Here is a 109,927-nt window from a genome sequence, read left to right as displayed (position 1 = left end):
GCCCTTCACCACGCTCGACCACAAGCGCCGCTACCACCGGCTGTGCATGAAGCTGCTGGAACAGGCCGACCACATCGTCACGGTCAGCGAGGCGTCGCGCCGCGACATCATCAACCTGCTGGGCGCCGACCCGGAGAAGGTGACCAACACCTACCAGTCCGTTGAACTGCCGCCGCAATTCGCCAGCAAGCCCGAGAACCTGGCGCGCGACGAGGTGGCCGGCTCCTTCGGCCTCGACTGGAAGGGCTACTTCATGTTCTTCGGCGCGATCGAGCCGAAGAAGAACGTCGGCCGCATGATCGAGGCCTTTCTTGCCTCCGGATCCGACCTGCCGCTGGTGATCGTGGGCAAGCAGGCCTGGAAGAGCGAGCAGGAGCTGAAGGTCCTGTTCGACGACCACATCAAGTACATCGCCCAGGAGGACGGGCGCCTGGTCACCAAGCGCAAGATCATCCTGCTGGACTACGCGCCCTTCCGCCTGTTGGTCAGCCTGATCCGCGGCGCCAAGGCCGTGCTCTTCCCGTCCCTCTACGAGGGCTTTGGCCTGCCGGCGCTGGAGGCGATGAGCCTGGGCACGCCCGTGCTGACCTCCAACACCTCCTCCCTGCCGGAGGTGGTGGGGGACGCCGCCGTGAAGGTGAACCCATACGACATCCGCGCCATGGTGGAGGGCATCCGGGCGCTGGACGCGGACGAGGACCTGCGCGGGCACCTGTCCTGGGCGGGGCGGCGGCAGGCGGCGGTGTTCAGCGCCGCCGCCTATGAGCGGCGCCTGGCCGATCTCTATGCCCGCCTGGGGGTGGAACTGGACCCGACCACCCCCGACCCGCCGGAACTGCCGGAATACGAGCCCGCCTTTGAGCGGGGTTGATGGCGCCGCCATGCCCCGGGGCTTGGACTCCCGGCCCGCGCTTCGCTAACACCCCCGGACCTGCCGTTCGAAAGCACGCCCGATGACCGACACCCTGCCCGACCGCCTGTCCACCGACCCGAAGAGCCCCTTCTTCGACGCCGCCCTGCTGGAGCGGGGCGTGGGCATCCGCTTCAAGGGCGTGGAAAAGAACAACGTCGAGGAATACTGCGTCAGCGAGGGCTGGGTGCGGCTTTCCGTGGGCAAGGCGGTGGACCGGAACGGCAAGCCCATGACCATGAAGCTCCAGGGCAAGGTGGAGCCCTACCTCCGGGACGTGGTGCCGGGGGAAGTGGCCGAGGACACGCCGGAGGCGTAAGGCCCGGCTCGCCTGGCGCCGCCCGCCGGGGGTGGGGCGCCGGGCCCCGGCCCGTGCGGAGGCGGGTTCCCTCCCCCGCACCGCTTCGTGGCCGCAATGGCCCCGCGCCCGCCGCGGGGCTGGTGCGCCTCGCTTGACCCGGCCCGCGCCGCCTCCGCATATGGTCGCCATGCTTCCCAGGCTGCCCTGCGCCCGCCTTCGCGCGCGAATTGCCCGTCGAATTCCCGGCCCGGTCCTCGCCTGAGGGCCGGGGAACCGCAGCGCCTGCCCCTTCGCCGCGCGCCCCGCCGAACCCGGCCGGCGCCGCCCAAGCCCCCGGATCATCCATGACCGACGCCCCCGCCCCGGACGACACGCAAGCGAAGCCCGCCCGCGACTACCGCGGCACCGTCTTCCTGCCGAAAACCCCCTTCCCCATGCGCGGCGACCTGCCCAGGCGCGAGCCCGCGACGCTGGCCCGCTGGAAGGCCCAGGACCTGCGGGGACAGCTCCGCGAGCTCTCCCGCGGCCTGACCAAGTTCGTGCTCCACGACGGCCCGCCCTACGCGAACGGCCCGCTGCACATCGGCCACGCGCTGAACAAGATCCTGAAGGACGTGATCAACCGCGCCGCCCAGATGTCGGGCCGCGACGCCGACTACGTCCCGGGCTGGGACTGCCATGGCCTGCCGATCGAGTGGAAGGTCGAGGAACAGTACCGCGCCAAGAAGCAGGACAAGGACAGCGTCCCCGTTCTCGAGTTCCGCGCGGAGTGCCGGGAATATGCCCGCCACTGGCTGGGCATCCAGTCCGCCGAGTTCCAGCGCCTGGGCGTGCTCGGCGACTGGGAGAACCGCTACGCCACCATGGACTTCACCTCCGAGGCGGTGATCGCCGAGGAGATCGGGCGGTTCCTGATGAACGGCTCGCTCTACCGCGGCCTGCGCCCGGTGATGTGGAGCCCGGTCGAGAAGACCGCGCTGGCGGATGCCGAGATCGAGTACCACGACGTCACCAGCCCGACGCTGCACGCCGCCTTCCCGGTGGTGAAGCCCTCGCTGCCGGAGCTCGCGGGCGCGCGCGTGGTGATCTGGACCACCACGCCCTGGACCATCCCCGGCAACCGCGCCGTCGCCTTCGGCGAGGAGATCGACTACGCGCTGGTGCATGTGGACGGGATCGCCGAAGGCTCGCTGCTCGCGACCGGCGACAACCTGCTGATCGCCCTCCCCCTCCTGCCGGCCTTCGAGAAGGAGGCCGGCCTCGCCGCCCACTCGCTCAAGCGCGTGTTCAAGGGCGCGGAGCTGACGGGCACGGTGCTCGCCCACCCTCTCCGCGGCTGGGCGCCCGCCGAGGGGGGCTACGACTTCGACGTGCCGCTGCTCCCCGGCGACTTCGTCACCGCCGATGCAGGCACGGGCTTCGTCCACATCGCCCCCGGCCATGGGGAGGACGACTTCGCGCTCGGCCGCGCCTTCGGCCTGCCCGTGCCGGAGACGGTGAACGACGACGGCACCTATTCCGTGCAGACCCCGGGTTTCACCGGCCTGCACGTCTTCAAGGCGCACGACGCTGTCTGGGCCGCGCTGGAAAGCATGGGCACGCTGGCGGCCAAGGGCAGCCTCCGCCACAGCTACCCGCATTCCTGGCGCAGCAAGAAGCCCGTCATCTTCCGCGCGACGCCGCAGTGGTTCATCGCGATGGACGACGGGAACCAGATCCGCGCCAAGGCGCTGGAGGCCATCGCCAACACCCATTTCGTGCCGGACCTGGGCCGCAACCGCATCGGCTCCATGGTCGCCGCGCGGCCGGACTGGTGCATCTCCCGCCAGCGCGCCTGGGGCGTGCCGATCGCCGTGTTCGTGGAGAAGCGGAGCGGCGAGCCGCTGCGCGACCCAGCCGTGATGGAGCGCATCCTCCAGGCCTTCCGCGAGGAAGGGGCCGATGCCTGGTACCAGCCCGGCGCCGCCGCCCGCTTCCTCGGCAACGAGAGGAACCCGGACGACTACGAGCAGGTCATGGACATCGTGGACGTGTGGTTCGAGAGCGGCTCGACCCACGCCTTCTGCCTGCCCGACCACGGCCTGCCCTTCCCGGCCGACCTCTACCTCGAGGGTTCCGACCAGCATCGCGGCTGGTTCCATTCCTCGCTGCTGGAATCCATCGGCACGCGGGACATGGCGCCCTTCAAGGCGATCCTCACCCACGGCTTCGTGCTCGATGAATCCGGGCGGAAGATGTCGAAGTCGCTCGGCAACGTCACCGCCCCGCAGGAGGTGATGAAGGACTACGGCGCCGACATCCTGCGGCTCTGGGTGATGAACTCCGACTTCGCGGACGACCTGCGCATCGGCAAGACCATCCTCGGCCAGCAGGCGGAACTCTACCGGCGCATCCGCAACACGCTGCGCTGGCTGCTGGGCAACCTCGACGGCTTCACCGACGAGGAGAAGGTCGGCCATGCCGAGCTGCCCGAGCTGGAGCGCTACATCCTGCACCGCGTGGCCACCATCGACGCCCGCCTCCGCCGAGCGGCCAGCGACTACGACTGGTCCGGCGTGATGCCGGAGATCCACAACTTCTGCGCCTCCGACCTTTCGGCCTTCCTCTTCGACATCCGCAAGGACAGCCTCTACTGCGACCGCGCGGACGACCCGCGCCGCCGCGCCGCGCGCACCGTGATCGACGTGCTGCACCGCTGCCTCTGCACCTGGCTGGCCCCCGTGCTGGTGTTCACGGCGGAGGAGGCCTGGCTCGCCCGCTTCGGCGAGGGCGCGGACAGCGTGCACATGGGGACCTTCTTCGAGGTGCCCGCGGAATGGCGGGACGATGCGCTGGCCGAGCGCTGGTCCCGCGTGCGCGCGGTGCGCGGCCTGGTCACCGGCGCGCTGGAGAAGGCGAGGGCCGCCGGCACGATCGGCAGCTCCCTCCAGGCGGCGCCGGACCTTTACCTGGGCAGCGCCCAGGCCGGCCTCGCGGACCTGCCCTGGGCGGAGCTCTGCATCACCTCCGACCTCACCCTCCTGGGCAGCCCGCCCGAGGGCGAGGGCGTGGACACCGAGGGCGAGGCCGCCGTGCGCTTCGCCCCCGCGGCGGGCAACAAGTGCGACCGCTGCTGGCGTGTCCTGCCCGAGGTCGGGCGCAGCGCCGCCCACCCCACGCTGTGCCTGCGCTGCGAAGGCGCGGTCGCCTGATGAGCGTCGTTCACCCAGGCCTCAACCTGCGCCGCGGTCTTCTCCTCGGCCTGTTCGTGCTCATCGCCGACCAGGCGAGCAAGTGGTGGATCCTGGAGGGCTTCGACCTCCCCACCCGCCGCAGCGTGGAGCTGTTCACCGCTGGCCCCCTGGGCCTGAACCTCACCATGGTGTGGAACCGCGGCGTCACCTTCGGCCTGCTTTCGGGCAGCGCGCCCTGGCACGGCTGGGCGCTGGCGGCGCTGGCGGCGGTGATCGCGGCCTTCCTGATCCGCTGGATGGCCCAGGCCGAGACGCGGCGCACCGCTCTCGCGCTCGGCGCCATCGTGGGCGGCGCGGTGGGCAACCTGATCGACCGGCTGCGCTTCGGGGCCGTGGTCGATTTCGTGGATGCCCATGGCTGGGGCTGGCACTGGTACGTGTTCAACGTGGCCGATGCCGCCATCGTGCTGGGCGTTGGCGTGCTTCTGGTGGAAGCCCTGTTCGGCCGCCCCGCCACGCCCGATGCCCCGGGCAAGGCCGCCTGACGCCGCCCGCGGCCTGAGGGCGGCGCCGGGTTAGGGTGCAGGCACGGGCGGCAGCCCCGGGCACGGACCCGCCACGCCGGCAAGGCGTGGAAAGGCCTGCAGCATCCGGGCGAGGTGCCCGGCCTCGTGGGCGGCGACCTCCGCGAGCACCCCTTCGGTCGCGCCGTCCCTCACCGCGCGCCGGACCTCGCGCGCGCTGGAGGTCGCGTAGATGCCGTGCCCATCCGTTCCGAGCACCGTCGCCACCCCCGCCCGGATGAGGCGCGCCAGCCTGGCGCCGCCCCCGCTCCGGAGGGAGCGGCCGCCATAGCCGAGGGCGCGGTTCGAGCCGATGCCCATCTCCACCACGGCCCCGATCTCCCGCGCCAGCGCGACCTCCCGCCGGCCGACCCCGTGCAGGGCGTGGCCGATGCGGCCCATGCCGGGGGGCAGCCCGGCCGCCCGCATCCCCTCCAGCGCGGCCCGGACGTTGCCGGGGTGCCCCGGCGTCTCCCCGGCATGGATGCGGAGCACGGCGGGCCGCCCGCGCCGCACCCGCGCCGCGGCCCAGGCGGCCACGGCGGGCATGAAATCCCCGGTGGGGTTGGTCTCGTTGCCCGCCACGTCCAGCCCCACCAGCAACGGGTGGTGCTCCATCAGCTCGTCGAGCAGGGCGAGCGAGCGCGCCATGGCCTCGGGCGACGCGTGGCGGTTCACCGTGGCGAGGAACAGGATGCGCACCCCGCTGGCGGCCTGCACCCGGAGCGCGGCCCCCTCGGCCATGGCCATCCAGGCGGCGCCCTCCGGCGGCTCGGCCAAGGGGGCGCTGGCGCTCAGCTCGACGTGCCGCACCCCGTCGCGCCTCGCATCCCCCGCGATGGAGGCGAGGATGCCAGGAAGCAGCAGCGGATGCGCGCCGAGGGGCCGGCGCACGGAATAGGCACGCTCGAGCAGGGTGAAGGGATCCGCCATGGGGGCGGCCCCCGGAAGCCGCCGGGGCATTTCCATGGCCGCGGCGAGCTGGGCGAGGCAGCCGGGCGAAAGGTCCCGCAGCCGCACCATGGGGGAGCCCCGCGCCGGGGCCACGATGCCGCCCGGCAGGATCCGGGTGTGCTCCTGGCCGAGGCGGATTCCCCCGGGCAGGGGGATGCCGGCGAGGTCCAGCATGGCGGCGGGGTAATGAAGATCGGCCAGAAGGCCCAGCCGGACCAGCTCCGCCGAACGGGGCGCCCCCGTGAGATGCGTGTGGATGTCGGTGGAAACCGAGGGCCCGAAGGGGGGAACCGGAACATGCTCCATGGGCGAGGCTATCCGGGCGCCTCGCGCGGCGCCAGAACTTTCGTCCGGGCGCGGCGCGGGCGCATCCGCCCCGCCGCAACCGCCCTGTTTCCGCCGTCCGCCCCTTCCTGCTAGAAGGCCCGTGCCATGAACTCCAGACCCCTCCTCCTGGCCCCGTTGCTGCTGCTGGCCGCCTGTGGCGGCGACACGGCCCGCACGCTCGGCCTGACGCGCGACGCCCCGGACGAGTTCCAGGTCGTCACCCGCGCACCGCTCTCCATCCCGCCCAGCATGGGCGACCTGCCGCCGCCGCGCCCCGGCGCCCAGCGCCCGCAGGAAATGTCGGCGCGCGAGCGGGGCGAGAGCACCCTGGCCCCCGGCACCGTGATGGGCGAAGGGCGCAGCGACCGTCCCTCGGGCGCGGAAGCCGCGCTGGTCGCCCAGGCCGGGCGCGCCGCCGGCACCCAGGCCAGCGGCAACATCCGCCGCCAGGTGGACGAGGAAAGCCTTCGCCTTGACCGCCCGCAGCAGAACGTGGTGGAGCGCCTGATGTTCTGGCAGGACGCGCCGCGCCCCGGCACCGTGCTCGATCCCCAGAGGGAAACGCAGCGCCTGCGGGAGAACTCGGCCCTCGGCCGCTCCCCGGAAGCGGGCGACACGCCCATCATCCAGCGCCGTCAGCGCGGCTTGCTGGACGGCCTGCTGTAGCGCGGATGGCCAGCCGCGGAACGCCACCCGGTTTTCCGCTCGCCCGGCCATTCTCCAGCGCTTGTTCGCCCCCCACATGCCAGGAATGCATCCCCTGACCCGTCGCGCCGCGTTGGCCACCGCAGCCGCGGCGCCCGCTGCCCTGGCCGCCCGCGCCCATGCGCAAGCCGCCGCGGAACCCATCGCCACGCCGGCGGCCACGCCCATCCCCGTCGACCGCCCTCTTTTCGGCGCCAACCTCTGGCGGATGCCGAACGGCCTCCGCGTGGCCCATGTCGGCACGCGCGGGGCGCCGGTTGTGGCGCATTACCTGTTCTATGGCGTCGGCGCCGGGGATGATCCCCAGGGCAAGTCCGGCCTAGCCCACTTCCTCGAGCACATGATGTTCAAGGGAAGCGCCAGGGTCGCCGATGGCGAGTTCTCCCGCCGCGTCGCGCGCGAGGGCGGGCAGGACAACGCCTTCACCTCCCGCGACGTCACCGCCTACCACCAGACGGTGGAGGCGACCCGCCTCGCCCTCGTCGCCTCCATGGAGGCCGACCGCCTGCGCGCGCCGCTTTATCCCGCGGCAACCGTGGAGCCCGAGCGGGCCGTGGTGCTGGAGGAGCGCCGCCAGCGCACCGACAGCTCCCCCCGCGCCCGCTTCCGCGAGGCCTTCGACGCCGCCATGTGGGGCCGCCAGCACTGGCGCGGCCGCCCCATCATCGGCTGGGCCGACGAGATCCGCGCCCTGACGCGCGACGACATCCTGGAGTTCCACCGGCGCTGGTACACCCCCGCGAACGCCGTGCTGGTGGTGGCCGGCGCGGTGGACGAGGCCGCGCTGCGGCGCGTGGTGGAGGACGAGTACGGCGGTGCCGAGGGCGCGCCCGCCACCCCCCGCCGGCGTGCCGAGCCCGCCCCCGCCCCGCTGGAGGGGCGGATCATCCGCAACGACCCGGGCGTGCGGGAAGCGCAGATGCTGCGCGCCTGGATCGCCCCCACCCTTACCTGGGGGCGGGACGGCGCGGGGATGGAGCACGCCATCCCGCTGGAGGTGCTGGCCCATCTGCTGGGCGGCGGGCCGGGTTCGCGCCTGCACCGCGCGCTCGTGCAGGGCGGCCTCGCCGTCGGTGCCGGCGCCGGCTACGACAGCGACGAGCTGGGCGCGGCCGCCTTCGGCCTCTTTGCCACGCCGCGCGGCGACACCGCCCCCGCCAAGGTCGAGGCCGCGATCGAGAACGAGATCGCCGGCCTGCTGGATTCGGGCGTGACCGCGGAGGAGGTGGCGCGCAGCCAGCGCCAGCTCACCGCCGGAGCCCTGCTCTCGCTGGACGGCCTGGGCGCCGCGCCGCGCCTGCTGGGCGGCGCGCTCTCCATCGGCCTTTCGGCCGATGCCGTGGAGCACTGGCCCGCCCGCATCCGCGCCGTGACGCCGGATGCCATCATGGCCGCCGCCCGCGCGGTGTTCACCCATCCCTCCATCACCGGCTGGCTGCTGCCCGAGGGCACCCGCGCGCCCATGAACTCCGCACCGTGAGCGGCACCATCCCCAGCGGCTTCACCCTGCCCGTGCAGGTGGTGGAGGCGGCCGGCGTGACCGCCTGGCTGGCCGAGGACCACGCGGTTCCGGTCATCTCCTTCTCCTTCTCCGTCCCCGGCGGCGCCTCGCTGGACCCGGAGGGGCGCGAGGGCGCCGCCGCGCTGGCCGCCGCGCTGCTGACGGAGGGCGCGGGGGACCTCACCGCCTCCGCCTTCCAGGATGCGCTCCGCGACGCCGCCATCTCCGTCTCCTTCTCGGCGGACCGGGACGAGTTCTCCGGCAACTTCCGCTGCCTGACCGACGCGCTGCCGGATGCCACGCGCCTCGCCCGCATGGCGCTTTCCGCGCCGAGGATGGAAGCGCCCGACGTGGAGCGGGTGCGCGCCCGCGCGATCGCCGGGGCGCGGCAGGTGCTGGAAAGCCCGCGCGGGCAGGCCGGCCGGGTGTTCTGGGCCAGCGCCCTGCCCGGCCCCTTCGGCCATCCGCCGGGCGGCACGGCCGAGAGCATCGCCACCCTGCCGGCCGAGGTGCTCCGGGGCGTTCCCGCCCGGCAGTTCCGCCGTGGTGGCCTCTGCGTCGCGGCCTCGGGCGCCATCACGGCGTCCCAGTTGCGGGACGTGCTGCTGGCGCTGTTCGGGGACTGGCCGGCCGAGGCTCCTGCCGCCCTGCCGGCCCTGCCGCCCTTCGCCGCGCGCGGCGTGCGGGTTGTGGGCATGGACAGCCCCCAATCCTCCGCCGTGTTCGGCCATGCCGGGCTGGCCGTGGACGATCCGGACTGGGAGGCGGCGGGCGTGGTGATGCGCGTGCTGGCGGGCGGCGGCTTCTCGTCGCGCCTGATGAACGCGGTGCGCGTTGAGCGCGGACTGGCCTATGGCATCAATGCCGGCCCCGAGCCCGTGGCCGGGCGCAGCGTGATCGTGGGCTCGGTGGCCACGGAGAACGCCCGCATGGCCGAGACGCTCGCCGTGCTCAGGGCCGAATGGGCGCGCATGGCGGGCACGGGGCCGACGGAGGACGAGCGCGAGGAGGCCATCGCCTATCTCACCGGAAGCCAGCCGCTGTCCTTCACCTCCACCCGGCAGGTGGCGGGCATCCTGCTCGCCCTGCAGCGGAACAAACGCCCGCTGGACTGGCTGGCCAACCGCCCCGCACGCCTCGCCGCGCTGTCGCGGGACCGGCTGGCCGAGGTCGCGGCGCGGCTGCTGCGCCCGGAAGACCTGGCCGTGACGGTGGCAGGCCGGCCGGAAGGGCTATAGGCGGGAGGAGGGGAACACCCCTCCCCCGGCCCCTGCGATCCTCAGAGCGTCAGCGTGCCGGCCTTGGCGGCCGCGTAGCGCTCGGCGACCTTGTTCCAGTTCACCACGTTCCACCAGTTCACCAGGTATTCCGGCCGGCGGTTCTGGTACTTCAGGTAATAGGCGTGCTCCCACACGTCGTTGCCGAACAGCACGCGCTCACCCTCGAACAGGGGGGTGTCCTGGTTGGGACGGGTGGTCAGGGCCAGCTTGCCGTCGCGCGCCACGGTCACGAAGACCCAGCCGCTGCCGAAGCGCCCGGCGCCCGCGGCCATGAAGTCCGTCCGCATCTTGTTGAAGCCGCCGAGGTCGCGCGTCATGGCCGCGTCCAGCTCGCCGGTGGGCACGGCGTTCGGGCCGCCCATGACCTGCCAGAACATGCTGTGGTTGGCGTGGCCGCCGCCGTTGTTGCGCACGGCCGTGCGGATGCTTTCCGGCACCTCGTTCAGCTTCGACAGCAGCTCGTGCAGCGGAAGGGCGGCGAGCTGGCCATGGTCCTTCAGGGCGTTGTTCAGGCCGGTGACATAGGCCTGGTGGTGCAGGTCGTGATGGATCTGCATGGTCTGGGCGTCGATGAAGGGCTCGTTCGCCGTGGCGGCATAGGGCAGCGGCGGCAGGCTGTGCGGTCCGGCGGCGGCCGGCGCCATGGGCGTGGCCGGAACCTGCGCCGGTGCGGGCGACGGCGCCGGGTTCTGCGCCTGGGCTGATCGGGTCATGGCGGCGGCTGCCAGGGCGGGCAACCCGGCCAGGACAACGCGGCGGAAGGCTGAGATCACGGCGCGGGTCTCCCTGTCTGGAGGCGCGCTGGCCGCGCCCCGATCGTAAGTCGCCCCGCCGCCCGCAGTTGCCGCGGCCAGGGGGCATCCCTGATCATGCCGTTCCGCTTTTCGGCCGGGCGAGAAGGGCGAGGAGCAGCATCCCCAGCACGACCAGCACGGACAGGATGGGTGCCGCCGTGACCGGCGCGCCCGCCTCCAGCATCGCGGCCACCGTGCCCTCCCCCACGGACAGCGCGAAGGAAAGCGCCGCCCCCGCCGCGAGCGCGGGCAGGAGGCGCGGGCGGAGGATGCGGCGCGCGGCCAGGTCCGGCGTGGCGCCGCAGGCCTGCGCGGCGCGGAACAGGGCCGGGTCGATGCGTCCCAGCGCCGCCATCACCAGCCCGGCCACCAGCGGCGCGCCGAGAAGGACGTGCCACAGGACGGTGCCGGGAAGGCCGCCGGTCTCCGTGCGCTCGCCGGCCAGCAGCAGCGCGGCGCCGGGCAGCACGGGCGGCAGCAGCAGGGGCAGCGCGACCAGGGCGAAGGCCGCGCCGCGGCCGCGGAAGCGGGCGTGCAGGCCCATCCCCGCGGCGCCCCCCAGTGCCGTCGCGGCCAGGGCCGCCACGGCGGCGGCAAGCAGGCGGGGGAGCAGGGGCGTCCCCTCGCCCGTCCCTCCCGCAAGCAAAAGGGCGGGAAGCGGGGCGAGCAGCGCCAGCAGCAGCGCGGCCGCGGCAAGGCGCCTCATGCCGCCCTCCCCCGCCGGCGGATCAGCAGAACTCCGGCCACCAGCAGGGCGGGCAGCAGCAGCAGGGCGGCCAGGGCTCCGGCCTCGCTCCATCGTCCCGCGCGCGCGGCATCGGCCAGGGCCTCGGCGGCCAGGGGCTCGTCCGGCAGCAGGGCGGCCGGCACGGCCAGCGCCCCCAGCGCATGGGCAAAGACCAGCGCGGCGCCGGCCGCGAGCCCGCGCCGGGCCAGGGGCAGGCGCACGCGGCGCAGCACGGTGGCCGGCGGCACGCCCAGCGCGGCGGCCGCGCGCGGCAGGCGGGGCCCGTGGTGACGGAGCGCGAGCGCCACCGGCAGCACCATCAGCGGCAGGAGGCCCAGCACCAGGGCCGCGAAGGCGGCGGCGGAGCCGGGCAACAGCAGGGCGCCCCAGCCCGTCGCCCGCGCGCCTTCGCCCGCCAACAGGGGCAGGGCGGTGGCGGCCGAGAGAAGGGCGGCGCGGCCGGGCGGCGCCTCGGCGATCCAGCGCGCGAGCGGCCAGGCGAGCACCAGGCAGGCCAGCGTCGCCAGCCCCGCCGCGGCGACGCCGCGCAGAAGGGCGGTGCGGGCGCGGGCGCCCTCCGGCGCCTCCTCGAAGCCTCCCGCCGTGCGGCGCAGGCCCAGTGCCGCGAAGAGGTGGAAGCCCGAGACGCCCTCCCCCGCCCGGCGCAGCGCGGCCCAGCTTTCCGCCTCCGCCCAGGCGGGCTGCGCGACCAGCACGGAAACGGCGCGGGTGGTGCCGGTCTCGGCGGCCACGCGGGCGGTCTCCGGCAGCACGCCGCGCAGTGCCGGCACGTCGGCGGCCAGGCGCGCGTCGGCGCGCGCCATGGCGTCCTCGCCCGCGGGCCCGGCTGCGCGGAGGGCGGCGAGGTCCGCGGCCAGCGTCTCGAAGGCCATGTCGTCGGGAAGCCCCTTCCCTTGCCAGTGGCCGAGCACGCGCAGGGTGCGCGGCAGGGCCGGGGACACCTCCGACTCCAGCACGGATTGCCAGAGCAGCAGGCCCAGCGGAGCCACGGCGCCGACAAGAACGAGCAACACCAGGGGAATGGCCAGCAGGGCGGCCTTCAGGGGATCGGGCTTCACGCAGGTGGTGCTCTCAAGAAAAGGAATCAGCCGGTCAGCCAGGCGGAGAAGCGGCGCTCCAGCCGGTCCAGGTTGTGGTGCCAGAAACCGTCGTCGATGCGCAGCGCGCCCCGGGCGTTGTCCGGCGCCGTCGGAAGGTTGGCCAGGATGTCGTCGGCCAGCCCGTCCTCGGCCCCCCGGGCGGTGACGCCGTAGGGGATGCGCGGCGGGAGCCCGGCCTGGATCGCGGGATCGCCCACGAAGCGGAGAAAGGCCAGTGCCCGGTCCCGGTTCGGGCTGCCGCGCAGGATGGCCCAGCTGTCCTGCGCGATGAGCTGCCCGGCCCAGACGGTGCCGAGGTCGGCGGCGTCGTCGCGGTTCGCGACGTCGATCCGGCCGTTGTAGGACACCGCCATCGTCACCTCCCCGGCGGACAGCATCCGGGGCGGCTCGCTCCCCTGCTCCCACCAGCGCAGCGCCGGGCGGATCGCCTCCAGCCGGCGCAGCGCGCGGTCCAGCCCGGCGGCGGTGGCCAGCGCCGGATAGACGCCCTCCGGCGCCACGCCATCCGAGAGGAGGGCGATCTCCAGCGTGGTCTTGGCGCCCCGGCGCATGGCGCGGCGGCCGGGAAAGCGGCCGGTGTTGAAGAAGTCGGCCCAGCCATCGGGGGCGACGCCGCCGCGGCGATAGGCCAGCACGAAGCCGTAGAGAATGTTGCCCACGCCGCAGTCGCTCAGCGCGCCCGGGACGTAGTGCGCGGCGCCGCCCACCTGCTCCGGGCGGATGCGCTCCAGCAGGCCCTCGTCGCAGCCCAGCAGAAGCTCGTCTCCCTCCAGCTGCACGATGTCCCAGCGCGCGGTCTGCTCGCGGCTGCGGAGCACCTCCATGCCGCCGTCCCAGGTTTCCTCCAGCAGGCGCAGGCCGGTGGCGCGCTGGAAGGGGCGGAACATCACCTCGCGCTGCGCGTCCTGATAGGCGCCGCCCCAGGAGACGACGGTCAGGTCCCGCGCCTGGGCCCGGGCCGGCCGGCCCGACAGGGCAGCGGACAGCGGGGAGGTGGCCAGCAGCCTGCGCGTGATGCGGCGCGTCATCGCGGTCCCCCGCCCCTTCTGGTCTGCACCGCAGCATAGAGCAGCACGGGCGGGCCGGGCACCCGCCGCGCGGCCATCCCTGCCTTTTCCGCCCCCCCTAGCCCCCCGCGTGGACGCGGGCAGCCGAAAGGTCCCAGGCGATGGAGGCCTCGCCGCCCGTCTCCGGCAGAGGCAGGCCGATCGGGCGATGCACCAGCAGCTCGCCCCCTTGCCCGATCAGCAGGCGCAGCCGCAGGTGGTCCCCGGCGAAGCGCGCCTCCAGCAGCCGGGCCGGCACGGCGTCCCCACCCAGCTCGGCGGGCGACAGGGGGGCCACGGCCACGCGCTCGGGCCGGATCACCAGGGTGCAGCGCCCACCCGCCTGGGGCGAGCCCTCCGCCCCGATGACGGGCAGCCCCACGGCACCCAGGCCGCAGTCGAGCCGGACGTGGCATGCTCCGTCCTCGATCGACACCACGGTGCCGGACAGGCGGTTGCACGGCCCGGTGAGGGCGGCGACCACCGGGTCGGCCGGGCTGTCATACAGGTCGCGCGGCGTGCCCCATTGGCGCATCCGCCCCGCTTCCAGCACCGCCACGCGGTCGGACAGCGCCAGGGCCAGCGCCGCGTCGCGCGTCGCGTGCAGCACGGTCAGGCCAAGCTCCGCGCGCAGGCGGAGCAGGTCGGCGGCCAGCGTGTCGCGGTCCTCCGCCTCCAGGGCGCGCAACGGATCGTCCAGCAGCAGCAGCGACGGGGCGTGCACCAGGGCGCGCGCCAGGGCGACGCGCAGCTGCTGCCCGGGCGGAAGGGCGGCGGGCCGGGCGGCGCCGAGGGAGGCCGGGATGCCCCAGCGGGCCAGCATGGCCAGGGCGCGCTCCTCGCCCTCGGCCCGGGCGGTGCCGCGCGCCTCCAGTGGAAAGGTGACGTTGCCCAGCACGGTCATGTCCGGGAACAGGTCGGGCTGGGTGGAAACCAGCCCGATGTCGCGGCGCCAGGGCGGAAGGCGGGCGACCCGCTCGCCCTTCATCAGCACCTGGCCGGCATCGGGCTGGATGAAGCCGGCGGCGATGTCGATGGCAACGCTCTTTCCGGCGCCCGCGGGCCCCAGCAGGGTGGCGACTTCGCCGCGCCCCACGCCCAGTTCCAGCCAGGACAGGGCCGGGGTGGCGCCTTGGCCGGATTTGCGGATGCCCTCGAAGGCGACCAGGGCCACCGCCATTGCGGCGGGCATGGCCGGCTGCGGCGCCGAGCGCGCGGCGCCCTCGCGGCCGAACACCGTGCCCTCGGTTCCGAAGCTCACCAGTTGCCGCGCCATGGGGGTCCTCCAGGGCGGGCAGCCATCGCGGGGCGGGGCGGCGGTGTCAACCGGGGCCGCCTTGCCGGCCGGGCGGGCGGCCGCTACGGCGGAGGAAGAGCGCAACGGGAGACGTAGGGAATGGACCAGGCAGCGGAACCCAGCGTCGTGGCACGGGTGGAGGGCCGGGCCGGCACCATCCTGATGAACCGCCCGCGCGCCCTGAACGCGCTCGACCAGGAGATGATCGACCGGCTGGCCGAGGCCGCCGCCCGCTTCGCGGCCGATCCGGCCGTGGACCTCGTGGTGCTGGAGGGCGCGGGCGGCCGTGCCTTCTGCGCGGGCGGCGACGTGCGCGCCATCCGCGCCGCCGCCCTGGCCGGGGACGGCGCGACGATCGAGCGCTTCTTTGCCGGGGAATACGCGCTGAACCGCCTGATCGCCGAATACCCCAAGCCCTGGATCAGCCTGATCGACGGCGTCTGCATGGGCGGGGGCATCGGCGTTTCCATTCATGGCAGCCACCGGGTGGTGACGGAGCACGCCCTGCTGGCCATGCCGGAAACGGCGATCGCGCTGTTCCCGGATGTGGGCACCTCCTTCGTGCTGCCGCGCCTGCCCGGCATGTCCGGGGCCATGGGCAAGTGGCTGGCGCTGACCGGCGCGCGGCTCCAGGGTGCCGAGGCCGTGGAGGCCGGGCTCGCCACCCACCACGTGCCGCGCGAGCGCCTGGCCGCGCTGCGCGAGGCCCTGCTCTCGGGCGATGCGGCCGAGGTGGAGCGCCACGCCGCCGCCGTGCCGCCGGGCCGGGTGGAGGCGCAGCGCGCCGCGGTGGAGCGCGCCTTCGCCCCCGGCGACATGGCCTCGGTCACGGCGGCGCTGATGGCGGAGAACACGGACTGGGCGCGGGCGCAGCTGGCGGTGCTGCACCGGATGTCCCCCACCTCGCTGGCGGTGACGATGGAGCTGCTGCGGCGGGGGGCCGGGATGGAGCTGCCCGCCTGCCTCGCGATGGAGCTGGCCCTGACCCGCGCCGTGACCCGCCATCCGGACTTCGCGGAGGGCGTGCGCGCCGTGCTGGTGGACAAGGACAACGCGCCCCGCTGGTCTCCGCCCACGATGGGCGCGGTGGACCCCGCCGCGGTCCGGGCGATGTTCGGGGGGTGAAGGGAGCCGGCACTGCGTCGCGCCCACCGGGCATCCGGCACCATGCCGCCGGGCCTGGGCCGGAGCGGAGTTCCCCGCCCTCTACGCGAACCAACGAGCCCCGGTGGTTCCGCCCCTTCCAAGTGGGCGGAACCGTTGGGCGTGTTACCGGCCCGGGATCGTCGCCGTAACCTCGATCGCCGCGTACCAGGCCGCGAGATCGGTGATCTGCCGCTCGGTCAGTTCCCGGGCCACGATGTTCATCTGCTCGTTCTGGCGCTTGTTCTCGCGATAGGCCCGGAGCTGCGCCGCGACATAGGCCGGGTTCTGCCCGGCCAGGTTCGGCGCCTCGGGCAGGGTGGCGATGCCGTCCCGCCCGTGGCAGCTCGAGCAGATGCCGGCGGCCAGCCGCCGGCCCGCGCGCGGATCGCCCTCCTGCGCCCGTGCGGGGCCGGTGGCCGCTCCCGCCAGCAGCAGCATCGCCAGGGCCGCTCCCCGCCGCATCAGCGCCTGCTTCGGTTGTAGGAGATGCGGTAGACGGCGCCCGCCATGTCGTCCGAGACGAGCAGCGAGCCGTCGCGCAGCACGGCCACGTCCGCGGGGCGGCCGAGATACTCGTTGGTCTCGTCGTCCAGCCATCCCTCCGCGAAGGGCTTGTGCTCCTTCACCGAGCCGTCCGGGTTCAGCAAGGTCACCATCACCCGCGCGCCCACGGGCTCCGTGCGGTTCCAGGAACCGTGCTGCGCGCTGAAGATGGCCCCGCGGTATTCCTCCGGGAACATGCGCCCCTCGTAGAAGGTCAGGCCCAGGTCGGCGGCGTGGTTCTGCGTCTCGACGACAGGGAGGACGGCGTTCGCCGGAGGCTGGCTGTCCGCGTATTCCCGGGTGCGCACATTGCCGCCGCCGAACCAGGGAAAGCCGAAGTTCTGCCCCGCGGCGGTGCTGCGGTTGATCTCGCCGGGCGGGGTGTTGTCGCCCATGCCGTCCACCTGGTTGTCGGTGAACCACAGCTCGCTGGAATTGGGCCGGAAGGCGATGCCAACGGAATTGCGGACCCCGCGCGCATAGACCTCGCGGTTCCGGCCGTCGCGGTCCATGCGGATGATGCCGGCCATGCCGGCGCGGTTGAAGATCTCCATCTTGGCGGGAAGCGGCACGTTGAAGGGCTGGCCGAGCGAGATGTAGAGCTTGTTGTCGGGCCCGATGCGGCAGACCCGCGCGCCGTGGTTGAAGCTCTCCTCCGCGGCGGGGATGAGCTGGCCCTGCGGCACCACCACCTCCGCCGCCACGTCCGGGCTCTCGTAGAAGAATTCCGCGGCGGGAAAGGCGATGACCCGGTTGTGCTCGACGACGTAGAGGATGCCGTCCGGCGAGAAGCACAGCCCGTTCGGCACGGAGAAGCCGATCGAGGGCGCGAAGACCTTCACCTCGTCGGCGATCCGGTCGCGGTCGCGATCCGTCAGCGCCCAGACCCGCGTCTTGCGGGTGCCGACGAAGACCACGCCGCCGGCGCCGATGGCCATGTGCCGCGCGTCCGGCACCACGGCGTAGAGATCGATCCGGAATCCCTCGGGCAAGCGGATGCGCTCGAGGTTCCTGCGCAGCGCGTCCGCGCGGCGGCCTTCCTGGGGCACCGTCTCGATCTGCAGGGAGGCGCCGGTGGTGCGGAACTGCTGCAGCCGCTCGAGATTGTCCTGCTGCCCTTGCACCTGGCCTTGCATCTGGCCCTGCACTGGGCCCGGCGTCGGTGGGCGGACGGAGGGCGACGTCTCCCCCGGGATGGAGCCGCCCGTGTTGGACGGGGCGCCACGGCCCGGCAGGGGCTGCTGCTGGGCCAATGCCATCGACGCCACCGAAGCGAGCAACAACCCGGCGCCGAACAGAAATGCTCTACCTTGCACGAGCGTACCTCCCTTTTTTGGGTCACCGTGTGACCGGCATGGAAAGGATGCGCGGGTCGCCGCGGGGGTGGCGATGACATAGCCGTGAAAGTGGTTCCCCCTCCGCCGTTTCAGGCCAATGGAACGGCGCGGCCCGTCCCGGGCCGCAGGTCGGAAACGCTCGTGGTCGTCCCCGCCCGCATCGGCCCGCAACGGGCGAGCGCCTCAAGGCGCGGCATGGTGTTCGACGAGGCGCCCCGGAGCCGCCGCCCGTCCGCCTTGCGTTCGTCGTGCCTGCCGTTCACCCCAGCCAGCGGCCGTTGCGGGCATCAAGGCTGGACCTCGCGGCCCCTCAGGCCTGACCCAGCAGCCCCCGCCGCAGCCCCGCGCTTTCGGCGTCGGGGCCGATGAAGCTGCGCAGCATCATGGCCCCGTTCCCCGCGCTGACCACGGCCGGCGCCTCGCCGGAATAGGCGATCTCCGTGCGGTCGGGCAGAAAGAGCCAGTCCTCCACCTGCCCGGCCGGCAGGTCGCGCAGCCGGGCGCGGAAGGCGGGCGGCATCTCGCAGTTGCAGCCGTCGCGGAAGCCGTCCTCCCAACCGCCCACCAGCCGTGCCTTGGGCACGGGCACCGCGTAGCGCAGGCGCAGCAGCTTGGTGCCGCCGGAGGCGATGATGGCCTCGGCGTCCGAGTTGCGCCGTTCGAGGTAAAGCCAGCCGCGGAACACCTCCACCAGCAGGAAGCGGCGCACCCCCGTGCCGTTCAGCACGAGGCGGCGGCCGGCCACCTGCAGTTCGGAAGGGGCTTCCTGGGCGAGGGCCGGGGCGGCCAGCAGCAGCAAAGGCAGGGGGGCAAGGGCCCGGCGCGGCACGGAACCTGCCTGGAACCGGTCAAGGGCGGCTCCGCCCGCCCCAGCCACGCCATCCTCCGGGAGACCGTCTCGCGCCATGCCCCTCATCCTCTCTCGCCGCGCCGTCGCGGCCGGCTCCCTCGGGTTTCTCGCCGCGCCCGGCATCCTCCGCGCGCAGGAGCGGCAGCGGGTCCGGCTCGTGCTGAACTTCGCCGTAGATGGGTCCACCGCGCCGTTCTACCACGCCGAGGCGCGCGGCTACTTCCGCAAGGCCGGGCTCGACGTGCAGATCGACCCCTCCAACGGCTCGGGCGACGCCATCACGCGGGTGGCCTCGGGCACCTACCAGTTCGGCGTGGGCGACCTCTCCACCCTGTCGGAATTCGCCGCGCGCCAGCCGGAGAACACGCCGCGCGCCGTGATGGTGCTGCAGAACCGGTCTCCGCAGGCCGTGATCAGCCTGAAATCCGCGGGCATCGTTTCGCCGCGCGACCTGGAGGGAAAGGTGATCGGCAACGGCGTCTCGGACGGGGCATCGCGCATGTTCCCGGCTTTCCTGAAGATCAACGGCGTGGACGAGGCCAAGGTCATGCGCCGCCAGGTCACGGCCCAGCTGCGGGACCAGATGCTGCTGACCCGGCAGGTCGCGGGCGTGACGGGCTTCGACTACACGACCTGGTTCAACATCAAGGCCAACGGGACGCGGCTCGAGGATGTGAGCTTCCTTCCCTACGCCGACCACGGGATCGACAGCTACGGAAACTCGATCCTGGCCGGGCAGCCTCTCATCCGGGACAACCCGGATGCCGTCCGGCGCTTCCTGGCCGCGGCCACCCGCGCCTTCCGCGACGCGGTGGCGGACCCGAAGGCGGTGGTGGCGACCATCGCCGCACAGTCGGCCCTGATCGACGCGGCACTGGAGGCGGAGCGCCTGACCTGGCTTGCCCGGCGCCAGATCCTGACCCCCGCAACCCGGGCACGCGGCATCGGGGACGTGGAGCCATCGCGCCTGGCGGATACGATCAGCACGGTGGCCAGCGGCTTCGGCCTGGCCCGCGCCCCGGCGCCGGAGGAGGTCTATGATGGCCGCTTCCTGCCCGCGCGGGAGGCCAGGATGCCGCCGGGCTAGTCCCGCCCCCGCCCATCGCCATTCCCGTCCCCGGGCATCAATCCGTGGGCATCAATCCGCGGGCGCGCCCGCCTCCTGGCCGCGGGCGCGCGGCGCCACCTGGGGCACCAGCAGCGCCAGCAGCAGCGTGATCGCCCCGGTGGCCAGCACCGCCCAGAAGGTGAGGTGCAGGGCCCCATCCAGCGCGGCCCGCACGGCGCCGTTCACGGCCGGGGCCGCCGCGCCGGCGGCTGTGCCGCCATGCTCCAGCAGCGGCCGGATCGCCTCGAAGTCGATCCCGCCGGCCGTGCCGCCCTGGCGCGAGAGCGCGATGTTCAGCACGCCCCCCAGCACCGCGGCCCCCAGCGCGCTGCCGAGGTTGCGGGAAAAGACGTTCGACGCCGTGGCCGCCCCGCGCTCCGCCCAGCCGACGCTTTCCTGCACCATCACCACGGCGGAGACGCTGAGGAAGCCCATTCCCAGCCCCATCACGAAGGAGCCCGCCCCGGCGAACCAGGGGGAGGAACCGGGGCCGAGCACCACGAAGGCCAGCGACCCCGCCGGCACCAGCACGGCCCCGAGCAGCAGGCAGGCGCGCAGCCCGAAGCGCCCGAAGGCCCGCGCCGCGATCGTGGCCCCCACCGGCCAGCCGAACACCATGACCGTGAGCGTGAAGCCGGCCACGAGCGCGGAGCGGCCCATCACGGCCTGCACGTACATGGGAAGGAAGGTGGTCAGCCCGATCAGGGCCATGCCGCTGAACAGCACGGTGGCGTTGGAGGTGGCGATGGGACGGCGCAGCCAGAGGGCCACATCGAGGATGGGGTCCGCCGCCCGCCGCTCCTGCCACAGGAAGGCGACGGCGCAGGCGAGGCCCGCGAGGAGCGACGCGATGGAGAGCGCGCTGCCGGGATCGGCCGTGGCCACCATCACGCCGGCCACGGCGAGGGTGAGAAGGATGGCGCCGGCGGCGTCCACCGGCTGCTTCTCGCGCGATACGTCCTCGCGCAGGTAGAGGGCGAAGCCGGCGGCGGCGATGATGCCGATGGGAAGGTTCATCCAGAAGATCCAGGCCCAGCTCGCATGGCCGATGATCACCCCGCCGACGAGCGGCCCCGCGACGGAGGAGATGCCCCAGACGCTGGCCAACCATCCCTGGATGCGGGCCCGTTCCTGCACGGAGTAGAGATCGCCGACGATGGTCAGGGAGATCGGCTGGATCGCCCCCGCCCCGATTCCCTGCACCAGCCGGAAGGCGATCAGGGACGGAATGGACCAGGACAGGCCGCAGAGCACCGAGCCCAGCAGGAAGATCGCGATGCCCCAGAGCATCACCGGCCGCCGGCCGTGGATGTCGGCCAGCTTGCCGAACACCATGGTGGTCGCGGTCTGCGCCAGCAGGAAGGAGGCGAAGACCCAGGAGTAAAGGTGGAGGTCGCCCAGCTCCCCGCGATCTGCGGCATGGCCGTCGAGACGATGGTGGCCTCGATCGCGATCATGAACATCGAGGCCATGACCGAGGCCAAGACCAGCGGACGGCGCAACTTGGGGGGGCTCGGCATCGGCGGGAGTTAAGGCCGAATTCTGTGGAGGGAAACCAGCGCGCCCGTCAATAAGCGGGGAGCCCCGGCCGCGGCATCAGTTCCGCCGGCGCCGCTCCGCCGCCTCGGCCCGGCGCATGTCCACGAACACGGCGTAATCCTCGTGCTTCGTGGGCAGCCAGCCGATGGCACTGCCGCGCTCCACGGCCTTGTGGATGTCGGGATGGGCACGGGGCAGGGCCAGGTGGAAGTTCACCATGTCGCGCTTGAAGTCCGCCGGCAGGTCGCTCCGCACCACGATGGGGCCGTTCTGGATGGGGCGGGAGCGCCAGATGATGCGGATGTCGCGCATGTTCAGCAGGTTCTTCTCCACCGCCGCCGTCAGCACGCCGCGGGAGAAGCCCTTGCTTTCGTCGCCCTGGCCGGAGGACCAGCAGACCCCGGCGTCGTACTGCTTCTGCAGAACCGCCACGAGCGCCTGGTCATGCCCGCCGGCGAAGCCCGTCCGGCCAAAAAAGGTTTCCGGCACGATTCCCGCGGCGCGCAGTTCCGCGCGCGGGATGAGGTAGCCCGAGGCCGAGTTGGGATCGGACCAGGCCATGGCCTTGCCGCGCATCTCCTCCAGCCTGGTGATGCCGGAGTCGGCGCGCGCATACATCAGGGCGACATAGCTGGTGCTGCCGTCCGGTTCCTGCGTCACCAGGATGGGCTCCACCCCGCCATTCGTGTCCAGCCAGACGCCGGCATAGGCGGCGGGGGACATGTTGGCGATCTCCAGCGTCTTCGCGGCGAAGGCCTGCTGCACGCCGGAATAGTCGGAAGCGAAGAACATGCGGGTGGGGACGCCGAAGGTGTCCTCGAACAGCTTGCGGTAGCCCTCGTAGCGGCCGAGGCGGTCGCTTTCCGATTCGCCCCCCAGCACGCCCAGGCGAAGCTGCGGCACCTGCGCCGCCCATGCGCGGCGCCCCGGTGCCGGCATCGCGGGCGCGGCGGCCGGTTGGGCACGCGCGGCCATCGGCAGCAGGGCGCCGGCGGCGATCAGGGGGCGGCGGCGGATCATCGGGCGGCTCCGGAAGGCTGCGTTCCACTCCAGCCTGTCATGCCGCGAAGGCTGCGGCCAAGAGGGACGGCCAAGCGGCCGCCCGGGGCGGGACGGCCAAGCAGCCGCCCGGGGCGGGACGGCCAAGTGGCCGCCCGGGGCGGGACGGCCAAGTGGCCGCCCGGGGCGGGACGGCCAAGTGGCCGCCCGGGGACGGTTGCGTGCCCGTCGCCACCCGATCACCCTGGTGTCATGGCAAGGCGGCAGGATGGCGCGCCGGGGAAGGATGCGCGGCATGCCGCCATTCTCCAGGCGCTGAACACGGACCCGACGGTGCGGATCAGCGCACTCGCGGCGCGCTTCGGCGTGTCCGGCGAAACGGTGCGGCGGGATGTGGAGGAGCTTTCGGCCAAGGGCGCGGTGCGGCGCACCTATGGCGGCGCCTCCGTCACCCATGCCGGCATCCAGCCCGACCTGCTGGCGCGCGAGGCCATGGCGGGTCCCGAGCGCGCGCGGATCGGCGCCGCCGCCGCCGCCCTGGTGGAGCCGGGCGCCGTGGTGATGGTGGATGCCGGCAGCACCACATCCCGCTTCGCCCGAGCCCTGGCGGGGCGTGGGGCTGCGGCCACCATCATCACCAACAGCCTGCCCGTCGTCTCCGCCGCCGGGGAGGCGCCGGGGCTGCGCGTGCTGGTCGCCCCGGGTGAGTTCTACGCCGCCGAGCGCGCCCTCTACGGCGCCGAGACCGACGCCTTCCTGCGCCGCTTCTCCGCCGACATTGCCCTGATCGGCGCCTCCGGCCTTTTGCCGGAAGGACCGACCGATGCGGAGAGCCGGGCCGCCTGGGTCAAGCGCGCCATGCTCGATCGCGCGCCGAGGCGGGTGCTGCTGCTCGATTCCGGCAAGTTCGGCCGGGGCTACCTGGAGCACGTGGCCGACCTTTCCGCGCTCACCGACCTGGTGACGGACGCCCCCCCTCCCCCGCCGCTCGCCGCCGCCCTGGTGCGTGCGGGCGTGGTGGTGCACGTCGCGAAAGATGTTTGACCTTCCACATCACTGAGTGGCATTCTCCACATCAATGGGAGAGAACATGCCGGCGCCAGCAGGAACGACCACGCCCCAGCCGGCCGCGCTCTCCGCCGCGCCGCCCGCGCACCTGGCCGCGCTCCGCTTCGTGCTGACCGACATCGACGACACCCTGACGGAGGAAGGACGCCTGCCCGCCCTGGCCTATTCGGCCATGGAGGCGCTGTCCGCGGCCGGCCTTTCCGTGATCCCCGTCACCGGGCGCCCGGCCGGCTGGTGCGACGCCATCGCCCGGCAATGGCCCGTCGCCGCCGTGGTGGGGGAGAACGGCGCCCTTTGGTATGCCGAGGACCGCAGGGCCCGCCGGATGATCCGGTGGCACGCGCAGGACGAGGCCGCGCGGCTGGCCAGCCACGGCCGGCTCATGGCGCTGGCCGATGCCGCCATCGCGGCCGTGCCGGGCAGCGCGCTCTCGGCCGACCAGCCCTTCCGCCTCTTCGATGCCGCCGTGGACTTCGCCGAGGATGCCGGTCCGCTGGGCCTGGAGGATGCAGCCCGCATCGCCGCCGTCTTCGAGGCGGGGGGCGCGCAGGCCAAGGTGTCCTCCATCCATGTGAACGCCTGGTTTGGAAGCTGGGACAAGCGCTCGGGCATCGAGGCGTTGTTCGCCGCGCGCTTCGCCCCCCTCGCCTCGGTGATCGGGCAGGCGGCGTTCCTGGGCGACAGCCCGAACGACGCCCCCCTGTTCGGCGCCATTCCCTTTTCCGTCGGCGTGGCCAACGTGGTCCCCTACCTGGACAGGATCGCGGCGGCTCCCGCCTATGTCACGCGCGCCCCGGGCGGGCGCGGCTTTGCCGAATTCGCGGAGGCCCTTCTGGCCGCGCGCCAAACAATGACGGAGGAGAACGCAGCATGAGAAAGACCCTTCTCGCCACCCTGCCGGCGGGGCTGCTCGCCCTGATGGCGCTGCCGGCCATGGCCCAGGCACCGGCTCCGGCTCCGGCGGCCGGCTGCTTCCGTGGCACGCTGGACGAGGGCTATTGCGACGAGAACCGCGACATGGTCGCGGACACGCCCGATGCCGCCCGCCAGCGCGATCCCTCCACGCTCGTCTTCGCCTATACGCCGGTGGAGGACCCCGCCCTCTACGCCAGCCAGTTCCGGCCGCTGATCGACCACCTGACGCGCTGCACGGGCAAGCGCACGGTGTATTTCCAGGTGACGAGCAACGCGGCGCAGGTCGAGGCCATGCGGTCCGGCCGGCTGCACATCGCGGGCTTCTCCACGGGGCCGACCGCCTTCGCCGTGAACCTCGCGGGCGCCGTGCCCTTCGCGGTGAAGGGCGGGCCGGACGGGTTCGAGAGCTACCGCGTGCTGATGCTGGTGCGCGCCGACAGCCCCTATCGCACGCTGGCCGACCTCAAGGGCAAGCGGGTGGCGCATACCTCGGCCACCTCCAACTCGGGCAACCTGGCGCCGCGCGCCTTCTTCCCGGGCCTGGGGCTGAACCCGGAAGCCGATTACCGCGTCCTTTATTCCGGCGGGCACGACCGCAGCGTGATGGGCGTGAACGCGGGCGACTACGACGCGGCGCCGGTGGCGTCGGACGTCTATTCGCGCATGGTCGCGCGCGGGCAGGTGAAGGGCGAGAACTTCCGGGTGATCTGGCAGAGCGACCCCTTTCCCACCTCCTCCTTCGCGATGGCGCATGACCTGCGGCCGGAGCTGCAGGCGAAGATCCGCCAGTGCTTCCTCGAATACCGCTTCCCGGAATCGATGGCGCGCGACCTCGGCGGCAATGACCGCTTCTGGCCCGCGACCTATGCCGAGCAGTGGGCCCCCGTGCGCGCGGTGGCCGATGCGGTGAACGCGCCCTACAGCCGCGCGGCCTTCGACGAGGAGAGCCGCCGGGAGCTTGAGGCGGAGGCACGGCGCAACGCCGCGCGCAACGCACCCCAGACCCAGGGGGCGACGCCGCACGCCACCCCGCAGGCGGCGCCGCGCCAGCCATGAGTGCCGCCCTCGACATCCGCGGGCTCACCAAGGAGTACGTGCGCGACAAGCCCGTGCTGCGGAACCTGGACCTGTCCATCGGGGCGGAGGGGATCACGGCCATCATCGGCCCCTCCGGCACCGGCAAGTCCACGCTGCTCCGCTGCATCAACCGGCTGGTCGAGCCAACCAAGGGCGAGATCCGGCTGACGGGTGCCGGGGGCTCCATCGACATCGCGAAGCTGCGGGGGCGGGGGCTGCGCCTCGCCCGGCGGCGGATCGGGATGGTGTTCCAGGAGTACAACCTCGTGGAGCGCCTCTCGGTCATGGAGAACGTGCTCTGCGGGCGGCTGGGCTATGTGCCGCTCTGGCGGGCCTGGCTGCGGAAGTACCCGGAGCAGGACATCGCCCGCGCCTTCGCGCTGCTCGACGCCGTGGGGCTGCCCGAGCACGCGACGCGGCGGGCCGACGCGCTCTCGGGCGGGCAGCGGCAGCGGGTTGGGATCGCCCGCGCCCTGATGCAGCGGCCCGACCTGCTGCTGGCGGACGAGCCGACCTCCTCGCTCGATCCCCGCACCTCCGTGGAGGTGCTGGAGATGCTGACCAAGCTGGCCGCGGCGGAGGGCGTGCCGGTGATCATCAACATCCACAACGTGGCGCTGGCCAAGCGCTACGCGAAGCGCATCGTCGGCATGCACGAGGGCGCCATCATCTTCGACGGCCCGCCCGAGGCCTTGCAGGACGACCACCTGCGCCGGATCTACGGCGGCGAGGACTGGCTGTGAGCGACGCCACCCTTCCCGCCCCGCGCCGCACGCCCTTCGCGCCGGAATGGGGGATGCGGGTGCTCGGCCTGCTGCTGATCGCCTACCTGATCTACGCCTCCACCCAGCTCGACCTGGGCCTCGGCCGCTTCATCACCGGACTGGGCGAGGGCGGGCGGTTCCTGGCGCGCATGTTCCCGCCGAACTTCGAGCGCTGGGAGCTGCTGCTGGAGGGCATGATCGAGAGCATCCAGATCGCGGTGCTGGCGACGGTGGGCGGCATCATCCTCTCGCTCCCGCTCGGGCTGATGGCGGCGCGCAACCTGTCGCCCTGGTGGGTCTCGGGGCCGGTGCGGGCCTTCATCGCGGTGTGCCGCAGCCTGCACTACGTGATCGTGGCCATCCTGTTCGTGAAGGCGCTCGGCTTCGGGGCGCTGGCCGGGGTGGCCGCGCTGATCGTGGCCTCCGTGGGCTTCGTGGCGAAGCTGTTCGCCGAGGCCGTGGAGGAGATCTCCATGAAGCAGGTGGAGGCCGTGCGCTCCACCGGCGCCTCGGGCATGGCGGTGCTGCTCTACGGCGTGCTGCCGCAGGTGGCGTCGCGCTTCGTGGGCTTCGGGCTCTATCAGCTCGACAGCAACCTGCGGAACTCCACGCTGGTTGGCGTGGTGGGGGCGGGCGGCATCGGCGGCACGCTTTTCGCGGCCTTCAAGCGGTTCGATTACGACTTCGTCTCGGCCATCCTGATCACCATCATCGGCCTCATCCTGCTCGCCGAGCTGGTGTCGGGCCGCATCCGGGCGGCAATGCAATGAGCGCCGCCAAGGGCGGCAACGCAATGAGCGCCGCCAAGGGCGGCGACGCAATGAGCGCCGCAACCGGCGACACGCTGGCACCCCTGCGGCGCGAGTGGATCCGCCACACGCCGGCCGAGCGGCTTGTGCGCTGGGCAATGTTCCTGGCCGTGGTCGCCGCCGTGGTCTGGGCGGTGCGCACGATCGACATCATCCCGGAGTTCCTGGCCGACGCACCCGAGCAGATGGCGGACCTCCTGGTGCGGATGTGGCCGCCCGACCTCGCCTACTACCCGCGCACCGTCCATGCCGCGCTGGTCGAGACGCTGCACATCGCGACGCTGGGCACGGTGATCGGCTTCGCCATGGCCATTCCGCTGGCGCTCATGGCGGCCCGCAACATCTGCCGCGTGCCCGCTCTGAACGCGCTGGCGCAGGTGGGGCTGGTGGCGTCGCGCTCCGTGAACTCGCTCGTCTGGGCGCTGATCTTCGTCGCGGTTTTCGGGCCCGGCGCGGCGGCGGGCGTCTTCGCCATCGCGTTCCGCTCCATCGGCTTCGTCGGCAAGCTGCTGGCCGAGGCGCTGGAGGAGATGAACCCCGGCCCGCGCGAGGCGCTGCGCGCCGCCGGCGCCCCCTGGGGGGCGGAAATGCTGAAGGCCGTCTGGCCGCAGATCCGCCCGGCCTTCTGGGGCGTCGCCCTGTTCCGGTGGGACATCAACGTGCGCGAGAGCGCCGTGCTGGGCCTCGTCGGCGCGGGCGGCATCGGGGTGGTGCTGGAGGACGCGATCAACTTCTTCCAGTGGGACCAGGTGGCGACCATCCTGCTGGCCATCCTGGCGGTCGTGCTGGTCGCCGAGATCGTGGTGACCCGCGTGCGGGCAAGGCTTCTCTGATGAACACTTCCTTGAATCGGCCGGACAGCGTCGATCTTCTCGTCATCGGCGGCGGCGTGAACGGCGTCGGCATCGCGCGCGACGCGGTGGGGCGCGGCTTCTCCGTCATGCTGGTGGAGCGCGGCGACATCGCGGAGGCGACCTCCTCCTCCTCCTCCAAGCTCATCCATGGCGGCATCCGCTACCTCGAGACCTACGAGTTCCGCCTGGTGCGGGAGGCGCTGGCCGAGCGCGAGGTGATGCTGTCCATCGCGCCGCACATCGTCTGGCCCATGCGCTTCGTGCTGCCGCACCGGCCGGAGATGCGGCCGCGCTGGATGATCCGCGCGGGGCTGTTCCTGTATGACCACCTCGCCAGCCGCAAGTCGCTGCCGGGGAGCGAGGCGCTGGACCTCGACCGGCTGCCGCAGGGCGAGCCGCTTCGCCAGCCGCAATTCGCCCGCGGCTTCGCCTATTCGGACTGCTGGGTGGAGGACAGCCGCCTCGTCCTGCTGAACGCGCGGGACGCCGCCAACCGCGGCGCCACCATCCTGCCCCGCACGGAGTTCCTTCGCGCCGAGCGCGGCGCCGAGGCCTGGACCGCCACCATCCGCGGCCCGGACGGGCAGGAGCGCGCCGTGCGGGCCCGCGCCATCGCCAATGCCGCCGGCCCCTGGGTGATGGGCGCGCAGAATGCGACGGGCACGGCGCTGGAGGGGCGCGTGCGGCTCGTGCGCGGCAGCCACATCGTGGTGCCCGCGCTCTACCGGGGCGACCAGGCCTATATCCTGCAGAACGACGATCGCCGCGTGGTCTTCGTCATTCCGTACGAGCAGGATTACTCGCTGATCGGCACCACGGACGTGCCGCACGACCCCGCGCAGGGCAAGCCGCACTGCACGCCGGAGGAAGCCGCCTATCTCTGCGAGGCGGTGTCCCGCCAGTTCCGCAACCCCGTCTCCCCCAGCCAGATCGCCTGGACCTATTCCGGCGTGCGGCCCCTGCACGACGACGGCTCCGACAATCCCTCCTCCGTCACGCGCGACTACACGCTGGCGATGGACACCAAGGGGGCCCCGCTGCTGTCCGTGCTCGGCGGCAAGATCACGACCTATCGCCGCCTGGCCGAGGACGCGGCGCGGCAGATCGGGCGCGCGCTGGGCCGCCAGGGCACGGACTGGACCGCGCGCGCGGTGCTGCCGGGCGGCGACTTCGGGGGCATGTCGCGCGCGGCCTTCACCGAGAGCATGGCGTCGGCCCATCCCTGGCTGGAGCGCCCCTTGCTGGACCGCCTGATCCGCACCCATGGAAGCGAGCTGGAGCGGGTGATCGACGGCGCCACCTCCATCGAGGCGATGGGCGGCGACCTCGGCGGCGGCATCACGGCGCGGGAGCTGGAATGGATGCGCGCCCGCGAATGGGTGGTGGCGCCGGAGGACGTGCTGTGGCGTCGCACGAAGCGCGGGCTGCACATGAGCCATGAGGCGCGCGAGGCCTTCGCCGCGCGGTTCGAGCGGGTGGCGGCCTGAGGCGGGCGCCCCCTACCCTCCCCGCGCGAGAAGCCCCCGCGCCAGCGTCTCGAACTCCGCCACCGTCAGCGTCTCGGCCCGCCGTGTCGGCTCGATGCCCGCGGCACCCAGCAGCCCCTCGGCATCGCCGAGCGACTTCAGCGATCCCCTGAGCATCTTGCGCCGCTGACCGAAGGCGGCAGCCGTCACGCGCTCCATCGCGCGGGCCAGCACGGGGTCGGGCTGCGTGGCATGCGGCACGAGGTGCACCACCGCCGACCAGACCTTGGGCGGGGGCGAGAAGGCACCCGGCGGCAGGCGCAGCACCAGATGCGCCCGGCAGCGCCACTGGGCCGCGACCGCCATGCGGCCGTATCCCTCGGCATCCGGCGCGGCGACGATGCGCTCGGCCACCTCCTGCTGGAACATGAGGGTCATGCTCTCGAATTCGCCGGCGCGCGCCAGCCAGCCGATCAGGAGCGGCGATCCCACGTTGTAGGGCAGGTTCGCGATGATGCGCCGGGGCGCGGGCATCATCGCCACGGGGTCGATCCGCAGCGCGTCGGCCTCGGTGACCGTCAGCCGGCCGGGATGAGCCTCCGACAGCTCGGCGAGGGCCGCCACGGCACGGCTGTCCAGTTCCACGGCATGGACGTGATCGGCGCCAGCGGCCAGGAGCGCGCGGGTCAGCCCGCCGGGGCCGGGCCCGACCTCCAGCACGTGCCGCCCGGCGAGGTCGCCGGCCACCCGCGCGATCCGCGCGCACAGCGCCTCGTCCAGCAGGAAGTGCTGGCCAAGCGACTTGCGCGCGGCCAGCCCGTGGCGCGCGACCGTCTGGGAAAGGCTGGGAAGCTCAGCCACGCATCTCGATCGTCGCGCGGCGGCGGAGGTCGCGGATCTGCTGGCGGGACAGGTTTTCCGCCCGGTCGCGCAGGATCTGCTGCTTGGCCTGCTCGGGCGTGAACTGGGCGAGGTTGCGGGTTTCGCGCGAGCAGACGGCGATCACCAGGATGCCCTCGGGCGTGATGATGGGCTGGCTCGGGCGCCCGGGCGTCAGCCCCGCCACGAGCTGGCGCAGCGGCGGCGGGCTCAGCGTTTCCAGCCGCAGCGCGCCGCCGGGATCGGAGGGGCGGGGGGAGTTGGCGGCACGGGCCGCGGCCTCCACCGCGTCGCAGCCGCCGCGGATGCCCTGGGCGCGTGCGAGCTGCGCCTTCTGCTGGTCGGTCGGGTTCTGCGGGTCGAGGGGGGAGGAAAAGGGCAGGAAAGCCTGGCGGATCGTGACCATGGTGGCGTTCTCGCGTCCGGTTTCCCGCTTCTGGCGCAGCGCCACCACCTGGAAGCCGCCGGGCACCTCGATGGCGTTGGAAATGGCCCCGGGCGGCATGCGCTGCACGATGGCGGCGACGGCGGGGTCGAGCCCCTCCGTGCTCACCCAGCCGAGGTCACCGCCTTGCAGGGCCGTCTGGCTCTGGCTGAACTGGGTGGCGGCGATAGGAAAGGGCAGGCCCTGGCGCAGGCGGCCGATCACGTCGTCCACGAAGCGCTTGGTCTCGGCCGCCGAGGAAGGGTCCTCCACCGGCACGAAGATCTCGGACAGCAGGTATTCGGGCTGCCCGGCACGCGCCTCCTGCGCGGCGACGGCCTCCTTGATCGCGGACTCGGAGGGCTCGGCACTCGGGCCGAGCAGGGCGCGGATGAAGCGCGACCACCCGATCTGGGCACGAAGCTGGTCGTACAGCACGCGGGGCTCGACGCCCGCTCCGCGAAGCTGGGCGCGCAGCCCCCCGTCGGGCAGGCCGTTGCGCTTCTCGATGTCGCCGATCGCCGCCGCCACCTCGTCGTCGCCCACGGGGATGCGGCGCCGCTGGATTTCCTGCAGGCGCAGGCGTTCCTCGATCAGCTGGCGCATGATCTGCGGGCGGATGCGGGTCAACAGGTCGCCCCCCGGCTGCAGGCCGATGTTCAGGGCGAAGAGCCTGGCGCGGGACTGCACCTCCGACTCGGTGATCACGTCGCCGTTCACGATGGCCAGGATGCGGTTGCTGAACTCGGACGCCGGCGCGGCCGCCGGAGCCGGCCGGGGCTGTCGGGTCGCGGGCTGCGCGAGGGCCTGCCCGTTGCCGGTCAGCGCCGGGACGGCGCCGAGCAGGAAACCGAGCAGGGCCGGCAGGGCCGGGCGGAGGCGGTGAGGGCGTCGCATGCCGGGGTTCCTAGACCATGCGGGCGGCAGTTTGAAGCGATCCCTTTCGAAGCGGCCCGGCGGGCCGCGCCCGGGTGGCGCTCCGCGGTGCCGCCCTGACGGCCGGGGCTAAAGGGCGCGCAGACCGAACTCGCCCACGGTCTTGAGCGAGATGCGGAGCAGCAGGGTGGTGCCGCTCGGGTAGGTCCGGGCGGTCAGGGGGTTCTCGGCCATGGACCGGTAGAAGCGGCCCTCGAAGACGAAGCACTCGTCCTCGTAGGCGGCGCTGGCGCCGTAGGAGACGCCGCGCTCCAGCTCCAGGTCGTAGCGGCCGAAGGCGCCGGCGCGCCAGCGGCTGCCGATGCGGGTGCTGGCCCCGGCGTAAACCTCGCGGATGTAGCGCTGGGGCAGGCGCAGGGGCGAGGGCAGCTCGTAGAGGTAGCCAAAGGTCAGGCGCGTGCTGTCCAGCCCCACGGGCGCCAGCCCGATGCCGGCCGTGCCGTCGATCATGCGACGGTCCAGCGTGTCGCCGTCGAGGCGCGTGCGGGCGGTGAGGTCGAGCCAGGGCGTTGGCGCGAGGGTGACGCGGCCGACCCAGTCGGAGGCCCGCTTCTCGAGGCCGGAGCGGTCCTGGAAGATCGCCTCGTCCGAGGCGCGGAAGGAACGCCCGACCAACCCCTCGAGCGAGCCGCCGCTGGGGAAGTACCAGGCCGCGCGCAGGGCGGCGTCCACACGGCTTCCGCCTTCCTGGCGGTCGCGCCCGTTGAAGCGGTTGAGGGAGAACAGGTTCGCGTCGGTGAATTCGAAGTCGAGGCTGTCCTCGTTCGGGATCTTGGTCTGCCGCCCCGTGTTGGGCCCGGTGACGAGCTGGACCCGGGGCTCGATCAGCTGCCGCCCGAGGCTGCCCGCCGAGCGCACCAGGGGCAGGCGCCAGTCCAGCGCCGCGCGGATGTTGCCGGTGGCCGTGTTGGTGTCCTCGCGCCCGACCACGAAGTTGGGCGCGAGGTCGAGGTCGTTGGCGTTGTAGCCCAGCGCGTCGGCCTGGGCGCGGAAGGTCCACTGGGAGCCGAAGCTGTCGTAGCGCGGCAGCTCGTAGCTCAGCCGGGTGCCGGCGCGCCGCGTCTTGGTGCCCTCGTCGCGGTAGATGTTGAAGGCGGTGGCGTCGGCGGTCAGCGTGCCGCCCAGCTGATCCCGGTTGAGCACCTGCTCGTAGTAGAGGTTGGGCAGCACATAGGGGATGCGCGCGGTGATGTCCTGGGCGCGCAGGCTCTGGAAGGCGAAGGCGTTGATGCGGGCATAGGCGTTGTAGCCCCAGAAGCCCTCGGCATAGACCGTGCTGGTCAGCACCCCCGTTCCGGGCTGGCGGTAGGCGCGCAGATAGGTTTCGCTGGTGGCGCGGTTGATGTTGAAGCCGGCCTGCCAGTTCTCGTTGAGGGTGAAGTTGCCGCGGGCGAAGACATGCCCGCCCAGCCCCTTCTCGCGGCTCGACTCGCGCCCGGTCAGTTCGCCCACCGAGCCCAGGATGGTCATGGAGCCGAAGTTGTAGCGTCCGCGGTAGTTGGCGAAGAGGCTGGGTGGCGCCTGGCTCGCGATCATGGGCGTGACGATCAGGTCGCTCTGCCCGTCGATCGCCCAGTAATAGGGGAACTCCGCGAAGCCGCCGAGATAGCGCGTCTGCCCGAAGGAGGGGCTGAGGAAGCCGGAGGCGCGCGGCGTCCCGGGGTCGGGCATCGAAAGATAGGGCGTGTAGAAGGCCGGGACGCCGCCGAACTCCACGGTGGCGTCGCGGAAGCGCAGGCGCTTGGATTCGCCGTCCTGGGTCGCGAGGCGGGAGCGGAGCTGCCAGAGCGGCGCCGCCTGCGGATCGTCGGCGCACAGGTCGCAGGAGGAGTAGACGACGCGCGACAGGTCCATGACCACCGAGCCATTCTCGGTGGTCCGGCGCAGCGCGCCGTTGGCGGCCAGCCGGCCGTTCTGCGCCAGCAGGCCGCGCAGCCCGTTCACCACCGCCTCGCGCATGCCGCCCTGAAGCTCCGCGCGCTCGGCGAAGATCACCTGGCCGTCGGGCTCCAGCATCTGGACATTGCCCTCGGCGATGGCGATGCCGGTGTTGCGGTCATAGGTGAAGCGGTCGGCGCGCAGGATGCGCTCGTTCTGCCAGGCCTCCACGCCGCCCGTGGCCGTCACGCGGTTCTGGCCCTGGTCGTATTCCACCTCGTTGGCGGTGAAGGTGACGGGCGCGTTGCGGTCGAGCTGGACGTTGCCGCTCAGCGCGCCGGAGGCGGAGATGGATGGCGCGGGGGCCGGCGCCGCGGTGGGGGGCGCCGCCCCGCGCAACATGCCCACGCCCGGCACGGCACCGACGCCCGGCACGGTGATGGCGCTGGGATCGGTCTCCTGGGCGGCCACCGGGCCGGCGGCGGCCACGGCCAGCGTCGCCAGGACGGCCACGCCGCCCAGCAGCCGGGCGCGGCGCGGCGCGGCGGGCAGGCGGACCAGGGCAGGGCAAGGGACGGGCGGGCCGGGGCACTCCCTGAGCAGCACGTCGGTCATCCGTCCTCCAGGTGCAGCAGAAGCGCCACGGCGCACATCAGCCCGGCGGCGGCGGGCGCCCAGGCGGCCAGCACCACGGGCAGCGTGCCGGTTTCGCCGAACTCGCCGGTCACGCGGTCGATCAGGAACAGGGCGAAGCCGGCCGCCACCCCGGCGCCCAGCATCTGGGCGACGCCGCCCTTGCGGGCCTCACGCATCGAGAATCCGGCGGAAAGAAGGGCCATCGCGACCGCCAGCATGGGCAGGGCGAGCAGGGAATGGAACTGCAGCCGGTGGCGAACGGCCGAAAATCCGGAATCCTCCAGCACCTGGATGAAGTCGGGCAGCGTCCAGAAGGAGAGCGTGTCCGGACTGGCGAAGCTGTCCTCGATCCGGTCGGGCGTCAGCTCGGTGACCAAGCGGAAGGTCCGGGTGGGCGCGGCCTGGCGGTCGGTGCCGAAGGCGACCGCGTTCTCCAGCACCCAGGCGCCGCCGGACAGGCTCGCGGTCGGGGCTTCCACGCGGGACAGGAAGCGGTCCCCGCCCGAGATCCGCCAGAGAGAGACCTCCTCCAGCCCGAAGCGGCCGTCGCGCCGGGCAACGGCGCGGCCGGACAGGATGGCCACCCCCTGCGGGTCCAGCTCCCGGTCGGCCTGGCGCAGCCAGAGCCGGCCGCCCGCGATGGCGGTGGTGCCGCCGGCGTTGCGCAGCACCGCCGCATCCAGCCGCTCCGCCCGGCCCAGCAGCGCCGCCGAAAGGGGCGAAAGGCCGGCGGTCGCCCCCGCGCCGAGAAGCGTCGCCACGATCACCGGCCCGATCAGGAAGCCCCAGGCCGAGATGCCGGCCGAGCGCGCCACCACCAGCTCCGAGGCGCGGGCGAGGCGCCAGAAGGCCAGGATGCCGCCGAGCAGGATGGCGAAGGGCAGCACCTGCAGCGCCACGAAGGGCACGCGCAGCCCCGCGATGGTCGCCACAAGGGCGAAGCCGACCTCGCGCGTCGCGGCACGGCGCAGCAGCTCGATGAAGTCGAACAGCACCACGAGACCGGTGAGCGCGGCCAGCATGACCAGGCACATCACGAGAAAGCGGCGCGCGACGTAGAGGCCGAAGGTGAAGGGGAACGTCACTCCGCCGCAGCCCCTCGCGCCAGGCCCGGCATCGCGCGGGCAGGCCGGTCCGCCGGCACGGGCGGCGCGCGGCGGGGCCAGCCCGGGGCGCCCGAGAGCACCCAGGCCGAGAACACCGCCGGCCCGATGGCGTGCAGCCAGATCAGCGGGATGAAGCGGTTGTCCCGCGCCGCGAGGTTGCCGACCGCCAGCCCCAGCGCCAGCAGCGTGATCACCGCCGCGATGGCCGTGATGGCGGACATGCCGCCGCCGTGGCGGCGAAAGCCCGTGGCCAGGGCCGCCGCCAGACCCACCATGGCGAAGGAGAAGGCGGTGAGCGGAGAGGCGAGGCGCCCGTGGCCCTCCGCCCGGAACTTGCGGATGTCGCGCTCGGCCAAGCCTTCCTCCGGGTCGGGGTTCAGCAGTTCGCCCACGAAGCGCTCGCGCGAATCCCGGTTGCGGGCATCCTCGGTCCGGCCCGTCCGGGCCAGCTCCACGCTGTTCTCCCCGAAGGCCAGCACGGACAGGTGCGGCACCGGCGGCGTGCCCGGCGGCGAGCGCGGGGGGGCGGACATCTCGATCTGCTGGCGCTGGCCGTTCAGCAGGATCACGCGCGGCCCGCTGGTGCCCGGCAGGATCACGCCGCGCTCGGCCAGGATGGTCACGGGCGCGCCGGGATCGCGCATGTCGTGGATCAGGATGCCGCGCAGCGTGCCGTCCTTCTCGCGCACGCGGGCATACACGGTCAGGTCGTTGCTGACGGAGCTGAACACCCCTTCCTGGAGGAAGATGGCGGCCATCTGGTTGCGGATCTCGAACTGCCACTCGCGGAAGGCGGCATGGGAGACCGGCACCAGCCAGGTCTGCAGCACCAGCCCTATGGCGGTGGACAGCGTCGCGACCAGCAGCGCCGGGCGGGCCAGCCGCCAGTCCGACAGCCCGGCCGCGCGCATCACCACCAGCTCCCGGTCCGTGGACAGGCGGACATAGGCGAAGAGCGTCACCACGAAGGTGGTGATGGGCAGGATCACCGCGAAGAAGGAAGGCAGCAAGAGCCCCGTCAGCTCCAGGAAGACGGAGAAGGGCAGGCCGCGGTCCAGCACCAGCTCGATGAAGCGGAGCGACTGGGTGAGCCAGATCAGCGCCGCGAGGCCGATGGTGACGGCCAGCAGGCTGACGGCGATCTGCCGTGAGATATAGCGCGTGACCCTGCTCATGCCGGCCGCAACCTACCGGCACCGGCGGGCCCGGGCAAATGGCGCGTGGGGGTGGTCACACGCCGGGACCGGCGGGCGGAGGGCTCCGGCCGGCCATACGCCCGGCGGCTGGCCGGGTGCCGCCCGCCCCCGCCGCTTCCCCGGCGGGCGGCGCGCCGGCCCGGGCCGCCTCGTCCTCGGGCGCCGGGGCGCCGGCGAGCTGGCCGCCGGCCCCTGCCGCGCGCTCCTCGAACAGGAAGGCGCGGATGGCCGCGGAGGGGACGATGCGCGAATGGCCGGGTGTGTCGTCCGGGCGATGGCTGACGACCCCCAGCAGGCAGTGGGTCTGGGCATCGAAGACGCCCGCGCCGGATTCGCCCTGCTCCAGGTGAATGGGAAGGTCGGCATAGGCGCCGTCCGCCGCGCGGTCCTCGGCCACCATGCCGCCCGCCCGCGCCACCGCCCGCCGCTGGGCGGAGCGCACCACCACGTCCTGCCCGGGCAGCGGGCCGGAGGGGCAGGGCACGGCGGCCGGGCCGGCGGGAACGGTCAGGGCCTGCAGCAGCGCCAGATCCTCGCCCTTGCGGTAGATCGGGCCGATGCCGGGCTCCAGATGCCCTTCGCCGACGCGCAGCAGCCGAACGGGCAGGCTGTAGCCGCCGAACACGACCGTGGGCTCCAGCTGGATGCCCGAGCAGTGCCGCAGGCGCGGCACCATGTCGTCCACGAGATGGGCGGCGGTCAGGAAGCGGCCCTGCCCGAGATAAACGGCGTTGCCGCGCAGGCGGCAGTCCGGCGAGCGGCCGCCGAGCAGCTCCGCCCGGAAGGCGTCGGGGATGTCGGGCAGGCGCTGGGCGGGCTCGAGCTGCCGCGGGGATGGCATGGAGGGAGAGGTCGCGCAGGCGGAAAGACACAGCGCGGCCAGCAGCGCCGCCATCGGTGCCCCCGGATGCGGCAGCCCGCCCCTCACGCGGGAAGAACCTTGCCCGGATTCAGCAATCCCTTGGGGTCCAGCGCCGCCTTGATGCGGCGCATGGCGTCCAGCTCCGCGCCCCCCCGCCATTCCGCCAGCATGTCGGGCTTGAGGCGCCCCACCCCGTGCTCGGCGGAGAAGGAGCCGTCGAGGTCGCGGACGATGGCGTTCACGCAGTCCATGATCTCGTGGCTCAGCGCCAGGAAGACGCCGGGGTCCATGCCCTCGGGCTGCTCGAGGTTCATGTGGATGTTGCCGTCGCCCATGTGGCCGAAGGGCACGGGGCGGGCGCCGGGGATCAGGGCCTTCAGCGCCGCGTTGCTCCGCCGGATCAGCTCAGGCACCCTGGAAACGGGCACGGAGACGTCGTTCTTCACCGAGGCCCCTTCCCGCTTCTGCGCCTCCGGGTGCTCCTCGCGCAGGCGCCAGATGGCGGCGCGCTGGGCCTCGCTCTCGGCCAGGGCCGCGTCCAGCACCTCCCCGGCCTCCAGCGCCTCCTCCAGCACCGCCTCCATCAGCCCGCGCAGGTCGGCGTCGGGGCGGGAGGAGGACAGGTCCACCAGGACGTAGTGCTCCGCGCGCTCGGACAGCGGCAGGGTGGCGCCCTCCACGTGGCGCAGCACCAGGTCCATGCCCTGGCCGGCCATGTACTCGAAGGCGCGGACGGCCCCTTCGTCGCGGTCCCGGAAGCGGCGGAACAGGGCGAGCGCCGCGTCCTCGCTTTCCACGGCGCAAAGGGCGATGGCCTCGGCGCGCGGGCGGGGGAACAGCCGCAGCACGGCGGCGGTGACGATGCCCAGCGTGCCCTCGGCGCCCACCATCAGGTGGCGCAGCGCATAGCCGGTGTTGTCCTTGCGGAGCCGCCGCAGGCCGCTGATCACGCCGCCATCGGGCAGCACCACCTCCAGCCCCAGCATCAGGTCCCGCGCGTTGCCGTAGCGCACGGTGGTGTTGCCGCCGGCATTGGTGGAGAGCACGCCGCCGATCGTGGCCGTGCCCTCGGCGCCGAGCGAAAGGGGAAACAGGCAGCCCGCCGCGGCGGCGGCGTCCTGCGCGGTCTTCAGCACCACGCCGGCCTCGGCCACCATGGTCATGTCCAGCGGGTCGAGGTCGCGGATGCGGTTCAGGCGGGACAGGGACAGGATCACCTGCCGCCCGCTCTCGTCCGGCATGGCGCCGCCCACCATGGAGGTGTTGCCGCCCTGGGGCACCACCGGCACGCCCGCCTCGTAGAGCAGGCGCATTGCGGCCGCGAGTTCCTCCGTGGAGGCCGGCCGCAGCAGGGCCGGGGAGGCGCCGCGGTAGAGGCCGCGCCAGTCGGACAGGTGCGGCTCGAGGTCCAGCGGGTCCGTCACCACGCCACGGGACCCGAGGACGCCGTGCAGGGCGTCCAGCAGGCCGGCCGGGAGGGTCGGGATCAGGGGCATCGGGGTATCGGGCATGGCGGGGGGACCAAACGCCGCGGCGGGGCCGCGGGTCAAGGGTGGTTATCGGGAGTTACAGCGGTGCTGACGGAGCGGCCGGGGCGCCGAAGCCCTCATCTGGCCCCATGCCGTTGCCCGGCAAAGGGTGCCCCGCCCGGGCCACCCTTCAGGCCGGGTGCGCGGACCGCCGCCCCAGCCGCCGCCCCCGGCCCGCCGCGGCGCGCCCGCCCGCCACCATCAGCGCGATCACCGGCAGCCCCACCACCACCAGGGCCAGCGCCGCCACCGCCCCTTCCTCATAGGTGCCGCGCGCGGCCTCGCCATACAGCGCGGTGGCCAGTGTTTCCCGGTTGAAGGGGCGCAGCAGCAGGGTGGCCGGAAGTTCCTTCATGGCATCCAGGAACACCAGCAGCGCCGCCGCCAGCATGGCCGGCAGCAGCATCGGCAGGTGAACCCGGCACAGGATGCGTCCCGGCCCCGCCCCCATGGCGCGGGCCGACCAGTCCACCTCCCGCCGGATGCGCCCATAGGCGGCGTCGAGACCCGAGGCGGGAATGGCGAGGAAGCGCACGAAATAAGCCAGGATCAGCGCGGCCAGCGTGCCCGAGAGGGGCGGCGGGGCGAGGGCGCCGAGGGTTTCCAGCGCGTCGTCCATCCCCCCGAAGGCGATGATCAGCCCCACCGCCGCGATACCCCCGGGCAGGGCGTAGCCGAGCAGGCTGGCGCGCAGCAGGGCGGCGTCCAGCCCAGGCCGCGCGCCCGGCTCCGCCCCCTGCCCCGTCCTCGCCCCGAAGGCGAGCAGCAGGGCGGCGGGCAGCACGAGAAGGGTGGCGATGGCCGCCAGCGTCGCGCTGTTGGCGATCCAGGTGCCGAGTTCCGCCGGCCAGCCGAACTCCGCGACCCGCCGCCAGGCCGCCCAGAGAAGGTAGGAGGCCGGCGTGACGAAGCCGAGCAGAACCGGCAGGGCGCAGGCAAGGGAGGCGAGCAGCCCCCTGCCCAGCGGCATGGGGCGCAGGTCCGGGGGCAGGGAATCCTGCACCGCCCGGGCCTCGCGGGACCGGCTGCGCCCCCAGCCCTCCAGCGCCAGCACGGCGGCGACGGCCGCCAGCAGCACGAGCGCGATCTGCGCCGCCCCCTCCAGCGAGGAGCGGGTGATCCAGGTGACGTAGACCGAGACGGTCAGCGTCCGCACGCCCAGGAATTCGGCGGCGCCGACGTCGTTCAGGGTTTCCAGCAGCGCCAGGGCCGCCCCGGCCGTGACAGCCGGCCAGGCCATGGGAAGGCCGACCGAGAGAAAAAGCCGCCATCCCCCCGCCCCCATCGCCCGCCCGGCCCGGAGCATGTCGGTCCCCTGCGTCAGGAAAGCGGCGCGGGCCGCGAGATAGACATAGGGAAACAGCACCGTCCCCATCACCATGATGCAGCCGGGCAGGGAGCGGATCTCGGGCAGCGGGATGGCGCGCGGGTTGGTCAGGCCCAGCAGGGCGCGCAGGCCGGACTGCACGGAACTCGCCGGGTGCAGCACGTCCAGCCAGGCATAGGCCGCGACATAGGCGGGCATGGCCAGCGGCAGCACCAGAGCCCAGGCAAAGGTCCGGCGCCCGGGAAAGCGGTAGGAGGTGACCAGCCAGGCCGTGCCCGTGCCCACGCCCACGGCCACCGCGCCCACCCCGGCGAGCAGCAGGGCGGTTTCCACCGCCGCCTCGGGCAGAACAAAGCGGATGAGGTGCGGCCAGAGATCGCCCGAGCCCCGCGCCGCCGCGAAGGCGAGCGCCACCACCGGCAGCGCCACCAGCAGCACGCCGAGCACCGCCCCCAGGCGCAGGCCCAGCGCCACGCGCCGGAAGCCGGGGCGCGGGCCGCAGGCCGGAGGCGGGCCGAGCGGCGCGCGCGCGGGCGTGCCGAGAACGGCCGGCAGCACCGGTGCGGTTCCCAGGTGGCTCATCGGCCCGCCGGCCGCATCATCCTCAGCGGTCGAAGCCGACCTCGTCCACGATGCGGCTGGCCAGCGCCCGGCGGGAGGCCACCTCGGGCAGGGACACGTCGCGCGGGGTGAGCGCGCCGAAGCCGGCCACGATGGGGTTCACGGGGGTGTTCGGGCGCACCGGGTTCTCGAAGTTGGCGTCGGCGTACATGGACTGCGCCTCGGCGGAGGCGAGGAACTCCAGGAAGCGGACGGCCTCGGCCCGGTTGGGCGCGTGGCGGGTGACGGCCCCGCCGGAGATGTTCACCGCCGTCTCCGCCGCCGGCAGGACCACGCGCACGGCCTCGCCCCAGCGCTTCTGCTCCTCGCCGCCCTGCCCCGACAGCATCAGCCCGGCATAGTAGGTGTTGGCCAGCCCGACGTCGCAGATGCCCGCCATGATGTCGCGGGCCACCTCGCGGTCGCCGCCCGTGGCGCGGCGGGCGAGGTTGCCGTGCAGCTTGGTGAGGTAGTCGCGCAGCCAGGGCTCGCCGTGATGGATCATCAGGATCGAGAACAGCGCGGTGTTGTAGGGGTGCTGGCCCGAACGGATGCAGACGCGGCCCTTGAAGCGGGGGTCCGCCAGGTCCTCGTAGGTCAGCTTGGCCGCCTCGGCCTCGGGGATGCGCTCGCGGGAGGCGTAGATGGCCCTCGCCCGGGTGGAGAGGGCGAACCAGCGGCCCTGCGGGTCGCGCAGCGGGGCGGGGATGGCGGCTTCCAGCACCTCCGAGCGCACGGGCTGGGTCAGGTTGCGGTCCACCAGCTCCATCAGGTTGCCCACGTCCACCACCATGGCGACATCGGCGCGGGACCGGCTGCCCTCGGCCGCCAGCCGCTCCGCCAGCCCGCCCTGGACGAAGACGGTGTTGACCTTCACCCCGGTCTCCTGGGTGAAGCGCTCCGCCAGGGGGCGCATCAGGCCTGGCTCACGGGTGGTGTAGAGGTTGACCTCCGCCGCGCCTGCGGAAAGGGGGGCGGCGAGGAGGGAAAGGGCGAGCAGGAGGGCGAACCGCGGGCGGATCATGGGGCTGGCCTCGGAAGGATGAACGGCGCGCAATCTGATCCGGCCCGGCGATCCCGGCAATAGGTGAGAATGATTATTAGTGCGGCGGTGGGCGGCACGGCCCTCACTGCCCCAGCAGCACCAGCCCCAGCAGCCCCCCCGCCAGCAGCGTCCAGATCGGCGAGAAGCGGGAGCGCCACACGAAGATGGCGGAGGCGAAGGTGATCACCACGGCCACCGCCACCTCCGTGCCCGTGCCGCGCGCGGCGGCCGCGCCGGTGACGAGGCCGGTGGCCAGGATCAGCCCCACCGCCACCGGCACCAGCCCCGCCCGCAGCGCCGCCATGCGCGCATCGCCCGCCAGGCGCTGGGTCAGCATGGCGACCGCCCAGGCCAGGACGAAGGTGGGGCCCAGGAAGCCGATCAGGCTGGCGGCCATGCCCTGCCAGCCCGCCACGTGCCAGCCGATCACCGCCACGAACAGCACGTTCGGCCCTGGCGCCGCCGAGGCCAGGGCATAGCCCTGGGAGAAGCTGGCATCCGTCATCCAGCCGCGCAGCTCCACCACCTCGTGGTGCATGGAGGGCACGGCGGCATTGGCGCCGCCCACCGCGACGAGCGAGAGCTTGAGAAAGAACAGGAACAGGTCCCACACCACCGCGCTCATGCCCGCGCGCCCCGCCGGCCGCGCCAGACCACGGCGGCGACCGAGACGGGGCCGAGCACCAGCACGATCAGCGGCAGCGGGACCCGCAGCCAGGCGGCGGCGAGGGTGGAGGCAAGGCCGATCGCGATCAGCTCCGGCGGCGGGCGAAGCCGCCCGGTCATGCGCAAACCGTTGCCGATCACCATGCCCGCCGCCGCGCAGGCCAGCCCGTGCATGAAGGCGGCGACATGGGGATCGCCGGCGAATTCCTGCCAGAGCAGAACCAGCGCCATCAGCACGACCAGCGGAAACAGGTAGAGCCCGCCCGTGGCCGCGAAGGAGCCGGGCAGGCCCGCGAAGCGCCGCCCGATCATCACGGCGGCATTGCCGACATTCGGGCCGGGCAGCACCTGGCCGAGGCCCAGCACCTCCGCGTAGTCGCGCTCGGTCATCCAGCGGCGCTCCTCCACCAGGGCGCGGCGCACCCAGACCTGGGCGCCGCCGAAGCCCATCAGCCCCGCCTTGGCGAAGGCCGCGAAAAGCTGGGAGGGGCCGGGCGGCGGGTTGAGCGGGGGTTCCCCGGCATGGTCCGGGGTCGGGGCGGTTGGCTTGAGCACGAGGCCAGGGTCAACCCGGCGGGGAACCGGGACAAGGGGGGTGCAGCGCGGCGGGGCCGCGAGCAGCCCTTCAGCGCGGCGCCGCCGCGCGGGCCAGCCGGTCGTTGATCGCCTCCCCCAGCCCTTCCGCCGGCACGGGCATGGCCGCGATCCCCCGCAGCCCCCGCCGCGCCCCTTCGGCATCCAGCCAGCGCAGCCCTGCGAAGAGGCGCGCGGCGGCTTCGGCCAGGTCGCCCGCCTCGGAAAGGTTCCACACCGCCCCGGCCCCGGGCAGGGGCCGGCCGAAGGCCAGCAGCGCCTCCTCCGCCGAAACCGCGCCGGCGCCCAGCCGCACCGGCAGCGCCGGCGCATAATGGGACAGCATCATCCCCGGCGAGCGCAGGCTCCGGCTCTTTTCCGCGGCCGCGAGCGGGATGGTGCGCCCGACACGCCCGACCACCGCCTCGATCGCCTCCGCCGTGACGCCGCCGGGGCGCAGCAGCACGGCCCCGGCGCCGGTGAGGTCCAGCACCGTGCTTTCCACCCCCACCGCGCAGGGCCCGCCATCCAGCACGGCGGCGATGCGGCCCGACAGCCCCTCCAGCACGTGGTCCGCCGTGGTCGGGGAAACACCGCCGGAGCGGTTGGCCGAGGGCGCGGCGACGGGCACGCCCGCCTCCCGCAGCAGGCTCAAGGCCAGGGGATGGGCGGGCACCCGCACGGCCAGCGTGTCCAGTCCCGCCCCGGCCAGCAGGTCCACGCGGCTGCTCGCGCGGCGCGGCAGCACCAGGGTCAGCGGCCCCGGCCAGAAGCGCGCGGCCAGCGCCCGAGCACGCTCATCCGGCACCACCTCGGCGAAGGCGGCGCCGGCCTCGGGGAAGTGCAGGATCAGCGGGTTGAAGTGCGGCCGGCCCTTGGCTTCGAAGATCGCGGCCACCGCGCGCGCCTGCCGGGCATCGGCGCCCAGGCCATAGACGGTCTCGGTGGGAAAGGAGACCAGCGCCCCCTCCCGCAGCAGGGCGGCGGCGCGCGCGACCGCGTCGGGCGGCAGGCGCTCCGTCACGCAGCGCCCTCGATTTCCGCGCCCTGGGCCAGGAAGGCCATGTTCTCGAACAGGGGCTTGCCGTAGCGCAGCGGCGCGCCGTCGAAGCCCGCCACGCGCCCGCCCGCGGCCTCCAGCACGGCCTGGGGGGCGGCGGTGTCCCATTCCATGGTGCGGCCGAAGCGGGGATAGAGGTCCCCCGCGCCCTCGGCCAGGCGGCAGAACTTCACGGCGGAGCCGATCTTGACCACCTTGGCCACCTGGCGCCCCTCCAGGAAGCGGTCCAGCCGGGGATCGTCGGAATAATGGCGGGAGGCGAGCACCGTCGCGCCCTCCGCCGGGATGGCACGGGCACGGATGGGGCGCTGGCCGGCGGCGTCGCGCTTCCAGGCCAGTCCCCTGGGCACGATGCCGCCGAAGATCTCCATCGTGGCGGGCACGGCCACGGCGCCGAGATGGGCGATGCCGTTCACCACGAGCCCGATGTTCACGGTGAAGCTGTCATGGCCGGCGGCGAATTCGCGCGTGCCGTCCAGCGGGTCCACCAGCCAGGTGCGCGGGGCCAGCGCCGTGTGCAGCCCGGCCGCGACCTCCTCCTCCGCCACCACGGGGATATCGGGGCTGGCGGCGCGCAGCCCCTCGACGATCAGCGCCTCGGCGATGCGGTCCGCCTCCGTCACGGGCGAGGCGTCGCTTTTGCGCTCCACCGCGAAGCCGGCGGCGCGGATCGCGTTGATGGCATGGGCGGCGCGCTCGGCCAGGGTGGCGGCCAGGGCGAGCAGGTCATCGTCGGTCATGCCAGGGCAATAGCCCGGCCGGGGGGCGGAAGGGCACCCCCCGCCGGCGGGACCAGGGCCGCGCGATCAGGGCTGCGGGATCAGGGCTCGGGATCAGGGCTCGGGATCAGGGCTCGGGATCAGGGCTGGGGCATGGCCCTTCCGGTCCGCACGGCATGGGCGGCGTCGGGGCGCCCGGCGCGCAGGGCCTGCCGGGCGGCGGCTTCCCAGTCATAGGGCACGGCGCGAAGCTCTGCGGCCCAGGCGCCGGCGCGCCGGGTGACAAGGGCGTAGCGGGCATGCGGGCTGCCCGCCTCCATCGCGTGCGGCACGGGCAGCAGGTCGCGGTAGGCGGGCATGCCGACGCTGCCGGGGTTCACCACCAGCACATCCCCCACCGTCACGGCGCGGGCGGTGTGGGTGTGGCCGCAGAGCACGAGGCGCGCGGCGCCGATGCCGGCCAGGCGCGGCGCGATGGCCTCGGGCGCGGCGAGCGCCGCGTGGCCGGCCGTGACGTCCTCCAGCAGGTAGTCCAGGTCGCCCCCCGCGGGGCTGCCATGGCAGGCGAAGACCTCGCCCCCCGCGAGGGAAAGGGTTTTCGGCAGCGCCGCCATCCAGCCGCGCTGGGCCGGGGTGAGCAGCGGCCGCGCGAAGCCGTCGGACTGGCCCGGCGCGCCCTCCAGGATCTGCCGCTCGTGGTTGCCGGACAGGGTGGGGCAGCCGAGCGCCATCTGCGCCTCCGCCGCGCCGGCCGGGTCGAAGGGGCCGGAAACGAGGTCGCCGAGGTTCACCAAAAGGTCGGGTGACGCGGCGCGCAGGTCCTCCAGCACGGCCCGGAGGGCGAGGAGGTTTCCATGGGTGTCGGCGAGAACCGCGAATCGCATCGCGGCAGGCTAGTGCGCGATCGCCTCGCGCGTGAACACGCCCCCGGCCCGGAGGGGCGCGCGAGGCTTGTTGCGGCGGCGGGACGGGCTGGCCCATGATCCCCGGCACGAACCCGGAGGAAACCGAACCATGCGCCTTCCCGTCATCTGCGGCGGCCTTGCCGTCGCCTTCGCCGCCGGACTTTTCGCGGCCGACGTGGTGCCGCATGCCTGGGCCCAGGGCGCCGCCGCGCGCCCGGCCATGACGCCGCAGATCGTCAACGTGTTCACGATGACGGACGAGGAGATCGGGCCGATGCGCCCCGGCGCCGACGTGCGCTCGCGCACCCTGGTGGATTCCGAGCACGGCACGATCGCCGTCCAGAGCGGCAACGTGATGAAGCACTTCCACGCGGATGCCGACGAGATCCAGCTGATCCTGGACGGCACCGGCTCCTTCTGGCTCGGCGACCGCGAGGTGCAGGTGAAGCCCGGCGACATGGTGATCATCCCCCGCCGCACCGCCCATGCCGGTTCGCGCGCCACCACCGGCCGCTTCCGGGCCGTGGCGATCAAGCTGCCGCCGCAGCGCCCGGACGACGTCGTCGCCGTTCCCTGACGGCGCGTCCCGGGGCGGCGCATCACGCCTGCGTGCGGCGGCCCGGACCGGCCGCCCTGCCACGGCGCGGGCACGATCCCGCCTCGGTTCGGACAGTTCCCCGGAGCGTCATGGCCCCGTGGCGAGGCGCAAGCGGCATTCCGCCGCCGCCCGCCGTCAGGAGGTTACCATGTTCCGCCGTTTCCGGCCGCTCCGCGTGCTCGCCGTCCTGGTCGCCGGCGCCTCGCTGGCCGGCTGCGTGGCCTATCCCGCCGGCCCCTATGGCTACGGCCATGGCGGGGGGTACCGCTCCTATGCCTATTCGGCGCCGGCCCATGGTGGGCGGGGCTATGGCGGTGGCTACGGGGGCGGTGGCTATGGTGGCGGCCACGGGTATGGCGGCCACGGTGGCTGGCGCGGCGGCTGGCGCTGAACCGCGCGCGGGAGCGGCCGCTTCCGCGGCCCCGGCAGGGGAATGCCGTTCCTATCGCCGCCCTGAGGCGAGCAGAAGCTCGTTCGGCCCTTCCCAGCCACCCTCCGTGCGAAAGGCGCCGAGCCCGCCCTCGATATCGGCCCAGGCGGCCTCGCGCGCCGCCGGGTCGAGCCGGTCGAGCATTGCGATGACGGGACCGGCCGCGGCGCGCAGGAAGTCGAGGTAGTCCCGGACGGAGGGCAGCCGGAAGGGCGCCTCCATCCGCGAAACCCGGATCTCCGCGAAGCCGGCCTCGGCGAAGAGCGCCTCGATCAGCCCGGGTTTGCCCAGGCTGAGCAGCCCGCCCGCCTGGAACGGGTCGCGCGGGGGCAGCCCCGCATGGCGCATCGCGGTGGAGACCAGCAGGGTGATGCAGGGATTGTTCGCCGGCCCCGCGAACACCACGGCGCAGAACCGCCCGCCGGGGCGGAGGGCGCGGCGCACCTCCCGGAGGCCGCTGAGCGGATCGGGGAGCAGCATCAGGCCGAGGCGGCACACGGCCGCGTCAAAGGAAGCTTCCTCCAGCCCCAGTGCCTCGCCGTCCGCCAAGCGGGTCCGGACATTGTCCAGCCCCGCCGCCCGCGCGCGCATCGCGGCGCGCTCCAGGATCGCGGGGGACAGGTCGGTGGCCAGCACGGAACCGCCGGGGCCGACGGCACGCGCGATGTCCAGCGTCTGCTCGCCCGCGCCGGCCGCGACGTCCAGCACCCGCGCGCCGGGGCCTATGCCGGCCTGCGCGATCATCGCGGCGGTGGGGCCGGCCAGCCAGGCTCGGAGCCGCGGCGCCTGCGCGTCCCAGCCGGCGGCCGCCCGGTCCCACTGGGCGCGGATGGCGTCCTTGCCCGGCGCGTGGGCCACGGGCGGCGCGTCCTCCCGCGCTTCGGCCGCGGGGGGCGTTTCGGGCGGGGCCAAGGGCTTTCCTCCACCATTCCGACGCGGCCGCGCCGCGCCGGGGGCGGATCATTCCACGGATCGGCCGTGGCGCGGGAACTTCGCGGGGACCGCCGCCTCACGTCTGCGGCATCGCCCGGCGGCCCCGCCGATGCCCCGCCCTCAGGGGCCGGCCGGGCAGAACACGCGCAGGCGGTGCCCGGCCGGGTCCAGCGCCACGAAAGTCGGGCCGAAAACCATGTCGGTCGGCGCCTGGGCGATCGGCAGGCCGCGCGCGGACCAGTCGGCATGCGCCGCGTCCACGTCCGGCACGGCGAAGGCCAGCTCGGCCGCCCCCGGCCCGGCGCCCGGCGCGGGCTCCACCGCGTGGCGGGACCAGAGGCCCAGCCCGGCGCCGGAGGGCATGGCGAACCCGGCGAAGCCGGGCGAGGCCTCCGCGGGCTCCCGCCCGAGCAGGCCCGCATAGAAGGCGGCGCTGGCGGGCGGGCTGTCCACGAGGAGGATGGTGAGGCCGAGGTCGGTCATGGCCGGTTCTCCTGTTGCCCGGCCGGTATGCGGCCCCCCCTGTCAGTTCCTGTCAGAAGCCTTCGATGGCCTGGGCCGCGCGCCAGTCGGCCAGCAGCACGCGCCGACGCCGGGGAAAGCGGCCGCCGGCGGGGGCGGCCTCCGCGATCCGGTCCAGGTGGAAGTGGCGGAAGTCCCCACGCGTCTCGCAGCAGGCGACCAGCACCTCCGCCGCCTCGAAGAAGCCGATGGCGGCCGGCCAGACCACGCGCTCCGTTCCCGCGCCCTTCCTATCGGTGTAGCGCAGGCAAAGCCGGGCTTCCTAGGCGATCGCGCGGCGGAGCATGGCCAGGTGCGGCGTGGGGATGCCCGGGCCGGCGAGCAGGGCGCCGGACTCGGCCGCACCGGCAATGTCGGGCGGCAGCACCGCCTCGATCTTGGCCAGGGCGTTGCCCGCCGCCGCCTCGAGCGCCTCGTCCCCCCGCCGGGCGACCAGGCGCAGCCCGAGGATCAGGGCGTCCACCTCGTCCGCCGTGAAGCGGAGCGGCGGCAGAAAGAAGCCGCGGCGCAGGACAAAGCCGATCCCCGCCTCCCCCTCGATCGGCGCGCCCTGGGCCACCAGCGTCTCGATGTCGCGGTATAAGCGTCCGGGGGGGAGACGCCGAGTTCCTCCGCCAGCGCCTGAAGAAGGTCGAGCAGGCGGGCGGAGCGGGACAGGGAAAGGCTTCCTGGCGACGGCCTCCGCCGCCACCGCAGCCCGGGGCCACCGCCAAGCCGCGCTATCGCGTGACAGAACGATGAAACGGTGAAGTGCCCGCCCCCTCCTGCGCCGCAACATGGCGGATCGTCCGGCGGGTGCTATCTTCTGCCCAACAAGAATTCAGGACCTCCCATGCTCGACCTCGCCTTCGCCAAAGCCGCCCTGCCCGAAAGCGGCGCCCTCGTCCTGCCGCTGGCGGAGGAGGACCTGGGCGGCGCATTGATGGGGGAATGGGACCGGCTGCTCGGCGGCAGCCTCTCGCGCGGCGTGGCGGCGGCGGAGTTCAAGGGCCGCAAGGGCCAGTCCACCACCCTCTACGCCCCGGGTGGCGGGCTCTCGCGCCTCGTGCTTGTGGGCCTGGGCAAGCGCGAGGCGCTGGACGCCGCCGGGGCCGAGGCGGCGGGCGGGAACGCCGCCGCGGCGCTGGGCAAGGAAACGGTGGCCTCGGTGGATGCCCGCGCGATCGGCGGCTGGGCCGGGGCGGCGGCCGATCTCGCGCTCGGCGCCACGCTGCGCGCCTGGCGCTTCGACCGCTACCGCACCACGGAGAAGCCCGAGGACAAGCCGCGCCTGACCGGCATCAAGGTGCTCTGCGAGGACCCGCAGGCGGCTAAGGCCGAATGGGCCAGCCGCCGCGCGGTCGCGGAGGGCGTGTTCCTGGCGCGCGAGCTGGTCAGCGAGCCCGCGAACATCCTCAACCCGCCCGAGTTCGCCGACCGCCTGCGCAAGCTGGAGAAGCTGGGCGTGGAGGTGGAGGTCTTCGGGCAGAAGGACCTGGAGAAGCTCGGCTTCGGCTCCATGCTCTGCGTGTCCCAGGGGTCGGCGCAGCCGCCGCGCATGGTGGTGATGCGCTGGAACGGCACGGATTCCAAGAAGAAGGACAGCAAGCCGGTCGCCTTCGTCGGCAAGGGCGTGACCTTCGACACGGGCGGCATCTCCATCAAGCCCGCGGGCGGCATGGAGGACATGAAGTGGGACATGGCCGGCGCCGGCACGGTCGCGGGGCTGATGATGGCGCTGGCGGGCCGCAAGGCGAAGGTGGACGTGGTCGGGCTGGTGGGCCTGGTGGAGAACATGCCCTCCTCCACCGCCGTGCGCCCCGGCGACGTCGTCACCTCCTATTCCGGCCAGACGATCGAGGTGATCAACACCGATGCCGAGGGGCGGCTCGTGCTGGCGGACGTGCTGTCCTACTGCAAGAAGCGCTTCGACCCGGCCTTCATGGTGAACCTGGCCACGCTGACCGGCGCCATCATCGTGGCGCTGGGCAACGAGCACGCAGGGCTGTTCTCCAACGACGACGGGCTGGCCCAGCGCATCCAGGAGGCCGGCAAGGCGGTGGGCGAGCTGGCCTGGCGGATGCCGCTGGGCGAGGCCTATGACCGCGCCATCAAGTCCGACATCGCCGACATGAAGAACGTGGGCGGCGGGCGCGCGGGCGGCTCCATCACGGCCGCGCAGTTCATCCAGCGCTTCGTGGACGGCTGCCCCTGGGCGCATCTCGACATCGCCGGCGTCGCCTGGGGCTCCAAGGACCAGCCCACCGTGCCCAAGGGCGCGACGGCCTGGGGCGTGCGCCTGCTGGACCGGCTGGTGGCCGAGCACCACGAGGGCCGCACCCCTGCCCCGGCGGAGGTTCCGGCGGCCGAGCCACCGGCCGCGGTGAGCGGCGCGGGCAGCGAATCCCCGGCGGTGCTGGCGGAAGGCGGCGGCGCCTCGGCGGACGCCTCCATCGCCGCGCCCGTGGCGCCGGCCCCTGCCCCGGCGGCCCGCCCGGCGACGCGCCGCCCGCGGCGCTAGCAGCGGCGCGGCCGTGCTGAAGCTTCGCCTGACCGAACTGCCGCGGGGGCGCCATCCCGTCGCCTTCCCGGCCGTGCCGGGCGAGGCGTTGCCGCCCGCCTATGCCCCCGCCGCGGCGGTGGCGCGCTTCGATGCGGCCCGCCTGAACGGCCCATGGGGCGAGGCGCTGCGGCTGGATGGCGTGCTGGGCCGCCGCACCGCCTGGCTGGTCGGCGCCGGGCCGCCGCGCCCGCTGCGGCTGGAAGCGGCGGGCGCGCTGGCCGTCGCCTCCATGTCCACCGAGCGGGAGGACAAGGACGCCCAGCCCGTGCGCCACGCGGTGATCGACGCGCGCGGGCTGGACCCGGCCTCGGTCGGGCAGCTTGCCATGGGCGCGGGGATGCGCGGCCACCGCCTGCCCGATCTCCGCACCGGGCCCCGGCGCGGCCTGCGGCGCCTGGACCTGCTGGTGGACGATGCCGGTGCCGCAGCCCCCGAACTCGCGCGGGTGGAGGCGGTGCTGCGTGGCGTGGGCCTTGCGCGCGACCTCGCGGCCGAGCCCGCCAACCGGCTGACCCCGACGAGCTTCGCCGACCGCCTGCTGGGGCTGCGCAAGCACGGCATCGAGGTGGTGGTGCACGGGCGCGACTGGCTGGAGCGGCACGGCTACGGCGCCCTGCTGGCCGTTGGGCAGGGTTCCGCCCATCCGCCGCGCTTGGTTGTGTTGCGCTGGGCGGGTGCGGGCGGCGGCTCGCCGGTCGCCTTCGTGGGCAAGGGCATCACCTTCGACACGGGCGGCATTTCCATCAAGCCCGCGAAGGGCATGGAGGCGATGAAGGGCGACATGGCCGGCGCCGCCGCCTGCGCGGGGGCGATCCTGGCGCTCGCGCTCCGCCGCAGCCCCGCCCCCGCCATCGCCGTGCTGGCCATCGCCGAGAACGCGACGGGCGCGACGAGCTACCGGCCGGGCGACGTGCTCCGCACCGCCTCCGGCCGCACGGTGGAGGTGGTGGACACCGACGCGGAGGGGCGGCTGGTGCTGGCGGACGCGCTGCACCACGCGCGCGGGCTGGCACCGCGCGCCATGATCGACCTGGCCACGCTCACCGGCAGCATCGTCTCGGCCCTCGGCCACCACCGCGCGGGGCTGTTCGGCAACGACGACCCGCTGCGCGACGCCTGCATGGCCGCCGGCGACGCGGTGGGCGAGCCGCTCTGGCCCATGCCGATCGGGGAGCGCCACCGGAGCGACCTCGACAGCGCCATCGCCGATCTCCGCCACTGCCTGCCGCCCGGGGGCGGTGGTCCGGGCTGGGCCGGGAAGTTCCTGCCCGACGCCTGCCAGGCCGCGGCCTTTCTGCGGGAATTCGCGGGACGCGACATTCCCTGGGCGCATCTCGACATCGCCGGCATGGATCTGCGCGAGGAGGGCGTGGAGGGCGGCGCCTATCCCCTTCCCCCCGGCCCCAGCGGCTTCGGCGTGCGGCTGCTGGACCGGCTGGTGGCGGACCGCTTCGAGACATGAGCGAGATCGGCTTCTACCACCTGACCCGCACCGCGCTGGAGGTGGCGCTGCCGCGCCTGCTCGGCCGCGTGCTGGCCACCGGCGGGCGCGCCGTGGTGCGGGTGGGCGGGCCGGAGCGGCTGGCGGCGCTGGATGCCGCCCTCTGGGTCTGCCCCGATCCGGACTGGCTGCCCCACGGCACCCCCGCCACGGGCGATGCCGACCTGCAGCCGGTCTGGCTCACCACCGAGGACGAGGCCCCCAACGGCGCCCGGCACCTCTTCCTGGCGGATGGCGCCGAGACGGCGCGGGCCGAAAACTTCGACCGCATCTTCGACCTGTTCGACGGCAACGACCCCGCCGCGCTGGCCGCCGCGCGGGACCGCTGGCGCCGGGGCAAGGCGGCCGGCCACGCGCTGACCTACTGGCAGCAGGGCCCCTCGGGCTGGGTGAAGCGGGACTGAGGGGCGGATAATCACGCGCCCGTCACAGCCCCCCTCCCTTGCTCCGCCCCCCGCGGCCTGCCACATCGGCGCAGCGTTCAGGAGCGACCCCTATGTCCGACGAAACCCAGGCCACCGAGACCATGACGGTCGGCGCCCTGATTGCCGAGTTGCAGAAGCTCGACGCCTCCCGGCCCATCGCGCTCGGCATCATGCTGGGCGGCGAGGAGGATGACGGCGACATCGACATCTACGGCATCGACATGATCGAGGAGATGGAGGCCGAGGACGGTTCCCCGGCCTATGTTATCGCCTGCGACCTGCGCGGCTCCGACGACGAGGAGGAGGGCTGAGGCCCTGCGCCGGCTCCGGCCGGCGCATCCTCCTTCGCAGGCATGATGCGGCGCGGACCGGCGGTTCGCGCCGGTTTCGTTGTGGGCGGCGGGCGGGTGTTCCCCTCAATGAAATTAGGTGATGTCGGCGGCATCCATCCCGCGGCGCTCCCGTTTCCTGCGCGTCCCTTCGGAACGGATGCGCCCGATGATTTCCACCCGCGTGCATGGGCTGATCGATTACGGGATGGCCGCGCTGCTGGGCGGGCTTTCCGCCTCCCGCGCGCTGCCCCAGCCCGTGGGGCGCCTGCTTGGGGCGGCCGGTGCCTATCACGCCGCCTATGCCGCCCTGACGGACTATGAAGGCGGGCTGACCCCCGCCCTCTCCATGCGCCAGCACCTTGCCATGGACGCCCTCGGCGGGGCGGCGCTGCTGGCGGCGGGGCTGGCCATGCGGCGGCAGCCGGACGGGGCGCGTGCGCTGCTGGTTGGGCTCGGCGTGACGGAACTGCTGGTGACGGCCTTCAGCAGCAATGCCCCGCGGCAGGGGCCGGGCCAGGGCGGCGGCCCCGCGGCGCGGCTGCTGGGTCCGGCGCATGGGCATCACGCGCATGCGGGGCACCAGGTCGGCTATCCACCGCTCGACGTGCCGAAGCCGGCGGCCGAGGGGATCTTCATCGTCGACAGCCTGCTGGAGAACGCGCTCGGCGCCGTGCTCGGCACGCGCATGACCGTGATCCGCCTGCCTGATGGCGGGCTTCTGCTGCATTCGCCCACCCGGTACTCGATCGCCCTCAAATCCGCGCTGGAGCGGATCGGGCCGGTGCGGCACCTCGTGGCACCCAACATCGCGCACTGGACCTTTCTGAAGGACTGGCAGGACGCCTGCCCGGAGGCCACGACCTGGGCCGCGCCCGGGTTGCGGCGGCGGGGCCAGGTGCGGCGGAGCGGCGTGCGGCTGGACCATGACCTCGGCGTGCAGGCGCCCCCCGAATGGGCCGGGGCGATCGAGCTGGTGCTGGTTCCGGGCGGGGCGGGCTTCACGGAGGTGGCGATGTTCCACCGCCCGTCCTCCACGCTGGTGCTGACCGACGTGGTCATCAACCTGGAGGCGCCCAAGGTGCCGCTTCCGGTGCGGCCCCTTGCCTGGGCCTTCGGCGTGCTGGCACCGGACGGCATGCCGCCGCCCTATCTGCGCGCCGTGGTGCGCTGGCGGCAGGCCGAGGCCGCGCGGGCCGCCGCGGAGCTGGTGGCGCTGCGGCCGGAGCGCGTGATCTTCGCCCATGGTGCCTGGTTCGAGCGGGACGGCGCGGCGCGGCTGCGGCATTCCCTGCGCTGGCTGCTGGACTGACACGCCCTCAGGGCGACCAGAGGGAGAACTCGGTTCCGAAATCCGTCCGCGCCAGGGCCTCGCACGGGGTGGGCCGGCTTTGGCATTCCGAACCAGGCACCGCCGCGATCCGGCCATCCCGCAGCTCCAGCACGAGCGGCACCGGGGGCGCCGACATCTTCGCGTAGGACAGCGCCACCAGGAAACGGATGGAATCGTAGCGCGAGGGATCGGCGTAGAAGATCAGGTCGCGCGAGACGGCCTCGCCGGGGTTGAGGCCGGAGGGGTCGCCGGGCGATCCGGCGGCACCCTCGAACAGGATGCCCTGGCGGAGCAGCACCTCGCCCGGCTCCTCCACGTAGTCACGGGCCTGGGCGACGGCACCGGCGGAGGGTGGCGCGGGCAGCGCCCCTTCCCCCGCGAAGCGAACGCGCACGCCGACCACGTTGTAGGTCAGTCCGAGCACCCGCACTTCCGTTTGCCCGACATTCCGGCGCGTGACGGTGGAGCGGATGGCCACGAGGTCGCCGCGCCGGCCCACCCGCTCCAGCGCGGTGCTCACGGACACCGTGGGCGGCGCCAGGCCCGGCGCGATCCGTGCCTCGTAGATGAAGGTATAAACCGCCCAGGCCCCGGCTCCGACGATGGCCAGGGTCTGGACGATGCTGTTGACCACGTCCGCGCTGAAGCGGGAGGGTTCCGTGTGCTTCGCCATGCGCCCCACCCGCTGCTGCCGCCCAGATAACCCGGGGGCGCGGCGCGGGTTGGGTGGCGCAGACGCCGCGCCTCAGCTCCGCCCGAACATGCGCGCGAAATCGCCCGCCCCCAGCCGCAGGAAGGTCGGACGCCCGTGGGAGCAGGTGGCGGCGCGGGGCGTCGCCTCCATTTCGCGCAGAAGGGCCGCCATCTCGGCGATGTTGAGCCGGCGGCCGGCGCGGACGCTGCCGTGGCAGGCCAGCCGCGCCACCGCGGCGTCCAGCCGGCGCTCCAGCGCGGTGCTTTCCTCCCAGTCCGAAAGCTCGGCCGCGATGTCGGCCAGGATCGGCCCGGGCTCGGGCGTGCCCAGCAGGGCCGGCAGGGCGCGGACCAGGATGGCGCCGGGGCCGAAGGGTTCGATCTCCAGCCCCAGCCGGGCAAGCTCCGCGGCGCGGCCGGCCAGGCGCAGTGCGTCGGCGGCGGGCATGTCCACCACGGCCGGCAGCAGCAGCGGCTGCGACCGCACGCCGCCGGCCACAAGCTGGGCCGAGAGCCGCTCGTGCGTCAGCCGCTCATGCGCCGCGTGCTGGTCCACCAGGATCAGCGCGCCGTCCGGCGCCTCGGCCAGGATGTAGGTGTCCAGCAACTGCGCGAGCGGGCGGCCGAGCGGGCCTTCCGCCGCGCTGCCCGGGGGAAGCGGCGGCGCCTCGGCGGGAACGGCCATGGCGCCGGGCGGCAGGGCGAAGCGCGGCTGCACCGGCGCGGGCGGGGGGACGGAGAAGGCGAAGCTGGCCTCGGCGAAGCCGGGCGGGCGGGCCGGGCTTTCCGTGCCGCCGGCCCAGGTGACGGATGCCTCGGAAACCGGCTGCCCGGCGCGGCTGGGCCATGAAGGATCGGGGCTGCCGGGCTCGGTTGCGGCGGCGAGGGCGGCGTCCCAGCCGGTGCGCGCCGTGCCCACGCCAGCCCCCGTGCCCAGCGCACGGCGCAGGGAGGCGATCAGGGCACCGCGCACGCCCGCGGCATCGCGGAAGCGCAGTTCGGTTTTCATGGGATGAACGTTCACGTCCACCTGCTCGGGCGGAACCTCCAGGAACAGGGCGGCCACGGGGTGCCGCCCCGAGGCCAGCACGTCGCGATAGGCCACGCGCAGCGCGGCGCGCAGCAGGGGGTCGCGCACCGGGCGGCGGTTGACCACCAGGTGCTGCTCGGCGGCGGTGGCGCGGTGATGCGTGGGCAGGGCCGCCAGCCCCTCCAGGGAAAGATCCGGCCAGCTTCCCTCCACCGGCACGGCGGCACCGGCGAAGTCGCGGCCCAGCAGCGCGGTGGCGCGGGCGGCGCGGCCGGCGGGGGGCAGGTCCAGCGCCGTGCGGCCGTCCACCTGCACGCGGAAGCCGACCTCGGGCCAGGCGAGCGCCAGGCGGCGCACCGCCTCCACCGCATGGGCGGCCTCGGTGCCCGGGGTTTTCAGGAATTTGCGGCGGGCGGGGGTGGCGAAGAACAGGTCGCGCACCTCCACCCGCGTGCCGGGCGGGGCGGCGGCGGGCGTGACCTCCCCCACCCGCCCGGCCTCCACCGCGATGGCGTGGCCCTCGCCCTCCCGCGAGCGGGTGGTGATGGACAGGCGGGACACGGCGCCGATGGAGGGCAGCGCCTCGCCCCGGAAGCCGAGCGTCGCGATGCGGAACAGCGTCGCCTCATCCGGCAGCTTGGAGGTGGCGTGGCGCTCGATGCAGAGGGCGAGGTCGGCGGGGGACATGCCGGCGCCGTCATCCTCCACCAGGATGCGGTCGGTGCCGCCGCCTTCCAGAGTGACGGAAACGCGGCGCGCGCCGGCATCCAGCGCGTTCTCCACCAGCTCCTTCACGGCGGCGGCGGGGCGCTCCACCACCTCGCCGGCGGCGATTCGGTCGGCGGTGGTGGGGGGGAGGCGGCGGATGGGCGGAATCGTCGCCAGGGCGTGGAGGGCAATCACGACGGCAGGGATGGGACTTCCCGGCCGGCAGGGCAAGCATGGCGCGGCGCGGGTGAAGGAACCGTGAGCGGTTCCGCTGGCGGGCGCATCTTCCTTGCGCTAACGGGACGGCGATGCGCCCTTCCCGCAGCCTTGTCGCGCGGCTGATCGCCGGCCTCCTGCTCCTGCAATGGGCGGGGGCGGTGCTGCCGCAGGCGCGTGCGCTGGGCATGCTGGGCCGCGCGGTGGCGACGGAGCTCTGCACCCCCTCCGGCATGAAGACCGTGCTGCTGGACGAGGAGGGGCGCCCCCTCCAGCCCCGCCACGACCTCGACTGCTGCGACCTTTGCCAGGGGCCGGCCGCGGCCGGGGTGGAGGCGCCGCGGGCGCCGGCGCGGCGCGTTGCGCTGGTTGCCCCGGAGCATCCCCAGGGCCGGGCCGGCCTGCCCCCCTTCCCGCCCCGCGCGCCTCCGCAACAGCCCAGGGCCCCACCCTCCGCCTGACTGCCTGGACCCGGCCGGTTCCCACGGAACCGGCCATGCCGCTTCCGAACGGATCGGCCCAACCATGCCTGTCAGGATTCCTTCCATGCCCTTTCTGCCCAAGCGGCGGGCCGCGTTGCTCGCGGCCGCCTGCCTGCCCCTGCCCTGCCTTGTCCAGCCCGCCCGCGCCCAGCCGGCCGAGGCGCCGCTTTCGGTGCCCGAGGTGGCCGTCATGGGCTCCGCGCCCTCCCTCACCTCCCCCGACGCCGCCGCGGCGGCGGCCCGGCTGCGGGAGGTGCCCGGCAATGTTTCCGTGGTGCCGGCGGAAGAGATCCGCATCCGCGCCGGCGTCACCACGCTGCGCGACGTGCTGGAATACGCGCCGGGCGTCTTCGCCCAGCCGAAATGGGGGGAGGACACGCGGCTCTCCATCCGCGGCTCCGGCCTGGCGCGGAATTCCCACCTGCGCGGCGTGCAGCTCACCCAGGATGGCATCCCGCTCAACCAGGCGGACGGTTCCGGGGACTTCCAGGAGCTGGACCCGCTGACCTTCGGCCATGTGGAGGTGCTGCGCGGCGCCAACGCCTTCGGCCTGGGCAGCGCGACCCTGGGCGGCGTGCTGAACTTCGTCACCCCCACCGGCCGCAGCGATCCCGGCGCGGTTCTGCGCGGGGAGGCCGGGAGCTACGGCTTTCGCCGTGCCCAGGCCGCCTATGGCGTGGCGGCGGGAGGCTTCGACGCCTGGGCCAGCCTGTCCACCCTCAGCCAGGACGGCTTTCGCCGGCACAGCCAGGGCGACAGCCGCCGCTTCAACGGCAACATCGGCTGGCAGGTGACCGACGACATCGAGACGCGGCTCTACTACGGCTACAACCACATCGAGCAGCGCATCCCCGGCACCCTCACCCGCGCGCGCGCCCTGTCCGACCCGCGCGCGGCGGCGGCGGCCAACCTCTTGGGCGACTACCAGCGCCGAATCGAGAGCAACCGGGTCGGCAGCCGCACCACCTGGCGGATCGCGCCCGGCGCGGTGCTGGAGGGCGGCGCCTCCTTTGTGCACCGGGAGCTGGACCACCCGATCTTCCAGTACATCGACCAGCGCAGCGACGACGTGAACGGCTTCGCGCGGCTGACGCTGGAGGGCGAGGCGGCGGGGCTGCGCAACCGGCTCGTGCTCGGCGGCACCGCCGGGCTCGGGGCCACCGACAACCACCGCTACCTCAACATCGGCGGCCATGCCGGGCGGCTCACCGCCTCCAGCAGCGACCGCGCGCGCACCGGCACGGTCTTCGTGCAGGACACGCTCTACCTGCTGCCAGGACTCGGGCTGGTGGCGGGGGTGCAGCTTGGCGAGGCCTATCGCGCCAGCCGCGACCGCTTCCTTGCGGACGGCGACCAGTCGGGCTCGGCCAGCTACCGCTACGCCAACCCGATCCTCGGCGCCGTGTGGGACGTGACGCGAAACGCGCAGGCCTTCGCCAACCTGTCCTGGGCCACGGAACCGCCGACGATCAGCGACCTGGTGCCGCTCGCCGCCCGCGGCTTCTCGGCGCTGCGCGCGCAGCGGGCGCGCACGGTGGAGATCGGCACGCGCGGGCGGCAGGGCGGGCTGGAGTGGGAGGTCGCGGCCTATCGCGCCGACCTGCGCAACGAGATCCAGCTTTTCGACCCCACGGGCACCGGCGCCAGCTTCGCGCTGAACGCCGCGCGGACGGTCCACCAGGGCGTGGAAGCGGCCCTGGCCTGGACGGTGCTGCGCGGCATCCTGGCAACGGGTGGCGGAGACAGCCTGGTGCTGCGCCAGGCCTATGCCTTCAACGACTTCCGCTTCGACGGCGACCCGCGATACGGCGACAACCAGCTTCCCGGCGCGCCCCGCCACCTTTACCGGGCGGAGCTGCGCTACCGTCACCCGGCCGGCGCCACGCTGGCGCCGACGGTGGAAGGGGTGCCGCAGGGATTGTTCGCGGACAACGCCAACACGGCGCGGACCAACCCCTATGCCATCCTGGGGCTGCGGGCGGGCTGGGATTTCGACAACGGCCTGTCGGTCTTCGCCGAGGGGCGCAACCTGACAAACAAGCGATACATCTCCAGCGCCTCGGTCGCCCCCGTCGCCACCCCGGCCTCGGCGCTGTTCGAGCCGGGCTTCGGGCGCAGCGTCTATGGCGGGGTGCAGTTCCGGTTCTGAACCCGGAGGATCACTCCGCGGCGGCGTGGAGCGTGGCGGCGCCGTGCCGCGCCTCGAAGGCGGCGCGCTCCGCCGCGCTGGGCTCCGCGGGGGGCATGCCCAGGTAGTCCCGCCAGAAGCGTGTGGAGCGGTGGCGCGGAAACGCCTCACGCCAGAGGGCCGAAACCGCCTGCCCCTCGCGGAGCAGGCGGCGCAGCAGGGGGATCGCCTCCCCAACCAGGGCGCGGAAATCCTCGCGCGAGCGGCGGAGGACCGGCAGGTCCCGGTCCCACCAGGTTTCAAGGACGATGCAGTCCATCCGCCCCAGCCGCGTCCAGCCCAGGGCCGCGACGTCCAGGCGGCGCGGGGGCGCTCCCGCCGCCGTCCGCCGCAGCGCGTTTCCGGCGAGGCCGCGCGCGAGCCGGCCCAGCCAGGCGAGCCGGCTGCGCGGCGGATCGAGGGGCCGGTGCTCCGCCAGCACCACGGCGCGCGGGATGCTTTGCGCCGGGAAGCGGTCCCGGATGGGGGAAAGGGAGGCGTGCAGCGCGGCCGGCGCTCTGTCCAGGATGCCCGGCCCGCGCAGGAAGTCGGCCACCGCCCGCAGGATCAGCGCCGCCTGGTAGTAGCGGAAGGTGAGGAGGTGGATGAGCAGCGCGCGCGCCATGCGCGACGCCATGCCGCGCGGCCCCGTGCCCAGGTGCAGGGCCGCCGCCACCAGCATGTTCCGCGTCTCGTAGTAGAGCTGCCAGCCACCGAGCTTGAGGTAGAAGGGTTCGTGCCAGACGCCGAGGCCGGGCATGGCCACGGCCGGCAGGCCGGCGTTGTAGAGGCGCAGGCCGAACTCCACGTCGTCGCCCCGGATGAACACCGGCAGCGGCATGCCCAGCCGCTCCACGAGGGACAGGGGAAAGCCGAGGCACCACCAGCCGTTGAAGTGGATGGCGCGCGAGGCGACGAGCCCGGGCAGGTTGTCGGGATCGCTCACGTCCAGCCCGTGGTGCTGGGGATGGAAGGACCAGTTCTGGTCCCGGATCACCGCGCCCGCCTCGTAGACGTTCATCGGCTGGACCATGTCGAGCATGTGCCCGCCGAGCGGCGTCTCGCCGGTGGCGAGCGCGAAGAAGGCGGCCATGCGGAGCAGGCTGTCCGGCTCGATCCGGATGTCGTCGTCCAGCAGCACCGCATGGGTGGCCGCGGGGTCGTCGATCGCGGCCAGGATGCCGCGGCCGAAGCCGCCCGCGCCGCCGAAGTTCGCCTGATCGATGATCCGCAGCTTGCCCGGATGGCGCGCCAGGATCGGCGCGATGGCGGGATGCTCGGCCAGGCCCGGACGGCCCTGGTTGACCACATGGATGCGCGCCATGCGCGAGAGCACGGGCCCCTCCGCCGTGATGGCCGCCAGCACGGCGGCGATGTCGGCCTCGCGGTTGAAGGTGCAGAAGACGGCGGCGAGCCCCACCGGGCGGGCGGCGGCCTCGGTCACCCAGGCGCCGCCGCGGAACTCCGCGGGGCCGCCATGGGTGGAAAGGCTGAAGGCGAGCAGGCCATGCTCGCGGAAGTTGATCGCCCGGCCCGGGATGGCCACGCGCGCGGGCGCGTCGCCCCGCAGGCGCTGCTCCAGCACCAGCGTGTCCCCCATCGGCGTGCGGCGCGTCACCCGGAGCGTGCAGGCACCGACCACGTCGAGCCGCAGAAAGATGGGACCAAGGGCGGCGTGTTCCCGCCAGTTCCCCTCAAAGAAGGCGTTGAAATAGGTGTTGAAGCCGAGCACGGCCCCGGCTGGCACCCGCAGCAGGGGCCCCGGCTCCGGGCCGTCCAGGGGCGGCGCGGCGGGGCTGAGGGGCTGCAGCGTCCAGTAGAGCGGCCGGAGGGTGACCGGACGGTCCACCACCACCCGTTGCAGCGTGACCTCCCCCACCGCGTCCAGCGGGGCCTCCGCCTTGCGCACGAAGCTTGCCGGTCGGTCAGCCTCCCGCGGCGGGGCTGAGTGACGGCGGTCCGGGAGAAGGTGTGACGACAAGGGCGATTCCTGCGGCGGACGGCCTCGCCGCAGGTGCGGCGAAGCACGCCCTCCCGTCATCGGCCGATCGGAAAGCGCCCTGCCTTAACATAGGACCGCCGAGAGGATTCTACTTGCCGAAACAGCCGGTCACATCGCCGGGGGTGGGGCCGCGCGCGCCGTTCAGCCGCCCCGCTGCCGGTGCAGCTCGGCGATCAGGGCAGCGGTGGAGGGGTCATGCTCCCCCGCCGCCGCCCCGGGCGAGAGCTCCGGCAGCAGCGCCCCCGCCAGCTGCTTGCCCAGCTCCACCCCCCACTGGTCGAAGGCGTTCACGTCCCAGAGCGCGCCCAGGCAGAAGACCTTGTGCTCGTAGAGCGCCACGAGCTGGCCCAGGGTGTTCGCGTCCAGGCGGGGCAGCACCAGGGTGGCGCTGGGGCGGTCGCCAGGGAACAGGCGGTGAGGCAGCAGGGCCTCGATGGCCCCGGCGGCCATTCCCTTGGCTTCCATCTCCGCCCGCACCTCCTCCGCGCCGCGGCCGCGCAGCAGGGCCTCGGCCTGAGCCAGGCCGTTGGCCAGGAGCTGTCGGTGGTTCTCGTCGAAGCCGTGGTCGGGGGTGGCGACCAGCACGATATCGGCCGGCACCGGGGTGGTGCCCTGGTGGAGAAGCTGCATGAAGGAGTGCTGGGCGTTGGTGCCGGGCTCGCCGAACACCACGGGGCCGGTGGCGCGGGACACGGGCGCGCCCTCCAGCGTCACGCGCTTGCCGAGGCTTTCCATCTCCACCTGCTGGAGATGCGCGGGGAAGCGGGCGAGGCGCTCGTCATAGGGCAGCACCGCGCGGCTCGGCAGGCCCAGGCCGTTGACGTGCCACACTTCGGTCAGCGCCATCAGCAGGGGCAGGTTCTCCGCCTCGGTGGCGGAAAGGAAGTGCTCGTCCATGCGCCGGGCGCCGGCCAGAAGCCCGGCGAAGACCTCCCAGCCGCAGGCCAGCGCCACGGAGAGGCCGATGGCGGACCACAGGGAGAAGCGCCCGCCCACCCAGTCGCGGAAGCCGAAGACCTGGGATCCGGGCACGCCGAAGGCGCGGGTGGCGTCGAGATTGGTGGACAGGGCGACCATCTGGGCATCCGCCGCCTCTCCCAGCGCGCCGCGCAGCCAGTCGCGCACCAGATGGGCGTTGGCCATGGTCTCGGCCGTGGTGAAGGTCTTGCTGGCCACCAGCACCAGGGTGCGCGCGGGGTCCAGCCCATGGCGCAGGGCTTCCCAGGCATGGCCGTCCACGTTGGAGAGGAAATGCGCGCGCATGGGCATGCCGTGCCGCCACAGGGCGCGCACCGCCATCTGCGGGCCCAGGTCGGAGCCGCCGATGCCGACGCTCAGCACGTCGGTGAAGCGGCCTTCGGCGTGGATGCGGGCGCAGAAGGCGCGCATGGCGTCCAGCGTGTCGTGCACGCCGGCGGAGGCGTCCTCCCCTTCCGTGCGGAAGGCGCCGCGCGGGCCGCGGAGCGCCATGTGCAGCACGGCGCGGCCCTCGGTGGCGTTGATCGCCTCGCCGGCCGCCATGGCGTCGCGCGCGGCCAGCACGCCGCGGGCGCGGGAGAGGTCCAGCAGCGCCTCCCGCACGGTGTCCGAAACCGAGGTCTTGGAAAGGTCCGCCAGGATGTCCCCGGCCCGGTGGGTGAAGCGCGCGGCGCGGGCGGGATCGGCCATGAGCGGGCGGATGGCGGCCGCCGCCGGCGCCCTCGCCAGCTCCGCCACGCGGGCCCAGGCCGCCTCCGTCGATACCGCCATGCCGGCTCCCCCTCTGATTCCCGGCAAAGGGTAGGGGGGCGCCTGGCGGGGCGGAAGCCAGGGGGCGATCACCTCTTCGCCTCGCGCCTGCCTTCCCAGGCCGGGCGGGCATGGCGGGGCCGGCGGGATGGCGGGGCAAGGGCGGCACGATCCTCGCTAAAAGCCGGGCATGATCCCAGGTGCCGCCCTTATCCTCCTCTGCCAGCTTGCCGGGGAGGCGATCGCCCACGCGACGGGCTGGCCCCTGCCCGGCCCGGTGCTGGGCATGCTCTTCCTGCTGGTGATGATGCTGGGGAACGACCTGCTGGCCGATCCCCTGCCCACCGGTTCCGTCACCGGGGCAGCGGACGGGATCCTGGCGAACCTGTCCCTGCTGTTCATCCCGGCGGGGGTGGGGATCGTGGGCAAGCTGGATGTGCTGGCCCAGTACGGGGTCGGGCTCGCCGTCGCGCTGGTGGCCTCCACCCTGATCGGGCTGGCCGTCACGGCACTGGTCTTCGCGGGGGTGGCGCGGCTGGTGGGCCAGGCGGGGACAAAGGCGGACGCGGCATGAGCGACGCGGATTTCTCCCTCTGGGTTTATCTCTCCCGCACGCCGCTGCTGTGGCTGACGGTGACGCTGCTGGCCTATGTGGCGGCGGAATGGCTTTCGGCGGCGCTGAAGCGGCACCCGCTGGCCAATCCCATCCTGATCGCCGTGGTGCTGGCCGCCGGGCTGCTGGCGGCGACGGGCACGCCCTACCGCACCTATTTCGAGGGCGCGCAGTTCGTCCACTTCCTGATCGGCCCGGCGACGGTGGCCCTGGCGATCCCGCTGTACCGCAACCGGCGCACGGTGTGGCGGGCGATCCTGCCGATGACGGCGGCGCTGCTGGCGGGCTCGCTCGCGGCCATGCTCTCGGCCCTGCTGATCGCCAAGGCCTTCGGCGTGCCGGGGAGCGTGCTGGCGGCGCTGGCGCCCAAATCGGTCACGGCCGGCGTGGCTATGGGGATCGCGGGGAGCCTGGGCGGCGACCCGGCGCTGGCCGCCGTGCTGGTGATCCTGACGGGCGCGATCGGCGCCGTGACCGTGACGCCCCTGATGAACGCGCTGCGCCTGCGGGACATGCGGGCGCGCGGCTTCGCGGCGGGGCTGGCGGCCCACGGCATCGGCACGGCGCGGGCCTTTCACGTCGATCTGGTGGCCGGGACCTTCGCCGGCATCGCGCTGGCGCTGAACGCGCTGGTCAGCGCGGTGCTGGCGCCGGTGGTGCTGCGGGCGCTGCTCTGATGCCCGGGGGCCGGTGTCCCGGCTGGGCCGGGAGCCGCGCCTATCCGGGCTGCCCGCCGTCCTCCGCCGGGATGAAGCGCAGGGTTCCGGCAATGCCGGAGCCTCTCGCCCCGTCCGATGGGTGGTTCACGCCGTCGTTCACCACCACCTCCCGGAAGTCGAAGGGGCTCACCCCCTCGAGGCAGGCCGCGTTGATCCCGAACTGGCGGGGGTCGGAGCGCCGCTGGTGGTGCGTGTAGATGCCGCACACCGAGCAGAACCAGTGCTTCGCCGTTCCCGTGTTGAAGCGGTACAGGCTGAGCCGGTCCTCCCCGCACAGGATGCGCAGGTCTTCGCGCTTCGCCGAGACGGCCACGGCGCCGCGCATCCGGCACAGGGAGCAGGTGCAGCGGCGCGCCGTGTTCAGGCCGTCCGCGAGCCGCACCTCGAAGCGGACCGCTCCGCAGTGGCAGGCGGCCTTGGTCCAGGGGATGGTCTCGCGCATGGTCGGGCTCCGTTCGCCGCAGGCTCCAGGCCTGGTTTATGTCGCCGGACCGTTCGCCTCCGGCCCGAGCCGGGCGGCCAGCGCCATCGCGGCCTGGCGGAAGGCCTCCTCCAGGTCGGGATGGGCGAAAACGCGCCCGCCCGAGAAGCGGATGAAGCCCTCGGTCATGCCATTCTGCACCATGCCCTCCGAGTGGACGAGAATGCCGTCCGCGTCCTCCATGCCGCCGGAGGCGCCGCCCAGGCCGAGCGGCGCGCGGGGCCGGAGCGGCTCCCCCCAGGCCGCGCGCATATAGGCCGCGACCTTGTCCGGGTAGCCGCGCCCGTCGGCGGTGTAGCCGAACAACGGTTTCCCCTGGGCGAACATGTAGCCGATCTCCACGGCCGTGCCGGGGTCCATGTCGGCGGCCCGCCGGAAAGGGTCGAGGCAGAAGAGGCCGGCGTCGCAGCGGTCCATCAGGGCGCGGTCGGCGGCCACGATGGCGAGCAGCGTCTCCTCGCCCGGTGCAAGGCCCAGCACCGCCTCCTGCCCGTCCAGGGGGGCAAGGCCGACCAGGCCGGCTTCCCGGCAGATGGTGCGGAAGCGGCCGAACAGCGACAGGGCATCCGGGCGGAAGACCAGGTCGCCCGCGAGGTAAACGGTGCGGCCCGGGGCTGGGGTTCCGGCCGGGATTTCGGCCGGAACGTCGGCTGGGGCTTCGGCCGGCGGCACGGACATGGGCGGGCATTCTCCGGAGCGGGGCTGGGCCGCAGGGTGGAAAGCCGCCTCCATGGGGTCAACGGCCCCGTTTGGGGATTTGTGGGGCGGGCGTTCTGCGCGTAAACCCGCCCCCCATGTCACGCCGCCCCTCCGCCGCCGATCCCGAGCCGGTCCTGATCACCACCACCGAGGAGCTGGTGCCGCTCTGCGAGCGTCTGCGCCAGGAGCCCTTCGTGACCGTGGACACCGAGTTCATGCGCGAGCGGACCTACTGGCCCGAGCTCTGCGTGGTGCAGCTGGGTGGCAGCCAGGACACGGCGGTGGTGGACGCCATGGCGCCCGGCCTGGACCTCGCCCCCCTCGGCGCCCTGCTGGCGGACGAGGAGGTGGTGAAGGTGTTCCACGCCTGCCGGCAGGACGTGGAGATCTTCCTGCTGCGCTTCGGCCGCACCCCCGCGCCGATGTTCGACACCCAGGTGGCGGCCATGGTGGCCGGCTTCGGCGACCAGGCGAGCTATGACAGCCTGGCCCGCGCCCTGGCCGGCGCCCAGATCGACAAGGCGCACCGCTTCAGCGACTGGGCGGCCCGCCCGCTTTCCCCGGCCCAGATCACCTATGCCGCCGGCGACGTGACCCATCTGCGCCGCATCTACGTCGCGCTGCGCGACCGGCTGGGGAAGGATGGCCGGCTGGAATGGGTGGCCGAGGAGATGGCGGCGCTCACCGACCCCGCCACCTACGGCACCGACCCGGACAGCGCCTGGGAGAAGCTGCGGCCGCGCACCACCAACCGCCGCTTCCTCGGCACGCTGCGCGCCATCGCCGCCTGGCGGGAGCGCGAGGCGCAGCGGGTGAACATCCCGCGCCAGCGGCTGCTGCGCGACGAATCCCTGCTGGAGGTGGCCGCCACCGCGCCCACCGATGCCGGTGCCCTGGCCCGCGCCCGCGGCGTGACGGACGGCTTCGCCCGCGGCAAGTCCGGCGCCTCCCTCATCCAGGCGATCGAGGAGGCGAAGTCCCTGCCCGAGGACGCCTTGCCGGAGGCCCCGCGCGACCGTTCCGGCCCTTCCGCCTCCCCCGCGCTGGTGGCGCTGCTGAAGGTGCTGCTGGCGGCCAAGGCGGAGGAGCATCAGGTGGCGCCCCGCCTTCTCGCCAGCTCGGACGAGCTGGACCGGCTGGCCTCCGACGCGCCGGCCGACCTGCCGGCGCTGCAGGGCTGGCGCCGCCGGGTCTTCGGCGCGGATGCCCTGGCGCTGCGCGGCGGGGAGCTGGCGCTTGGGGTGGAAGGGCGGCGCGTGCGGCTCATCCGCCCGGCGGCGGCACGTGGCGCGGCGGGGGGCGTTGCAACCCCCACCCTCGCCACGGATTGAAGCACCTGGGCGAGAGCGGGGCCAGCCAGCGCGCTTGCGCGGAGGCGGCCCCTGCGATAGCGCCCTTCACCGGCCTTCTGATCGGACCCTGTTGACCCATGGCGCGGACCCTTCCTGACCTCACCGCCGACCCAACCCGCGACCACAAGCGCGCGGTGCTGGATGCGGGCGCGGTGCGGGACGCCTATCGCCGGTGGGCCGGGGTGTATGACGCGGTCTTCGGCGGCGTCTCCTCCTTCGGGCGCAAGCGGGCGGTGGCGGCGGTGAACCGCCTGCCCGGCACCCGCGTGCTGGAGGTCGGGGTCGGCACCGGCCTCGCCCTGCCCCTCTACCGCCCGGAGAAGCGGGTGGTGGGCGTCGACCTGTCCCGCGAGATGCTGGAGAAGGCGCGCGAGCGGGTGGCGGCCGAAGAACTCTCCCACGTGGAGGGGCTGGCCGAGATGGACGCGGAGCACATGGCCTTCCGCGACGATTCCTTCGACATCGCGGTGGCCATGTTCACCGCCAGCGTGGTGCCCGACGCCAAGCGGCTGTTCGCGGAAATGTCGCGGGTGGTGCGGCCGGGCGGGCAGCTTCTGTTCGTGAACCACTTCGCCGCGCAGGACGGCCCGCGCTGGTGGGTGGAGCGTGCCATGGCGCCGCTCTCGCGCGTGCTGGGCTGGCACCCGGACTTCGCCCTGTCGGACCTGATGGGATCGGAGGTGGAGGTCGAATCGGTTGAGCCCTGCCCGCCCGGGGGCTTGTTCACGCTGGTGCAGGTGCGGAACGGACGGGCCGTGCAGGCCCTGGCCGCCTGAACACCGGGGCAAGGGATGGAATGGCGTTCACGGCCCGGCGCGCGGGCCGCCTTCATGCCGCTGGTCGCCTTGCCTGCCGGCCATTCCAGCCGACTTCTGCCGGGCCGTGATCCAGCGGTTTCTCCAAGCACGGCATGAACGAGCACACGGCGCCTGACGCCCCGGGCGGCCGCTCCCCGGGCCGCGCGACCCTGGCCGGCGGGGATCGGGCGGGTGTCCACCCCCGCGCCGTTCCGGCCGCGGGGCCGCCTGAACCGGCGTGGCAGGGAAGCAAGCCCACCGTGGCGGGCGGCCCTGGCAGCGCGGTGTCCAACACCCATTCGGACATCTTCTTCGCGGCCGTCGAGATGACGCGCATGCCGATGATCGTGACGGACCCGAACCAGCCCGACAACCCCATCGCCTTTGCCAACCAGGCCTTCCTGCGCATGACCGGCTACGCGCCCGACGAGGTGGTGGGGCGGAACTGCCGCTTCCTCCAGGGGCCCGACACCGACCAGGACACGGTGGCCGATATCCGCCGGGCGATCGAGGCGCGGCAGGACATCGCGACGGAGATCCTGAACTACCGCAAGAACGGCTCGACCTTCTGGAACGCGCTGTTCATCTCCCCCGTGCTCGATCCGCAGGGAAAGCTGATCTACTTCTTCGCCTCCCAGCTCGATGTCAGCCGCCGGCGGGATGCCGAGGAATCGCTGCGCCAGGCGCAGAAGATGGAGGCGCTGGGGCAGCTCACGGGCGGGATCGCGCACGACTTCAACAACCTGCTCCAGGTCATGCGCGGCTACATGGACCTGATCGACAGCGGGCTGGGCCGGCCCGAGCCGGATCCGGGGCGCCTGCGCCGGAGCCTGGGCGCCGCCCGCCTGGCGGCCGACCGCGCGGCGACGCTGACGCAGCAGCTTCTCGCCTTTTCCCGCAAGCAGCGGCTGGAGGGGCGGACGGTCAACCTCAACGCGCTGGCCGCGGGCATGCGCGACATGGCCGCGCGCAGCCTGGGCGACGCGGTGCGGCTGCATTTCGATCTCGACCCCGCGCTCGGCAATTGCCGGGTGGACGCGACGCAGACCGAGGTCGCGCTGCTGAACGTGCTGATCAACGCGCGCGATGCCCTGGCCGGGCGTGAGGACGGGTTGGTGACGGTTTACACGCGCATGGTGGAGGTAACGCAGGACGACCCGGATCTCGGGATGATCCTGGGCGAGGGCTGCTATGTCTCGATCAGCGTGGCCGACAACGGCACGGGCATGCCCCCGGACATCCTGGTGCGGGTGATGGAGCCCTTCTTCACCACCAAGGAGGAAGGCCGCGGCACCGGGCTCGGGCTTTCCATGGTGTATGGCTTCGCCCGGCAATCGGGCGGCGCGGCGCGGATCGAGAGCGCGCCGGGGCGGGGCACCACCGTCCACCTCTACTTCCCCCTGGCCGGGGAGGACGAGGTGGCGGCCCGCCAGCCCCCGCCCCGCGCCTCGGAACGGCCGGGCACGGAAACCATCCTTGTGGTGGACGACCGGCCGGAGGTGGCGGAGCTGGCCCGCGCCATCCTGGAGGAGTTCGGCTACACCATCATCCTGGCCCATGACGGGCACGCGGCGATGCGGGTGATCCGGGGCGGGCAGCCGCTGGACATGCTGTTCACCGACCTGATCATGCCGGGGGGCATGAACGGCGTGATGCTGGCGCGCGAGGCCAGGCGGCAGAGGCCGCGCATCAAGGTGCTGCTGACCACCGGCTATGCCGACGAATCCGTGGGCGAGCACGCGGCCGGCACGCCGGAGTTCGACCTGATCCACAAGCCCTACAGCCGCGGGGACCTGGCCCGGCGGGTGCGGATCATCCTGGATGGGCCGACCGGCGTGGGGTGACCGGGGTGGGCTGACCCCGGCCTGCAGGCCGCCCTACTGCACCTTGATGTCGCGCGAGCGGATCACGTCCCGCCACTTGGCATTCTCGGCGGTGTTGTAGGCCGCCCAGTCCTCCGGCCGCTGCGTCTCGGGCGTCACCGCCAGGGCCGCCAGACGCTCGCGCGTCTCGGGGGCGGTCATGGCGGCGCGGGCCATCTCGTTCACGCGGGCCACGATCGGCGCGGGCGTGCCGGCGGGGGCGAGGATGGCGATGTGCTCCACCGCCTCGTAGTCGGGATAGCCCTGCTCGCGGAAGGTCGGGATCTCCGGTGCGACCGCGCTGCGCTCGCGGGAGGAAATCGCGAGCGGGCGCAACTCCCCGGACTGGATGAGCGGCAGCAGGCCGGAGGCGGCCTGGATCACCATGGAAACCTCGCCCTGCAAGGTGCCCTGCACGGCCTGGGCGCCGGCGCGGTAGCCCACATCGGTCATGTTGAGGCCCGCCGCCTGGAGGAACAGCTCGGTCGCGAGATGGGTGGAGCTGCCGGTGCCGGAATTGGCGAAGGTCATGTTCGCGCCCGGGCGCTTCGCCATGGCCACGAAATCGGCCAGCGTGCGGGCCGGGGAGTTCTTGGGCACCACCATGATCATCGGCTGGGCCGCGATCAGGCCCACGCCGGTGAAGGCGCGGTCGTTGTCGTAGGGAAGCTGGTAGAGGTGCGGCGCCATCGCATAGGTGCTGATGGTGCCGACCAGCAGCGTGTAGCCGTCCGGGCGCGAGCGGGCGACGGAGGCGAAGCCGATGGTGCCGTTGGCACCCGCGCGGTTGTCGATCACGAAGGACTTGCCGGTATCCTGCGAGAGCCGGGCGGCGAGGATGCGCGCGACCGCATCCGTCGATCCGCCGGCGGCCCAGGGGACCACCAGGGTCACCGGGCGCTCCGGATAGGCGCCCTGGGCGAAAGCTCCGCGCGCGGCGAGGGAAAGGGGCAGGCCGAGGGCGGCGGTGCCGAGAAGGCGGCGGGTGATCATCTGGGCGTTCCTTGCGGCCCTCGTTGCGCGGACCGTCGCCGGCCTGAATGTCATGGGACGGGCGATACGGACAAGCCGGATGTGGCGGCGCGCGTCCCCCTGGACGCACCAGCCGGGAGGCGCCGCAGGAGCGATCCCCCGGAGCCCGCCCCGAGCAGGGCGGCACGGGTTCTGGAATGAGGCAGCCGCCGCATGATGAGGTGCCCAAGGAAGCCTTCCGGACCAGCGCCCCGCTTCCGGCCCTGGGCGAGGACTAGCGCGCGCCCGGTGCGTGGGGGTCCATCGCCGCGTCCGGAAGAGGCATCACATGGCCCGACCAGGTCCAGACCAGGGCGCATTCCACCGCCCGGCCCGGCCAGGCGGCACGCAGCACGGCGCGATAGGCGGCCATCTGGCGGAGATAGGCGGGCGGCACCTGCGCGACCTCCTCCGGCGGGGGCCGGTTGGTCTTGTAGTCCAGCACCAGCACGCGGTCGGGCGCGACGAGAAGGCGGTCCACCTGCCCCGCGATGGGGATGCCGCCGATCACCCCGGCCAGCGGCGCCTCGGCCAGGCTGCCCGGGGCGAAGGCGCCGGCCAGCGCCGGGTGGCGCAGCACCGCGAGCGTCTCGGCCAGCGTCGCCTCCTGCTCCGAGGGGTCCAGGCCGTGGCCGGGGCGGGCGAGGTGGCGGCGGGCGAGGTCCTCCCAGCGGGATTCCTCGTGCTCGGGCAGGTGCTGCAGCAGGCCGTGGATCAGCAGCCCGCGCCGGAAGCGGCGGCCGCCCGGGTCGGCCACGCCGTGCGGTGCGGCGGCGGGGGTTTCCTCCTCCCCTTCCAGCCGGGAGGGGGCGACGGGGTCCTCGCTGGCTTCCGGGTCGGCCTTCACCGTGGCCCAGTGGGGCAGGATGGCGGCCTCGGCGCGCAGCACGGCGGGGTCGGGGCGGGGCACGGCCTCCTGGAGGGCGGTGATCTCCCAGCCTTCCTCGCCGAAGCCGCAGCCATCAGGCAGGCCGAGCGCCGTGGGGTCGAAGGGCACGCGGGCGAAGCCGGGGTGCCCGGCCTCCAGCCCCCGGAAGAAGCCGGCCTTCACCAGCGCGTGCCAGGAGGGATGCGCGGGCGCGCGGGCCGGCGCCAGGCCGCAGACCAGCAGCCGGTCCTCCGCGCGGGTCAGGGCCACGTAGAGAAGGCGGTTCTCCTCCTCCGCGTCGGCGGCGGCGCGGGCATTGCGCGCATTGGCCCAGGGCTCCGCCTGGAACTCCTTTCGCGGGGCCCAGAGGGGGATCTCCGGCGTGTTGGCGCCTTCTCCTCCTCCGGCCCAGAGCAGCGTATCCCGCCCGCCGCCGCGGCCGATGTCGGGGATGATGACGATGGGCGCCTGCAGGCCCTTCGATCCGTGCGCGGTCATGATGCGCACGGCGTCGGCGGCGTTCTCCATCTCGCGCTTCACCTCGGCACCGCCGCGGCGCAGCCACTGCACGAAGCCCTGGAGCGAGGGGGCGTAGCGGTTCTCGTGGCGCAGCGCCGCCGAGAGAAGCTCGTCCAGCGCCTCCGCGGCCTCGGCGCCCAGGCGCTCCAGCAGGCGGGCGCGGCGGGCGTGCTCGCCCAGCACCTCGCTCATCAGCGCGTGGGGCGTGACGCGGTCGGCGCGGTCGGCCAGGTCGGCGATCCAGGTGGCGGCCTCGCCGAGCGGCGTGTTCTCGCCGCGGTGCTTGATGAAGACGTGCCAGAGCGCGAGGCCGTCCCGTCCGTGGGCGAGGCGAAAGAGATCCTCCTCCGACAGGCCCACCAGCGGGGACCGCAGCAGGGAGGCCAGCGCCAGGTCGTCCTCGGGCAGCAGCAGCGTGTCGAGCAGGGCCAGCATGTCGCGCACCGCGAGCTGCTCCACCAGCACCATGCGGTCCACCCCGCCCACGGGGATGCCGCGCTGCTTGAGCCCGCGCACCAGCAGCTCGATCAGCCGCGTGCGGCGGCGCACCAGCACCATGACGTCGCCCGGGCGGATCGGGCGGTCGCCGCGCGCGGGCAGGGTCTCGCGCGCGATCATGCCCGCGATGCGCGCGGCGATGGCCTCGGCCAGCAGGGCTTCCGAATCATGGGCCGAGAGGGGTTCGCGCGGCACCACCCAGGGCTCGGGCGCGTCGGCGCCGGCGCGCTCCAGCAGCGGCCAGATCTCCACCCGCCCGGCATGGCCCGCGCGGTCGGCGGAATGCTCCAGCGTCGCGCCGTCGCGCACCACGCCGCGGCGCGCGTCGCCATCCGCGAAGACATGGTCCACCAGGGAAAGCACGGGCGCGCAGGAGCGGAAGGACACGGTGAGCGGCACGCGCTCGAACACCGCGCCGCCGCGCGTCACCTGATGGTCGAAGCGCGTTTCCCATTCGGCGAAGCCGCGGGCATCGGCGCCCTGGAAGCCGAAGATGCTCTGCTTCTCGTCGCCCACCACGAAGAGGGTGCGCTCGCCGGCCTCGCGCGTGCCGGTGCCGGCGAAGAACTCCTGCGCCAGGGCCTGGGCGATGCCCCATTGCGCGGGGTTGGTGTCCTGCGCCTCGTCCAGCAGCAGGTGATCGAGGCCACCGTCGAGCTTGAACAGCACCCATGCGGAGCCGGGATCGCGCAGCAGGGCCTGTGCGCGGTGGATCAGGTCATCGAAGTCCAGCGCGCCGCGGCGCTCCTTGCGGGCGCGGTAATCGGCGAGCACGGGGCGCGCGGCGGATAGAAGGGCGCCGGTCGCGCCCATCAGGCGATGGGCGTTCCAGCGGACGAGGATGCGCTCCACCCGCGCGATCTCGGCGGCCAGCGCGCTTTCCTTCACCAGGGCGGAGCGCGGTTCCCCCTTCTGGGTGAACAGCGCGTCCTGCCAGGCCTGCCAGCGCGTGGCGCGCCGCTCCTCGGGGTCCGAGAGGATGTCGAGCAGCGTGGCGGCGGCCTCGCGCGGGACCTTGTTCTTGTGCTGCAGCAGGGTTTCGAGCGCGTTGCGGAAGGAGTCCGGCGGGCTGACGAGCTGGGCGGGCAGCGTGTCCTCGGTTTCGCCGTCGGGGATCTCCAGGCATTCGCGCAGCACGGCGGCGTGGCCGCCCGCGCAGTCCAGCAGCGGGCGCAGCCGCTCGCGCTTGCCGACCAGTTCGCGCAGCGACTTGGCCAGGCTGTCGGCGGAAACCAGCTTCGCGAGGCCCGCGAGGGCTTCCTCGGGGATGAAGGCGCCGGCCAGCGCGGCCTCGCGCGCTTCTGCCAGAAGCGTGGCGCTGTCCGCTTCCTCCAGCAGGGTGAAGGCGGGGGGCAGGCGGGCTTCCAAGGGGAAGGAGCGGAGCAGGGACTGGCAGAAGGCGTGGATGGTCGCGATCCGCATCCCGCCGGGCTGCTCCAGCACGCGGCAGAACAGGCGGCGGGCGGTCTCGATCTCGGATCGCAGCGGCGCCTGGCCCGTCAGCTCCTCCAGCGCCGCGCGAAGCTCGGGCTCGGCCATCATGGACCACCGCCCGAGGCGCAGCGCGAGGCGGGTCGCCATCTCCGCCGCCGCCGCCTTGGTGAAGGTGAGGCAGAGGATGCGGCCGGGCTGCGTGTCCTCCCGCAGGAGGAGGCGCAGCACGCGGTCGGTCAGCACCTTGGTCTTGCCCGAGCCGGCGGAGGCGCCCACCCAGGCGGAGATGCGGGGATCGGAGGCGGTCTGCTGCGAGATATAGGCGCGCTGGCGGGCGGAGAAGGCTTCGTTCACGCAGCATCGCCCTCGCTCGCGCCGCCCCATTCGTCGTAGCGCGACAGGTGGTCGTATTCATCGCCCTTGGGCGTCCGCGCGGGGTGCGGGCGGGCCAGGAAGGGGCGGTCGCCCAGCAGGAAGTCCTCCGCCAGGGTGTTCAGCGCCTCGAAGGCCTCCTCGCTCACCTCGGGCAGGGTGATGCCCTTGGGGCGGAAGGGCGCGACGGTGCCGGCCTCGAAGCCGCCCGAGACGTGCCAGTGCTCCAGCGCCTCGACCTCGCCGGCGGGGATGCCGTCGAAGCCGCCGCGGGCGGCGATGGCGGCCTCCAGCGGCATCTGGGGCGCGCGGCCGTCGGTCATCTCGGTGCTGGTGGGCGGCGCGCCGGTCTTGAGGTCGATCAGCACGAGGCGGCCGTCGCGCAGCACGTCCACGCGGTCCGCGCGGCCTTCCAGCCGCACGCCGCAGGGCAGGTCGATGCCGCCGGTGATCTCGGCATGGCGCTGCGCGACGTTGCCGCGCCCGCGTTCGGTGTCGAGCACGAATTCCGCGATGCGCGACAGGCGCGGGCGCCAGTAGGCGACGAGCCCCGGACGCGGGGCGAACTCGGCCAGCGCATGCTCGGTGGCGGCGGCGAAGTGTTCCACGGCCTTCACGCAATGCGGGTCGCCATCGCAGAGCGTGAGCCAGTGCGACACCATGTGGTGGACGATGTTGCCGTACTCGGCGGCGTCCGCCTCGGCGTCGAGGTCATCGAGGCGGCGCAGCCCCAGCATGCGCTTGGCGTACCAGGCATAGGGATCGGACTTCAGCAGCCAGACATCCGTCACGCCGATCTTGCGCGGGCGCAGCGCCGCCGGGGGCGCGGGCGCGGGGCGGGCGCAGGGGCGCGCGGCCTCGGGCATGTCCAGCAGCCCGGCCCAGCCGTTCGCGGGCGAGGTTTCGAGCCCGCCCAGCCCCTGCCCGTTCAGGAAGGTTTCGAGCCGGGTCAGCCAGCGCGCGGGAACGGTGGGGGAGCCGCCGCGCTTGCGGGCGCGGGACAGGGTCGCGCGCGGGGCCGAAAGGGCGGAAAGCAGGAAGTCCGCGCAAACGCGGCCGATGCGGGCCTCGGGCGCGGGCAGGCCGAAGGTGGTGCGCATCGGGCGGCTCATCCAGGCGCCGGGGTCCGTCGCGATGGGCCAGATGCTTTCCTCCAGCGCGCCGAGCACGACGCGGTCGAAGGATTGCAGCCGCGCTTCCAGCAGGCCGAGGATCTGCACGCGCGGGTGCGAGCCGCCCTTCCGCCCCCGCATGGTGCGCACGCCCGGCGCGAGCGGGCCTTCCAGGAGCGCGTCGAACAATGCGGGCCAGGCGGCGGCCTCCAGCGGCGGCATGGCGCGCATGGCGGGCTCCAGCCCCGCGAGGTGGACGGCCAGCGGCTCGCCCTCCTCGCCGGAGTAAAGGCGCAGCCCGCCGGGGCGGTCGTCGGTGGAGGCCAGGGCCTCGGCGGCGGCCAGATGGTCCGCCAGGAGGTCGGCCGGCGGGCGCACGGCGCGGTCCAGTGCGCGGAAGTTGCCGAGCGCGGCCTCCAGCGCGTCCAGCATGGCGCGGATGCGGGCGCGACGCTCCAGGCGGCGCGCGCGCTGGCCCTCGGTTTCCGGGCGCGCCGGTTCGGCCAGCGCGCCCTCGGCGGCGGCCCGCAGCCCCGCCAGGCCCGCGCCCGGGCGGGGGCCGCGCAGCACGCGCACCTCCAGCTCCCGCACGGCCAGCATCCAGTCCTGGCGCGACATGCCGCCCGCGCAGAGCGGATGCTTGAGGCAGGACAGCAGCGCCACGGGGGCGAAGCCTTCCTCCACCATGCGGCCGATCAGCCGCAGGAAGGCGCCGGCGGGCGTCATCCCCAGCGGCTGGCCGGCCGAATCATCGGCCAGGATGCCGTGGCGCAGCAGCTCCACCGAGACGCGGCGGGCGAGGTCGCGGTCGGGGGTCACGAGCGCCGCGCGGGCGCCGGGGGTTTCCAGGGCCTCGCGCAGCAGCAGCGCGATGGCCGCGGCTTCGCCGGCCTCGTCGGGGGCGGTCAGCAGGTCCAGCCCCGCCAGCGCCGGGCGCCAGCGCTCGGGTTCCTTCTCCTGCCAGCAGGCGATCCCCTCCTCCGGCCGCAGCGCGCGGGCGAGAAGGGCGGCACGGGCCTCGTTGGGCGCGGGGGCGTCGGGGGCGCGCGACGGCCAGGGGCGGAGGTCCGCCACCGTGGCATCCAGCCCGCGCAGCAGGCGGGCGGTGCCGTTCAGCGGGTGGCTGTGGGCGCCGCGCAGCACCTCCCAGAGCTCGGGCGACAGCTCCTCGCCGGCGCCGTGCAGCACCACGGCGCCCTTCTCCATGCGGGCGATCTGGCGCAGCAGGTCCGTGGCGGCGGGGATGGTGCCGCCGATGCCGATGCCGGCGGCGATGACCGGGTCGCGCGGTGGGTTCTCGGCCCAGGCGCGGGCCTGGGCGCGCAGCGAGGCGACGCGGCGGGCGCCGATGTCGGAGAGCCCCTGCTCGGCCAGCCAGGCGTTCCAGTAGTTGATGGCGGCGCCCAGGAACTCGTGGGTGATCTTCCAGTGGGTGGCCAGGTCGCCGGTGACGAGGTCCGGGATGCCCGCGGGGTCGCAGCCCTCCAGCGCCATCTCGTCCAGCAGCTTCGCGAGTTCGAGGGCCAGCCGCCAGGCCTGGTCTGGGTTGCCGGGGCCGCCGAGATGCGGCGGCAGCTTCATCACCACCTCGGTCAGCACGGCCAGGCGGCGGGCGGCATCCACCGCGGGCGGCTCGTCCAGCAGCGTGGGGAGGGAAAGCTCCTCCGCGTCCTCGGTGGAAAGGCCCGCGAGCGCCCGCAGCCGCGGCAACAGCAGCGCCTGCCTGCCGGAGGCGCGGAGGAAGGACTCGCGCAAGCTCCGCGCGGCGCGGCGGGTGGGCAGCAGGATGGTGGTGCGCGCCAGCGCCGCCGGGTCGTCCTGGCCCTCGACCATGGCGAGGACGCCGTGGGCGAGGTCGTCCAGGAAGGGGCGGTGGGCGGGAATCTCGTAGAGCCTCACCGCGCGATTCCCCTCCCCCGACGGAAGAACAGCGCTAGAACAGGTTCACCAGTCCCTTGTCCAGCGCTTCTTCGGCCCGTTGCAGATCCGGCGGCGTGGAAAGGTGGAACCAGGCGCCGTCATGCACGAGTCCGTAGAGGCGCCCGGCCTCGATGGCGCGCATCCAGGGGCCCATCAGGCCGAAGCGCCCGGGCGACGTGCCATCCAGCAGGCGGGGGTGGATGATCTGCACGCCGGCATAGAGATAGGGCGCCACCTCCCGCTCCCTGGGGCGGCGCAGGCGGCCGAGCGGGTCGAGCAGGAAGTCACCGAGTCCCACCTCCCCCTCCACCTGGGCGGCACGGACCATCAGCAGCAGGGCGTCCATGCGCGCCTCGTCGAAGGCGGCGGCGAGGCGCAGCAGGGCGGGGGTGGGGCCGTCCAGCCAGTAGGCGTCGCCGTTCACCACGGCGAAGGGGGCATCGCCCAGATGCGGCAGGGCGTTGCGGATGCCGCCGCCGGTTTCCAGCAGCGTGTCCTCCACCAGCACGGTGCAGCGGGGGCTGCGCCGGGCCTCGCAGGCGGCGACGACCTGGGGGGCGAGGTGGTAGGCGTTCACCACCGCCTCCCCGATCCCGGCATCGCCCAGCCGGTCCAGCGCGTGGTCGAGCAGCGAGCGGCCGCGCAGCGCCAGCAGGGGCTTGGGCACGGCCTCGGTCAGCGGGCTCATCCGCGTGCCCAGCCCGGCCGCGAGGACCATGCCTTTGCTCAGGGTGATCATGCGGCGGATTCCATCCGTGGGTTGGCACGCAGGTGGCGCGGCACGTGTTCGTCGAGAAAGGCGGCCAGCGGCGCGGTGGCGGGGTGGGCGAGGGCCTCGTCCAGCAGGCGCCAGCAACGCGGCCCATGGGCCAGGTAGTGCGGCTTCCCGTCGCGCCGGTCCAGCCGCACCCAGAGGGCGGCGACGCGCAGGTGGCGCTGGGCGGCCATGGCGGCGGTGGCGGCGACGAAGGCGGCGCGGTCGATGCCCGGGCGGGCCGCGAGGTAGCGGGCGGTGGCGGCCTGGCGAATGGTCCCGGGCACGTCGCGCCGGGCATCCTGCAGCAGGCTCACCAGGTCATAGGCGGGGTGGCCGAGGCCTGCGTCCTGGAAGTCGATGATGCCGACGGAGGCCGGCCCGGCGCGATCCGGCAAGGGAAGCAGGTTGGCGGGGAAGTAGTCGCGGTGGACGAAGGCCCCCGCTCCTTCGAAGGGGGCGAGCATGGCGCGGATGGCGGCCCGGAAGGCGTCGCGCTGCGCGGGGGCGGGATCGGTGCCCAGTGCCGCGGGCCACCACCAGTCCAGGAAGGTGGCGGCGGCGGCGCGGGCCATGGTCTCGCCTTCCCAGAGGGGCAGGCCCGGGGGCGGCGGGGCGGCGTGCAGGGCGGCGAGCGTTTCGGCGGCGGCCGTGTAGAGCGGCAGAGGGTCCGCGCCCGCGTCCAGCAGGGAGGCGTGGGTGGGCTCGCCCAGGTCCTCCAGCAGCATCAACCCGGCGGGCGGGTCGGCGGCCAGGACCTCGGGGGCGGAAAGGCCGGTGCCGCGCAGGTGGGCGGCGATGGCCATGAAGGCGCGCAGGTCGGCCTCGGCGGAGGGCAGGCCCACGGCGGCGGCGGCGGAGCCGTCCATCAGGATGGCCGGGCGCGGGCCGCCGGTCAGGCGCAGGTAGCGGCGGTGGCCCGCATCGCCCGGCAGGGGCGCCCGGCGGGCTGCGGCGAAGCCGTGGGTGGCGAGAAAGGAGTCGGGGCTCATGCGGCGGCGAGGGCTTCCAGGCGCGGGGCGTCCCAGCCGGCCAGGGTGGCGCGGCGGGCGTTCTCGGCTTCGGCGGGGGCCAGGGTGATGCGGAGGGCGTCGGCGGGGGCGTAGGGACCGAGGCGGTCCGGCCACTCCACGAGGACGATGCCTTCCCGCGCTTCCTCCCAGCCAAGTTCGGGAAGGCCCGCGGGACCGTCCAGGCGGTACAGGTCCATGTGGTGCGCCGCCCCCTGCGGCAGGTCGTAGGACTGGACCAGGGTGAAGGTGGGGGACGGCACCTCGAGCGCGGGATCGCCGCTGGCGGCGCGCAGGAAGGCGCGGGCGAAGGCGGATTTCCCGGCGCCCAGCGGGCCGTCCAGCAGGATCGCGTCCCCCGCCCGGGCGAGGCGCGCCGCGCGGGCGGCGAGCGCGGCGGTCGCCGCCTCGTCGGGCAGGGTGAGGGTGAGCGGGGCGGTCATGGGCGGGGGCCAATCTGCCCCCGCTGCCACCGGTGGGGCAAGCGGGATGGAAACCGGCGCGGCGCCGGCCGGTTAGGGGCGCATCGCTGCCCTGTCACCATTGAAGGATTTTCCCCGATGCGCCTGATCCGTGCCGCCCTGCTGCCCGCGCTGCTGCTCGCGACCCTCGCCGCCTGCACCGGCGGCAACCGCACCTTCGGCGAGCGGGCACGCGACACCATCGATCCGCCGAGCGGCCCCGTGGAGTCCACCGGCCGCGCCCTGGACCGCGCCATCGACCGCGTGCGCCCGAACTGAGGCCCGGCGCCGGGGGCGGGGGCACCCCTCCCGTTCCCGGCATCTCCGGCGGGCCGCCTTCCCCCCCTTTCCCGCCCGCTGTATCACGCCTCCCCTCACCTCATTGACGGGGACGCGCCATCACCATGACCGCGCATATCGAGACGGACGTCGCCATCATCGGCGCCGGCCCCGCAGGCCTTTTCGCCGTGTTCGAGTGCGGGATGCTGCGGATGAAATGCGTGGTGATCGACGCGCTGGAAGCCCTCGGCGGCCAGTGCTCGGCGCTCTACCCCGAGAAACCGATCTTCGACATTCCCGCCCATCCCCGCATTGCCGGCGGTGACCTGATCCGGGAACTGGAAACCCAGGCACAGCCTTTCACGCCCCTCTACCTGCTCGGGCGCCGCGTGGAGCGGCTGCTGGAGGAGGACGGGCACTTCACGCTGGGCACCAGCGAGGGCGACAGCGTGCGCGCGAGGGCGGTGGTGCTGGCCGCCGGCGCCGGCGCCTTCGGGCCCAACCGTCCGCCGCTGGAGGACCTTCCCGGCTACGAGCGCGCGGGCGCCGTGCGCTACATGGTTTCCCGCCGGGAGGACTTCCGGGGCAAGCGCGTGGTGATCGCGGGCGGCGGCGATTCCGCCGTGGACTGGGCGCTCTCGCTGAAGGAGATTGCGCGCAAGGTGACGGTGGTTCACCGCCGCCCCAAGTTCCGCGCCGCGCCCGAGACCGCGGCCCAGCTCGACGCCGCCGCGGCGCGGGGCGAGGTGGAGATGGCCATCCCCTACCAGTTGCACGGGCTGAAGGGCGACGGCGAGACGCTGACCCATGTGACGCTTTCCACCCTGAAGGGCGAGGAGCGCGACGTGGAGGCGGACCACCTGCTCGCCTTCTTCGGGCTGTCCATGGAGCTCGGCCCCATCGCCGAATGGGGGCTGGGGATGGACCGCAGCCACATCCGGGTGGAGCCCTCCACCTGCGAGACCTCGCGGCCCGGCATCTATGCCATCGGCGACGTCGCGACCTATCCGGGCAAGCTGAAGCTCATCCTGCAGGGCTTCTCGGAGGCGGCCATGGCCGCGCACGCCATCCATCCGCGCGTGCATCCGGGGGAGGCGCTGCACTTCGAGTACTCCACCTCCAAGGGGGTGCCGGCGCATGGCTGAGGGAAAGCTCTTCATCGGCACCAAGCGCTATTCCTCCTGGTCGCTGCGCGGCTGGCTGGCGGTGCATCTGGCGGGGCTGGAGGTGGAGGAGGTGCTGATCCCCCTGACCGGGGGCGGTACCACCGCGGCGATCAAGGCGGCGACGCCCACGGGGCTGGTGCCCTACCTCGAGCACCGCGGCGCCCGGGTGTGGGAGAGCCTGGCGATCCTGGAATACTGCGCCGAGTTCGCGCCCGCCCTCTGGCCGGAGGACCGCGTGCTGCGGGCCCTGCTGCGCAGCGCGGCCTCCGAGATGCACGCGGGCTTCCGGGGCCTGCGGATGGCCATGCCGATGAACCTGGGGCGGGAGTTCCCGGGCCGCGGCGGCACGCCGGACGCGCTGGCCGACGTGGCGCGGATCGAGACGGTGTGGGCGCAGTGCCTGGATGCCAGCGGCGGGCCCTTCCTGCACGGCACGGCCATGGGGGTGGCGGACGCCATGTACGCGCCCGTGGTGACGCGGCTGATCACCTACGCCCCGGCGCTGTCGGCGCGCGGCAAGGCCTATGTGCAGGCCGTGCGGGCGCATCCCCTGGTGTCCCGCTGGTACGACGAGGCGGCGGCCGAGCCCGAGGCGTGGCTGCTGCCGCATTACGAGGCCGGGCCGCCGGCCTGATGCGGACCGCGAGCGGACTGGACCATGTCGGCGTCTGCTCGCGCGATGCGGCGGCGCTGTGGGATGCCCATGAGCGGCTGGGCTTCGCGCTGACGCCGGTGGCGCAGCAGTCGGGCGCCCAGGGAAAGCTGGGCACGGCCAACCGATGCGCCATGCTGCGGCGCGGCTACCTCGAGCTGCTGGCGATCGTCGATCCCGCGCTGCCCGACAACGGGCTGGGCGCGATGCTGGACCGCTTCGCGGGCGCGCATATCCTGGCACTGGGCATGGACGAGCCGCAGGCCAACCTCGCGCGGCTGCGGCGGGCGGGGCTGGACGTTCCGGGCATCGCGCCGCTGTCGCGCCCGGTGGAGCCCGGCGGCGCCGTCGCGCGGTTCGAGCGCCTGCCCCTGCCGGATGCGCCCGAGGGGCGCGTGCAGCTCGTGCGGCACCTGACCCCCGAGCTGATCTGGCGGGAGGCGTGGCTGGACCATCCCAACGGCGCCAGGGAGCTTCGCGCGGCCATCCTTGTCTCGGACCGCCCGGCGGAAAGCGCCGCGCGCCTGTCCCGCCTGGCCGGGCTGCCGCTGGAGCCGGACCCGGCCGGCGGCTTCGCCCTGCCCCTGCCGGACGGGGCGCGGGTGCGCGTGCTGGGGCCGGATGAGGCCGCGGCGCTGCTGCCGGGGCTGCAGGCCCCTGCCCTGCCGGCGGTGGCGGGCGTGGTGCTGGGGGTTTCCGACCTCGACGCCACGCGGCGCGCGCTGTCGGGCGCGGTGCACCTGGAGGTGCCGGGAGGCGTCATGGTCCCGGCCTCGGAGGCGGCGGGTTGCGCCCTGCTGTTCGCGGCGTGAGGCCGCGCAGCGCCATCCGGCGGTCCGTTGAAACCTATTTCGCCCTCGGCCGCGCGGAGGCGCTGGACGGCTTCCTGTGCCGCTTCCTCCGTGCGGGCGAGCTCGGCTTCGACGTCGGCGCGCATGTGGGCGACCGTGCGGCCAGCTTCCGGCGCCTGGGCGCCCGGGCGGTGGCGGTGGAGCCGCAGCCGGCCCTGATGCGCGTGCTGCGCCGCGGCTTCGGCCGCGACCCCGGCGTGGCGCTGGTGCCCGCGCTGGTCGGCGCCGCGCCGGGGGAGGCGGTGCTGCGGCTGAACACGCGCAACCCCACCGTCGCCACCGCCTCCGGCGCCTTCGTGGCCGCGGCGGATGGTGCCGCCGGCTGGGAGGGGCAGGAATGGGACCGCGCCATCGCGCGCCCCGTCACCACCCTCGATGCCCTGGCCGCCGCGCATGGCGCGCCCGACTTCATCAAGCTGGACGTGGAAGGCTTCGAGGCGGAGGCGCTGGCCGGGCTGTCCTTTGCGCCGCGCACGGTGTCGTTCGAGTTCACCACCATCCAGCGCGAGGTGGCCGGGGAATGCCTGGCGCGGCTGGCTTCCCTCGGCCCCTATCGCTTCAACGCGGCGCTTGGCGAAGGCATGGCGTTCGCCCTTCCCGCCCCCGTGGACGCGGCGGCGATGCGCGCCTGGATCGAGGCGCTGCCGCACGCGGCCAACAGCGGCGACGTTTACGCCAGCCTGGAACCGGCGCGGATCTCGCCCTGATGCACGCCGAAGCCTTCCTGCCGCATCTGGGCTTCGCCGCCCTGCTCGTGCTGCTCTCGGCCGGGGTGGTCCGGCTGATGATCGCCTATCCCATGCTGGACGACCCGGCCCGGCGCCTGGCCACCGCGCATACCGTGCCCACGCCCAAGGGCGGGGGGCTCGGCATCGTCGCGGCCTTCGTGGCGGGAATGGTGGTGCTCTACGGCACGGCCCGCTTCGCGCGCATCGCGGAGCCGGAGTTCATCGGCACCATCCTGGCCGCGCTGGCCATCGCCGGCGTCGCCCTGGCCGACGACATCCGGGACTTCCGCTTCGTCGTGAAGCTCGCGGCGCAGGCAGGGGCGGCGATGGTGGCCATGGCCAGCGGGCTGGTCGTGACGCGCCTCGCCCTTCCCTGGATCGGCGTGGTGGAGCTTGGCATCTGGGGCCCGTTGCTGACGCTGTTCTGGATCGTCGGCTGCACCAACGCCGTGAACTTCATGGACGGAATGGACGGGCTGGTGGGCGGCTCGCTGCTGGTGGCCTGCGCCGCGCTCTGCCTGATCGCGGCGGAGCAGGAGGCCTGGTTCGTCTACGCGGCCTCGCTGTTCCTGACGGCGGGGCTGGCCGGCTACCTGCCCTACAACCTGCACCCCGCGCGGATCTTCATGGGCGACGTGGGCAGCCAGTTCCTGGGCTTCATCCTGGCGGTGCTGGCGGTGGCCTGCGCGCGCTTCGACACGGCGCAGATCTCCTTCCTCATCGTGCCGCTGCTGCTCTTCGCGCACCTGTTCGACACCGGCTTCACCCTGCTGCGCCGCATCGCGATGGGGGAGCGGACGAGCACGCCGCACCGCACGCACCTCTACCAGATGGCCGCACGCAGCGGCATGCCCGTGCGCTGGGTGGCCGCGGTGCACGGCGCCTTCGTGCTGTTCCAGGCCGGGCTCGCCCTGGCCTTCCCGGGGCTGGCGCCCTGGGCCAAGCCACTGGTGGTGGTGCCCGCGCTGCTCGTGCAGCTTCTCTGGCTGTTCTATGTGGCGCGCCGGGTGCGGCGTGCCGGGCTCAGTTGGAAGGCGGGCTGACCACCTCGATGAGCATGGGGCGGCTGTCCATGCCCACCCACTGCTCCGAGCGCCACACGGCCCCGGTCTCCCCATCCGCCCAGTAGCGGTTGACGAAGCGGGCACCGCCGCCGCAGCGCTCCTCCACGTAAAGCCCCTCCTCCACCCGGGTCGCCCGCAGGCGGCACTCGAGCGCGACGCCGAAGCGCATGCGGTCCACGTCGCGCGCGGCGGGGACGAGGTCCACCACGCGGCGGGCGGTGGCGGGGTGCTCCACCAGGGTGGTCACGTCGTCCAGCGGGTCCGGGCTGTCGAAGCGCGTGGCGGCGAGGCTGGTCTCGGTGCCCGCGGTCGCCACCACCCGCGCGCCGTCGGTCGCGATCACCGTGCCGTCGTCCGAGCGCCACATGCGCTGCTCGCCCGTGCCCTGGATCATGGTCATCACCTTGCGCTGGCGGCCGTAGCTCACGAGCAGGGTCGGGCCGTCCGTCACCTCCACCTCCACCTCCGGGATGGTCCCGGGGGGAAGCGGGCGGCGCCGGGGAGCCAGCCCTTCCTGGCGGGGCGGCAGGAGGACGCTGGCGCGCAGCACGTTCTCCACGTCCCGTCCGGTCTCGCCCATGTTGAGCGTCCCGCAGGCGGCGAGAAGGAGGGGCAGGAGGAGCAGGCCGAGGCGGGACATGGCCGCCAGGATAGAACCGGATTCGATACGAATCACGCGCGAATCGCGGAGGCTCAGGCCACTTCGATCCCCGTGAGGCCTGCGGACAGCGCGGCCCTCAGGTCGGGCAGGGCGAGGGCGACGCAGCCCTCGGTGGGCGCGTAGTCCGGGCGGGCCAGGTGCAGGAAGATCGCGCTGCCCCGGCCGCGCACCACCGGGGCGTCGTTCCAGCCGAGCACCCCGATGATGTCGTAGACCGGATCGGCCCGCCAAAGCTCCTCATGGCTGGCGGCGAAGGGCAGGGAAACCGGGCGGTTGTAGGCGGCGTCCGCCGGGTCGTCGCACCAGCCGTCGGAGGGGGAGAGGGGCTCCACCGGCACGGCGCAGCGGGGCGGGGGCAGGCGGTCGGCGCGGTAGAGCACGCGGCGCAGCGGCAGCATGGCCCGCGGCGTCGCGCCGTCCCCCTCCTGCTTGTCGGCGCGGATGCCGCCGCGGCCGATGGCGCAGCGCCAGCGATCGCGCTGCAGGATCAGGTGGGTGCCGTCGAGCCAGGCGATGGTCATGGCGGATTCGTGGCGGCGGGCGGGGCCGGGCGCAAGGGCCCTGCCCGCTCAGGCCATGTTGCCGCGCATCTGCTGCTCATAAGCCAGTCGGCCGCGGGCCAGGGTGTCCGGGTCGGCCGTCTGGCCCCAGGCGAGAAAGGCGGTGGGCTGGTCGCGCCCGTTGGCGATGGCCCGCAGCGTGTCCACGAAGCCCGAGACCTCGATCATGGCGGAGGCGACCCCGCCCAGGAAGCCGAGCGGCCCGCTGATGGCCGTGCCCACCAGGATGCGGGCGGCGATGGGGGCGGCACGTCCGGTCGCCTCCCGGTAGATTGTGCCCACCCCCGGCAAGTGCTGCAGGGGGTTCAGCGATTCCAGCAGGTCGTCGAAGGACGCCTCCACCGGCATCGGCGCCGATTCGTCCCCGGTCAGGGGCGGGCCGCCATCCATGGCGGGACGGGTGCCGCCGTACACACGGCCGGCGAACATGCCCCATCCCTCGGGGCTCGTGGTGTTGGGAACAAGGGTGCTCATGCCGCCGCTCCTGCCGTCCGGGCCGGGCGCGCCGCGCAAGCGGCGTGCCGCCCGGGCCTGGGCGTGCCTCACCCCATCAGGTGGCCGAAGCGGGCCTTCTTGGTGGCCAGGTAGCCGTCGTTCACGCCGTTGGCGGCGAAGAGGTGCGACACCCGGCCGGCGACCCCGATTCCACAGGCGGCGAGGCCCGCCAGCTTGTCCGGGTTGTTGGTCAGCACCCGCACGCGGGGGATGCCCAGGGCCTCCAGCATGGTGGCGGCCACGCGGAAGTCGCGCTCGTCGGCGCCGTAGCCCAGGGCCCGGTTGGCATCCAGCGTGTCCAGCCCGGCATCCTGCAGCGTGTAGGCGCGGAGCTTGTTCACCAGCCCAATGCCCCGTCCCTCCTGGGCGAGGTAGAGCAGCACCCCGCCGCTTTCCTCCGCCGCCATGCGGGCGATGGCGCCGCGGAGCTGCGGGCCGCAGTCGCAGCGGAGCGAGCCCAGCAGGTCGCCCGTGAAGCATTCGGAGTGGATGCGGCAGAGGGGGGCGACCGCCCCGGCGCGCTCGGGCTGCCCGACCAGGATCGCCAGGTGCTCGATCCCGCCATCGGCCGCGCGGAAGGCGGTGATGCGGGCCTCCGGCGCGTCCTCGAGCGGCACCCGTGCCTCGGCCACCCGCACCAGGCTGGTGGCGGCCGAAAGGGGATAGGCCAGCACCTCGGCCACCGAAACCGTGAGCAGGCCGTGCCGCGCGGCACCGCCTGCCGAAAGCAGGGGGGTTGAGGCCGGGGCCGCGACCAGGGCGGGCAGGAGGCGTGCGATCTTGGCCAGGGCGATGGCCGCGGGCGACAGCGCCTGGGAGAAGCCGAGAGAGGGGACGATCTGCGGCGCCTCGGGCAGCAGTTGCTCGGCCGCCGGGTCGGCGAGGCGGCGGAGCGAATCGGGGGCGAGGAGGCTGGGGGAGAGCCGGAGGGAGACGGGCACGTCCTCGGGCGCCGGGCCCGCCGCCGTGGAGGTGGCGGGCACCGGGCGGGACAGCAGGGCGGCCGCGCGCGTGGCGGAGATCAGCAGCACGGCCGGGCCGGTGGCCGCGGCCGAAAGCTCCGAAAGGCCGCGGGCGCCCACGGTTTCGGCCGCCGCGAGGACCAGCGATTCGCCGCCGCCCTCCAGCAGGACGGGCGTTCCGCGCCGGAGGTCAGAGGCAACGCGGTGCACGGCCCGCATCGCCAGCGCCCGCGGATCCACCGCCGCAGAGCCGCCAAGCCTCCTGGCGATCCCCTCGGGTGCCCCGTCCGGAGCACCGTTCGGAAGGGCGCTTACCGTCGCCTCGGCCATGCCGTTCCCCATCAAACCCCCCGTTTCCCCGCATTCTGTCGGATGGAACCGGCACTCAAACGATCCGGCCTCGCATCGCTGTATTGGCCGCGGTGCCAATATGGGATGGAGGACGTGGCCAAAAGGGGGCAATCGCCATCGCAATGGTGTTCCGCGGCCTACACACCCACGAAAAGGAGAGCTAAGCCTTGCCGGTTGAGGCAGCTTAGCCCCATATCGAGCCTCACAGTTCCGGGATTGCCGCTTCGGTGGTTTGAACGGATCAAGTTTCTAACGGGAGGGTGCATGTCGGACCCACGTCCGATCCTGATCGTGGATGACGACCAGGCGCTGCGCGCCACCCTGGCCGAGCAGCTGGCGGTGGATGGAGAGTTCGACCCGCGCGAGGCAGGAACGATGGCTGAGGCAGGCCAGATCCTGCTGGCCGATGGGGCGCGCTTCGATGCCGTGCTGCTCGACATCGGCCTGCCCGACGGCGACGGTCGCGATCTCTGCACGGAGCTGCGGCGGACCGGCATCAAGGTGCCGATCATCATGCTGACCGGCGCCGATGCGGAGCACGATGTCGTCCGCGGCCTCGATTCGGGAGCCAACGACTACATCGCCAAGCCGTTCCGCATCATGGAACTCATCGCGCGGCTCCGCGCCCAGCTCCGGGTTTTCGACAACTCCGAGGACGCGGTCTTCGTGATCGGTCCTTATACGTTCCGTCCCTCGGCCAAGATGCTCCAGGATACCGGCCGGAACCGCCGGATCCGGCTGACCGAGAAGGAATGCGCGATCCTGAAGTTCCTTTACCGCGCCGGCGGCCGACCCGTGGGGCGGCAGATCCTGCTGAACGAGGTCTGGGGCTACAACGCCGCGGTGACGACCCATACGCTGGAGACGCACATCTACCGCCTCCGCCAGAAGATCGAGCCGGATCCGGCGACGGCCTCGCTGCTGCTGACCGAGGGCGGCGGCTACCGCCTGGATCCGCAGGCGGGCCGCGTGGCGGCATGAAAAGGTGAGCGGATGCCGGCGCTCAGCGCGCCGGCATCTCCTCCGTGACCCGCATGGTCGCGGGCTCCAGCAAGACGGAGCGCGCCGGGCCGTCCTGGGCGCGCCGGGCGTTCTCCACCACGATGCGGCCGCCGGTGGGCGGAATCTCGATGCTGCCCCAGGTGACGTAGCCGGCGCCGCGCAACGCGGCCTCGATCTGGCCGTGCTCGGCCGGCGTGGGGCTGCGGGCCAGCACCGGAAGGGCGATGCCTCCCGCGAGCGCGGCAATCACGATCAAACGGAACATGGCGGGCGTCCCTGCGATGCAGGGTGGTCGAACGGGAGGGCTGGGCGGGGGTTGCCCAGGGCGGGCCGTGGCCCCGCGCCCATGGCGGAGCCACGCGGGTGTCTCAGGCCAGGACGGCGGCCTCGTCGAAGGCCAGGCGGGGCAGGCGGCCGAAGGTCTTGGAATGGTCGCCGAAGCCGAGGTTGATCAGCATGGTGGCCTTCCAGCCGCTCTCGGCGAAGAACAGTTCATTGGTCCTGGCCGCGTCGAAGCCGCCCATGGGGCCCGCGTCCAGGCCCAGCGATCGGGCGGCGAGAATGAGGTAGGCCGCCTGGAGGGTGCTGTTCACCAGCGCGCTGCGCTCGGCGAATTCGGGCTTGCCGGTGAACCAGGACTTCGCATCGGCGTGCGGGAAGAGCCGCGGCAGGTGCTCGAAGAAGGCGGGGTCATAGGCCACGATCGCGGTGACCGGGGCGGTGCGGGTCTTGTCCTGGTTGCCGGCCGAGACCGCGCCGAGCAGCTTCTCGCGCCCCTCGGGCGTGCGGACGAAGACGAAGCGGCCGGGAAGCTGGTTCGCGCTGGTGGGACCGAGCGAGACGAGGTCGTAAAGCTCGCGCAGCAGCGCATCGGGCACGGGACGGTCCTGCCAGGCGTTCGCGGTGCGTGCCTGGCGGAAGATCCGGTTCAGCGCGGCGTCGCTCAGCCGCGTGTCGGGAGGAAGGTTGGTGTCTGGCATGAGGGATTCTCCTTGGGGCGGATCATCCCTCCGGCCACGCCGCACGGCCAGACGCGATGCGGCATTACCGCCATCGGGCCAATGAATGAAGCCGCGCCCGTTTCCTCAACAACCAGGCGCCCGCAGGCGGGCAGCCCGGTTGCCCCGGGAAGGGGCGCGCGAAACCCGCGGCCCGGTCCCGACGCCTCGGGGCCTCAGCCCCGGGTGCGCGCTGTCAGGCTTCCACCTGCTCCACCGCCACCACCTCGGGCACGTAGTGGCGGAGCATGTTCTCCACCCCGTGCTTGAGCGTCGCGCGCGAGGAGGGGCAGCCGGAGCAGGCGCCCTGCATCCGCAGCTTCACCACGCCGTCGCGGAAGCCGCGGAACACGATGTCGCCGCCGTCGCCGGCAACGGCCGGGCGCACGCGGGTGTCCAGCAGGTCCTTGATCTGGGCCACCACCTCCGCATCGGCGGGGTCGGTGTCCTCCTCCTCCTCGGCCTCTTCCCCGGCCAGGATGGGGCGGCCGGCCATGGCGTGCTCCATGATGGCGCCCAGCACCTGCGGGCGCAGCGCGGCCCAGTCGGTGGCGCCGGTCTTGGTGACGGTGACGAAGTCGCCGCCCAGGAAGACGCGCGCCACGCCGTCCAGCTCGAACAACCGGGCCGCGAGAGGCGAGCGGGCGGCGGTGTCGGCGGAGATGAAGTCGGCGGTGCCGCGATCGCCCATCACGGGCTGGCCGGGCAGGAACTTGAGGGTCGCGGGGTTCGGCGTCGCCTCGGTTTCGATGAACATCGGGGGGTCCCTTTTGCGGCGGGTGCTTCGGGCACGGGGTGCCGCCGTCTTGCGCGGATGTGGGGCAGGCCCGGGCCCGGCGCAACCGTTGCGCGGCGCAGGGGTGGGACGCGCCGCCGGGTCGCCTCAGGTCACCCGGTCCAGCTCCGCGTCGTCCATGCCGCCGGGCACGATGGTCATGGGGCAGCGCAGGCGCCCGGCATGGCGTCCGGCCAGGGCCGAGACCAGGGGGCCGGGGCCGCCCTCCGTTGCCGTGGCCAGCACCAGGATCGAGATGCGCCGGTCCTCCCCCAGTGCGCCCAGCACCTCCTCCAGCGGGTCGCCCTCGCGGATCAGCATCATGGGAAGGCCGCCCGTGATCTCCTGCACCTGGGCCGCCAGCGCCGAGAGGAGCTGCTCGGCCTCCTGGCGGCGCTCCTCCTGCATCAGGGCGCCGATCCCCGCCCATTCCTGCAGGCCCACGGGCTCGGTCACGCGCAGCAGGGCGACGCGGCCGCCGGACTTGCGCACGCGCAGGCAGGCATAGCGCAGCGCCACGGCGCGCTCCGGGCTGTCGTCCACCACGACGAGGAAGACGCGGTCCTGCGGCATGGGGGCTCCTCACGCAAACCGGGCGCCCTTTGCGCCGGGGGCCTAGAATGCCTCCTCGGCGGGGGGATGGGCTATAGCGCGTGTTGGCACCCCGGACCGCCGGCACCTGTTCTAGCCGCGGCGGAAGATCACGCTGCCCAGCCAGCCCGCGAAGGCGGCCAGCGCGATGCAGGCCAGGCCGTAGACCAGCGGCAGGTTGCGCGCCACGTCGGCGATCCGGGCGGTGGCGCCGACCCGGTCCACCCGGAAGGGCAGCTCCTGCCGGGCCACGATCCGGTTCGCCCGCACCAGCAGCACCTGCACGATGTAGTCGCCCGGCGCGATCGTGGAGGGCAGCGGAAGGCGGGCGTGGAACAGGCGTCCGCCGGACACCTCCACCTGGCTTTCCTCCTCGTTCCAGAGCCGCGAGCCGCGCTTGAGGTCCACCAGGGCGTTGCGGAACTCGGCCCCCCGCGGGCCGGGCAGGCGGGCGGTCAGCATGTCCAGGCCCAGCCGCCGCTCGCGCCGCGCGGCTTCCTCCAGCAGGCCGGCCACGGGGGCGGTGGCGGCCACGGCGTAATAGTTCGGCACCTCCCGGAAATGGGCGGAGGGGCCGTTCACCCAGATGCCGAGCCAGCGCACCCGGCGGCGCACCACCACGTCCCGCGGGGGGCCGAGGCCGAGGATCACCACGTTGTCCCCGGCCGGGCCCAGCAGGCGTTCGGTCGCGCCGAAGACCAGCAGGTTGGCGCCGGCGAAGCTGGTGTCCACGGCGATGCGGGGCTCGCCCAGCTCGGCCGCGAGCGCCGGGCCCGCCACGGCGGGGGCCGCGGCGGGTGGCGCGGGCTCCCGCTGGGCCAGGGCCGGGTGGGCGCCCAGGAGAAGCAGGGCCAGCATCGCCCGGCACAGCAGGGTCACGTCGCCGGGCCCATGAGGTAGAGGTTGGCCGGGGTGGCAAGCAGGCTCCAGAGCAGCCCGGCCGCGACCGAGAGCACGAGCAGCCCGAGCAGCGCCCGCGTTTCCTCGCCCCGGAGCTTGGTGCCCATGGCGGCGCCGAACTGCGCCCCGGCCACGCCGCCGGTCAGCAGCAGCAGGGTCAGCACGACGTCCACGGAGCCGGTCTGGAGAGCCTGGAGCAGGGTGACGTTGGCGCTGACGAAGGTGACCTGGAACAGGGAGGTGCCGATGGTGGTCGTGGTCGGCATGCCCAGCAGGTAGATCATCGCGGGCACCAGCATGAAGCCGCCGCCCACGCCCATGATGGAGGAGAGCACGCCGATGAAAAAGCCGATCAGCGCCGGCGGGATGACGGAGATGTAGAGGCGCGACTGGCGGAACCGCATCTTGAAGGGCAGGCCATGCAGCCAGGAATGCTGGTGGGTGCGGGCCGGCAGGGCCCGGCGGCGGCGGAGAATGGCGCGCAGGCTTTCGCGCACCATCAGCGCGCCCACCGTGCCCAGCACCACCACGTAGAAGAGCGACACGGCGAGGTCGATCTGGCCGAGCCGCTTGAGCAGCACGAAGAGCTGCGTGCCCGCCGAGGACCCCGCGACGCCCGCCACCAGCAGCACGACCCCCATGCGCGCATCCACGTTGCCGCGCCGCCACTGCGCGATCAGGCCGGAGACGGAGGCGCCGAGTGTCTGGTTGGCGCCCGAGGCCACGGCCACCGGCGCTGGAATGCCGATCAGGATGAGCAGGGGCGTCAGCAGGAAGCCGCCGCCGACGCCGAACAGGCCGGACAGCCAGCCCACGCCGAGGCCTATGCCCAGCAGCACCAGGGCATCGACCGACATCTCGGCGATCGGCAGGTAGACCGGCATGGCTGTCCCGCTCGGGGCGCCGCCGCCCGTTTCGCAGGCGGCGCGCTGGTTCCGCGCGAACCGCGCGCGGGCGGGCCGCTCACCCCCGATCGGGGCGGTGCGCGGCGGGGCCAGGGAACCCGGGGGGGTGCAAGCCCTGTGGACCCGCCCGCCGCCGCCTGCAAGCGCCATTGCGGCGTCCTGCAAGCGCCATTCCGGTTTCCCGCGCAGTGGCGCTAAACCGTCACAACCCGGCCTCGGCCGCAGGCCGCGCGATGCGGCCGGCGGCTCTCCCGTCGGGCCCAGTCTTTCCGGTGAAAAGGGCAACCATGCGGCACGAAGCGGCCTCGCCTTTCCCGCCCCGCCGTTTTTCGCGGCGCGGGCTGCTGCGCGCGGCGGCGGCGCTTCCGCTGGCGGCACCGGCCCTGCGGCGCGCGCATGCGGCGGAGGGCGCGCGAATCGCGCTGATCCACATGAACGACTTTCATTCCAAGCACGAGGGCGTGGCCGAGGGCGGCAGCGTCTGCCGCGCGGACGCCCCCTGCGCGGGCGGGGCGGCGAGGCTGGCGGGCGCCATCGGGGAAGCCATGGCCGCCGCCCGCGCCGAGGGCCGGGCGCCCTTCCTGCTGGATGCGGGCGACCAGTTCATGGGCAGCCTCTATTACACCCACCACCGGGGCCTCGCGGAGGCGGCGGTGCAGCGGGCGGTCGGCACCATGGCCATGGCGCTCGGCAACCACGAGTTCGACAACGGGCCGGAGAACCTGGCGCGCTACGCCGCGGCGGTGCCCTTCCCGCTCCTCTCGGCCAACCTCCACACGGCGGAGGAACCGCTGCTGCGCGACCGCGTGCAGGCTTTCACGGTGCTGGAGTCGGACGGCGCGCGGATCGGGGTGGTGGGGCTGACCACGCCGGACACGGCGGGCTCCTCGTCGCCCGGGCCGCGGCTGCGATTCACCGATCCGCTGGAGGCCGCGGACCGGGCCGCCTTCGCGCTGCGCCGGCAGGGGGTGGGCACGGTGGTGGTGCTGTCGCATCTCGGCCTGCCGGCGGACCGGCACCTGGCGGCGGAGGTGGAGGGGATCGACGCCGTGATCGGCGGGCATTCGCACCTGCTGCTGGCCAATGGGCTGGCGGGGGCGGTGGGGCCGAGCCCGCTGCTGGTCGCGGGCAAGGGGCGGGACGTGCGGATCGCGACGGTGGCCTGCCACGGGCGCTATCTCGGGCGGATGGACCTCGACCTCGGGGCGGACGGGCAGGTGGCGGCCCATGGCGGCTCGGTGCGGCCGATCGGGGCGGGCGTGGCGGAAGATCCGGCGGTGGCCGCCATCGTGGCGGAGTATGCCAGGCCGCTGGGCGAGCTTCGGCGCAAGCCGGTGGGCCTCGCCGCCGGGCCCTTCCCCGATGCGGGCTGCCGGGAGGGGGAATGCGCCCTGGGCAGCCTGATCGCGGAGGCGGCGCTGGCCCGCAGCCCCGGCGCGGAGATCGCGCTGCTGAACGGCGGCGGGCTGCGTGCCTCGCTGCCCGGCGGAGTGCTGACCTTTGGCGACGTGCTGGCCGTGCTGCCTTTCGGAAATACCCTGGCCACCCTGACCATCCGCGGCGGCGCGCTGCGGGAGGCACTGGAGAACGGGCTGTCCGGCCTGCCGGTGCCGCGCGGGCGCTTTCCGCAGGTGGCGGGGCTGCGCTTCACCTTCGACCCCGCCGCGTCCCCCGGCCAGCGCCTGCGCGAGGTGCGGACGGCCGATGGCCCGCTGGACCCCGACCGCGCCTACCGCGTGGTGACCAACAACTTCATGCGCGCGGGCAGCGACGGCTACGGCGTGCTGCGCGACGCGGCGCTGGAGGCCTATGACGACGGGCCGCCGCTGGAGGAGGTGCTCGCGGACCACATCGCGGCCCGGGGGCGGGTGGCGCCGGTGCTGGACGGGCGGATCGCACGGGACTGAGCGAAGGCCGTTCACACTGGCTGGTGCAACGGGCGGCAGGCCTTGCGCGGCGGGCGCCGGCGCCCCAGGAAAGGCGCCCCAAGCGTGTAAGGAAGCCGCCGTGTCCGCTTCGCCCTCCGGTCGCCCTTCCGGCCTGCCGCCCTATGACGACGGCAACATCTTCGCCCGCATCCTGCGCGGCGAGATCCCGAGCAAGCGGGTGCACGAGGACGAGCACGCCCTGGCCTTCCACGACATCAACCCCCAGGCGCCGGTGCATGTGCTGGTGATCCCGCGCGGGCGATACGTGTCGCTGGCCGATTTCAGCGCATCGGCGTCGGACGCGGAGATCGCGGGCTTCTGGCGGGTGGTGGGCAAGGTCGCGCGCGACCTCGGGCTGGAGGCGCGCGGCTACCGCGCGCTGACCAACATGGGGCCGGAGGGCGGGCAGGAGGTGCCGCACTTCCACGTGCACCTGTTCGGCGGGCGGCGCCTGGGCCGGATGGTGCCCGCCGCGGCGGCGACACCGGGCGTGGAGGGCTGATGCCGAACGGGATCGCCGAGGCGAGGGACGCGATCAAGGCCGCCGGTCGCCTGCCGGACGACGAACTGGATCTGGCTGCCGTCGCGCTGCAATTCGCCCGGATCGACGCGCCCGGCGCGGATTGGCGGGCGGCCGAGGAGCGCATCTCGGAGTTGGTGCGGGCCGCGCTCTCGCAGGAGGTGCCGCGCGACGCGGAAGCGCGGCGCGCGCTGCTGGCCCATGTGATCCACGACGAGGCCGGCTATGCCGGCGACGCCGAAAGCTACGACGACCTGCGCAACGCCAACCTGATCCGGGTGACGGAGCGCAGGCGCGGCCTTCCCGTGGCGATCGGGCTGTTGTGGCTGCACGTGGCGCAGGCGGCCGGATGGCCGGCACGGGGGCTGGACTTCCCCGGGCATTTCCTGATCGCGCTCGACGGGGCGCAGAAGGCGGGCTCGGTGGTGGTGGACCCCTTCTCCGGCGGCACGCCGCTGCCGGCGCCGGCGCTGCGCGCCCTGATCAAGCGGGTGGAGGGCCCCTCGGCGGAGCTGCGGCCGGGGATGCTGGCGCCGATGAGCCGCCGGGCCGTGCTGCTGCGGCTGCAGACCAACATCCGCCTGCGCCGCTTGCGGGACGAGGACGTGGAGGGCGCGCTGGCCTGCACCGGCGACATGCTGCGCCTGGCGCCCGACGCCGCGCCGCTGTGGCGGGAGGCGGCGGTGATGAACGCGCGGCTGGGCCATCTGGGCGCGGCGATCGAAGGCATGGAGCGCTTCGTGGCCCTGATCCCGGAAAGCGAGGCGGCCTCCCGCGGGCGCGACATGATCGAGGAATGGCGGGCGCGCCTGAACTAGGCTGCCACAGGCTGGAAAAAGCGGAACGCGGGGCTCTTCGGCTGCGCGCGATTGCTTGACCCACCCGCCCATCCGGCGCAATCGCCGATTGCATGGGCTGTTTGTATCGGCCGATTGAATCGAAGGAGTTGCCACGGTGCTGGCGCTGCGCGTGATCCCCTGCCTGGACGTGAAGGACGGCCGCGTCGTGAAGGGCGTGAACTTCGTCGCGCTGCGCGACGCCGGGGACCCGGTGGAGCAGGCGCGCGCCTATGACCGGGAGGGGGCGGACGAGATCACCTTTCTCGACATCGGGGCGACGCACGAGAACCGGGGCACCATGCTCGATGTTGTGTCGCGTACGGCGGCGGAGGTGTTCATCCCGCTGACCGTGGGGGGCGGCGTGCGGAGCGTGGAGGACATGCGGGCGCTGCTGCTGGCGGGGGCCGACAAGGTGTCCGTGAACTCGGCGGCGCTGGCGGATCCGGAGCTGGTGCGGCGCGGCGCCGAGGCCTTCGGCAGCCAGGCCATCGTGGTGGCCGTGGATGCGCGCCGGGTGGCCACGGGGCGCTGGGAGATCTTCACCCATGGCGGGCGGCGCGAGACCGGGGTGGACGCGGTGGAATGGGCGCGGCGGGTGGAGGCGCTCGGCGCGGGGGAGCTTCTGCTGACCTCCATGGACCGCGACGGCACGGGCGAGGGCTTCGACCTGGACCTCCTGCGCGCCGTGCGGGCGGCGGTCCGGCTGCCCATCGTCGCCTCGGGGGGCGTGGGCAAGCTGGAGCATTTCGCCGAGGGCGCGGCCGCGGGCGCGACCGGGCTTCTGGCTGCCAGCATCTTCCACTACGGCCATTTCCGCATCGGCGAGGCCAAGGCGGCGCTGGCGGCGGCGGGCTGGCCCGTGCGCCCGGCGGCAGCCGAACCGCAGGAGGCGGCGTGATGGGCAAGAGCGCGAAGCCGGGCAAGCCGAAGAAGCCGGGCCCGGAGGCGGATGAGGCCAAGCGCCCCCGCAGGAAGGCGGCGGTGAAGGCGAAGGCCAAGCCGGCCGCCGCGCCGAAGGCGCCGGCCAAGGCGGGTGCCGCCAAGGGACCTGCCAAGGTGAAGCCCAAGCCGAAGGCGAAGCTGAAGCCGGCGAAGTGGAAGGAGGACCTGCGCGTCCTGCACCCGCTGCCGGTGCCCGAGGACCTGGCGGACGCCCCGATCGATGCGCGGGCGCGCCCGCCCAAGCGGGTGCGCCGGGCCGAGACGCGCCACCTGGGGCCGCTGGATCCCGGCGGCGGCGATCCCGTGCCGGCGGTTCTGGACCGGCTCTGGGCCACGGTGGAGGAGCGGCGCATCTCGGGCGATGCCGAGACCTCCCATTCCGCCCGGCTGCTGGCGCGGGGCACCGCCAAGGTCGCCCAGAAGCTGGGCGAGGAAGCGGTGGAAACGGTGATCGAGGCCATGGCCGGCAACCGCGGCGCCCTGATCGGGGAAAGCGCGGACCTGCTGTACCACCTGATCGTGGTCTGGGTGGATGCGGGCATCCGGCCGGAGCAGGTCTGGGCGGAACTGGTCCGGCGCGAGGGGATCAGCGGCATCGCCGAGAAGGCATCGCGCCAGAACCTTTCGGCCGCCGGGGTGGTGAAGGCCGGGGATACCACCAAGCTGCCCTGAGGCGGGCGCCTTTCGCTCCGTCAGGCGCAGCCCAGCCAGCCGGCGAAGGCGCGGTGGCCATGAAGGACGGCCGCGGCGATCACGCCCTGCCGGCGTTGCCAGCCGCAATGGAAGGCGCGGACCAGCGCCGCGGCCTCGGGGCCGGGCAGGGCCTCGGAACGGGCCGCGAGAAGAGTGTCGATCTCGGCTTCCCGCGCGGCCAGGGCCCGCTCCTCCGCGGCCATGGGGCGGACGCCCTGGATACCCAGTGGGGTGACTGCTTGGCCAGGGAGGACGATCCGGGCGGGCAAGCCCGGGCGCTCCTCGGCGATCGCCCGGGGGAGGAGACCTCCACGCCATTCGCGAGACCGGGGCGAAGGCGTAGTGGCGGAGTGCGCCCTTGCCGTCGGGCGGCCAGATCGCGGGAACGCCGGGCGTGACCAGGGGGCTCCAGCCCTGCGTGGCCGGGCCGAGGGTGGACCAGGCGGCCTCCAGCCCTCCGCCAGGCGGTAAGGGCCTGGGCATGGGCATGGGACCGCGCCGGGGTCGGCAAGGCGTCGGGGAAGGCAGCCAGGGCGCGGCGGCCCAGCCGCGTCACCGGGGCGGCATCATTGCGGCGGGCGCACGGGCTCCACGCCGCCGGGCGGCGCCAGGCCCTTGTCGCGCATGCAGCGGAGATAGGCGCCGCGCTCGGTGGCGGCGATCTCCGCCTTCACGCGGTTGAAGGAGGTGACGTTCTCCGGCGGCGGCAGGCGCGCATAGCCCGCGCGGACGGTTGGGCTGGCTTCGGCCTCGCGGCGGCAGGCGGCCTCGGCGGCGTTGTCCGCGCGCGGCAGGGGATCGTTGGCGCTGCAGGCGGCCAGGAGCGGCAGGAGGAGGAGGACCGGGCGGATCATGCGGGGGTGGATTCCAGCCAGTCCTCGATCAGGCGGCGGGCGATGGAATCGACCCGCGGCAGGGAGAAGCCGGCGCTCTCGGGGTTGCGGAGCTCGTCGCGGGTGAACCAGCGGGCGTCGCGCAGCTCGGTCTCGTCCACGGTGATCTCCTCGCTCAGCGCCTCCGCGTGGAAGCCGAGCATGATGGAGGCCGGGAAGGGCCAGGGCTGGGAGGAGTGATAGAACACGGCGCCGACGCGCACGCCGGTTTCCTCTCCCACCTCGCGGCGGACGGCCTCCTCCAGGCTTTCGCCCGGTTCCACGAAGCCCGCCAGCGTCGAGTACATGGTGGTGCTCGGGAAGCGCGTGGAATGGCCGAGCAGGCAGCGGCCATCCCTGACCACCAGCATGATCACGGCCGGATCGGTGCGCGGGAAGTGCTGGGCGCCGCAGTTGGGGCAGGCCATGGCGTTGCCGGCGGAGCGCGGCTCGCAGCCATGGCCGCAGGCGCCGCAGAAGCGGTGGCGGGTGCGCCAGTGCATGAGGCCGCGGGCATGGGCCAGCATGGAGGCCTCGCCGGGCGGCAGCAGGCCGGCGACCGCGCGCAGGTCGTGGAAGGTGCCGAAGTTCTCCGGCAGCAGGGGGAGCGGGTCCTCGGCGGCGCTGCAATCCACGGCGAAGACCGGCGTGCCGTCGCGCAGGCCGAGCAGCGCCCAGGGCCCGCCCGCCATCATCACGGCGCCCGCTGCCTCGCGGGTGAGGAGCACGGCCTCGGGCGCGCCCGATTCGACGCCGCGCAGCAGGCTCTTCGCGCGCCAGACGGGCGTGATGAGGCTGGAGGGGTCGGCCAGGGCGGCGGCCACGAAGGCTTCGTCGTCGCGGCGGTCCGAAACGCGGTCGAGCGGACTGCCGGTATAGGCATTGGGGCGGCTGGCGGGGATGGTGAGCATGGGCGGCCGGAACCTCGCACGGGGGGCGGGAGGGGACAACACGGGTGCGGCTTTCGCGCAATGCCCCGGGGAGAGCCGCGCTCCCCCGATGGACTCTCGGGCCCCCTCCCCCCATATTCCGCCGCGGAAGGCCGGTCGCGGACGGGCGCCTCGTCGACCCGGTCAGGTCCGGAAGGAAGCAGCCGAGGCGGGTCAACGCCCGGGTTGTGGCCGGTCTTCCACCCTTTTCCGGGGCATTCCCCCCGATCGCCTGGCGGCCCAGGCCGCCCTCACCCATGCGGCCCGGATGACCAGCGACACCGATCTCTCGCCAGACACGTCGGATGAGCTGCCGGAGCCCCCGATGGAAGGGCCGGGCCTGTTCGGGGATCCGGCGCCCGCCGCCCCGGCCGTGGCGGCCCCTGCCCCACCCGTCGCCCTTTCTGCCGGCTCGCCCGTCTCCGGGCCGGACCAGCCCTCGCAGCCCTATCGCGTGCTGGCGCGGAAGTACCGTCCGCAGGACTTCAACGACCTGATCGGGCAGGAGGCGCTGGTGCGCACCCTGCGCAACGCCTTCGCGCAGAACCGCGTGGCCCATGCCTTCATGCTGACCGGCGTGCGCGGGGTGGGAAAGACCACCACCGCCCGCATCATCGCCCGCGCGCTGAACTGCATCGGGCCGGACGGCAAGGGCGGCCCGACCGCCGATCCCTGCGGCGTCTGCCCGGAATGCCGGGCCATCCTGGCGGACCGCCACCCGGACGTGATGGAGCTGGACGCGGCGTCCAACAACAGCGTCGACAACGTGCGCGAGATCCGCGAGGCCGTGCGCTTCCGGCCCAGCCAGGGGCGCTTCAAGGTCTATATCCTCGACGAGGTGCACATGCTGTCGGGGGCGGCGTTCAACGCGCTGCTCAAGACGCTGGAGGAACCGCCGCCGCAGGTGAAGTTCCTGTTCGCCACCACCGAGATCAGGAAGGTTCCGGCCACCATCCTGTCGCGCTGCCAGCGCTTCGACCTCAAGCGCGTGCCGCAGGAGACGTTGCGCAGGCACTTCGCGGGCATCGCGGAGAAGGAGGGCGCGGCGATCGAGCCGGAGGCGCTGGCGATGATCGCGCGCGCGGCGGACGGATCGGTGCGCGACGGGCTTTCCCTGCTCGACCAGGCGATCGCCATGCCGACCGAGGGCGAAGGGGTTTCGGCGGATCAGGTGCGGGACATGCTGGGCCTGGCCGACCGCGCCCTGGTGATGGACCTGATGGAGGCCGCCATGCGCGGCGACCTGCCGGCGACCCTTGCCGCCATGGACCGCGCGCATGAGCGCGGCGCCGATCCCGGCGTGGTGCTGGCCGACATGGCGGAGCTGACCCACACGCTGACGCGCTTCCGCGCGGTGCCCGCCCTGCGCAACGATCCCTCGGTGCCGGAGGCGGACCGGGTGCGGGGCGGCGCGCTGGCGGAGACGCTGACCATTCCGGTGCTGGGCCGTGCCTGGCAGGTGCTGCTGCGCGGCATCAACGAGGTGGCGGACAGCCCCGACCGCCGGGCCGCGGCGGAGATGGTGCTGATCCGGCTGGCGCACCTGGCCGAGATGCCGACGCCGGGCGAGATCGTGCGGCGGCTTTCGGGGGCGCAGGGCGGCGCCCAGCCGGTTGCGGGAAGCCAGGGCAGCGGGGCGCAGGGCTCCGCCAGTCCGGCGCGGGGGGCGGCGGGCCCCGCTTCAGGCACGCTGGTGGGTGCGGTCGGCACGGCCTCCATTGGCGGGCCGGCGGGCGGTGGGTTGCGCGCGGTGGCGGGCGGCGCCCCGGTCGCGGCGGAGGTGGCACCGGCCATGCCGCCGGAAACGGAGGCCGCCCCTGCCCAGGTGCCGGCCACCTTCCGCGAGGTCGTGGCCCTGGCCTCTGGCCGCAAGCCCATGCTGCACGCGCATCTCGTGCACAGCGTCCACCTCGTGCGCTTCGATGCGCGGCCCGAGGGCGGACGGATCGAGCTGCGGACGCGCCCGGACGCCCCGCGCGACCTGGCCGGGCAGCTCACCGCATTGTTGCAGGAAACCACGGGCGCGCGCTGGACCGTTTCCCTCTCCAACGCCCCGGGCGAGCCGACCATCGCCGAGCAGTCGCGCGAGGCCAAGGCCGCGCGGCTGGAGGTCGCCGGCACGCATCCGCTGGTGCTGGCGGTGATGCAGGCCTTTCCCGGCGCGCAGATCCGCGAGGTGCGCGACGCCGCGCTGGACGCCTATGGCCTGCCCCCGCCTGACCTCTCCATGGCCCTTGCGAATGACGGCGAGCCGGTGGAGGAGGACGAGACCGGCTATCTGCCGGGTGACGACGCCGGCCCCGGCTTCGCGCCCGACGACGCCGAGCCCGCCGGGATGGACCGGCCCTGAACCCCTTGAACCCTGACCGCGAGGATCGCCGATGAAGAACCTGGGCAACATGCTGAAGCAGGCGCAGCAGATGCAGTCCAAGATGGCCGAGATGCAGGCCACCCTGGAGGCCGCCACCATGGAAGGCCAGGCCGGCGCCGGGATGGTGCGCGTGACCCTTTCGGGCAAGGGCGACCTCAAGGGCATCGCGATCGACCCGTCCCTGCTCGTGGCCGAGGAGCGCGAGGTGCTCGAGGACCTGGTGATCGCCGCCCATGCCGATGCCAAGGCGAAGGTGGAGGCGATGATGGCGGAGGAGATGTCCAAGGCGACCTCGAGCCTCAACATCCCCGGAATGGGCGGCGGGCTGGGCGGCTTCAAGCTGCCGTTCTGATGCCTTTCTGATGCGGGTGGGGGGCGGCATCACCATATGAGCCGGATGCCGTTCGACCCCTCCGTGGCGCGCCTCGCGCCCGCGCCGACATCGGTTCCGCCGAATGATCCGGTGGAGCAGCTCATTCATCTCCTGTCGCGCCTGCCCGGCCTCGGGCGGCGCTCCGCGCGCCGGGCCGTGCTGAGGATGCTGCAGGATCCCCAGCGCCAGATGATCCCGCTGGCCAGGGCACTCGAGGCAGCGGCGGAGGCGGTGCGGCCCTGCCGCGTCTGCGGCAACCTCGATACGCGCGATCCCTGCGCCATCTGCCGCGACCCCCGGCGGGAACGCGGGCTGGTCTGCGTGGTGGAGGGGGTGTCGGACCTTTGGGCGCTGGAGCGGGCCGGGGCGCATCGCGGGCTCTACCACGTGCTGGGTGGCACGCTGTCCGCGCTGGCCGGCGTCGGCCCGGAGGATCTGTCCATCCAGCCGCTGGTGGAGCGTGTGGCCGGGGGCGAGGTGGAGGAGGTGATCCTCGCCCTGCCCGCCACGGTGGAGGGCGCCACCACCGGGCACTACCTGGTGGACCGGTTGCGGCCGCTTCCCGTGCCCGTCACCCGGCTGGCGCAGGGCGTGCCGATGGGAGGGGCGCTGGACGTGCTGGATGACGGCACGCTGGCGGCGGCTCTCAGGGCGCGCCGCCCGGCCTGAACCGTTGCCCGGGGCTTGGCGCCGCCGCAGGCCGGGTTCACCGTTCGCGCGATGGGCCTGCGCCATGACGGCCGCCGGGCGTGACGGAGGGCGGCATGATCGGTTTCGGGCGTCGTGACGTGGTGCGGCTGGGCGCGGGCCTCGGCATGGGCGCGGCCGTGCTCGGGCCGTCCCTGGCGCGGGCGCAGGGGGCGCCGGTGGCGAGGCCGCCTGCCGGGGCGCTGCGGGGGCTGGAGCGGGACGGCGTGATGGCCTTCAAGGGCATCCCCTATGCCGCCCCGCCGATTGGTGCCCTTCGCTTCCGCCCGCCCGGACCGGCCCCCGCCTGGAATGGCGTGCGGGACGCGACGCGCGCCGGCGCGGCGTCCATCCAGACCATCCCGCCCTGGGCCGCCTGGCTCTACGACCAGCCGGCATCGATGGACGAGGACTGCCTCACCTTGAACCTCTGGACCCCCGGGCTGGAGGGGCGCCGGCCGGTGATGGTGTGGATCCATGGCGGCGCCTGGCGGACCGGAGAGGGGGCGGCGGCGGGCAATGACGGCGCGGCGTTGTCCCGCCTCGGCGATGTCGTGGTGGTGACGGTGAACTACCGGCTGAACGCACTGGGCTTCCTGGCCCATCCCGACCTGCGCGACCCCGGGACGGGCGCCGCCGCGAACTGGGGCGTTCAGGACCAGGTGGCGGCGCTGCGCTGGGTACGGGACAACATCGCGGCCTTCGGTGGCGATCCTGGCAACGTCACCCTGTTCGGGCAGTCGGCGGGCGGCACCAGCGTTGCCAACATCGCGCAGAACCCGGCCAATCGCGGGCTGGTCCACAAGATGATCATCCAGAGCGGTGCCTTCTTCGGCCCGCCCGCGCTGCCGGACGTGGCGGGCGCGGCGGCCTATGCCGAGGCACTGGCGGCGAGGCTCTCCACAACCGTCGCGGGGCTGAAGGCGGTGCCGGCGCGGCGGCTGCACGACACGGAGCTGGCTTTCGCCCGAGAATGGGGCGCGCAGCACGGCGGGCGCGTGCCGGTGCTGCCGATCGCGGATGGCGTGGTGATCCCCCAGCCGCCGCGCGCGGCGCCGCTGCCGGCCATGCCGCTGCTGATCGGCACCGTGCGGGACGAGGGCGTGTTCTGGTTCGATCTGGTGGGTCCGGACGGCAAGCCCGTTCCGGGATCGCGGCCGCCGGCCGACGAGGCGTCGCTGCTGGTCATGCTGCGGGCGCTGATGGCCGGGAACCGTCCCTCCTCCGCGGGGATGGCGCCGGAGGCGGTGCTGGAGCGGTACAAGGCCGCCGCCGCGGGGCGTGGGACGCCCACCGATCCACGCAGCCTCTGGGTCGCGCTCTACACCGATCTCGGCTTCCGGGTGGATGCGACGGAGGTCGCGCGCGCGCATGCGCGGGCCGGGCAGCCCGTCTTCCTCTACGAATTCGCGCATCCGCTGGCGGCACCGGCGCATGGGGTGCCGCATTGCGCGGAGATTCCCTTCGTGTTCGGCACCAACGCCGATCCGTATTTCGCCGCCAAGTCCGGAACGGGCCCGGCGGAAGCGGCTCTGGCGCGCGCGATGATGCAGGGCTGGGCCCGCTTCGCGCGGGACGGGGCGCCCTCCTCCGACGAGGGTGGCGCCTGGGCGCCCGTCTCGGCCTCGGGCGAGGGGATCAACGTGCTCGGCGGGCCGGAAGGCGTGCGGCGCGTGCTGCCGCGCGTGCGGGGCGAGGAAATGGCGGTGTGGGGCGCCTGATCAGGGCGACAGCAGCCCCACCGTCGCCCCCGTCATGCAGCAGGCGATCGTGGCGGCGGCCAGCGAGGGCAGGCCGAGACGGACGATCTCGGCCCGCCGCTCCGGGCACAGCGCGCCCATGCCGGACACCATGATCCCCACGCTCGCGAAGTTCGCGAAGCCGCAGAGCGCCCAGGAGAGGATGAGCCGGGTGCGTGGGGCGAGCGCCGCGCCGCCCTCCCCCGCCAGGTCGAGGTAGGCGACGAACTCGTTGACGACGCCGCGGATGCCGAGCAGGCGGGCGGCGGCCGTGGCGTCCTCGGGGCCGATGCCCATGGCGAGGGCCAGCGGCCGGAGGAGAACGCCGGCGATGCTCTCCAGCGTCAGGCCGAGGAGCGGCTGGAGAATCATGTTGATGAGGGCCACCAGCGCCACGAAGACGATCAGCCCGGCCATGATGTTCAGCAGCAGCGACAGCCCGTCCGCCGTGCCCCGGGTCAGGGCGTCCATGCTGCTGTCGTAGAGGCGCGGGGCCTCGATGTCGGTGGCCTGGGGCGCGGTTTCGCCGGGGATCATCAGCCGGGCGGCGAGGATGGCGGCGGGGGCGCTGACGAGGCTGGCCGCGAGAAGCTGGCCGGCGGCATCCGGCACGGCACCGGCCAGCATCGCCGAATAAACCACGAGCATGTTGCCGCTGATCGTCGCAAGGCCGGCGGTCATCACCACCAGCAGCTCGGAGCGCGTGAGGCCGGCGAGCCAGGGCCGGATGAAGAGGGTGGCCTCCACCATGCCGGTGAAGACGTTGGCGGCCACCGACACGCCGCAGGCGCCGGACACCCCGAACGCCGCCCTCAGGCCGCGCGACATGACGCGCACGAGACCTGGCAGGATGCGCCAGTGGTAGAGCAGCGCCGAGAGGGCACCGACCAGCAGCACGATGGGAAGCGCCTGGAAAAACAGCACGAAAGAGCCGCCCGGGCTGGTTTCCGCGAAGGGCAGCGGGGCGCCGCCCAGGTAGCCGAAGACGAGGCTGGTGCCCGCCTGGGTGGCCCGCGCCAGGGCGCCCACCGCATCCCCCACCAGGGAGAAGGCGGCACGAAGCGGCGGGATGTGCAGCAGGGCGGCGGCAAGGGCGATCTGCAGGGCCGGCCCCGCGGCCACGGCCCGCCAGGGGATTGGCCGCCGGAAGCCGCCCAGCGCCCAGGCCAGGGCTGCCAGGGCCAGCAGGCCGAGCGCGGATTGCAACTGGAGGGGGATCAGCCCCTCCCCGGCCCGTTGCCCGGCGCCGCGCGCCCGCGCCGGTCGCGGGACAGTCCCTGGGCCGCCAAGGCCGCCTCGTACTCCGCCCAGCGGGTCGGGTGTTCCCGGCCCAGGCGGTGCAGCGTGTCCCAGGTGAAGATGCCGGTGTCATGGCGGTCGTCGAAGACCAGGCGCACGGCGTAATGGCCGACCGGCTCCACCGCGAGAATGGCGACCTCCCGCTTGCCATAGACGAGCGTCTTCTGGCCGGGGCCGTGGCCCTGCACCTCGGCGGAGGGGCTTTCCACACGCAGGTATTCGGCGGGCAGGCCGAAGGCGCTGCCATCGTCGAAGGTGACGTCCAGCCGGCGCTCGGCCCGGTTCAGCCGGATTTCGGTCGGGGTGGGCACCTCAGTCTGACAGACGGCGGGCCTCGTCGGGCAGCATGATCGGGATGCCGTCGCGGATGGGATAGGCGAGGCCTGCGCTCTCGCTCACCAGTTCCCCGGCGGCACGGTCGTAGCGCAGCGGACCCTTGGTGACGGGGCAGACCAGGATTTCCAGCAGGCGCGGGTCCACGGCAGGGGCTTCCGCGGCCGTCGCGGCGTCGGTCGTTTGGCTCATGGGTTCGGTCCTCAGCTCGGGCGGACGTCTTGGCCCGCCCCGGGCATGCTGTCCATCCGGAGCATCGTCACCAGCATGGCGGCGCGGGCGGCCGGGTCCTGGGCTTCCAGCAGCGCCTGCTTCTCCAGCGGCTCGAAGGGGCAGACCATGCAGAGGGTGGTGATCAGGGGATCCTCCTCCAGCCGCTCGATCGCCTCCCAGTTGGCATCGATTCCCTTGACGTGGAAATAGGCGCGCAGCGCGTCCAGCAGGGCCGGGCGGTCCAGTTCCGCTTCGGGGGCGGGGCGGTCCAGGTCGGCGATGAAGGGTGAGTAGTCGGCCCGCACGCGGCGGTAGCCGTCCCGTCCCGGCAGCTCGGCGGCCACCTGGAAGCGGATGGTGCCGGTGAGGCTGATCAGGAAGCGCCCGTCCTCGGTTTCCGAGAAGGAGGTGAGGCGGCCGAGGCAGCCAACCTTGTAGAGCCCGGGTCCTTCCGGCTGCGGCGAGGCGGCGGGGTCGGGCTGGATCATGCCGAAGGAGCGCCCGTCGCCGAGGCTCGCCTCCACCAGCGCGAGGTAGCGCGGCTCGAAGATGTTCAGCGGCAGGCGGCCGCCGGGAAGGAGAAGCGCGCCCGTGAGGGGGAACACCGCGATATCCGTTGGAAGGCTCGCGAGGCTGGAAGGATGGAAAGGCATGGCCGGGGTTTCCGTTCGCCTGCGTGTGAAGGGCAGATGCGCCGGAAGGGCGGCTTGTCCAGGGTCAGAGGTGTCTCGCCTCTCCGGCTGGCGGCGGGCATCTGCGCCGCCAGCCGGGGCAAGGCCCTCAGCTGAACAGCATGGCCGAAAGCTTGCGGCGGCCCGCCTTGGTGGCGGCGTCCTCAAATCCCCAGGCCTCGAAGAACTTGAGCAGTTGCTTGCGCGCGGCCTGGTCGTTCCAGGCGCGGTCGCGCCGGAAGGCTTCCAGCAGGGCATCGGTGGCGGCCGGGCGGTCGCCGGCGGCGTTCAGGGCGACGGCCAGGTCGATCCGCGCCTGGTGGTCGTCCGGATCGGCAGCCAACCGCGCCTCGTATTCGGCGAGCTTGCCGCGGGCCTCGCGCCCGGCGGCGGCCAGCTCCAGCGCGCTGCGGACGGCCGTGATCTCGGCGTGGTCGCGCAGCTTGGGCGGCAGTTCCTCCAGCACCTGGGCGGCTTGGTCCTCCTCACCGAGTTCCATCAGGCTTCGCGCCACGCCCGCGAAGGCGGAGGCGTTCTCCGGCTCCTGCTGGATCAGGGCGCCATAGAGCTCGATGGCGCCCTGGTGGTCGCCTTCCTCGGCGGCCTGCTTGGCTTCCGCGAGCAGATCGGCGGAGGGCATCTGGCCGCCGGCCATCTTGAGCAGGGTTTCCGTGAAGCGCTTCACCTCGCTTTCCGGGAGGGCACCCTGGAACATGTCGGCGATCTGGCCCTGCCAGAAGGCGGCGACGGTGGGCACGGACTGGAGCGGCAGGCCAAGCTGGGCGAGCTGCTGGACAAGGGCGCGGTTCTTGTCGATGTCGATCTTCACCAGCCGCACCCGGCCGCCGGCGGCGCGCACCACCTTCTCCAACGTGGGCGTGAGCTGCTTGCAGGGGCCGCACCAGGTTGCCCAGAAATCGACGAGCACCGGCACCTCGCGCGAGGCGGCGACGACGTCCTGCATAAAGGTCTTCTGGTCGCCGTCCTTGATCAGGTCGTCGGCCAGGGCCGGATTCTGGGGCGGGGTTTGGTCGAGAAAGGTGCTCATGGCGATTCCGGCTATTCCTGGGTGGTCGGTTCGGCTGGCTTGCTCATCTCCATAAATGCGCTGCGCCGGCTCTCAGGCAAGCGGTTCGGTGGGGACGGCCGTCAGGTCCAGCGCGACCGGTGGGTGACCGAGGGACTCGAGAAAGCGACGGAGGTCGCCCGGCGCCACGGCTGTGGTGGCGGTGTTGGTGAGCGGATGGAGGTTCACCGGGCCGGGGCCTTCCAGCAACCGGCTGTCCATGACCAGGCGAACGCTGCCCGGGGGTGCGTTGACCAGAGCGAAGGGGGTGACGGAGCCCGGGCGAACCCCGAGCCTTTCCCAAAGCTCCGCCTCGCTCGCCATGGAAAGGCGGCCGGCGTCCAGGCGCCGTGCAAGGGCGTTGATCGAGAGAGGCAGATCTTCCTCCGCAACGACCAGCAGGAACGGATGGGGCGGCCTTGCCCGGAGGAAGAGGTTCTTCACGTAAAGGCCGGGGAGATCGCCGCGCAGGCGCTTGCTCTCGGACACTGTGTGCAAGGGTGGGTGCTGGTACGTGATGGCCTGGATGCCAAGGCCTTCCAGGCGCGCGAGAAGGGCTTCGGGGGTTTCTGGCATGGCCGATTGATCTTCCGGCGAAGGGGGGGGTTGCAAGCCCCGCCAGCCCATGTCAAAAGCCGCTCCCGCACGGAGCGCGGGCGTAGCTCAGGGGTAGAGCACGACCTTGCCAAGGTCGGGGTCGAGGGTTCGAATCCCTTCGCCCGCTCCAACTTTCCACGAGACAACTTTTCTCTGGCAGGTTGGAATCGCGCTTCTCCGTGTGTTCTGGCCTCATTTCCCGCATCTAGCTTGATACTTTGAGTGCGGAACGAGCGCCGTTTTCTCTCTCCGGAGAGGGCGTCGTCTCCGAAGCTTGGGACTTGGGCGATTTAGTCTACAAGGTTTAGTGCCCTGTAATCGCTTTAAAATTGATCCGCGCTTCGATCCGAAGTTGGTGTTGCTGTCGCCCGGGCGATTGCAGTTCCAGCATTAGCAGGCGCTTCAGCCCCGAGCTCTCGTAACGGCACCTGCACGCTTAACCACGGCAAGGCTGCCTCGTTCTCTACGTAGTCGGTCCTCCACCGCATTCACGAGACACCACCATGGCCAACCTCCCTCGCCTTCCGCCCGCCGGTCGTGCCCCTCAGGGTGGCAAGAACGCCATGGGCGGCAAGCCGAATGCCAAGGACGTGCGGGCTGACGGTGGGCGCAACGACAGCAGCAAGCAGGGCGGTGTGGGCAAGGCGACGCAGAACAACCGTAAGACGGGCGATCGCTGAGGCAAACTGCACCAAGCTTGCTCCCAGGCCGTTGCATCGCGCATGCTCGTTTCATTCCGTACGCACCAAAACCGGTCAGGACGCGTCCGGTTAGACCACTGGCGTTGTTGTCATGGGCGCTCAGCCTGTTCCGCAGACGCAAGGTGAAACCGCTCGAAAATGGCAGCGACGCCCCTACCAGGCTCAGGTGTAGGGTGGGCGATATGTACAGCGATGTCGCACAATGGGCAGGCATCCGGCGCCAGGTCTTGGAGCAGGGCATTCCTGTAAGACGTGTGGTCCGAGAGACGGGCATCAGCCGTAAGACCGTCCGCAAAATGCTCCTGCATCCGCTCCCCGTGCCGTATAAGACGGAAGGCCGTGCATCGACGAAACTCGGGCCATACACGGTCTTAATTCAGCGCTTGCTCCAAGAAAACAGTATTCTGCCGCGTTCCGCCCGGCTCTCAGTTCTGACTATCTTCAAGCGGCTCCGCGATGAGGAGGGCTTCACGGGTACATATCGAACCGTACTCAGATACGCCCACTCGAGCGCACCTAGGAGCGTGTCCCGGTAACGGCTGAATTGGCTCGACAGGTGGGCTGGGTGGTGATTCGCT

General features: G+C 73.4%; 108 protein-coding genes, 1 tRNA gene and 1 other RNA gene (1 of these 110 cut by a window edge). 50 read left to right on the top strand and 60 right to left on the bottom strand.

The annotated features are described in order from the left end of the window. The 4 genes from ACFFIC_RS17865 to lspA all read left to right on the top strand — a co-directional run. Window positions 1-871 carry the 3' portion of a glycosyltransferase family 4 protein gene (locus tag ACFFIC_RS17865; RefSeq protein ID WP_377052792.1) on the top strand. Its footprint begins 515 nt before the window's first position, so the window shows 871 of its 1,386 coding nt (coding positions 516-1,386); its start codon lies off the left edge, out of view; the stop codon is at window positions 869-871. Window positions 872-953: 82 nt separating this feature from the next. Then, window positions 954-1,229, top strand: a complete 276-nt coding sequence (locus ACFFIC_RS17860; RefSeq protein WP_377052790.1) for a DUF3297 family protein — start codon at window positions 954-956, stop codon at window positions 1,227-1,229. Between the two features lie 326 nt (window positions 1,230-1,555). After that, the gene (gene ileS, locus ACFFIC_RS17855) at window positions 1,556-4,402 is read left to right on the top strand and encodes an isoleucine--tRNA ligase (protein ID WP_377052788.1); all 2,847 of its coding nucleotides are present in this window, start codon (window positions 1,556-1,558) and stop codon (window positions 4,400-4,402) included. Next, the gene (lspA, locus tag ACFFIC_RS17850; protein ID WP_377052786.1) at window positions 4,402-4,929 is read left to right on the top strand and encodes a signal peptidase II; all 528 of its coding nucleotides are present in this window, start codon (window positions 4,402-4,404) and stop codon (window positions 4,927-4,929) included. The genes ileS and lspA overlap by 1 nt, the downstream gene beginning before the upstream one ends. A gap of 30 nt (window positions 4,930-4,959) precedes the next feature. On the opposite strand, the gene ACFFIC_RS17845 is transcribed toward lspA, so the two are convergent. Next, complete coding sequence (locus ACFFIC_RS17845) at window positions 4,960-6,207, bottom strand: amidohydrolase family protein (RefSeq protein WP_377052784.1); 1,248 nt, start codon at window positions 6,205-6,207, stop codon at window positions 4,960-4,962. Window positions 6,208-6,333: 126 nt separating this feature from the next. On the opposite strand from ACFFIC_RS17845, the gene ACFFIC_RS17840 reads away from it, so the two are divergent. From ACFFIC_RS17840 to ACFFIC_RS17830, 3 genes are all read left to right on the top strand, one after another. After that, entirely contained in the window at window positions 6,334-6,894 is a 561-nt protein-coding gene (locus ACFFIC_RS17840) for a DUF3035 domain-containing protein (protein WP_377052782.1), read from the top strand. 85 nt (window positions 6,895-6,979) lie between these two features. Beyond that, window positions 6,980-8,413, top strand: coding sequence for a M16 family metallopeptidase (locus tag ACFFIC_RS17835; protein WP_377052780.1), 1,434 nt, complete (start codon window positions 6,980-6,982; stop codon window positions 8,411-8,413). Continuing rightward, window positions 8,410-9,672, top strand: coding sequence for a M16 family metallopeptidase (locus ACFFIC_RS17830; RefSeq protein ID WP_377052778.1), 1,263 nt, complete (start codon window positions 8,410-8,412; stop codon window positions 9,670-9,672). The genes ACFFIC_RS17835 and ACFFIC_RS17830 overlap by 4 nt, the downstream gene beginning before the upstream one ends. A gap of 41 nt (window positions 9,673-9,713) precedes the next feature. Here the strand turns inward: ACFFIC_RS17830 and ACFFIC_RS17825 are convergent, their stop codons facing one another. The 5 genes from ACFFIC_RS17825 to ACFFIC_RS17805 form a co-directional block, all read right to left on the bottom strand. Then, the gene (locus ACFFIC_RS17825; RefSeq protein ID WP_456306942.1) at window positions 9,714-10,487 is read right to left on the bottom strand and encodes a superoxide dismutase; all 774 of its coding nucleotides are present in this window, start codon (window positions 10,485-10,487) and stop codon (window positions 9,714-9,716) included. Window positions 10,488-10,581: 94 nt separating this feature from the next. Then, complete coding sequence (locus tag ACFFIC_RS17820; protein WP_377052776.1) at window positions 10,582-11,214, bottom strand: hypothetical protein; 633 nt, start codon at window positions 11,212-11,214, stop codon at window positions 10,582-10,584. Continuing rightward, window positions 11,211-12,314: an ABC transporter permease subunit gene (locus tag ACFFIC_RS17815; RefSeq protein ID WP_377052774.1), complete on the bottom strand. Its 1,104-nt coding sequence runs from the start codon at window positions 12,312-12,314 to the stop codon at window positions 11,211-11,213. The genes ACFFIC_RS17820 and ACFFIC_RS17815 overlap by 4 nt, the downstream gene beginning before the upstream one ends. Window positions 12,315-12,340: 26 nt before the next feature. Continuing rightward, on the bottom strand, window positions 12,341-13,384 hold the full coding sequence (locus ACFFIC_RS17810; RefSeq protein WP_377052772.1) for an ABC transporter substrate-binding protein: 1,044 nt from the start codon (window positions 13,382-13,384) through the stop codon (window positions 12,341-12,343). Between the two features lie 97 nt (window positions 13,385-13,481). Then, on the bottom strand, window positions 13,482-14,678 hold the full coding sequence (locus ACFFIC_RS17805; protein ID WP_377052770.1) for an ABC transporter ATP-binding protein: 1,197 nt from the start codon (window positions 14,676-14,678) through the stop codon (window positions 13,482-13,484). A 120-nt stretch (window positions 14,679-14,798) separates the two neighbouring features. Between ACFFIC_RS17805 and ACFFIC_RS17800 the strand changes: the two genes are divergently transcribed. After that, a complete protein-coding gene (locus ACFFIC_RS17800; protein ID WP_377052768.1) occupies window positions 14,799-15,824 on the top strand; it encodes an enoyl-CoA hydratase/isomerase family protein in 1,026 nt (341 codons plus the stop codon). A gap of 144 nt (window positions 15,825-15,968) precedes the next feature. Here the strand turns inward: ACFFIC_RS17800 and ACFFIC_RS17795 are convergent, their stop codons facing one another. From ACFFIC_RS17795 to ACFFIC_RS17785, 3 genes are all read right to left on the bottom strand, one after another. Beyond that, a complete protein-coding gene (locus ACFFIC_RS17795; RefSeq protein WP_377052766.1) occupies window positions 15,969-16,307 on the bottom strand; it encodes a c-type cytochrome in 339 nt (112 codons plus the stop codon). Beyond that, on the bottom strand, window positions 16,307-17,647 hold the full coding sequence (locus ACFFIC_RS17790) for a PQQ-dependent sugar dehydrogenase (protein ID WP_377052764.1): 1,341 nt from the start codon (window positions 17,645-17,647) through the stop codon (window positions 16,307-16,309). The genes ACFFIC_RS17795 and ACFFIC_RS17790 overlap by 1 nt, the downstream gene beginning before the upstream one ends. Window positions 17,648-18,035: 388 nt before the next feature. After that, window positions 18,036-18,554 carry a chalcone isomerase family protein gene (locus tag ACFFIC_RS17785; protein ID WP_377052762.1) on the bottom strand — a complete coding sequence of 173 codons (519 nt, stop codon included), beginning with the start codon at window positions 18,552-18,554 and terminating at the stop codon, window positions 18,036-18,038. Between the two features lie 76 nt (window positions 18,555-18,630). Here ACFFIC_RS17785 and ACFFIC_RS17780 point away from each other — a divergent pair, with 76 nt between their 5' ends. Then, complete coding sequence (locus ACFFIC_RS17780) at window positions 18,631-19,662, top strand: ABC transporter substrate-binding protein (RefSeq protein WP_377052760.1); 1,032 nt, start codon at window positions 18,631-18,633, stop codon at window positions 19,660-19,662. Window positions 19,663-19,713: 51 nt separating this feature from the next. Here ACFFIC_RS17780 and ACFFIC_RS17775 read toward each other — a convergent pair whose 3' ends face one another. Beyond that, a complete protein-coding gene (locus ACFFIC_RS17775) occupies window positions 19,714-21,039 on the bottom strand; it encodes an MFS transporter (protein WP_377052920.1) in 1,326 nt (441 codons plus the stop codon). Window positions 21,040-21,069: 30 nt separating this feature from the next. On the opposite strand from ACFFIC_RS17775, the gene ACFFIC_RS17770 reads away from it, so the two are divergent. Next, window positions 21,070-21,216 carry a hypothetical protein gene (locus tag ACFFIC_RS17770; protein WP_377052758.1) on the top strand — a complete coding sequence of 49 codons (147 nt, stop codon included), beginning with the start codon at window positions 21,070-21,072 and terminating at the stop codon, window positions 21,214-21,216. 63 nt (window positions 21,217-21,279) lie between these two features. Here ACFFIC_RS17770 and phnD (ACFFIC_RS17765) read toward each other — a convergent pair whose 3' ends face one another. Beyond that, complete coding sequence (phnD, locus tag ACFFIC_RS17765; RefSeq protein ID WP_377052756.1) at window positions 21,280-22,242, bottom strand: phosphate/phosphite/phosphonate ABC transporter substrate-binding protein; 963 nt, start codon at window positions 22,240-22,242, stop codon at window positions 21,280-21,282. A gap of 231 nt (window positions 22,243-22,473) precedes the next feature. On the opposite strand from phnD (ACFFIC_RS17765), the gene ACFFIC_RS17760 reads away from it, so the two are divergent. Genes ACFFIC_RS17760 through glpD form a run of 7 tightly spaced genes read left to right on the top strand, consistent with a single transcriptional unit; the run spans window position 22,474 to window position 29,195 of the window. Then, window positions 22,474-23,265 (top strand): DeoR/GlpR family DNA-binding transcription regulator, encoded by a 792-nt coding sequence (locus ACFFIC_RS17760; protein ID WP_377052754.1) that lies wholly within the window; start codon window positions 22,474-22,476, stop codon window positions 23,263-23,265. Window positions 23,266-23,311: 46 nt separating this feature from the next. Beyond that, window positions 23,312-24,163 carry an HAD-IIB family hydrolase gene (locus tag ACFFIC_RS17755; RefSeq protein WP_377052752.1) on the top strand — a complete coding sequence of 284 codons (852 nt, stop codon included), beginning with the start codon at window positions 23,312-23,314 and terminating at the stop codon, window positions 24,161-24,163. Further along, window positions 24,160-25,260, top strand: a complete 1,101-nt coding sequence (gene phnD, locus ACFFIC_RS17750) for a phosphate/phosphite/phosphonate ABC transporter substrate-binding protein (protein WP_377052750.1) — start codon at window positions 24,160-24,162, stop codon at window positions 25,258-25,260. Before ACFFIC_RS17755 ends, phnD (ACFFIC_RS17750) begins: the two co-directional genes overlap by 4 nt. Continuing rightward, complete coding sequence (gene phnC / locus ACFFIC_RS17745) at window positions 25,257-26,024, top strand: phosphonate ABC transporter ATP-binding protein (RefSeq protein WP_377052748.1); 768 nt, start codon at window positions 25,257-25,259, stop codon at window positions 26,022-26,024. Before phnD (ACFFIC_RS17750) ends, phnC begins: the two co-directional genes overlap by 4 nt. Continuing rightward, complete coding sequence (gene phnE, locus ACFFIC_RS17740) at window positions 26,021-26,815, top strand: phosphonate ABC transporter, permease protein PhnE (RefSeq protein ID WP_377052746.1); 795 nt, start codon at window positions 26,021-26,023, stop codon at window positions 26,813-26,815. The genes phnC and phnE (ACFFIC_RS17740) overlap by 4 nt, the downstream gene beginning before the upstream one ends. After that, window positions 26,812-27,687 carry a phosphonate ABC transporter, permease protein PhnE gene (phnE, locus tag ACFFIC_RS17735; RefSeq protein ID WP_377052744.1) on the top strand — a complete coding sequence of 292 codons (876 nt, stop codon included), beginning with the start codon at window positions 26,812-26,814 and terminating at the stop codon, window positions 27,685-27,687. Before phnE (ACFFIC_RS17740) ends, phnE (ACFFIC_RS17735) begins: the two co-directional genes overlap by 4 nt. Continuing rightward, the gene (glpD, locus tag ACFFIC_RS17730; protein ID WP_377052742.1) at window positions 27,687-29,195 is read left to right on the top strand and encodes a glycerol-3-phosphate dehydrogenase; all 1,509 of its coding nucleotides are present in this window, start codon (window positions 27,687-27,689) and stop codon (window positions 29,193-29,195) included. The genes phnE (ACFFIC_RS17735) and glpD overlap by 1 nt, the downstream gene beginning before the upstream one ends. 12 nt (window positions 29,196-29,207) lie before the next feature. Here glpD and rsmA read toward each other — a convergent pair whose 3' ends face one another. From rsmA to ACFFIC_RS17660, 14 genes are all read right to left on the bottom strand, one after another. After that, window positions 29,208-30,035 (bottom strand): 16S rRNA (adenine(1518)-N(6)/adenine(1519)-N(6))-dimethyltransferase RsmA, encoded by an 828-nt coding sequence (gene rsmA / locus ACFFIC_RS17725; RefSeq protein WP_377052740.1) that lies wholly within the window; start codon window positions 30,033-30,035, stop codon window positions 29,208-29,210. Then, complete coding sequence (locus ACFFIC_RS17720) at window positions 30,028-31,374, bottom strand: peptidylprolyl isomerase (protein WP_377052738.1); 1,347 nt, start codon at window positions 31,372-31,374, stop codon at window positions 30,028-30,030. Before ACFFIC_RS17720 ends, rsmA begins: the two co-directional genes overlap by 8 nt. Window positions 31,375-31,482: 108 nt before the next feature. Next, window positions 31,483-33,906 carry an LPS-assembly protein LptD gene (locus ACFFIC_RS17715; RefSeq protein ID WP_377052736.1) on the bottom strand — a complete coding sequence of 808 codons (2,424 nt, stop codon included), beginning with the start codon at window positions 33,904-33,906 and terminating at the stop codon, window positions 31,483-31,485. Further along, on the bottom strand, window positions 33,903-35,012 hold the full coding sequence (lptG, locus tag ACFFIC_RS17710) for an LPS export ABC transporter permease LptG (RefSeq protein ID WP_377052734.1): 1,110 nt from the start codon (window positions 35,010-35,012) through the stop codon (window positions 33,903-33,905). The genes ACFFIC_RS17715 and lptG overlap by 4 nt, the downstream gene beginning before the upstream one ends. After that, entirely contained in the window at window positions 35,009-36,208 is a 1,200-nt protein-coding gene (gene lptF, locus ACFFIC_RS17705; protein ID WP_377052732.1) for an LPS export ABC transporter permease LptF, read from the bottom strand. Before lptF ends, lptG begins: the two co-directional genes overlap by 4 nt. A gap of 55 nt (window positions 36,209-36,263) precedes the next feature. Next, window positions 36,264-37,157: a trypsin-like peptidase domain-containing protein gene (locus ACFFIC_RS17700; RefSeq protein WP_377052730.1), complete on the bottom strand. Its 894-nt coding sequence runs from the start codon at window positions 37,155-37,157 to the stop codon at window positions 36,264-36,266. Continuing rightward, window positions 37,154-38,602, bottom strand: a complete 1,449-nt coding sequence (locus ACFFIC_RS17695) for an FAD-binding oxidoreductase (protein ID WP_377052728.1) — start codon at window positions 38,600-38,602, stop codon at window positions 37,154-37,156. Before ACFFIC_RS17695 ends, ACFFIC_RS17700 begins: the two co-directional genes overlap by 4 nt. Window positions 38,603-38,750: 148 nt before the next feature. Continuing rightward, complete coding sequence (locus tag ACFFIC_RS17690; RefSeq protein ID WP_377052727.1) at window positions 38,751-40,529, bottom strand: ABC transporter permease; 1,779 nt, start codon at window positions 40,527-40,529, stop codon at window positions 38,751-38,753. Between the two features lie 22 nt (window positions 40,530-40,551). Beyond that, window positions 40,552-41,571 carry an extracellular solute-binding protein gene (locus ACFFIC_RS17685; RefSeq protein WP_377052726.1) on the bottom strand — a complete coding sequence of 340 codons (1,020 nt, stop codon included), beginning with the start codon at window positions 41,569-41,571 and terminating at the stop codon, window positions 40,552-40,554. Window positions 41,572-41,674: 103 nt separating this feature from the next. After that, the gene (locus ACFFIC_RS17680; protein ID WP_377052725.1) at window positions 41,675-42,217 is read right to left on the bottom strand and encodes a chromate transporter; all 543 of its coding nucleotides are present in this window, start codon (window positions 42,215-42,217) and stop codon (window positions 41,675-41,677) included. After that, window positions 42,214-42,813: a chromate transporter gene (locus tag ACFFIC_RS17675; RefSeq protein WP_377052723.1), complete on the bottom strand. Its 600-nt coding sequence runs from the start codon at window positions 42,811-42,813 to the stop codon at window positions 42,214-42,216. Before ACFFIC_RS17675 ends, ACFFIC_RS17680 begins: the two co-directional genes overlap by 4 nt. A 70-nt stretch (window positions 42,814-42,883) precedes the next feature. Further along, a complete protein-coding gene (locus tag ACFFIC_RS17670) occupies window positions 42,884-43,855 on the bottom strand; it encodes an L-threonylcarbamoyladenylate synthase (RefSeq protein WP_377052721.1) in 972 nt (323 codons plus the stop codon). Continuing rightward, window positions 43,852-44,631, bottom strand: coding sequence for a 3'(2'),5'-bisphosphate nucleotidase CysQ family protein (locus ACFFIC_RS17665; RefSeq protein WP_377052719.1), 780 nt, complete (start codon window positions 44,629-44,631; stop codon window positions 43,852-43,854). The genes ACFFIC_RS17670 and ACFFIC_RS17665 overlap by 4 nt, the downstream gene beginning before the upstream one ends. A gap of 119 nt (window positions 44,632-44,750) precedes the next feature. Then, complete coding sequence (locus ACFFIC_RS17660) at window positions 44,751-45,494, bottom strand: metallophosphoesterase family protein (RefSeq protein ID WP_377052717.1); 744 nt, start codon at window positions 45,492-45,494, stop codon at window positions 44,751-44,753. 130 nt (window positions 45,495-45,624) lie between these two features. On the opposite strand from ACFFIC_RS17660, the gene ACFFIC_RS17655 reads away from it, so the two are divergent. Both ACFFIC_RS17655 and ACFFIC_RS17650 read left to right on the top strand, forming a co-directional pair. After that, on the top strand, window positions 45,625-46,092 hold the full coding sequence (locus ACFFIC_RS17655; protein ID WP_377052715.1) for a cupin domain-containing protein: 468 nt from the start codon (window positions 45,625-45,627) through the stop codon (window positions 46,090-46,092). A 169-nt stretch (window positions 46,093-46,261) separates the two neighbouring features. Further along, complete coding sequence (locus ACFFIC_RS17650) at window positions 46,262-46,504, top strand: hypothetical protein (RefSeq protein WP_377052713.1); 243 nt, start codon at window positions 46,262-46,264, stop codon at window positions 46,502-46,504. Between the two features lie 51 nt (window positions 46,505-46,555). On the opposite strand, the gene ACFFIC_RS17645 is transcribed toward ACFFIC_RS17650, so the two are convergent. The 4 genes from ACFFIC_RS17645 to ACFFIC_RS17630 form a co-directional block, all read right to left on the bottom strand. Continuing rightward, window positions 46,556-47,455: a class I SAM-dependent methyltransferase gene (locus tag ACFFIC_RS17645; RefSeq protein ID WP_377052711.1), complete on the bottom strand. Its 900-nt coding sequence runs from the start codon at window positions 47,453-47,455 to the stop codon at window positions 46,556-46,558. Between the two features lie 141 nt (window positions 47,456-47,596). Continuing rightward, a complete protein-coding gene (locus ACFFIC_RS17640; protein WP_377052709.1) occupies window positions 47,597-47,959 on the bottom strand; it encodes a VOC family protein in 363 nt (120 codons plus the stop codon). 52 nt (window positions 47,960-48,011) lie between these two features. Further along, window positions 48,012-48,245: a helix-turn-helix transcriptional regulator gene (locus ACFFIC_RS17635; RefSeq protein WP_456306944.1), complete on the bottom strand. Its 234-nt coding sequence runs from the start codon at window positions 48,243-48,245 to the stop codon at window positions 48,012-48,014. Between the two features lie 15 nt (window positions 48,246-48,260). Further along, window positions 48,261-48,557 (bottom strand): helix-turn-helix transcriptional regulator, encoded by a 297-nt coding sequence (locus ACFFIC_RS17630; protein WP_377052705.1) that lies wholly within the window; start codon window positions 48,555-48,557, stop codon window positions 48,261-48,263. Between the two features lie 273 nt (window positions 48,558-48,830). Here ACFFIC_RS17630 and ACFFIC_RS17625 point away from each other — a divergent pair, with 273 nt between their 5' ends. The 5 genes from ACFFIC_RS17625 to ACFFIC_RS17605 all read left to right on the top strand — a co-directional run bounded on the left by ACFFIC_RS17625 (window position 48,831) and on the right by ACFFIC_RS17605 (window position 54,107). After that, window positions 48,831-50,498, top strand: a complete 1,668-nt coding sequence (locus ACFFIC_RS17625) for a leucyl aminopeptidase (protein WP_377052703.1) — start codon at window positions 48,831-48,833, stop codon at window positions 50,496-50,498. Between the two features lie 13 nt (window positions 50,499-50,511). Continuing rightward, a complete protein-coding gene (locus tag ACFFIC_RS17620; protein ID WP_377052701.1) occupies window positions 50,512-52,002 on the top strand; it encodes a leucyl aminopeptidase family protein in 1,491 nt (496 codons plus the stop codon). Next, window positions 51,999-52,445, top strand: a complete 447-nt coding sequence (locus ACFFIC_RS17615) for a DNA polymerase III subunit chi (RefSeq protein ID WP_377052699.1) — start codon at window positions 51,999-52,001, stop codon at window positions 52,443-52,445. Before ACFFIC_RS17620 ends, ACFFIC_RS17615 begins: the two co-directional genes overlap by 4 nt. Before the next feature lie 92 nt (window positions 52,446-52,537). Beyond that, complete coding sequence (locus ACFFIC_RS17610; protein WP_377052697.1) at window positions 52,538-52,777, top strand: hypothetical protein; 240 nt, start codon at window positions 52,538-52,540, stop codon at window positions 52,775-52,777. A gap of 187 nt (window positions 52,778-52,964) precedes the next feature. Further along, complete coding sequence (locus ACFFIC_RS17605; RefSeq protein ID WP_377052695.1) at window positions 52,965-54,107, top strand: DUF4336 domain-containing protein; 1,143 nt, start codon at window positions 52,965-52,967, stop codon at window positions 54,105-54,107. A 7-nt stretch (window positions 54,108-54,114) separates the two neighbouring features. Here ACFFIC_RS17605 and ACFFIC_RS17600 read toward each other — a convergent pair whose 3' ends face one another. Further along, the gene (locus ACFFIC_RS17600) at window positions 54,115-54,801 is read right to left on the bottom strand and encodes a hypothetical protein (protein WP_377052693.1); all 687 of its coding nucleotides are present in this window, start codon (window positions 54,799-54,801) and stop codon (window positions 54,115-54,117) included. A 72-nt stretch (window positions 54,802-54,873) separates the two neighbouring features. Further along, on the bottom strand, window positions 54,874-56,754 hold the full coding sequence (gene mutL / locus ACFFIC_RS17595; RefSeq protein WP_377052691.1) for a DNA mismatch repair endonuclease MutL: 1,881 nt from the start codon (window positions 56,752-56,754) through the stop codon (window positions 54,874-54,876). Window positions 56,755-56,867: 113 nt separating this feature from the next. On the opposite strand from mutL, the gene ACFFIC_RS17590 reads away from it, so the two are divergent. Further along, window positions 56,868-57,236 (top strand): DUF2946 family protein, encoded by a 369-nt coding sequence (locus ACFFIC_RS17590; RefSeq protein ID WP_377052689.1) that lies wholly within the window; start codon window positions 56,868-56,870, stop codon window positions 57,234-57,236. Between the two features lie 85 nt (window positions 57,237-57,321). Then, window positions 57,322-59,406, top strand: a complete 2,085-nt coding sequence (locus tag ACFFIC_RS17585) for a TonB-dependent receptor family protein (RefSeq protein WP_377052687.1) — start codon at window positions 57,322-57,324, stop codon at window positions 59,404-59,406. A 10-nt stretch (window positions 59,407-59,416) separates the two neighbouring features. Here the strand turns inward: ACFFIC_RS17585 and ACFFIC_RS17580 are convergent, their stop codons facing one another. Both ACFFIC_RS17580 and pgi read right to left on the bottom strand, forming a co-directional pair. Next, window positions 59,417-61,333, bottom strand: a complete 1,917-nt coding sequence (locus ACFFIC_RS17580; protein ID WP_377052685.1) for a glycosyltransferase — start codon at window positions 61,331-61,333, stop codon at window positions 59,417-59,419. A gap of 234 nt (window positions 61,334-61,567) precedes the next feature. Continuing rightward, the gene (gene pgi, locus ACFFIC_RS17575; protein ID WP_377052683.1) at window positions 61,568-63,175 is read right to left on the bottom strand and encodes a glucose-6-phosphate isomerase; all 1,608 of its coding nucleotides are present in this window, start codon (window positions 63,173-63,175) and stop codon (window positions 61,568-61,570) included. 169 nt (window positions 63,176-63,344) lie between these two features. On the opposite strand from pgi, the gene ACFFIC_RS17570 reads away from it, so the two are divergent. Further along, the gene (locus tag ACFFIC_RS17570) at window positions 63,345-63,728 is read left to right on the top strand and encodes a CidA/LrgA family protein (RefSeq protein ID WP_377052681.1); all 384 of its coding nucleotides are present in this window, start codon (window positions 63,345-63,347) and stop codon (window positions 63,726-63,728) included. Next, on the top strand, window positions 63,725-64,444 hold the full coding sequence (locus ACFFIC_RS17565) for an LrgB family protein (protein WP_377052679.1): 720 nt from the start codon (window positions 63,725-63,727) through the stop codon (window positions 64,442-64,444). Before ACFFIC_RS17570 ends, ACFFIC_RS17565 begins: the two co-directional genes overlap by 4 nt. A gap of 40 nt (window positions 64,445-64,484) precedes the next feature. Here ACFFIC_RS17565 and ACFFIC_RS17560 read toward each other — a convergent pair whose 3' ends face one another. Together ACFFIC_RS17560 and ACFFIC_RS17555 are read right to left on the bottom strand one after the other, a co-directional pair. Then, window positions 64,485-64,928 (bottom strand): GFA family protein, encoded by a 444-nt coding sequence (locus tag ACFFIC_RS17560; RefSeq protein ID WP_377052677.1) that lies wholly within the window; start codon window positions 64,926-64,928, stop codon window positions 64,485-64,487. A gap of 36 nt (window positions 64,929-64,964) precedes the next feature. Further along, window positions 64,965-65,645: a nucleoside 2-deoxyribosyltransferase gene (locus tag ACFFIC_RS17555; RefSeq protein WP_377052675.1), complete on the bottom strand. Its 681-nt coding sequence runs from the start codon at window positions 65,643-65,645 to the stop codon at window positions 64,965-64,967. Window positions 65,646-65,761: 116 nt separating this feature from the next. Here ACFFIC_RS17555 and rnd point away from each other — a divergent pair, with 116 nt between their 5' ends. The 3 genes from rnd to ACFFIC_RS17540 all read left to right on the top strand — a co-directional run bounded on the left by rnd (window position 65,762) and on the right by ACFFIC_RS17540 (window position 69,659). Further along, window positions 65,762-66,997 carry a ribonuclease D gene (gene rnd / locus ACFFIC_RS17550; protein ID WP_377052673.1) on the top strand — a complete coding sequence of 412 codons (1,236 nt, stop codon included), beginning with the start codon at window positions 65,762-65,764 and terminating at the stop codon, window positions 66,995-66,997. 98 nt (window positions 66,998-67,095) lie between these two features. After that, the gene (locus tag ACFFIC_RS17545) at window positions 67,096-67,794 is read left to right on the top strand and encodes a class I SAM-dependent methyltransferase (RefSeq protein WP_377052671.1); all 699 of its coding nucleotides are present in this window, start codon (window positions 67,096-67,098) and stop codon (window positions 67,792-67,794) included. A 134-nt stretch (window positions 67,795-67,928) separates the two neighbouring features. Then, on the top strand, window positions 67,929-69,659 hold the full coding sequence (locus tag ACFFIC_RS17540; RefSeq protein WP_377052669.1) for a histidine kinase famiy protein: 1,731 nt from the start codon (window positions 67,929-67,931) through the stop codon (window positions 69,657-69,659). Window positions 69,660-69,692: 33 nt separating this feature from the next. Here ACFFIC_RS17540 and ACFFIC_RS17535 read toward each other — a convergent pair whose 3' ends face one another. The 6 genes from ACFFIC_RS17535 to tsaE all read right to left on the bottom strand — a co-directional run bounded on the left by ACFFIC_RS17535 (window position 69,693) and on the right by tsaE (window position 79,618). After that, complete coding sequence (locus ACFFIC_RS17535) at window positions 69,693-70,670, bottom strand: Bug family tripartite tricarboxylate transporter substrate binding protein (RefSeq protein ID WP_377052667.1); 978 nt, start codon at window positions 70,668-70,670, stop codon at window positions 69,693-69,695. 253 nt (window positions 70,671-70,923) lie between these two features. Continuing rightward, the gene (gene addA, locus ACFFIC_RS17530; RefSeq protein WP_377052665.1) at window positions 70,924-74,361 is read right to left on the bottom strand and encodes a double-strand break repair helicase AddA; all 3,438 of its coding nucleotides are present in this window, start codon (window positions 74,359-74,361) and stop codon (window positions 70,924-70,926) included. Continuing rightward, the gene (gene addB, locus ACFFIC_RS17525) at window positions 74,358-77,390 is read right to left on the bottom strand and encodes a double-strand break repair protein AddB (protein WP_377052663.1); all 3,033 of its coding nucleotides are present in this window, start codon (window positions 77,388-77,390) and stop codon (window positions 74,358-74,360) included. Before addB ends, addA begins: the two co-directional genes overlap by 4 nt. A 34-nt stretch (window positions 77,391-77,424) precedes the next feature. Further along, window positions 77,425-78,150, bottom strand: a complete 726-nt coding sequence (locus ACFFIC_RS17520; RefSeq protein WP_377052661.1) for a nucleotidyltransferase family protein — start codon at window positions 78,148-78,150, stop codon at window positions 77,425-77,427. Beyond that, complete coding sequence (locus ACFFIC_RS17515) at window positions 78,147-79,157, bottom strand: aminoglycoside phosphotransferase family protein (RefSeq protein ID WP_377052659.1); 1,011 nt, start codon at window positions 79,155-79,157, stop codon at window positions 78,147-78,149. The genes ACFFIC_RS17520 and ACFFIC_RS17515 overlap by 4 nt, the downstream gene beginning before the upstream one ends. Then, window positions 79,154-79,618, bottom strand: a complete 465-nt coding sequence (gene tsaE / locus ACFFIC_RS17510; RefSeq protein ID WP_377052657.1) for a tRNA (adenosine(37)-N6)-threonylcarbamoyltransferase complex ATPase subunit type 1 TsaE — start codon at window positions 79,616-79,618, stop codon at window positions 79,154-79,156. The genes ACFFIC_RS17515 and tsaE overlap by 4 nt, the downstream gene beginning before the upstream one ends. 117 nt (window positions 79,619-79,735) lie before the next feature. Here tsaE and ACFFIC_RS17505 point away from each other — a divergent pair, with 117 nt between their 5' ends. The 6 genes from ACFFIC_RS17505 to ACFFIC_RS17480 all read left to right on the top strand — a co-directional run bounded on the left by ACFFIC_RS17505 (window position 79,736) and on the right by ACFFIC_RS17480 (window position 84,355). Continuing rightward, a complete protein-coding gene (locus ACFFIC_RS17505; RefSeq protein WP_377052655.1) occupies window positions 79,736-79,915 on the top strand; it encodes a hypothetical protein in 180 nt (59 codons plus the stop codon). Window positions 79,916-80,040: 125 nt separating this feature from the next. After that, on the top strand, window positions 80,041-81,060 hold the full coding sequence (locus ACFFIC_RS17500) for an NAD(P)/FAD-dependent oxidoreductase (RefSeq protein ID WP_377052653.1): 1,020 nt from the start codon (window positions 80,041-80,043) through the stop codon (window positions 81,058-81,060). Next, window positions 81,053-81,715, top strand: coding sequence for a glutathione S-transferase family protein (locus ACFFIC_RS17495; RefSeq protein WP_377052651.1), 663 nt, complete (start codon window positions 81,053-81,055; stop codon window positions 81,713-81,715). Before ACFFIC_RS17500 ends, ACFFIC_RS17495 begins: the two co-directional genes overlap by 8 nt. After that, on the top strand, window positions 81,715-82,545 hold the full coding sequence (locus ACFFIC_RS17490) for a VOC family protein (protein WP_377052649.1): 831 nt from the start codon (window positions 81,715-81,717) through the stop codon (window positions 82,543-82,545). Before ACFFIC_RS17495 ends, ACFFIC_RS17490 begins: the two co-directional genes overlap by 1 nt. Next, window positions 82,542-83,291 (top strand): FkbM family methyltransferase, encoded by a 750-nt coding sequence (locus ACFFIC_RS17485; protein WP_377052647.1) that lies wholly within the window; start codon window positions 82,542-82,544, stop codon window positions 83,289-83,291. Before ACFFIC_RS17490 ends, ACFFIC_RS17485 begins: the two co-directional genes overlap by 4 nt. Next, window positions 83,291-84,355, top strand: coding sequence for a glycosyltransferase family 4 protein (locus tag ACFFIC_RS17480; protein WP_377052645.1), 1,065 nt, complete (start codon window positions 83,291-83,293; stop codon window positions 84,353-84,355). Before ACFFIC_RS17485 ends, ACFFIC_RS17480 begins: the two co-directional genes overlap by 1 nt. Here ACFFIC_RS17480 and ACFFIC_RS17475 read toward each other — a convergent pair. The 4 genes from ACFFIC_RS17475 to ribA all read right to left on the bottom strand — a co-directional run bounded on the left by ACFFIC_RS17475 (window position 84,336) and on the right by ribA (window position 87,396). Then, entirely contained in the window at window positions 84,336-85,052 is a 717-nt protein-coding gene (locus ACFFIC_RS17475) for a YjbF family lipoprotein (RefSeq protein WP_377052643.1), read from the bottom strand. The two genes, ACFFIC_RS17480 and ACFFIC_RS17475, sit on opposite strands and share 20 nt — an antisense overlap. A 17-nt stretch (window positions 85,053-85,069) precedes the next feature. Further along, window positions 85,070-85,558, bottom strand: coding sequence for a L,D-transpeptidase family protein (locus tag ACFFIC_RS17470; protein ID WP_377052641.1), 489 nt, complete (start codon window positions 85,556-85,558; stop codon window positions 85,070-85,072). A gap of 48 nt (window positions 85,559-85,606) precedes the next feature. Then, on the bottom strand, window positions 85,607-86,071 hold the full coding sequence (locus tag ACFFIC_RS17465; RefSeq protein WP_377052639.1) for a hypothetical protein: 465 nt from the start codon (window positions 86,069-86,071) through the stop codon (window positions 85,607-85,609). 68 nt (window positions 86,072-86,139) lie between these two features. After that, the gene (gene ribA, locus ACFFIC_RS17460; RefSeq protein ID WP_408906654.1) at window positions 86,140-87,396 is read right to left on the bottom strand and encodes a GTP cyclohydrolase II; all 1,257 of its coding nucleotides are present in this window, start codon (window positions 87,394-87,396) and stop codon (window positions 86,140-86,142) included. Between the two features lie 273 nt (window positions 87,397-87,669). On the opposite strand from ribA, the gene ACFFIC_RS17455 reads away from it, so the two are divergent. Continuing rightward, window positions 87,670-88,386 carry a response regulator transcription factor gene (locus tag ACFFIC_RS17455; RefSeq protein WP_377052637.1) on the top strand — a complete coding sequence of 239 codons (717 nt, stop codon included), beginning with the start codon at window positions 87,670-87,672 and terminating at the stop codon, window positions 88,384-88,386. Between the two features lie 22 nt (window positions 88,387-88,408). Here the strand turns inward: ACFFIC_RS17455 and ACFFIC_RS17450 are convergent, their stop codons facing one another. The 6 genes from ACFFIC_RS17450 to ACFFIC_RS17425 form a co-directional block, all read right to left on the bottom strand. Further along, window positions 88,409-88,672: a hypothetical protein gene (locus ACFFIC_RS17450; RefSeq protein WP_377052635.1), complete on the bottom strand. Its 264-nt coding sequence runs from the start codon at window positions 88,670-88,672 to the stop codon at window positions 88,409-88,411. 103 nt (window positions 88,673-88,775) lie between these two features. Next, entirely contained in the window at window positions 88,776-89,387 is a 612-nt protein-coding gene (locus ACFFIC_RS17445; RefSeq protein ID WP_377052633.1) for a malonic semialdehyde reductase, read from the bottom strand. Window positions 89,388-89,601: 214 nt separating this feature from the next. Beyond that, window positions 89,602-90,162, bottom strand: a complete 561-nt coding sequence (locus ACFFIC_RS17440) for a NifU family protein (RefSeq protein ID WP_377052631.1) — start codon at window positions 90,160-90,162, stop codon at window positions 89,602-89,604. A gap of 126 nt (window positions 90,163-90,288) precedes the next feature. Next, window positions 90,289-90,753: a universal stress protein gene (locus tag ACFFIC_RS17435; RefSeq protein ID WP_377052629.1), complete on the bottom strand. Its 465-nt coding sequence runs from the start codon at window positions 90,751-90,753 to the stop codon at window positions 90,289-90,291. A gap of 111 nt (window positions 90,754-90,864) precedes the next feature. Next, complete coding sequence (locus tag ACFFIC_RS17430; protein WP_377052627.1) at window positions 90,865-91,650, bottom strand: TIGR02186 family protein; 786 nt, start codon at window positions 91,648-91,650, stop codon at window positions 90,865-90,867. Further along, window positions 91,647-92,741 carry a sulfite exporter TauE/SafE family protein gene (locus ACFFIC_RS17425; RefSeq protein ID WP_456306941.1) on the bottom strand — a complete coding sequence of 365 codons (1,095 nt, stop codon included), beginning with the start codon at window positions 92,739-92,741 and terminating at the stop codon, window positions 91,647-91,649. Before ACFFIC_RS17425 ends, ACFFIC_RS17430 begins: the two co-directional genes overlap by 4 nt. A gap of 122 nt (window positions 92,742-92,863) precedes the next feature. On the opposite strand from ACFFIC_RS17425, the gene ACFFIC_RS17420 reads away from it, so the two are divergent. The 5 genes from ACFFIC_RS17420 to ACFFIC_RS17400 all read left to right on the top strand — a co-directional run bounded on the left by ACFFIC_RS17420 (window position 92,864) and on the right by ACFFIC_RS17400 (window position 97,477). Then, entirely contained in the window at window positions 92,864-94,483 is a 1,620-nt protein-coding gene (locus ACFFIC_RS17420; RefSeq protein WP_377052625.1) for a bifunctional metallophosphatase/5'-nucleotidase, read from the top strand. Window positions 94,484-94,583: 100 nt separating this feature from the next. Beyond that, window positions 94,584-95,006: a histidine triad nucleotide-binding protein gene (locus ACFFIC_RS17415; protein WP_377052623.1), complete on the top strand. Its 423-nt coding sequence runs from the start codon at window positions 94,584-94,586 to the stop codon at window positions 95,004-95,006. Then, window positions 95,006-95,842 carry a SirB1 family protein gene (locus ACFFIC_RS17410; protein ID WP_377052621.1) on the top strand — a complete coding sequence of 279 codons (837 nt, stop codon included), beginning with the start codon at window positions 95,006-95,008 and terminating at the stop codon, window positions 95,840-95,842. The genes ACFFIC_RS17415 and ACFFIC_RS17410 overlap by 1 nt, the downstream gene beginning before the upstream one ends. Window positions 95,843-95,978: 136 nt before the next feature. Next, entirely contained in the window at window positions 95,979-96,761 is a 783-nt protein-coding gene (gene hisF, locus ACFFIC_RS17405) for an imidazole glycerol phosphate synthase subunit HisF (protein WP_377052619.1), read from the top strand. A gap of 314 nt (window positions 96,762-97,075) precedes the next feature. Then, window positions 97,076-97,477, top strand: a complete 402-nt coding sequence (locus ACFFIC_RS17400) for a phosphoribosyl-ATP diphosphatase (protein WP_377052913.1) — start codon at window positions 97,076-97,078, stop codon at window positions 97,475-97,477. A gap of 20 nt (window positions 97,478-97,497) precedes the next feature. Here ACFFIC_RS17400 and ACFFIC_RS17395 read toward each other — a convergent pair whose 3' ends face one another. From ACFFIC_RS17395 to nudC, 3 genes are all read right to left on the bottom strand, one after another. After that, window positions 97,498-97,767: a hypothetical protein gene (locus ACFFIC_RS17395; protein ID WP_377052617.1), complete on the bottom strand. Its 270-nt coding sequence runs from the start codon at window positions 97,765-97,767 to the stop codon at window positions 97,498-97,500. Window positions 97,768-98,064: 297 nt separating this feature from the next. Beyond that, window positions 98,065-98,352: a hypothetical protein gene (locus ACFFIC_RS17390; RefSeq protein ID WP_377052615.1), complete on the bottom strand. Its 288-nt coding sequence runs from the start codon at window positions 98,350-98,352 to the stop codon at window positions 98,065-98,067. Beyond that, a complete protein-coding gene (nudC, locus tag ACFFIC_RS17385; protein WP_377052613.1) occupies window positions 98,349-99,281 on the bottom strand; it encodes an NAD(+) diphosphatase in 933 nt (310 codons plus the stop codon). The genes ACFFIC_RS17390 and nudC overlap by 4 nt, the downstream gene beginning before the upstream one ends. A gap of 126 nt (window positions 99,282-99,407) precedes the next feature. On the opposite strand from nudC, the gene ffs reads away from it, so the two are divergent. The 5 genes from ffs to ACFFIC_RS17360 all read left to right on the top strand — a co-directional run bounded on the left by ffs (window position 99,408) and on the right by ACFFIC_RS17360 (window position 104,451). After that, an RNA gene (gene ffs / locus ACFFIC_RS17380) (signal recognition particle sRNA small type) lies at window positions 99,408-99,503 on the top strand. A 64-nt stretch (window positions 99,504-99,567) separates the two neighbouring features. Then, on the top strand, window positions 99,568-101,649 hold the full coding sequence (locus ACFFIC_RS17375) for a DNA polymerase III subunit gamma/tau (protein ID WP_377052611.1): 2,082 nt from the start codon (window positions 99,568-99,570) through the stop codon (window positions 101,647-101,649). Window positions 101,650-101,680: 31 nt separating this feature from the next. Next, window positions 101,681-102,022 (top strand): YbaB/EbfC family nucleoid-associated protein, encoded by a 342-nt coding sequence (locus tag ACFFIC_RS17370; protein WP_377052609.1) that lies wholly within the window; start codon window positions 101,681-101,683, stop codon window positions 102,020-102,022. A gap of 45 nt (window positions 102,023-102,067) precedes the next feature. Further along, complete coding sequence (gene recR / locus ACFFIC_RS17365; protein WP_377052911.1) at window positions 102,068-102,712, top strand: recombination mediator RecR; 645 nt, start codon at window positions 102,068-102,070, stop codon at window positions 102,710-102,712. A gap of 95 nt (window positions 102,713-102,807) precedes the next feature. Then, entirely contained in the window at window positions 102,808-104,451 is a 1,644-nt protein-coding gene (locus ACFFIC_RS17360; protein WP_377052607.1) for a carboxylesterase/lipase family protein, read from the top strand. Here ACFFIC_RS17360 and ACFFIC_RS17355 read toward each other — a convergent pair whose 3' ends face one another. From ACFFIC_RS17355 to ACFFIC_RS17330, 6 genes are all read right to left on the bottom strand, one after another. Next, entirely contained in the window at window positions 104,452-105,675 is a 1,224-nt protein-coding gene (locus tag ACFFIC_RS17355) for a NupC/NupG family nucleoside CNT transporter (protein ID WP_377052605.1), read from the bottom strand. Between the two features lie 11 nt (window positions 105,676-105,686). Further along, on the bottom strand, window positions 105,687-106,079 hold the full coding sequence (locus tag ACFFIC_RS17350; RefSeq protein WP_377052603.1) for a gamma-butyrobetaine hydroxylase-like domain-containing protein: 393 nt from the start codon (window positions 106,077-106,079) through the stop codon (window positions 105,687-105,689). A 1-nt stretch (window position 106,080) separates the two neighbouring features. Beyond that, the gene (locus ACFFIC_RS17345; RefSeq protein ID WP_377052601.1) at window positions 106,081-106,293 is read right to left on the bottom strand and encodes a Trm112 family protein; all 213 of its coding nucleotides are present in this window, start codon (window positions 106,291-106,293) and stop codon (window positions 106,081-106,083) included. A gap of 11 nt (window positions 106,294-106,304) precedes the next feature. Then, window positions 106,305-106,967 carry an LON peptidase substrate-binding domain-containing protein gene (locus ACFFIC_RS17340; protein ID WP_377052599.1) on the bottom strand — a complete coding sequence of 221 codons (663 nt, stop codon included), beginning with the start codon at window positions 106,965-106,967 and terminating at the stop codon, window positions 106,305-106,307. A 127-nt stretch (window positions 106,968-107,094) separates the two neighbouring features. Continuing rightward, window positions 107,095-108,033, bottom strand: coding sequence for a tetratricopeptide repeat protein (locus tag ACFFIC_RS17335; protein WP_377052597.1), 939 nt, complete (start codon window positions 108,031-108,033; stop codon window positions 107,095-107,097). 72 nt (window positions 108,034-108,105) lie between these two features. Next, the gene (locus tag ACFFIC_RS17330; protein WP_377052595.1) at window positions 108,106-108,627 is read right to left on the bottom strand and encodes a prolyl-tRNA synthetase associated domain-containing protein; all 522 of its coding nucleotides are present in this window, start codon (window positions 108,625-108,627) and stop codon (window positions 108,106-108,108) included. 76 nt (window positions 108,628-108,703) lie between these two features. Between ACFFIC_RS17330 and ACFFIC_RS17325 the strand changes: the two genes are divergently transcribed. Both ACFFIC_RS17325 and ACFFIC_RS17320 read left to right on the top strand, forming a co-directional pair. Further along, window positions 108,704-108,778, top strand: a tRNA-Gly gene (locus tag ACFFIC_RS17325). A 373-nt stretch (window positions 108,779-109,151) separates the two neighbouring features. Next, window positions 109,152-109,328 carry a hypothetical protein gene (locus ACFFIC_RS17320; RefSeq protein ID WP_377052593.1) on the top strand — a complete coding sequence of 59 codons (177 nt, stop codon included), beginning with the start codon at window positions 109,152-109,154 and terminating at the stop codon, window positions 109,326-109,328. Window positions 109,329-109,927: the final 599 nt, after the last annotated feature.

Origin of the sequence: Muricoccus vinaceus (assembly GCF_042433125.1) — a bacterium.
GTDB classification, from domain to species: domain Bacteria; phylum Pseudomonadota; class Alphaproteobacteria; order Acetobacterales; family Acetobacteraceae; genus Roseomonas; species Roseomonas vinacea.
Note: the sequence above shows the minus strand (reverse complement) of the source record. Positions and strands in the feature narration are given on the sequence as shown.

Coding starts and splice junctions, on each gene's coding strand:
- ACFFIC_RS17655 (WP_377052715.1), top strand. CDS start 45,625: ATGCGCCTTCCCGTCATCTGCGGCGGCCTTGCCGTCGCCTTCGCCGCC.
- ACFFIC_RS17695 (WP_377052728.1), bottom strand. CDS start 38,602: ATGCCCGATACCCCGATGCCCCTGATCCCGACCCTCCCGGCCGGCCTG.
- ACFFIC_RS17565 (WP_377052679.1), top strand. CDS start 63,725: ATGAGCGACGCGGATTTCTCCCTCTGGGTTTATCTCTCCCGCACGCCG.
- ileS (WP_377052788.1), top strand. CDS start 1,556: ATGACCGACGCCCCCGCCCCGGACGACACGCAAGCGAAGCCCGCCCGC.
- ACFFIC_RS17845 (WP_377052784.1), bottom strand. CDS start 6,207: ATGGAGCATGTTCCGGTTCCCCCCTTCGGGCCCTCGGTTTCCACCGAC.
- ACFFIC_RS17330 (WP_377052595.1), bottom strand. CDS start 108,627: ATGCCAGAAACCCCCGAAGCCCTTCTCGCGCGCCTGGAAGGCCTTGGC.
- ACFFIC_RS17600 (WP_377052693.1), bottom strand. CDS start 54,801: ATGGCGAAGCACACGGAACCCTCCCGCTTCAGCGCGGACGTGGTCAAC.
- ACFFIC_RS17390 (WP_377052615.1), bottom strand. CDS start 98,352: ATGATCCGCCCGGTCCTCCTCCTCCTGCCGCTCCTGGCCGCCTGCAGC.
- ACFFIC_RS17435 (WP_377052629.1), bottom strand. CDS start 90,753: ATGCCGCAGGACCGCGTCTTCCTCGTCGTGGTGGACGACAGCCCGGAG.
- ACFFIC_RS17640 (WP_377052709.1), bottom strand. CDS start 47,959: ATGACCGACCTCGGCCTCACCATCCTCCTCGTGGACAGCCCGCCCGCC.
- ACFFIC_RS17760 (WP_377052754.1), top strand. CDS start 22,474: ATGGCAAGGCGGCAGGATGGCGCGCCGGGGAAGGATGCGCGGCATGCC.
- ACFFIC_RS17465 (WP_377052639.1), bottom strand. CDS start 86,071: ATGAGCACCCTTGTTCCCAACACCACGAGCCCCGAGGGATGGGGCATG.
- ACFFIC_RS17810 (WP_377052772.1), bottom strand. CDS start 13,384: ATGACGCGCCGCATCACGCGCAGGCTGCTGGCCACCTCCCCGCTGTCC.
- ACFFIC_RS17520 (WP_377052661.1), bottom strand. CDS start 78,150: ATGATCACCCTGAGCAAAGGCATGGTCCTCGCGGCCGGGCTGGGCACG.
- ACFFIC_RS17685 (WP_377052726.1), bottom strand. CDS start 41,571: ATGATCCGCCCGCGGTTCGCCCTCCTGCTCGCCCTTTCCCTCCTCGCC.
- ribA (WP_408906654.1), bottom strand. CDS start 87,396: ATGGGGAACGGCATGGCCGAGGCGACGGTAAGCGCCCTTCCGAACGGT.
- ACFFIC_RS17515 (WP_377052659.1), bottom strand. CDS start 79,157: ATGAGCCCCGACTCCTTTCTCGCCACCCACGGCTTCGCCGCAGCCCGC.
- lptF (WP_377052732.1), bottom strand. CDS start 36,208: ATGAGCAGGGTCACGCGCTATATCTCACGGCAGATCGCCGTCAGCCTG.
- ACFFIC_RS17840 (WP_377052782.1), top strand. CDS start 6,334: ATGAACTCCAGACCCCTCCTCCTGGCCCCGTTGCTGCTGCTGGCCGCC.
- ACFFIC_RS17455 (WP_377052637.1), top strand. CDS start 87,670: ATGTCGGACCCACGTCCGATCCTGATCGTGGATGACGACCAGGCGCTG.
- ACFFIC_RS17505 (WP_377052655.1), top strand. CDS start 79,736: ATGCGCCTGATCCGTGCCGCCCTGCTGCCCGCGCTGCTGCTCGCGACC.
- ACFFIC_RS17375 (WP_377052611.1), top strand. CDS start 99,568: ATGACCAGCGACACCGATCTCTCGCCAGACACGTCGGATGAGCTGCCG.
- ACFFIC_RS17495 (WP_377052651.1), top strand. CDS start 81,053: ATGGCTGAGGGAAAGCTCTTCATCGGCACCAAGCGCTATTCCTCCTGG.
- ACFFIC_RS17440 (WP_377052631.1), bottom strand. CDS start 90,162: ATGTTCATCGAAACCGAGGCGACGCCGAACCCCGCGACCCTCAAGTTC.
- tsaE (WP_377052657.1), bottom strand. CDS start 79,618: ATGACCGCCCCGCTCACCCTCACCCTGCCCGACGAGGCGGCGACCGCC.
- ACFFIC_RS17715 (WP_377052736.1), bottom strand. CDS start 33,906: ATGACCGACGTGCTGCTCAGGGAGTGCCCCGGCCCGCCCGTCCCTTGC.
- ACFFIC_RS17795 (WP_377052766.1), bottom strand. CDS start 16,307: ATGCGGCGGGGAGCGGCCCTGGCGATGCTGCTGCTGGCGGGAGCGGCC.
- ACFFIC_RS17535 (WP_377052667.1), bottom strand. CDS start 70,670: ATGATCACCCGCCGCCTTCTCGGCACCGCCGCCCTCGGCCTGCCCCTT.
- ACFFIC_RS17585 (WP_377052687.1), top strand. CDS start 57,322: ATGCCCTTTCTGCCCAAGCGGCGGGCCGCGTTGCTCGCGGCCGCCTGC.
- phnD (WP_377052756.1), bottom strand. CDS start 22,242: ATGATCCGCCGCCGCCCCCTGATCGCCGCCGGCGCCCTGCTGCCGATG.
- recR (WP_377052911.1), top strand. CDS start 102,068: ATGCCGTTCGACCCCTCCGTGGCGCGCCTCGCGCCCGCGCCGACATCG.
- ACFFIC_RS17540 (WP_377052669.1), top strand. CDS start 67,929: ATGAACGAGCACACGGCGCCTGACGCCCCGGGCGGCCGCTCCCCGGGC.
- ACFFIC_RS17470 (WP_377052641.1), bottom strand. CDS start 85,558: ATGACCATCGCCTGGCTCGACGGCACCCACCTGATCCTGCAGCGCGAT.
- ACFFIC_RS17320 (WP_377052593.1), top strand. CDS start 109,152: ATGGCCAACCTCCCTCGCCTTCCGCCCGCCGGTCGTGCCCCTCAGGGT.
- ACFFIC_RS17625 (WP_377052703.1), top strand. CDS start 48,831: ATGCTCGACCTCGCCTTCGCCAAAGCCGCCCTGCCCGAAAGCGGCGCC.
- ACFFIC_RS17690 (WP_377052727.1), bottom strand. CDS start 40,529: ATGAGCCACCTGGGAACCGCACCGGTGCTGCCGGCCGTTCTCGGCACG.
- ACFFIC_RS17650 (WP_377052713.1), top strand. CDS start 46,262: ATGTTCCGCCGTTTCCGGCCGCTCCGCGTGCTCGCCGTCCTGGTCGCC.
- ACFFIC_RS17605 (WP_377052695.1), top strand. CDS start 52,965: ATGATTTCCACCCGCGTGCATGGGCTGATCGATTACGGGATGGCCGCG.
- ACFFIC_RS17500 (WP_377052653.1), top strand. CDS start 80,041: ATGACCGCGCATATCGAGACGGACGTCGCCATCATCGGCGCCGGCCCC.
- ACFFIC_RS17800 (WP_377052768.1), top strand. CDS start 14,799: ATGGACCAGGCAGCGGAACCCAGCGTCGTGGCACGGGTGGAGGGCCGG.
- phnC (WP_377052748.1), top strand. CDS start 25,257: ATGAGTGCCGCCCTCGACATCCGCGGGCTCACCAAGGAGTACGTGCGC.
- nudC (WP_377052613.1), bottom strand. CDS start 99,281: ATGCTCACCATCCCCGCCAGCCGCCCCAATGCCTATACCGGCAGTCCG.
- ACFFIC_RS17335 (WP_377052597.1), bottom strand. CDS start 108,033: ATGAGCACCTTTCTCGACCAAACCCCGCCCCAGAATCCGGCCCTGGCC.
- ACFFIC_RS17360 (WP_377052607.1), top strand. CDS start 102,808: ATGATCGGTTTCGGGCGTCGTGACGTGGTGCGGCTGGGCGCGGGCCTC.
- ACFFIC_RS17490 (WP_377052649.1), top strand. CDS start 81,715: ATGCGGACCGCGAGCGGACTGGACCATGTCGGCGTCTGCTCGCGCGAT.
- ACFFIC_RS17610 (WP_377052697.1), top strand. CDS start 52,538: ATGTCCGACGAAACCCAGGCCACCGAGACCATGACGGTCGGCGCCCTG.
- ACFFIC_RS17720 (WP_377052738.1), bottom strand. CDS start 31,374: ATGCGACGCCCTCACCGCCTCCGCCCGGCCCTGCCGGCCCTGCTCGGT.
- lspA (WP_377052786.1), top strand. CDS start 4,402: ATGAGCGTCGTTCACCCAGGCCTCAACCTGCGCCGCGGTCTTCTCCTC.
- ACFFIC_RS17790 (WP_377052764.1), bottom strand. CDS start 17,647: ATGGCATTGGCCCAGCAGCAGCCCCTGCCGGGCCGTGGCGCCCCGTCC.
- ACFFIC_RS17480 (WP_377052645.1), top strand. CDS start 83,291: ATGCACGCCGAAGCCTTCCTGCCGCATCTGGGCTTCGCCGCCCTGCTC.
- ACFFIC_RS17545 (WP_377052671.1), top strand. CDS start 67,096: ATGGCGCGGACCCTTCCTGACCTCACCGCCGACCCAACCCGCGACCAC.
- ACFFIC_RS17835 (WP_377052780.1), top strand. CDS start 6,980: ATGCATCCCCTGACCCGTCGCGCCGCGTTGGCCACCGCAGCCGCGGCG.
- ACFFIC_RS17445 (WP_377052633.1), bottom strand. CDS start 89,387: ATGCCAGACACCAACCTTCCTCCCGACACGCGGCTGAGCGACGCCGCG.
- phnE (WP_377052744.1), top strand. CDS start 26,812: ATGAGCGCCGCCAAGGGCGGCAACGCAATGAGCGCCGCCAAGGGCGGC.
- ACFFIC_RS17345 (WP_377052601.1), bottom strand. CDS start 106,293: ATGAGCCAAACGACCGACGCCGCGACGGCCGCGGAAGCCCCTGCCGTG.
- ACFFIC_RS17450 (WP_377052635.1), bottom strand. CDS start 88,672: ATGTTCCGTTTGATCGTGATTGCCGCGCTCGCGGGAGGCATCGCCCTT.
- ACFFIC_RS17570 (WP_377052681.1), top strand. CDS start 63,345: ATGATCCCAGGTGCCGCCCTTATCCTCCTCTGCCAGCTTGCCGGGGAG.
- ACFFIC_RS17590 (WP_377052689.1), top strand. CDS start 56,868: ATGCGCCCTTCCCGCAGCCTTGTCGCGCGGCTGATCGCCGGCCTCCTG.
- ACFFIC_RS17680 (WP_377052725.1), bottom strand. CDS start 42,217: ATGAGCGCGGTGGTGTGGGACCTGTTCCTGTTCTTTCTCAAGCTCTCG.
- ACFFIC_RS17665 (WP_377052719.1), bottom strand. CDS start 44,631: ATGACCGACGATGACCTGCTCGCCCTGGCCGCCACCCTGGCCGAGCGC.
- ACFFIC_RS17660 (WP_377052717.1), bottom strand. CDS start 45,494: ATGCGATTCGCGGTTCTCGCCGACACCCATGGAAACCTCCTCGCCCTC.
- ACFFIC_RS17860 (WP_377052790.1), top strand. CDS start 954: ATGACCGACACCCTGCCCGACCGCCTGTCCACCGACCCGAAGAGCCCC.
- ACFFIC_RS17820 (WP_377052776.1), bottom strand. CDS start 11,214: ATGAGGCGCCTTGCCGCGGCCGCGCTGCTGCTGGCGCTGCTCGCCCCG.
- ACFFIC_RS17555 (WP_377052675.1), bottom strand. CDS start 65,645: ATGTCCGTGCCGCCGGCCGAAGCCCCAGCCGACGTTCCGGCCGAAATC.
- ACFFIC_RS17340 (WP_377052599.1), bottom strand. CDS start 106,967: ATGCCTTTCCATCCTTCCAGCCTCGCGAGCCTTCCAACGGATATCGCG.
- glpD (WP_377052742.1), top strand. CDS start 27,687: ATGAACACTTCCTTGAATCGGCCGGACAGCGTCGATCTTCTCGTCATC.
- rnd (WP_377052673.1), top strand. CDS start 65,762: ATGTCACGCCGCCCCTCCGCCGCCGATCCCGAGCCGGTCCTGATCACC.
- pgi (WP_377052683.1), bottom strand. CDS start 63,175: ATGGCGGTATCGACGGAGGCGGCCTGGGCCCGCGTGGCGGAGCTGGCG.
- ACFFIC_RS17420 (WP_377052625.1), top strand. CDS start 92,864: ATGCGGCACGAAGCGGCCTCGCCTTTCCCGCCCCGCCGTTTTTCGCGG.
- phnD (WP_377052750.1), top strand. CDS start 24,160: ATGAGAAAGACCCTTCTCGCCACCCTGCCGGCGGGGCTGCTCGCCCTG.
- ACFFIC_RS17780 (WP_377052760.1), top strand. CDS start 18,631: ATGCCCCTCATCCTCTCTCGCCGCGCCGTCGCGGCCGGCTCCCTCGGG.
- ACFFIC_RS17615 (WP_377052699.1), top strand. CDS start 51,999: ATGAGCGAGATCGGCTTCTACCACCTGACCCGCACCGCGCTGGAGGTG.
- ACFFIC_RS17410 (WP_377052621.1), top strand. CDS start 95,006: ATGCCGAACGGGATCGCCGAGGCGAGGGACGCGATCAAGGCCGCCGGT.
- ACFFIC_RS17370 (WP_377052609.1), top strand. CDS start 101,681: ATGAAGAACCTGGGCAACATGCTGAAGCAGGCGCAGCAGATGCAGTCC.
- ACFFIC_RS17755 (WP_377052752.1), top strand. CDS start 23,312: ATGCCGGCGCCAGCAGGAACGACCACGCCCCAGCCGGCCGCGCTCTCC.
- ACFFIC_RS17560 (WP_377052677.1), bottom strand. CDS start 64,928: ATGCGCGAGACCATCCCCTGGACCAAGGCCGCCTGCCACTGCGGAGCG.
- ACFFIC_RS17805 (WP_377052770.1), bottom strand. CDS start 14,678: ATGGCGCGGCAACTGGTGAGCTTCGGAACCGAGGGCACGGTGTTCGGC.